The sequence below is a fragment of the Serratia sp. N21D137 genome, from assembly GCF_047530005.1.
GTDB lineage: Bacteria > Pseudomonadota > Gammaproteobacteria > Enterobacterales > Enterobacteriaceae > Chania > Chania fonticola_B.
Map to the genome: position 1 here is coordinate 57,672 of NZ_JBLJAJ010000004.1, position 113,530 is coordinate 171,201.

The 113,530-nt window shown below is 53.6% G+C and carries 112 protein-coding genes, 3 tRNA genes and 1 pseudogene (2 of these 116 only partly in view); 71 read left to right on the forward strand and 45 right to left on the reverse strand.

What is annotated here, in order from left to right:
- The 5 genes in view from ACMV5H_RS04660 to cobT are tightly spaced (at most 9 nt apart) and all read left to right on the forward strand, a layout consistent with a single transcriptional unit that may run on beyond the window.
- On the forward strand, positions 1-50 hold the 3' end of the coding sequence (locus tag ACMV5H_RS04660) for a cobyric acid synthase (protein ID WP_414821571.1). It extends 1,492 nt beyond the left edge of the window; only the last 50 of its 1,542 coding nucleotides appear in the window; its start codon lies off the left edge, out of view; it ends in the stop codon at positions 48-50.
- Positions 47-592, forward strand: a complete 546-nt coding sequence (gene cobU, locus ACMV5H_RS04665) for a bifunctional adenosylcobinamide kinase/adenosylcobinamide-phosphate guanylyltransferase (RefSeq protein ID WP_059200491.1) — start codon at positions 47-49, stop codon at positions 590-592. The genes ACMV5H_RS04660 and cobU overlap by 4 nt, the downstream gene beginning before the upstream one ends.
- Positions 589-1,335 carry an adenosylcobinamide-GDP ribazoletransferase gene (cobS, locus tag ACMV5H_RS04670; RefSeq protein ID WP_414821518.1) on the forward strand — a complete coding sequence of 249 codons (747 nt, stop codon included), beginning with the start codon at positions 589-591 and terminating at the stop codon, positions 1,333-1,335. Before cobU ends, cobS begins: the two co-directional genes overlap by 4 nt.
- Positions 1,336-1,344: 9 nt before the next feature.
- A complete protein-coding gene (locus tag ACMV5H_RS04675; protein WP_037374938.1) occupies positions 1,345-1,962 on the forward strand; it encodes an adenosylcobalamin/alpha-ribazole phosphatase in 618 nt (205 codons plus the stop codon).
- A gap of 3 nt (positions 1,963-1,965) precedes the next feature.
- Positions 1,966-3,024, forward strand: a complete 1,059-nt coding sequence (gene cobT / locus ACMV5H_RS04680; protein WP_414821519.1) for a nicotinate-nucleotide--dimethylbenzimidazole phosphoribosyltransferase — start codon at positions 1,966-1,968, stop codon at positions 3,022-3,024.
- A gap of 101 nt (positions 3,025-3,125) precedes the next feature.
- On the opposite strand, the gene ACMV5H_RS04685 is transcribed toward cobT, so the two are convergent.
- From ACMV5H_RS04685 to ACMV5H_RS04695, 3 genes are read right to left on the reverse strand one after another with little or no spacing between them, the layout of a single operon-like run.
- Positions 3,126-4,415: a cytosine permease gene (locus tag ACMV5H_RS04685; RefSeq protein ID WP_414821520.1), complete on the reverse strand. Its 1,290-nt coding sequence runs from the start codon at positions 4,413-4,415 to the stop codon at positions 3,126-3,128.
- Between the two features lie 19 nt (positions 4,416-4,434).
- A complete protein-coding gene (locus tag ACMV5H_RS04690; RefSeq protein WP_059200494.1) occupies positions 4,435-5,124 on the reverse strand; it encodes a helix-turn-helix transcriptional regulator in 690 nt (229 codons plus the stop codon).
- A gap of 25 nt (positions 5,125-5,149) precedes the next feature.
- Positions 5,150-5,560 (reverse strand): GNAT family N-acetyltransferase, encoded by a 411-nt coding sequence (locus ACMV5H_RS04695; RefSeq protein WP_021178360.1) that lies wholly within the window; start codon positions 5,558-5,560, stop codon positions 5,150-5,152.
- A 502-nt stretch (positions 5,561-6,062) separates the two neighbouring features.
- Here ACMV5H_RS04695 and ACMV5H_RS04700 point away from each other — a divergent pair.
- Positions 6,063-6,296: a hypothetical protein gene (locus ACMV5H_RS04700; protein WP_024486733.1), complete on the forward strand. Its 234-nt coding sequence runs from the start codon at positions 6,063-6,065 to the stop codon at positions 6,294-6,296.
- 114 nt (positions 6,297-6,410) lie between these two features.
- On the opposite strand, the gene ACMV5H_RS04705 is transcribed toward ACMV5H_RS04700, so the two are convergent.
- On the reverse strand, positions 6,411-6,725 hold the full coding sequence (locus tag ACMV5H_RS04705) for a hypothetical protein (RefSeq protein WP_081050627.1): 315 nt from the start codon (positions 6,723-6,725) through the stop codon (positions 6,411-6,413).
- 389 nt (positions 6,726-7,114) lie between these two features.
- Between ACMV5H_RS04705 and ACMV5H_RS04710 the strand changes: the two genes are divergently transcribed.
- Together ACMV5H_RS04710 and ACMV5H_RS04715 are read left to right on the forward strand one after the other, a co-directional pair.
- Positions 7,115-7,288: a hypothetical protein gene (locus ACMV5H_RS04710; protein WP_021804758.1), complete on the forward strand. Its 174-nt coding sequence runs from the start codon at positions 7,115-7,117 to the stop codon at positions 7,286-7,288.
- A gap of 146 nt (positions 7,289-7,434) precedes the next feature.
- Complete coding sequence (locus ACMV5H_RS04715; RefSeq protein ID WP_115158352.1) at positions 7,435-8,349, forward strand: DMT family transporter; 915 nt, start codon at positions 7,435-7,437, stop codon at positions 8,347-8,349.
- 66 nt (positions 8,350-8,415) lie between these two features.
- On the opposite strand, the gene cycA is transcribed toward ACMV5H_RS04715, so the two are convergent.
- Positions 8,416-9,816, reverse strand: coding sequence for a D-serine/D-alanine/glycine transporter (gene cycA, locus ACMV5H_RS04720; RefSeq protein WP_115158353.1), 1,401 nt, complete (start codon positions 9,814-9,816; stop codon positions 8,416-8,418).
- A 630-nt stretch (positions 9,817-10,446) separates the two neighbouring features.
- On the opposite strand from cycA, the gene ACMV5H_RS04725 reads away from it, so the two are divergent.
- Positions 10,447-10,875: a universal stress protein gene (locus ACMV5H_RS04725; RefSeq protein WP_021804757.1), complete on the forward strand. Its 429-nt coding sequence runs from the start codon at positions 10,447-10,449 to the stop codon at positions 10,873-10,875.
- Positions 10,876-11,245: 370 nt separating this feature from the next.
- Here the strand turns inward: ACMV5H_RS04725 and ACMV5H_RS04730 are convergent, their stop codons facing one another.
- On the reverse strand, positions 11,246-11,470 hold the full coding sequence (locus ACMV5H_RS04730; protein ID WP_021178352.1) for a DUF2594 family protein: 225 nt from the start codon (positions 11,468-11,470) through the stop codon (positions 11,246-11,248).
- Between the two features lie 792 nt (positions 11,471-12,262).
- Between ACMV5H_RS04730 and uvrY the strand changes: the two genes are divergently transcribed.
- From uvrY to ACMV5H_RS04760, 6 genes are all read left to right on the forward strand, one after another.
- Positions 12,263-12,919, forward strand: coding sequence for a UvrY/SirA/GacA family response regulator transcription factor (gene uvrY, locus ACMV5H_RS04735; RefSeq protein ID WP_021178351.1), 657 nt, complete (start codon positions 12,263-12,265; stop codon positions 12,917-12,919).
- Entirely contained in the window at positions 12,912-14,744 is a 1,833-nt protein-coding gene (gene uvrC / locus ACMV5H_RS04740) for an excinuclease ABC subunit UvrC (protein ID WP_414821521.1), read from the forward strand. The genes uvrY and uvrC overlap by 8 nt, the downstream gene beginning before the upstream one ends.
- A 56-nt stretch (positions 14,745-14,800) precedes the next feature.
- Positions 14,801-15,349, forward strand: coding sequence for a CDP-diacylglycerol--glycerol-3-phosphate 3-phosphatidyltransferase (pgsA, locus tag ACMV5H_RS04745; protein ID WP_021804755.1), 549 nt, complete (start codon positions 14,801-14,803; stop codon positions 15,347-15,349).
- 144 nt (positions 15,350-15,493) lie between these two features.
- Positions 15,494-15,569, forward strand: a tRNA-Gly gene (locus ACMV5H_RS04750).
- A 55-nt stretch (positions 15,570-15,624) separates the two neighbouring features.
- Positions 15,625-15,698 (forward strand) — tRNA-Cys (locus tag ACMV5H_RS04755).
- 10 nt (positions 15,699-15,708) lie between these two features.
- Positions 15,709-15,794: transfer RNA gene (locus ACMV5H_RS04760), tRNA-Leu, on the forward strand.
- Between the two features lie 92 nt (positions 15,795-15,886).
- On the opposite strand, the gene ACMV5H_RS04765 is transcribed toward ACMV5H_RS04760, so the two are convergent.
- On the reverse strand, positions 15,887-16,099 hold the full coding sequence (locus ACMV5H_RS04765; RefSeq protein WP_414821522.1) for an integrase: 213 nt from the start codon (positions 16,097-16,099) through the stop codon (positions 15,887-15,889).
- 766 nt (positions 16,100-16,865) lie between these two features.
- Entirely contained in the window at positions 16,866-17,318 is a 453-nt protein-coding gene (locus tag ACMV5H_RS04770) for a hypothetical protein (RefSeq protein ID WP_021804754.1), read from the reverse strand.
- A 257-nt stretch (positions 17,319-17,575) separates the two neighbouring features.
- On the opposite strand from ACMV5H_RS04770, the gene ACMV5H_RS04775 reads away from it, so the two are divergent.
- Positions 17,576-17,995: a hypothetical protein gene (locus tag ACMV5H_RS04775; protein ID WP_115158355.1), complete on the forward strand. Its 420-nt coding sequence runs from the start codon at positions 17,576-17,578 to the stop codon at positions 17,993-17,995.
- A gap of 86 nt (positions 17,996-18,081) precedes the next feature.
- On the opposite strand, the gene ACMV5H_RS04780 is transcribed toward ACMV5H_RS04775, so the two are convergent.
- Entirely contained in the window at positions 18,082-18,576 is a 495-nt protein-coding gene (locus ACMV5H_RS04780) for an Lrp/AsnC family transcriptional regulator (RefSeq protein ID WP_024485698.1), read from the reverse strand.
- Between the two features lie 139 nt (positions 18,577-18,715).
- Between ACMV5H_RS04780 and ACMV5H_RS04785 the strand changes: the two genes are divergently transcribed.
- Positions 18,716-19,672 carry a DMT family transporter gene (locus ACMV5H_RS04785; protein ID WP_414821523.1) on the forward strand — a complete coding sequence of 319 codons (957 nt, stop codon included), beginning with the start codon at positions 18,716-18,718 and terminating at the stop codon, positions 19,670-19,672.
- 148 nt (positions 19,673-19,820) lie between these two features.
- Here the strand turns inward: ACMV5H_RS04785 and proP are convergent, their stop codons facing one another.
- Together proP and ACMV5H_RS04795 are read right to left on the reverse strand one after the other, a co-directional pair.
- Entirely contained in the window at positions 19,821-21,323 is a 1,503-nt protein-coding gene (proP, locus tag ACMV5H_RS04790) for a glycine betaine/L-proline transporter ProP (RefSeq protein WP_021178344.1), read from the reverse strand.
- 432 nt (positions 21,324-21,755) lie between these two features.
- A complete protein-coding gene (locus tag ACMV5H_RS04795) occupies positions 21,756-22,169 on the reverse strand; it encodes an Exc2 family lipoprotein (protein WP_414821524.1) in 414 nt (137 codons plus the stop codon).
- Positions 22,170-22,313: 144 nt separating this feature from the next.
- Here ACMV5H_RS04795 and ACMV5H_RS04800 point away from each other — a divergent pair, with 144 nt between their 5' ends.
- From ACMV5H_RS04800 to ACMV5H_RS04810, 3 genes are all read left to right on the forward strand, one after another.
- The gene (locus tag ACMV5H_RS04800; RefSeq protein ID WP_021804748.1) at positions 22,314-22,619 is read left to right on the forward strand and encodes a hypothetical protein; all 306 of its coding nucleotides are present in this window, start codon (positions 22,314-22,316) and stop codon (positions 22,617-22,619) included.
- Between the two features lie 119 nt (positions 22,620-22,738).
- Entirely contained in the window at positions 22,739-23,242 is a 504-nt protein-coding gene (locus ACMV5H_RS04805) for a YlaC family protein (protein WP_179248025.1), read from the forward strand.
- A 68-nt stretch (positions 23,243-23,310) separates the two neighbouring features.
- Complete coding sequence (locus ACMV5H_RS04810; RefSeq protein ID WP_021178340.1) at positions 23,311-23,442, forward strand: hypothetical protein; 132 nt, start codon at positions 23,311-23,313, stop codon at positions 23,440-23,442.
- Positions 23,443-23,859: 417 nt separating this feature from the next.
- Here the strand turns inward: ACMV5H_RS04810 and ACMV5H_RS04815 are convergent, their stop codons facing one another.
- The 3 genes from ACMV5H_RS04815 to mdoC all read right to left on the reverse strand — a co-directional run bounded on the left by ACMV5H_RS04815 (position 23,860) and on the right by mdoC (position 27,522).
- A complete protein-coding gene (locus ACMV5H_RS04815; RefSeq protein WP_021804745.1) occupies positions 23,860-25,581 on the reverse strand; it encodes a potassium/proton antiporter in 1,722 nt (573 codons plus the stop codon).
- Positions 25,582-25,859: 278 nt separating this feature from the next.
- Entirely contained in the window at positions 25,860-26,084 is a 225-nt protein-coding gene (locus ACMV5H_RS04820) for a hypothetical protein (RefSeq protein ID WP_021178338.1), read from the reverse strand.
- A gap of 310 nt (positions 26,085-26,394) precedes the next feature.
- Positions 26,395-27,522 (reverse strand): glucans biosynthesis protein MdoC, encoded by a 1,128-nt coding sequence (gene mdoC / locus ACMV5H_RS04825; RefSeq protein ID WP_115158357.1) that lies wholly within the window; start codon positions 27,520-27,522, stop codon positions 26,395-26,397.
- Positions 27,523-27,774: 252 nt separating this feature from the next.
- Between mdoC and ACMV5H_RS04830 the strand changes: the two genes are divergently transcribed.
- The 3 genes from ACMV5H_RS04830 (at position 27,775) to ACMV5H_RS04840 (ending at position 32,218) form a co-directional block, all read left to right on the forward strand.
- A complete protein-coding gene (locus tag ACMV5H_RS04830) occupies positions 27,775-29,343 on the forward strand; it encodes a glucan biosynthesis protein G (protein ID WP_037374882.1) in 1,569 nt (522 codons plus the stop codon).
- Complete coding sequence (mdoH, locus tag ACMV5H_RS04835; RefSeq protein ID WP_414821525.1) at positions 29,336-31,897, forward strand: glucans biosynthesis glucosyltransferase MdoH; 2,562 nt, start codon at positions 29,336-29,338, stop codon at positions 31,895-31,897. Before ACMV5H_RS04830 ends, mdoH begins: the two co-directional genes overlap by 8 nt.
- An 81-nt stretch (positions 31,898-31,978) precedes the next feature.
- On the forward strand, positions 31,979-32,218 hold the full coding sequence (locus ACMV5H_RS04840; protein WP_414821526.1) for a YceK/YidQ family lipoprotein: 240 nt from the start codon (positions 31,979-31,981) through the stop codon (positions 32,216-32,218).
- Positions 32,219-32,221: 3 nt separating this feature from the next.
- Here the strand turns inward: ACMV5H_RS04840 and ACMV5H_RS04845 are convergent, their stop codons facing one another.
- Both ACMV5H_RS04845 and ACMV5H_RS04850 read right to left on the reverse strand, forming a co-directional pair.
- Positions 32,222-32,770 carry a GNAT family N-acetyltransferase gene (locus tag ACMV5H_RS04845; protein WP_179252936.1) on the reverse strand — a complete coding sequence of 183 codons (549 nt, stop codon included), beginning with the start codon at positions 32,768-32,770 and terminating at the stop codon, positions 32,222-32,224.
- Between the two features lie 98 nt (positions 32,771-32,868).
- Positions 32,869-33,246: a MysB family protein gene (locus tag ACMV5H_RS04850; RefSeq protein WP_021804739.1), complete on the reverse strand. Its 378-nt coding sequence runs from the start codon at positions 33,244-33,246 to the stop codon at positions 32,869-32,871.
- A gap of 175 nt (positions 33,247-33,421) precedes the next feature.
- Here ACMV5H_RS04850 and leuA point away from each other — a divergent pair, with 175 nt between their 5' ends.
- Positions 33,422-35,089 (forward strand): 2-isopropylmalate synthase, encoded by a 1,668-nt coding sequence (gene leuA / locus ACMV5H_RS04855; protein ID WP_414821527.1) that lies wholly within the window; start codon positions 33,422-33,424, stop codon positions 35,087-35,089.
- On the opposite strand, the gene ACMV5H_RS04860 is transcribed toward leuA, so the two are convergent.
- Entirely contained in the window at positions 35,061-35,861 is an 801-nt protein-coding gene (locus tag ACMV5H_RS04860; protein WP_021804737.1) for an AraC family transcriptional regulator, read from the reverse strand. The genes leuA and ACMV5H_RS04860 overlap by 29 nt on opposite strands.
- Positions 35,862-35,993: 132 nt before the next feature.
- Here ACMV5H_RS04860 and ACMV5H_RS04865 point away from each other — a divergent pair, with 132 nt between their 5' ends.
- A complete protein-coding gene (locus ACMV5H_RS04865) occupies positions 35,994-36,392 on the forward strand; it encodes a VOC family protein (protein ID WP_414821528.1) in 399 nt (132 codons plus the stop codon).
- 47 nt (positions 36,393-36,439) lie between these two features.
- Here the strand turns inward: ACMV5H_RS04865 and ACMV5H_RS04870 are convergent, their stop codons facing one another.
- The 4 genes from ACMV5H_RS04870 to ACMV5H_RS04885 all read right to left on the reverse strand — a co-directional run bounded on the left by ACMV5H_RS04870 (position 36,440) and on the right by ACMV5H_RS04885 (position 41,158).
- Complete coding sequence (locus ACMV5H_RS04870) at positions 36,440-37,993, reverse strand: peptide MFS transporter (RefSeq protein ID WP_037374874.1); 1,554 nt, start codon at positions 37,991-37,993, stop codon at positions 36,440-36,442.
- A gap of 486 nt (positions 37,994-38,479) precedes the next feature.
- The gene (gene mdtG, locus ACMV5H_RS04875) at positions 38,480-39,706 is read right to left on the reverse strand and encodes a multidrug efflux MFS transporter MdtG (protein ID WP_414821529.1); all 1,227 of its coding nucleotides are present in this window, start codon (positions 39,704-39,706) and stop codon (positions 38,480-38,482) included.
- Positions 39,707-39,893: 187 nt separating this feature from the next.
- Positions 39,894-40,178, reverse strand: a complete 285-nt coding sequence (locus tag ACMV5H_RS04880) for a YciI family protein (RefSeq protein WP_021804733.1) — start codon at positions 40,176-40,178, stop codon at positions 39,894-39,896.
- Positions 40,179-40,237: 59 nt separating this feature from the next.
- Complete coding sequence (locus ACMV5H_RS04885; protein WP_024486561.1) at positions 40,238-41,158, reverse strand: Kdo(2)-lipid IV(A) acyltransferase; 921 nt, start codon at positions 41,156-41,158, stop codon at positions 40,238-40,240.
- Between the two features lie 327 nt (positions 41,159-41,485).
- Between ACMV5H_RS04885 and ACMV5H_RS04890 the strand changes: the two genes are divergently transcribed.
- Positions 41,486-41,647, forward strand: a complete 162-nt coding sequence (locus tag ACMV5H_RS04890; protein ID WP_059200549.1) for a hypothetical protein — start codon at positions 41,486-41,488, stop codon at positions 41,645-41,647.
- Positions 41,648-41,666: 19 nt separating this feature from the next.
- On the opposite strand, the gene ACMV5H_RS04895 is transcribed toward ACMV5H_RS04890, so the two are convergent.
- On the reverse strand, positions 41,667-42,764 hold the full coding sequence (locus tag ACMV5H_RS04895; protein WP_414821530.1) for an NADH:flavin oxidoreductase/NADH oxidase: 1,098 nt from the start codon (positions 42,762-42,764) through the stop codon (positions 41,667-41,669).
- 208 nt (positions 42,765-42,972) lie between these two features.
- Here ACMV5H_RS04895 and ACMV5H_RS04900 point away from each other — a divergent pair, with 208 nt between their 5' ends.
- Complete coding sequence (locus tag ACMV5H_RS04900) at positions 42,973-44,025, forward strand: rhodanese-related sulfurtransferase (RefSeq protein WP_021804729.1); 1,053 nt, start codon at positions 42,973-42,975, stop codon at positions 44,023-44,025.
- Between the two features lie 71 nt (positions 44,026-44,096).
- Here the strand turns inward: ACMV5H_RS04900 and ACMV5H_RS04905 are convergent, their stop codons facing one another.
- Positions 44,097-44,675: a YceI family protein gene (locus ACMV5H_RS04905; RefSeq protein WP_021804728.1), complete on the reverse strand. Its 579-nt coding sequence runs from the start codon at positions 44,673-44,675 to the stop codon at positions 44,097-44,099.
- 26 nt (positions 44,676-44,701) lie between these two features.
- Positions 44,702-45,256 carry a cytochrome b gene (locus tag ACMV5H_RS04910; protein WP_021804727.1) on the reverse strand — a complete coding sequence of 185 codons (555 nt, stop codon included), beginning with the start codon at positions 45,254-45,256 and terminating at the stop codon, positions 44,702-44,704.
- Positions 45,257-45,683: 427 nt separating this feature from the next.
- On the opposite strand from ACMV5H_RS04910, the gene ACMV5H_RS04915 reads away from it, so the two are divergent.
- A complete protein-coding gene (locus ACMV5H_RS04915) occupies positions 45,684-46,742 on the forward strand; it encodes an AI-2E family transporter (protein ID WP_094982283.1) in 1,059 nt (352 codons plus the stop codon).
- A gap of 3 nt (positions 46,743-46,745) precedes the next feature.
- Here ACMV5H_RS04915 and ACMV5H_RS04920 read toward each other — a convergent pair whose 3' ends face one another.
- The 7 genes from ACMV5H_RS04920 to rne form a co-directional block, all read right to left on the reverse strand.
- Positions 46,746-47,387, reverse strand: coding sequence for a LuxR C-terminal-related transcriptional regulator (locus ACMV5H_RS04920; protein WP_115158362.1), 642 nt, complete (start codon positions 47,385-47,387; stop codon positions 46,746-46,748).
- A 214-nt stretch (positions 47,388-47,601) separates the two neighbouring features.
- On the reverse strand, positions 47,602-48,714 hold the full coding sequence (gene solA / locus ACMV5H_RS04925) for an N-methyl-L-tryptophan oxidase (protein ID WP_166734775.1): 1,113 nt from the start codon (positions 48,712-48,714) through the stop codon (positions 47,602-47,604).
- A 145-nt stretch (positions 48,715-48,859) separates the two neighbouring features.
- The gene (bssS, locus tag ACMV5H_RS04930) at positions 48,860-49,114 is read right to left on the reverse strand and encodes a biofilm formation regulator BssS (RefSeq protein ID WP_024485935.1); all 255 of its coding nucleotides are present in this window, start codon (positions 49,112-49,114) and stop codon (positions 48,860-48,862) included.
- Positions 49,115-49,355: 241 nt separating this feature from the next.
- Positions 49,356-49,634: a hypothetical protein gene (locus ACMV5H_RS04935; protein WP_021178316.1), complete on the reverse strand. Its 279-nt coding sequence runs from the start codon at positions 49,632-49,634 to the stop codon at positions 49,356-49,358.
- Positions 49,635-49,768: 134 nt separating this feature from the next.
- A complete protein-coding gene (gene dinI / locus ACMV5H_RS04940; RefSeq protein ID WP_021178315.1) occupies positions 49,769-50,008 on the reverse strand; it encodes a DNA damage-inducible protein I in 240 nt (79 codons plus the stop codon).
- Positions 50,009-50,082: 74 nt separating this feature from the next.
- Positions 50,083-51,132, reverse strand: a complete 1,050-nt coding sequence (gene pyrC / locus ACMV5H_RS04945; RefSeq protein ID WP_021178314.1) for a dihydroorotase — start codon at positions 51,130-51,132, stop codon at positions 50,083-50,085.
- 251 nt (positions 51,133-51,383) lie between these two features.
- Complete coding sequence (rne, locus tag ACMV5H_RS04950; protein ID WP_414821531.1) at positions 51,384-54,704, reverse strand: ribonuclease E; 3,321 nt, start codon at positions 54,702-54,704, stop codon at positions 51,384-51,386.
- A gap of 553 nt (positions 54,705-55,257) precedes the next feature.
- On the opposite strand from rne, the gene rluC reads away from it, so the two are divergent.
- A complete protein-coding gene (gene rluC, locus ACMV5H_RS04955) occupies positions 55,258-56,226 on the forward strand; it encodes a 23S rRNA pseudouridine(955/2504/2580) synthase RluC (protein ID WP_021178312.1) in 969 nt (322 codons plus the stop codon).
- 2 nt (positions 56,227-56,228) lie between these two features.
- Here the strand turns inward: rluC and ACMV5H_RS04960 are convergent, their stop codons facing one another.
- Positions 56,229-56,810, reverse strand: coding sequence for a Maf family protein (locus ACMV5H_RS04960; protein ID WP_059200556.1), 582 nt, complete (start codon positions 56,808-56,810; stop codon positions 56,229-56,231).
- Positions 56,811-56,951: 141 nt separating this feature from the next.
- On the opposite strand from ACMV5H_RS04960, the gene yceD reads away from it, so the two are divergent.
- The 14 genes from yceD (at position 56,952) to ptsG (ending at position 69,230) form a co-directional block, all read left to right on the forward strand.
- Positions 56,952-57,473, forward strand: a complete 522-nt coding sequence (yceD, locus tag ACMV5H_RS04965) for a 23S rRNA accumulation protein YceD (RefSeq protein ID WP_024485941.1) — start codon at positions 56,952-56,954, stop codon at positions 57,471-57,473.
- 16 nt (positions 57,474-57,489) lie between these two features.
- Entirely contained in the window at positions 57,490-57,657 is a 168-nt protein-coding gene (gene rpmF / locus ACMV5H_RS04970) for a 50S ribosomal protein L32 (protein WP_004943042.1), read from the forward strand.
- 12 nt (positions 57,658-57,669) lie between these two features.
- Entirely contained in the window at positions 57,670-58,704 is a 1,035-nt protein-coding gene (gene plsX / locus ACMV5H_RS04975; RefSeq protein ID WP_071680507.1) for a phosphate acyltransferase PlsX, read from the forward strand.
- A 6-nt stretch (positions 58,705-58,710) separates the two neighbouring features.
- Complete coding sequence (locus ACMV5H_RS04980) at positions 58,711-59,664, forward strand: beta-ketoacyl-ACP synthase III (RefSeq protein ID WP_037374855.1); 954 nt, start codon at positions 58,711-58,713, stop codon at positions 59,662-59,664.
- A gap of 18 nt (positions 59,665-59,682) precedes the next feature.
- On the forward strand, positions 59,683-60,612 hold the full coding sequence (gene fabD, locus ACMV5H_RS04985; protein ID WP_021804717.1) for an ACP S-malonyltransferase: 930 nt from the start codon (positions 59,683-59,685) through the stop codon (positions 60,610-60,612).
- Between the two features lie 12 nt (positions 60,613-60,624).
- Positions 60,625-61,359 (forward strand): 3-oxoacyl-ACP reductase FabG, encoded by a 735-nt coding sequence (fabG, locus tag ACMV5H_RS04990; RefSeq protein ID WP_021178306.1) that lies wholly within the window; start codon positions 60,625-60,627, stop codon positions 61,357-61,359.
- Between the two features lie 154 nt (positions 61,360-61,513).
- Positions 61,514-61,750, forward strand: a complete 237-nt coding sequence (gene acpP, locus ACMV5H_RS04995; protein ID WP_004719003.1) for an acyl carrier protein — start codon at positions 61,514-61,516, stop codon at positions 61,748-61,750.
- An 81-nt stretch (positions 61,751-61,831) separates the two neighbouring features.
- Positions 61,832-63,073, forward strand: a complete 1,242-nt coding sequence (gene fabF / locus ACMV5H_RS05000) for a beta-ketoacyl-ACP synthase II (protein WP_414821532.1) — start codon at positions 61,832-61,834, stop codon at positions 63,071-63,073.
- A 121-nt stretch (positions 63,074-63,194) separates the two neighbouring features.
- On the forward strand, positions 63,195-63,992 hold the full coding sequence (gene pabC / locus ACMV5H_RS05005) for an aminodeoxychorismate lyase (protein WP_115158365.1): 798 nt from the start codon (positions 63,195-63,197) through the stop codon (positions 63,990-63,992).
- A 13-nt stretch (positions 63,993-64,005) separates the two neighbouring features.
- Entirely contained in the window at positions 64,006-65,031 is a 1,026-nt protein-coding gene (gene mltG, locus ACMV5H_RS05010; RefSeq protein ID WP_021804714.1) for an endolytic transglycosylase MltG, read from the forward strand.
- Entirely contained in the window at positions 65,021-65,659 is a 639-nt protein-coding gene (tmk, locus tag ACMV5H_RS05015; protein WP_021804713.1) for a dTMP kinase, read from the forward strand. Before mltG ends, tmk begins: the two co-directional genes overlap by 11 nt.
- On the forward strand, positions 65,659-66,666 hold the full coding sequence (gene holB, locus ACMV5H_RS05020) for a DNA polymerase III subunit delta' (RefSeq protein ID WP_059200558.1): 1,008 nt from the start codon (positions 65,659-65,661) through the stop codon (positions 66,664-66,666). Before tmk ends, holB begins: the two co-directional genes overlap by 1 nt.
- Before the next feature lie 14 nt (positions 66,667-66,680).
- Positions 66,681-67,457, forward strand: coding sequence for a metal-dependent hydrolase (locus ACMV5H_RS05025; protein WP_094982272.1), 777 nt, complete (start codon positions 66,681-66,683; stop codon positions 67,455-67,457).
- A gap of 339 nt (positions 67,458-67,796) precedes the next feature.
- Complete coding sequence (ptsG, locus tag ACMV5H_RS05030) at positions 67,797-69,230, forward strand: PTS glucose transporter subunit IIBC (protein ID WP_021804710.1); 1,434 nt, start codon at positions 67,797-67,799, stop codon at positions 69,228-69,230.
- 133 nt (positions 69,231-69,363) lie between these two features.
- On the opposite strand, the gene ACMV5H_RS05035 is transcribed toward ptsG, so the two are convergent.
- On the reverse strand, positions 69,364-69,516 hold the full coding sequence (locus ACMV5H_RS05035; RefSeq protein ID WP_414821533.1) for a type I toxin-antitoxin system Hok family toxin: 153 nt from the start codon (positions 69,514-69,516) through the stop codon (positions 69,364-69,366).
- 320 nt (positions 69,517-69,836) lie between these two features.
- Here ACMV5H_RS05035 and ACMV5H_RS05040 point away from each other — a divergent pair, with 320 nt between their 5' ends.
- Complete coding sequence (locus ACMV5H_RS05040; RefSeq protein ID WP_414821534.1) at positions 69,837-70,433, forward strand: GNAT family N-acetyltransferase; 597 nt, start codon at positions 69,837-69,839, stop codon at positions 70,431-70,433.
- A 64-nt stretch (positions 70,434-70,497) separates the two neighbouring features.
- Here the strand turns inward: ACMV5H_RS05040 and ACMV5H_RS05045 are convergent, their stop codons facing one another.
- Positions 70,498-71,253, reverse strand: coding sequence for an SDR family oxidoreductase (locus ACMV5H_RS05045; RefSeq protein ID WP_414821535.1), 756 nt, complete (start codon positions 71,251-71,253; stop codon positions 70,498-70,500).
- 167 nt (positions 71,254-71,420) lie between these two features.
- Here ACMV5H_RS05045 and ACMV5H_RS05050 point away from each other — a divergent pair, with 167 nt between their 5' ends.
- From ACMV5H_RS05050 to ACMV5H_RS05095, 10 genes and pseudogenes are all read left to right on the forward strand, one after another.
- Positions 71,421-71,729, forward strand: coding sequence for a winged helix-turn-helix transcriptional regulator (locus ACMV5H_RS05050; protein ID WP_174332915.1), 309 nt, complete (start codon positions 71,421-71,423; stop codon positions 71,727-71,729).
- Between the two features lie 130 nt (positions 71,730-71,859).
- Positions 71,860-72,210 (forward strand): purine nucleoside phosphoramidase, encoded by a 351-nt coding sequence (hinT, locus tag ACMV5H_RS05055; protein WP_021178295.1) that lies wholly within the window; start codon positions 71,860-71,862, stop codon positions 72,208-72,210.
- Between the two features lie 12 nt (positions 72,211-72,222).
- Complete coding sequence (locus ACMV5H_RS05060; protein WP_021178294.1) at positions 72,223-72,612, forward strand: YcfL family protein; 390 nt, start codon at positions 72,223-72,225, stop codon at positions 72,610-72,612.
- Between the two features lie 25 nt (positions 72,613-72,637).
- On the forward strand, positions 72,638-73,219 hold the full coding sequence (gene lpoB / locus ACMV5H_RS05065; protein WP_037374848.1) for a penicillin-binding protein activator LpoB: 582 nt from the start codon (positions 72,638-72,640) through the stop codon (positions 73,217-73,219).
- Entirely contained in the window at positions 73,200-74,063 is an 864-nt protein-coding gene (locus tag ACMV5H_RS05070) for a phosphotransferase (RefSeq protein WP_179250351.1), read from the forward strand. Before lpoB ends, ACMV5H_RS05070 begins: the two co-directional genes overlap by 20 nt.
- 37 nt (positions 74,064-74,100) lie before the next feature.
- Positions 74,101-75,120, forward strand: coding sequence for a beta-N-acetylhexosaminidase (gene nagZ / locus ACMV5H_RS05075; protein WP_037374844.1), 1,020 nt, complete (start codon positions 74,101-74,103; stop codon positions 75,118-75,120).
- A 76-nt stretch (positions 75,121-75,196) separates the two neighbouring features.
- Positions 75,197-75,739 (forward strand): alpha/beta hydrolase YcfP, encoded by a 543-nt coding sequence (ycfP, locus tag ACMV5H_RS05080; protein ID WP_021804703.1) that lies wholly within the window; start codon positions 75,197-75,199, stop codon positions 75,737-75,739.
- Between the two features lie 332 nt (positions 75,740-76,071).
- Complete coding sequence (locus tag ACMV5H_RS05085; protein WP_414821536.1) at positions 76,072-77,376, forward strand: NAD(P)/FAD-dependent oxidoreductase; 1,305 nt, start codon at positions 76,072-76,074, stop codon at positions 77,374-77,376.
- A gap of 295 nt (positions 77,377-77,671) precedes the next feature.
- The gene (locus tag ACMV5H_RS05090; protein WP_414821537.1) at positions 77,672-78,208 is read left to right on the forward strand and encodes a glycine zipper 2TM domain-containing protein; all 537 of its coding nucleotides are present in this window, start codon (positions 77,672-77,674) and stop codon (positions 78,206-78,208) included.
- A gap of 304 nt (positions 78,209-78,512) precedes the next feature.
- Positions 78,513-78,797 (forward strand): annotated as a pseudogene (locus ACMV5H_RS05095) (IS1 family transposase); the annotation flags it as partial.
- A gap of 34 nt (positions 78,798-78,831) precedes the next feature.
- Here the strand turns inward: ACMV5H_RS05095 and ACMV5H_RS05100 are convergent.
- A complete protein-coding gene (locus ACMV5H_RS05100; RefSeq protein ID WP_115158373.1) occupies positions 78,832-79,326 on the reverse strand; it encodes a DUF2938 domain-containing protein in 495 nt (164 codons plus the stop codon).
- 159 nt (positions 79,327-79,485) lie between these two features.
- On the opposite strand from ACMV5H_RS05100, the gene ACMV5H_RS05105 reads away from it, so the two are divergent.
- Positions 79,486-80,157: an ArsR/SmtB family transcription factor gene (locus tag ACMV5H_RS05105; RefSeq protein WP_115158374.1), complete on the forward strand. Its 672-nt coding sequence runs from the start codon at positions 79,486-79,488 to the stop codon at positions 80,155-80,157.
- 99 nt (positions 80,158-80,256) lie between these two features.
- On the opposite strand, the gene ACMV5H_RS05110 is transcribed toward ACMV5H_RS05105, so the two are convergent.
- Positions 80,257-81,681, reverse strand: coding sequence for an MFS transporter (locus ACMV5H_RS05110; RefSeq protein WP_414821538.1), 1,425 nt, complete (start codon positions 81,679-81,681; stop codon positions 80,257-80,259).
- A gap of 727 nt (positions 81,682-82,408) precedes the next feature.
- Between ACMV5H_RS05110 and ACMV5H_RS05115 the strand changes: the two genes are divergently transcribed.
- From ACMV5H_RS05115 to ACMV5H_RS05145, 7 genes are all read left to right on the forward strand, one after another.
- Complete coding sequence (locus ACMV5H_RS05115; protein WP_414821539.1) at positions 82,409-85,612, forward strand: non-ribosomal peptide synthetase; 3,204 nt, start codon at positions 82,409-82,411, stop codon at positions 85,610-85,612.
- Complete coding sequence (locus tag ACMV5H_RS05120) at positions 85,609-87,240, forward strand: GMC family oxidoreductase (RefSeq protein WP_179251433.1); 1,632 nt, start codon at positions 85,609-85,611, stop codon at positions 87,238-87,240. Before ACMV5H_RS05115 ends, ACMV5H_RS05120 begins: the two co-directional genes overlap by 4 nt.
- Complete coding sequence (locus ACMV5H_RS05125) at positions 87,237-87,995, forward strand: thioesterase II family protein (RefSeq protein WP_179251434.1); 759 nt, start codon at positions 87,237-87,239, stop codon at positions 87,993-87,995. Before ACMV5H_RS05120 ends, ACMV5H_RS05125 begins: the two co-directional genes overlap by 4 nt.
- A gap of 7 nt (positions 87,996-88,002) precedes the next feature.
- Entirely contained in the window at positions 88,003-89,133 is a 1,131-nt protein-coding gene (locus tag ACMV5H_RS05130) for an acyl-CoA dehydrogenase family protein (protein WP_414821540.1), read from the forward strand.
- Between the two features lie 30 nt (positions 89,134-89,163).
- Positions 89,164-90,033, forward strand: coding sequence for a GNAT family N-acetyltransferase (locus tag ACMV5H_RS05135; RefSeq protein WP_414821541.1), 870 nt, complete (start codon positions 89,164-89,166; stop codon positions 90,031-90,033).
- Positions 90,034-90,082: 49 nt separating this feature from the next.
- Complete coding sequence (locus ACMV5H_RS05140) at positions 90,083-90,547, forward strand: group II truncated hemoglobin (protein WP_179244646.1); 465 nt, start codon at positions 90,083-90,085, stop codon at positions 90,545-90,547.
- Positions 90,548-90,637: 90 nt separating this feature from the next.
- Positions 90,638-91,189, forward strand: a complete 552-nt coding sequence (locus ACMV5H_RS05145) for a flavoprotein (protein ID WP_179244647.1) — start codon at positions 90,638-90,640, stop codon at positions 91,187-91,189.
- A gap of 192 nt (positions 91,190-91,381) precedes the next feature.
- On the opposite strand, the gene mfd is transcribed toward ACMV5H_RS05145, so the two are convergent.
- Positions 91,382-94,858 carry a transcription-repair coupling factor gene (gene mfd / locus ACMV5H_RS05150; protein WP_179251436.1) on the reverse strand — a complete coding sequence of 1,159 codons (3,477 nt, stop codon included), beginning with the start codon at positions 94,856-94,858 and terminating at the stop codon, positions 91,382-91,384.
- Positions 94,859-95,178: 320 nt separating this feature from the next.
- Positions 95,179-96,159, reverse strand: coding sequence for a threo-3-hydroxy-L-aspartate ammonia-lyase (locus tag ACMV5H_RS05155; RefSeq protein WP_414821542.1), 981 nt, complete (start codon positions 96,157-96,159; stop codon positions 95,179-95,181).
- Positions 96,160-96,403: 244 nt separating this feature from the next.
- On the opposite strand from ACMV5H_RS05155, the gene lolC reads away from it, so the two are divergent.
- Genes lolC through cobB form a run of 5 tightly spaced genes read left to right on the forward strand, consistent with a single transcriptional unit; the run spans position 96,404 to position 101,368 of the window.
- Complete coding sequence (gene lolC, locus ACMV5H_RS05160; protein ID WP_414821543.1) at positions 96,404-97,606, forward strand: lipoprotein-releasing ABC transporter permease subunit LolC; 1,203 nt, start codon at positions 96,404-96,406, stop codon at positions 97,604-97,606.
- Positions 97,599-98,303, forward strand: a complete 705-nt coding sequence (gene lolD, locus ACMV5H_RS05165) for a lipoprotein-releasing ABC transporter ATP-binding protein LolD (protein ID WP_021178283.1) — start codon at positions 97,599-97,601, stop codon at positions 98,301-98,303. The genes lolC and lolD overlap by 8 nt, the downstream gene beginning before the upstream one ends.
- Complete coding sequence (lolE, locus tag ACMV5H_RS05170; RefSeq protein ID WP_021804697.1) at positions 98,303-99,550, forward strand: lipoprotein-releasing ABC transporter permease subunit LolE; 1,248 nt, start codon at positions 98,303-98,305, stop codon at positions 99,548-99,550. The genes lolD and lolE overlap by 1 nt, the downstream gene beginning before the upstream one ends.
- A 51-nt stretch (positions 99,551-99,601) precedes the next feature.
- Positions 99,602-100,519 (forward strand): N-acetylglucosamine kinase, encoded by a 918-nt coding sequence (nagK, locus tag ACMV5H_RS05175; protein ID WP_414821544.1) that lies wholly within the window; start codon positions 99,602-99,604, stop codon positions 100,517-100,519.
- Between the two features lie 9 nt (positions 100,520-100,528).
- Entirely contained in the window at positions 100,529-101,368 is an 840-nt protein-coding gene (gene cobB / locus ACMV5H_RS05180; RefSeq protein WP_059200568.1) for a Sir2 family NAD+-dependent deacetylase, read from the forward strand.
- Between the two features lie 60 nt (positions 101,369-101,428).
- Here cobB and potD read toward each other — a convergent pair whose 3' ends face one another.
- From potD to potA, 4 genes are all read right to left on the reverse strand, one after another.
- The gene (potD, locus tag ACMV5H_RS05185; RefSeq protein WP_059200569.1) at positions 101,429-102,475 is read right to left on the reverse strand and encodes a spermidine/putrescine ABC transporter substrate-binding protein PotD; all 1,047 of its coding nucleotides are present in this window, start codon (positions 102,473-102,475) and stop codon (positions 101,429-101,431) included.
- 118 nt (positions 102,476-102,593) lie between these two features.
- The gene (gene potC / locus ACMV5H_RS05190) at positions 102,594-103,370 is read right to left on the reverse strand and encodes a spermidine/putrescine ABC transporter permease PotC (protein WP_021804693.1); all 777 of its coding nucleotides are present in this window, start codon (positions 103,368-103,370) and stop codon (positions 102,594-102,596) included.
- Positions 103,367-104,227 carry a spermidine/putrescine ABC transporter permease PotB gene (potB, locus tag ACMV5H_RS05195; protein WP_059200570.1) on the reverse strand — a complete coding sequence of 287 codons (861 nt, stop codon included), beginning with the start codon at positions 104,225-104,227 and terminating at the stop codon, positions 103,367-103,369. Before potB ends, potC begins: the two co-directional genes overlap by 4 nt.
- On the reverse strand, positions 104,211-105,317 hold the full coding sequence (potA, locus tag ACMV5H_RS05200) for a spermidine/putrescine ABC transporter ATP-binding protein PotA (RefSeq protein WP_115158380.1): 1,107 nt from the start codon (positions 105,315-105,317) through the stop codon (positions 104,211-104,213). Before potA ends, potB begins: the two co-directional genes overlap by 17 nt.
- Before the next feature lie 333 nt (positions 105,318-105,650).
- Here potA and pepT point away from each other — a divergent pair, with 333 nt between their 5' ends.
- On the forward strand, positions 105,651-106,883 hold the full coding sequence (pepT, locus tag ACMV5H_RS05205; protein WP_024485244.1) for a peptidase T: 1,233 nt from the start codon (positions 105,651-105,653) through the stop codon (positions 106,881-106,883).
- Between the two features lie 54 nt (positions 106,884-106,937).
- Here the strand turns inward: pepT and ACMV5H_RS05210 are convergent, their stop codons facing one another.
- From ACMV5H_RS05210 to phoP, 3 genes are all read right to left on the reverse strand, one after another.
- A complete protein-coding gene (locus tag ACMV5H_RS05210) occupies positions 106,938-108,059 on the reverse strand; it encodes a cupin domain-containing protein (protein WP_021804690.1) in 1,122 nt (373 codons plus the stop codon).
- 80 nt (positions 108,060-108,139) lie between these two features.
- Complete coding sequence (gene phoQ / locus ACMV5H_RS05215; RefSeq protein WP_021804689.1) at positions 108,140-109,597, reverse strand: two-component system sensor histidine kinase PhoQ; 1,458 nt, start codon at positions 109,595-109,597, stop codon at positions 108,140-108,142.
- Between the two features lie 5 nt (positions 109,598-109,602).
- Positions 109,603-110,274, reverse strand: a complete 672-nt coding sequence (gene phoP, locus ACMV5H_RS05220; RefSeq protein ID WP_021804688.1) for a two-component system response regulator PhoP — start codon at positions 110,272-110,274, stop codon at positions 109,603-109,605.
- A gap of 352 nt (positions 110,275-110,626) precedes the next feature.
- On the opposite strand from phoP, the gene ACMV5H_RS05225 reads away from it, so the two are divergent.
- The 3 genes in view from ACMV5H_RS05225 to ACMV5H_RS05235 are tightly spaced (at most 51 nt apart) and all read left to right on the forward strand, a layout consistent with a single transcriptional unit that may run on beyond the window.
- The gene (locus ACMV5H_RS05225; RefSeq protein WP_021178271.1) at positions 110,627-111,877 is read left to right on the forward strand and encodes a nucleoside permease; all 1,251 of its coding nucleotides are present in this window, start codon (positions 110,627-110,629) and stop codon (positions 111,875-111,877) included.
- Positions 111,878-111,928: 51 nt separating this feature from the next.
- Entirely contained in the window at positions 111,929-112,948 is a 1,020-nt protein-coding gene (locus ACMV5H_RS05230) for an ADP-ribosylglycohydrolase family protein (protein WP_059200573.1), read from the forward strand.
- A protein-coding gene (locus tag ACMV5H_RS05235) for a PfkB family carbohydrate kinase (protein ID WP_218519436.1) crosses the window boundary here: on the forward strand, positions 112,945-113,530 show its 5' portion. It continues 389 nt past the right edge of the window; 586 of the gene's 975 nt are visible here — the first part of the coding sequence; the start codon lies at positions 112,945-112,947; the stop codon falls past the right edge of the window. Before ACMV5H_RS05230 ends, ACMV5H_RS05235 begins: the two co-directional genes overlap by 4 nt.

Here is a 113,530-nt window from a genome sequence, read left to right on the forward strand (position 1 = left end):
ATAAAATTTACCGCTTGATGACCGAGCACCAGCAAACGGAGGCACAATGATCCTGATCACCGGCGGAGCACGCAGCGGCAAAAGTTCGCTGGCCGAAAGGTTAGCGAGCGGTGTCAGTGACCGGGTGTTGTATATCGCCACCTCGGTGGTCACCGATGAGGAAATGGCCGAACGGATCAAGCTGCATCGCCAAGCCCGGCCCGCTCATTGGCGTACCTGGGAGGGGAGCCAGCAACTGGCCAGTGTGATCGACCAACAGGCGGGGGCGGGAGATGCGGTGATCCTGGAGTGTATTACCACGCTGATCGCCAACCTGATGTTTGACCTGACCGGGGAGACGCCGGTGGAAAGCATCGACTTTGCCGTGGTTGAAACGGCAATCCAACGGCAGATCGATGATCTGCTGGCCGCCTGCGCCCGCAGTCCGGCGGCGATCTATCTGGTCACCAATGAACTGGGGATGGGCATCGTGCCGGAAAACCGTTTGGCACGACACTTCCGTGATATTGCCGGGCGTGTTAACCAGCGTTTGGCCGCCGCCGCCGAGTCGGTGCTATTGGTGATTTCTGGTATTGAGGTCAAGATCAAATGAGTCTGCGACTATTTTGGGCCACCCTGCAACTGATGACGCGTATCCCGCTGCCCGCCAGTTGGACACAGGGATTGGCGATGGATAATTACCAGCGCGGCATCGTCGGTTTCCCTTTGATTGGCCTGATCGTGGGTGCAATCGGTGGCGCTGTCTTTACCCTATTGGCCCCCTGGTGTGGGGTGCCGCTGGCGGCGTTGGGCTACGTGCTGGTATTGGCTCTGGTTACCGGTGCCTTCCACCTCGACGGATTGGCTGATACCTGTGATGGTGTTTTCTCGGCCCGTACTCGGGAAAAAATGCTGGAGATCATGCGCGACAGTCGCTTAGGTACCAATGGTGGGTTGGCACTGATCTTTATCGTGGTGGCCAAGGTGTTGGTGATCAGCGAACTGGCATTGCGCGGAGTACCGATGTTGGCCACGTTGGCAGCAGCAGGAGTTGCTTGCCGGAGCCTGGTGGTATTGATGATGTATTGCCAGCCCTATGCTCGTGAGGGTAACGGGCTGGGGAACCTTTACATTGGCAAGATCAGCGGGGGGCAAACGCTGTTCACTCTGGCGCTAGGGGCCGCTTTGGTCGCCTTGTTAGGGCATGGGCAGGGGCTGTTTGCGCTTGGCTGTGCGCTGATCGCCGTGCTGTTGCTGCGAGCCTATCTGCGCCGCCGTCTGGGCGGGCAAACGGGTGACACTCTGGGGGCGGCGATAGAAATTGCCGAATTGATCTTCTTACTGGCACTGCTGTGAGTGGGCGTTATGCGGCTATTTTTGGTACGACACGGGCAAACGGCGGCGAATCGACAGGGCGTATTTTGTGGCATGACCGATTTACCGTTGACCGAGCAAGGTGAACATCAGGCCAGGCAGATCGCACAATGGCTGGCCGAAGTGCCTTTTACCCAGGCGATCAGCAGTGAGTTAAGACGCGCCCAACATACCGCCGAGATTGTGCTTGGGCAGCGTGAACTGGCGATCCAACCTGACGGAGGCTTTAACGAAATGAATTTTGGTGACTGGGAAATGTGCCATCACCAGGATTTGCAGCAGCAGGATAGCGCTGCCTGGGCCGACTGGGTGGCGGATTGGCAGCGAGCCTGCCCGCCAGCGGGGGAGTCCTTTCCACTGTTTTCCCAGAGGATTAGCCTGCAGGCCCAACGTCTGCTGGACGAACAGGGCGATGGCGATCGTCTGCTGGTGGCGCACCAAGGCTCCCTGAGCCTGTTGCTGGCAGGGTTACTAAAGCTGCCTGCCTCCGGGATGTGGCACTTCCCGTTTACCCAGGGAGCCTACAGCGTGGTGGAACTCAACCAGGGGTTTGTCACGCTAAAGGTATTTAACAGCCAGGCTCATTGGCAGCCTGCAAGTAGAGAATAAAGTATGCAAACATTGTCATCGTTAATCGACCTGATTAAACCGTTGGACGCGGCCGCCATGCAACAGGCAGCGGCAAAGATTGATGGCCTGCTTAAGCCACCGGGCAGCCTTGGCCGCTTGGAACAGTTGGCAACCCAACTGGCCGGGATGCGCGGTTTTAGCGGGATGGCCGCCAGCCGCAAGCAAATCATCGTCATGATGGCCGATCACGGCGTTTATGCCGAAGGGGTAGCGGTGTCACCGCGTGAAGTAACGGTGATCCAGGCGCTGAATATGGTGAAAGGCAATACCGGCGTCTGCGTATTGGCGGCCAATGCCGGTGCCGAGGTGAAGCTGGTGGATGTTGGCATCGACAGCGAACCCTTGCCGGGCCTGAACGACATGAAAGTTGGGCGCGGCAGCGGCAACATTGCGCGTGGTGCGGCCATGACGCGCCAGCAGGCGGAGGAGTTGCTGTTAGCCACGGCTCAATTGACGCTGGAACAGGCGGCGCTTGGGGTGAAGCTGTTTGGCGTTGGTGAGTTGGGGATGGCCAATACGACGCCAGCCGCGGCGTTAGTCAGCGTCTTTACCGGCCGCGATCCGAAGGAAGTGGTCGGCATTGGGGCCAATTTCCCCAGCGATCGTTTGCACCACAAGGTGGACGTGGTGCGTCGGGCGATTGAGGTAAATCAGCCGGATACCCAAGACGCGTTGGACGTGTTGGCGAAGCTGGGTGGATACGATCTGGTAGGAATGGCTGGCGTGATGCTGGGGGCTGCTGCGGCCGGCTTGCCGGTGATCCTCGATGGTTTTCTCTCTTATGCCTCTGCGCTGGCAGCCTGCGGCATTGCGCCTCAGGCTCGGGATTACCTGCTGCCGTCCCATTTCTCTGCGGAGAAGGGCGCGGCTGCCGCACTCGAGCACCTGCAATTGGCACCTTATCTGCATCTGGATATGCGGCTGGGGGAGGGCAGCGGTGCCGCAATCGCCATGCATATCGTGGATGCGGCCTGCGTGATGTTCAATCAGATGGGGTCGCTGGCGGACAGTAATATCGTTATTCCCGGTAGCGCGACCTGACCGGCTGATACCACCACCAAGGTTTCATCTTGTAGAGGCGCCGTAGGCTGCGCCCGCTTAGCCAGGGTCGAACATATGCTCGACCCTGTTAATTCATAAAATTAAGCAGTTTGCAGGCTGGTTGCCCGGCCAAACAGGCGTTTGAACAACCAGTAAATCACGCTGGCTGCCAGCAGTGAGTTAATGGTTGGCACGCCCCATTCCGTCACCAGGCCGATCACGCTACCGACAATGCTGGCGATAATCGCTGCCCAGCCGATGAGTGGCGTTTCTTGCAGCAGTTGGCCGAGCTGGCGGCTGGCGTCCAGCGCATCGCGGTGGCTGCGCAGCACGAAATAATCCACCAGCATGACGCCGAGGATCGGTGGGAATACCACACCCAGCACGGTCAGGAAATCCACAAACCGATCCAGGATCCCCAGAACCGAAAGCAGCGTGCCCAACAGACCGATAATCACCGTGGTCGCGGTATATTTCAGCTTTTTACCGGTGATCCCTTCAACCGCATTCACCACGCCCAAGGACGACGAATAGAGGTTCAGATCGTTGACGCGCAAGGTCGAGAACACCACCACCAGCAAGCCGATACCGCCCGCACTCTGGGCCATGATCGTGACCACGTCTGCGGTGCCGAGCGTTTTGGCAATAAAAATCGCCAGACCGTTAACCACGAATTCACCGGCAATAATGGTCAGCAACGTAATGCCAAACACGTGGCGTTTGTTTTTGGAGTAACGGGTCAGGTCAGGAGTCATCAGGCTGGCAACAATGGCACCGCCAACGACGATGGTGATGCCCGCGCTGATGGTTAACGCGTCCCCCATCGGTGCCAGCAGAATGGCCTCATGCAGTTTCTGCCCGGAGAGGACGTTATAGGAAATAAAGAACACCAGCAGGATAAACAGCGGCACAGCAATACGAGCTGTGATGCGCAGCGCTTTAAAACCAAAAGCGACTAGCACCGTCAAAAACAGGCCGGAGAGTGAGGCTGACAGCGGGAAGCCCAGGCGATCGCCCAAGGCGAAGTTAAGCGATTTGGCAAAGATGGCGTTCTGAATGCCAAACCAGCCCAACAGGCTGACGGCCACTACCAGGCCGATAAGCACCGAGCCTATGCGGCCAAAGCCACACCAGCGAGCCAGCAGGCTGCCGGAGATACCTTCTCTCATCCCGGCCAAGCCCAGCCCGAACGTCACGACCCCAAAGATCAGGCTGCCAATCGAGATGGCGATAAAGGCATCGGTCAGGGTCATTGAGTTACCCAGCACGGCACCCAGCATAAACTGGTCCAAGGCCGTTAGCATACCCATATGCACGATGGCGACGCTGAGGAAGGAGACCCTCTTATCCTGCGGTACCCGGCTCAGTGGGTAGTCTTCAATTTTAATCACGATAATCTCTCGTTAACGTTTAAATAAATTGGATGCCTTTTTCAATCAGGCGTACTGGAATGTAGCTGTCCAAGTTCACCTGTTTGCAATACTCTTCGAACTGCTGGAGCGTATGCACATCGGCTTTTTGGTAGATGTTGTAGATTCTATTTTCTATGGTTTTATTGCTGACGTCATATAACCTGGCAATCTCTTTGTTGGTGTAGCGCTGCAGCATTAAAAATATGATATCCAGCTCAGACTGGGTAAAAATCTGGATGCTGACTTCGGTGGTTAATATGCTGGGTTTTTGTTGGTTGATATATTTTAGCGGTGAAAAACTGTCCAACGGACGGGCGTTCCACATGGTGCCAACCAGCTCTTCCTTGTCATTATAAATAGGCAGTTTTTCGCTGACAAAGGGGACCAGGCTGTCGCTGCCGTACCAGAAGTGCGTCTCGATAACGGCTACGCGATCGCGCGTTCCTTCGGTTTTCCTGTCGTGTTCTTGCAAGTCGGGGGCAAACTCTGCCCAATCGGCGGGGAACTCGGCATCAAGCTTGCCCGCAATATCAAAATTGAGAGGTGTGTTGGTATAAAGATAGGCCGCCTTATTCATATAAATATGGCGTGAAGATAAATCTTTAATGCCCCAAGGCTCATTTAAATGTTCCATCATGGTGATGAGACCTTTTAAATATAATTCATTGCTCTGCCAAAATGAATCCATTTGAACCCCTCATACTTCAGCGCTATCAGATGTTTTTCGCTAAATAGATGCGAGTATGGCGGTGCGCATAACCCGCTAAGTTGCCATACGGCTGGTACCCCAGTTTTTCGTAAAACGCCTGCGCCTGAAAACTGAAGGTATCGACATAGGCCATATGGCAACCGCGCTTGACGGCTTCCTGTTCTGCCCGCAGCATCAGGTCACGTCCGTAGCCTTTTTTGCGATACTCGTCACCTACCCACAGGTACTGGACTTCTAATCCCCCCCACCAGGTTCTGGCAACCAGCCCGGCCACAATCTGCCCGCGATCGTCGGTGACGGTCAGGAATAACGGATGAATATCTACCGCATCATACTGATGGTTGTGCGCCCAGAGGCTGTCAATCACGAACTCTTCATCCTGCGGATTTGGAGTGTCCGTTACGTTAATCTTCATGGTCAATTTTTCCTTTTCATGCTAATAATTCAAATTTTCATTAAGGTCTCTGTATTGATTAGCTTTTGTTAACATTTATTGTCAATGATTACAAGGGGGTTTTTCACCTGTTTTCCTGGTGGCAAAAAATGGGTATGTTGTTGGTAAGAGAAGGGAATAATTGACCTTTCTCAAGAGTATACCGAATAGAGAATATTGTGCTTCACCAGGGATACGCCCTTTAGGGCAGAGGATAGTGACAAGAGCAAGCTAACTTGCCAACCGCACTATGCCTCACTGAACATGTAGTAAGATTTACCATCACTTCGCAGTAATGCATTGCGCAAAGTAGCGGATTAAACTCCGCTACTTTGCCGCAAAATCCGTGCCTTTATCGTATAATTACCTGTTAAGCACCCCGTTTCGTGGTGCTCCTCGCTTCAAGTGGCCCCACTGAGGTATTATGACTGAGCGACCGATTTCGCGGCCAGCTCGCAACAGGTGAGAAAGTATTGATGGCATTATGAAAACACTTAAGCCGCGCCGCCCTCATGGGCGGTGGATCTATTACATTCTGCACGAAGATATTCTGTGGCCATGCCCAGTCAAATGGGAGTGGGAAGAGAATTTCGAGGCATGGTTGCCTTTTTACTACTCGCCCACCTTGGAGTTTGTGGCAGGCGATCCGGCGAAAGCCGTCAAGGTGACGAAACCCCAAACGCCCGGCTTGCAGCCGAAACGCCTGGAGTACGCTTGATTCGGGTATGCCCGATGATTATTCAACCCATCCCTGAATGCCGATACTCGCCAAGCCTTGCTATCCGGCCTGAAGTAATCCATCCCTGACGCATCGCCGTTTTTCTGGCGGAACTCAATTGAGTAAATCGTGAACGGTGCGGCGCACGTAGTGGGTCATCTGCGCCAGGTCTTCGGGCGCAACCGGGCCACCGCCAGCCAAGACGACCTGTTGCTCGATCTGGGCGATCTCTTGCTCAACCCGGTTGGCGATTTGCACCTTGACGATCTTGTCTACCGATGACAGCAGAACCTTCAGTACCACTTTCAGCGCAATGTTTTCGCAGAATGAATCGTAGGAGTGGGCTGTTGGCGGCGCTTCTACCGCCGGTGGCGGCATGCGTGGGGCCATAGCCTTGAAACTGTCTACATTTTCAATAATAAGATCCATGTCTCTTATTAGTTCATCAAAATCTTTAGACACTGACTTATTTCCCTTTGCAGTACGCAAAAAATAGAACGCCTGGCTTTGGTTGGCTGACAGGCGGACACAGCTTGAATCGACCGGACGTTCAACGGGTGAGCGGTAGGCTGGTCGGCATTTTAACCCTGCTCGGGTTCCGCAAACAAGATAGGGATGATTGATGGTTTGCCTTCTATGTATAACTGCTAGTGATGGTTTTTCGCTGTCTATACAAAGTGTATTGCCGCCTGGAGCTCTGATAACCGGTGCCCTATGATAAAAAATGCGAAGGGTATTCAGATAAACGCTTAGACCGCAACCCGACAAGCGCCGCACAGGCTAAACTTGAGGGGCAGACATTCACACAGGGAGGAGATATGGAACCCGAACGTGGCATTAAGCGAGTGATACTTTCTGATGGCGCTATCAAACATGTGGTGGTGGAAGACGCTATGGGCAACGAGCGCACCCTGGCTGCCGTAGATTACATCTCTGAGGGGATACAGCCGCCGTTGGAAACGCTGCCGGAAGTCCCGGCCCAGGAAGAGTAAAAAGACCCAGGAGGATGGGTTGTCAACCCTCGGCACCGGGCGGCGATTGCTGCTGCCAATCCGGCACGATATTGCCCATTGCTAGCCTTTTCCCCATACTGGCAGAAATTGTGTATTTTATTGCACCCAGCAGGAAGGGCAAGTCAGTGTCAACGGTCAAGAAAAACTCTACTCCCTCGCTGTTTCTGAAAATCAAACCCCAGGAAGCCGTGCTGGTCCTTATCACCATGCTCTGGGGCGGCACCTTTTTGGCCGTGCATCAGGCGATGCTGGTCAGCGGGCCATTCTTTTTTGTCGGGCTACGTTTTGGCACCGCGACGTTGGCGCTGGTGCTGTTTTCTCTGCGTTCGCTGCGGGGGATGACCTGGTACGAAATCAAGGCGGGGGTGTTTATCGGCACCTCGATCATGTTCGGCTATGGCCTGCAAACCATGGGGCTGCAGACCATCACCAGCAGCCAGTCGGCCTTTATTACCGCCATGTACGTGCCGATAGTGCCATTATTGCAGTGGCTGGTCCTTGGCCGTATGCCGGGGATCATGTCCTGGATTGGCATTCTGCTGGCCTTCGTCGGGCTGATGCTGTTGAGTGGGCCAAGCAGTTCCAGCCTGGCATTCAGCGGCGGTGAATTCCTGACGTTGGTCAGTGCGCTGGCGATCGCTATCGAGGTGATTTTAATCGGTGCTTTTGCGGGCAAGGTCAATGTGCGGCGGGTGACAATTGTGCAGTTGGCTACTGCGTCGTTGTTATCGTTTTTGATGATGGCTCCTACCGGGGAGTCGGTTCCGGCGTTTTCCAACTATCTGCTTTACAGCGCGGTAGGGTTGGGGATCGCCAGTGCGGTGATCCAACTGACGATGAACTGGGCACAACGCAGCGTTTCACCTACCCGTGCCACGGTGATTTATGCCGGTGAACCGGTATGGGCTGGGATAGTCGGCCGTATCGCCGGTGAGCGTTTGCCTGGGTTGGCGCTGATTGGCGCAGGGTTGATTGTGCTGGGGGTGATTGTCAGTGAGTTGCGTATTCGGCGTAAACCAAAGCCAGTAGAGTTGACATAGGGGCGGGCGCTGCATACTGCACCTGTAAAAACGCCGCGTGAGAACGCGGCGTTGCAATAACTAGGGTTAGGCCGCCTTCTTACGGCGCACAAACTGATAACCGATCCCCAGAATGATAAACCACAGCGGCGTGACGACCAGCGCCTGGCGTGTGTCCTCGCGCAGCGTCAGCAGCACCAGCACGAATGCGAAGAACGCCATGCATACCCAGCACATCAACTTACCGGCAGGCATCTTGTAGATCGATTTCTGGTGCAGTGCCGGGCGTTGCTTACGGTAGACCAGATACGAGCACAGGATGATGGTCCAGACGAACATGAACAGAATGGCCGACACGGTGGTGACCAGCGTGAATACGGTCATGACGTTCGGGATCAGATAGATCAGCACCACGCCGCCTAGCAGACAGATACAAGAGAAGGTCAGGCCGTTTGCCGGTACCGCACGCTTGGACAGGTTGGCAAAGGATTTAGGCGCATCGCCTTCCTGCGCCAGGCCGAACAGCATACGGCTGGTGGAGAACACGCCACTGTTGGCGGAAGAGGCAGCAGAGGTCAACACCACGAAGTTGATCACGCTGGCTGCGGCTGGCAAACCAATCAGTACAAACAGCTCGACGAACGGGCTCTTATCGGCCACCACCGAGTTCCAAGGCGTTACCGACATGATCACGATCAGCGCGAAAACGTAGAACATGATAATGCGGATCGGGATGGAGTTGATGGCGCGTGGCAGCACTTTTTCCGGATCTTTGGTTTCGGCCGCGGTGGTTCCCACCAGCTCGATACCCACAAAGGCAAATACCGCAATCTGGAAGCCGGCAAAGAAGCCGCTAATGCCTTTCGGGAACATGCCGCCGTCATTCCATAAGTGGGAGAAGGAGGCTACGCTGCCGGTTGGGGATTCGAAGTGCATCGCCACCATCACCAGACCGGCGACGATCAGGCCCACTATCGCGACGATTTTGATCATCGCAAACCAGAACTCCATCTCACCGAACATTTTCACCGTTGCCAGGTTCAGGCTGAGCAGCAGCAACACGCACAGTAAAGAGGCGATCCATTGGGAGAGGTCGGGGAACCAGAACTGCGCGTAGGCGGTAATGGCCACCACGTCGGCAATACCGGTCACCACCCAACAGAACCAGTAAGTCCAACCGGTGAAGAACCCTGCCCAGGGGCCGAGCAGATCGGCGGCAAAGTCGCTGAAAGATTTGTACTGCAGATTGGAGAGCAGCAGCTCGCCCATCGCGCGCATCACGAAGAACAGCATAAAGCCGATGATCATGTACACGAAGATGATGGAAGGCCCGGCCAGGCTGATGGTCTTACCGGAACCCATAAACAAACCTGTACCAATGGCACCGCCGATAGCGATCAGCTGGATATGTCGGTTTGAGAGGTTTCGCCTTAGGTGATCTTCTGATCCGGGCGTGGCGTCCACTGCTATTTTAGAATGATCTACCATCTTATGCTGTCCTGTTTTTACCTGTCATGAGTGGAGTGGCGAGCTCTGAAGTGGCTCTTTTTTATCTGTATTAGCCGGTTTTTCCGACAAAAGTTAAGGTGACTCAATATCACCACCTTTGTGCAACATATTTACAACATAATGGGGCGGGATAAAAGCCGATTATTCTTTACTCAGGGGAGGCAAATCGGACGTCCAGGGGGCGGAAGATTACTCTTTACCGCGGCAAATGAACAGTGCTGACAGTGGTTATCTCATTGATTAAACAGGGGCTTATAAAATTCGCATGAGAAAAACTAATGTTAAAAGACGATTAAACTAATCCGGATCCCTGTCTGTGCTTGAGGGGCGCTAATAGCGGGTTTTGCGCGGGGAGCAGTTGAGTTCTAATCAGTTTATTGCTGCAGCTGGCGCGGCTTGGCAGAGGATCGCCGGGCGTCCAGCGTACATTTGGTTGGTTTTGCGGTTTAAATCACAAAAGTATAAATCATTGGTTGAGTCATGGTGGTCAAAAGGTCGAGAAGCCACCAGCTACACCTGTTGATCACAAAAGCATCATAAATAGGTACAAGCTCCCATTGGCCAGCGGTAAGCTGTGTTCATCACGGTAATACAGAGAGGGGATTGAATATGTACAAGACCATTTTAGTACCGGTAGATCTTGCAGAAGACGTATTGACTGAACATGCGCTCGAACACGTGGAGTATCTGGCCAAGATGTCTGGGGCCAAGGTGCATTTCTTCCATGCCTTGCCGGATGCTTCGGCGTTTGTGACCGCCTATTCGTTTGGCATCAAAGAGTTTGAAAATCAGGCTGAAGTGAAGGCGGTGGAGGGGTTGAAGAAACTCATGGCGAAGATCGACCTGCCGTTGGAGCGTCTTTCTTATACCATCAGCTTCGGTTCGCCACGTGACGAGGTGTTACAACTTGCCGAGGAAATCTCAGCCGATCTGATCGTGATTGGCTCTCGCCGTCCTAGTGTCAAAACCTACCTGCTAGGCTCGAATGCGGCCGCCATTGTCCGCCACGCCAAGATCTCGGTGATGGTAGTCCGATAATCACTAGTTAGCCCTCATCTAACCCGGCCCGCGCCTTGCGGGCCAATTACCCCCAAGAAAACGATGCTTGCCAGCATGCCCGTGCAGATACTGCGCGAAAGGTAAGTTAATTCCTAATCTATAGGACTATTTATTCGCGTCACGAACAATAATGGGGTAATAAAAATCCCACAACATTATTAATGATTAAATGGGACTAATCCTATTGTTGTTTTTTCAACTAATGATTAATGCGCTAGAGTGAATGTAGGTTAAGTTAATGATAGAAAATATTCTGTTACGAAACTTATCATTCGACCGTTCAGGAGGGGCGCTAATTACATCGCCAAGCCGTTATCAGACCCCAAACGGGGGCCTGATAGCGCACGGATTATTGGCGGTAGGCGTGCTTGATCTGCTGAATACTGTTCTTGAAGATTTCAGCCTGATCCGGGTCATCTACCTGAGCGGCAAAACGTTCCAGATTGATGATCACTTTACCGGCATCAGCCTGGCCAATTGCCTTTAATATCAACGTCAAAGTGGCTTTGAGGCAGGCCACTTCGGTGGCCAACGCTTGCGGGTTTGCAGACGTAGTGAAGTCAACGTTGCTCATTTTATCTCCTGAATTTTAAGGCGTAAGCCTGAAGTGAAATATGAAATGTGGTTTGATGCACAACAACCCGCTGCCGACCCACCCAGGCAGACCCCGTGCCTCATTTAGGGCGCGGAGTATATCACAGCATCGGCAGTTCGTATCGCTGAGGCCGCGTGGCGAGGGCACGATGCCCGTTAGGGCTGGTCGGCAGGGCATTTTTTTGCGCTAGAGGTGTAATTCCTCTGTATACTCATTTATAGTTAGCGACGGGATGTGCGCTTTCAGATAACGTGGATTTTATAAAGTAATACTGGCTTAATTCGACGTGATGAATAACTATTTCATCTGCAAGCTATTGACATTTAGGACGGTTATTTTCTCTTGAAATGTCACCTTTTTCCCCATCTACAACGGTTATGTATTCTGAATAAGGGTTTACCTACAGCGGTTTGTACGTGATTAAAAATGGCGTAATTTTGTTATTTTTTTGTAATTCATATAGTTACGGGTGATAATTGGCAGGGTGGTTATTATCTGGTTTTGTGAAAACAGCGATTAATTTTCCCGCCAGAAGGCGTAAAATGGCGTATCATGGTGGTAATGTATTGAGCCTAATAGGCTTGATGGTTTTTTATCCGTTAACCAGTGCTTTAATCGTAACAAAGGTGGTACAGGGGTCGACAAACCTGGCCATAGTTAACCGAGAGTAAGTATTAATCTGTATTCATTCTTTGCTGAAAACCAAGTAATATCTGTTTAGATGACAGAGGCTGATTGATTGCGTTACTCCCTTATTTTGGAGAATTTTCCTTGATTAGCGTTCTTCTTGTTGATGACCACGAACTGGTGCGCGCAGGGATACGACGCATTCTTGAAGATATCAAAGGCATTAAAGTTGTTGGCGAAGCACAATGCGGTGAAGATGCCGTAAAATGGTGCCGCGGCAACACTGTCGATATCGTTTTGATGGATATGAATATGCCGGGTATTGGGGGGCTGGAAGCCACCCGTAAGATTGTGCGTTACACGCCCGATATCAAAGTCATCATGTTGACTATTCATACTGAGAATCCGTTGCCTGCCAAGGTGATGCAGGCGGGCGCAGCTGGCTATCTGAGCAAAGGCGCAGCACCGCAAGAGGTGATTAATGCGATCCGTTCGGTACATGCCGGCCAGCGCTACATCGCTTCGGACATCGCCCAGCAAATGGCATTAAGCCAGTTGGAGCCGCAGGCGGAAAACCCGTTCAGTACCTTGTCTGAGCGTGAATTACAAATTATGTTGATGATCACTAAAGGGAAGAAAGTGAATGAGATTTCAGAACAGCTGAATCTCAGCCCTAAAACAGTGAATAGTTATCGTTATCGTATGTTCACCAAGCTGAATATCAGCGGGGATGTTGAATTGACCCATCTGGCGATCAGACACGGGCTGTTCAACGCGGAGACATTGTTAAGCAGTGAATGATCGTTTTGATGCACCGGCATTTCTTAAAACCGTAACCAGTCAGCCTGGCGTATATCGCATGTATGATCTGGCGGGGACGGTGATCTATGTGGGTAAAGCCAAGGACCTGAAAAAACGTCTCGCGAGCTATTTTCGCACTCAGGTCAGTAGCCGCAAGACGGAAACGCTGGTCAAAAATATCGCGCAAATTGACGTTACCGTTACCCATACGGAAACCGAGGCGCTACTGTTGGAACATAATTATATCAAGCTGTATCAGCCCCGATATAACGTTCTGTTGCGTGACGATAAATCCTATCCGCTGATTTTTTTGAGTGCCGATAGCCACCCACGGCTGACGGTACACCGTGGTGCCAAGCATGCCAAAGGTGAATACTTTGGCCCGTTCCCCAATTCTTACGCTGTGCGTGAAACGCTGGCGCTGCTGCAAAAACTGTTCCCCGTGCGTCAATGCGATAACAGCGTCTACCGCAATCGCTCCCGTCCTTGCCTGCAGTATCAGATTGGCCGTTGTCTGGGGCCATGCGTCGCCGGTTTGGTGAGTGAGGAAGATTACCGTCAGCAAGTAGACTATGTGCGCCTGTTTCTGTCCGGTAAGGATCAGCAGGTCTTGCACCAGTTGATTGCGCGGATGGAAAACGCCAGCAAACTGCTCAATTTTGAAGAAGCTGCGCGCATCCGCGATCAGATCCAGGCGGTACGGCGAGTAACGGAAAAGCAGTTTGTCTCAGGAGACAGCGACGATCTGGACGTGATCGGCGTGGCTTTCGATGCGGGTATGGCCTGCGTACACGTGCTGTTTATTCGCCAGGGTAAAGTGTTAGGCAGCCGCAGCTACTTCCCGAAAGTGCCGGGTGGTACAGAATTGAGTGAAGTGGTGCAGACCTTTGTGGGCCAGTTCTATTTACAAGGCAGCCAGGCGCGCACTTTGCCAGCCGAGATCCTGCTGGACTTTACGTTACCGGAAAAAGATCTGCTGGCTAGCTCGCTAAGCGAACTGGCTGGCCGCAAGATCCAGATCCAGAGCAAGCCGCGTGGCGACCGTGCCCGCTACTTGAAGCTGGCACGTACCAATGCCTCGACGGCGCTGGTCACCAAGCTTTCTCAGCAATCGACTATCCATCAGCGGCTGGCGGAACTGGCGAAAACGCTGAACCTGACCGAAATAAACCGGATGGAGTGTTTCGATATCAGCCACACCATGGGCGAGCAGACCGTGGCTTCCTGCGTGGTGTTCGATAGCAATGGTCCACTGCGCTCGGAGTATCGGCGCTACAATATTACCGGCATCACGCCGGGTGATGACTATGCCGCGATGGCGCAAGTGCTGAAACGGCGCTATGGTAAAGCTCTGGAAGAGAGCAAGATCCCGGACGTCATCTTTATTGATGGCGGGAAAGGGCAACTGGGTATGGCGATTGACGTGTTCAATTCGCTGAACGTGACCTGGGACAAGAACAAACCATTGTTGATCGGTATTGCCAAAGGCAGCGATCGCAAAGCCGGGCTGGAGACGTTGTTCTTCGTCCCTGAGGGGGAGGGGATTTCGCTACCTTCGGACTCGCCGGCACTGCACGTGATCCAGCATATTCGTGATGACTCACACAACCATGCGATCACCGGCCATCGCCAGAAACGGGCGAAAGTCAAAAACACCAGCGCCCTTGAACTGATTGACGGCGTTGGGCCAAAACGGCGTCAGGTGCTGTTGAAGTATATGGGTGGACTTCAACCATTATTGAACGCCAGCGTTGAGGAAATTGCAAAAGTGCCGGGTATTTCACAAGCATTGGCAGAAAAGATCTACAATGCATTGAAACACTGAGGGCAATGTAGCAACATACTCTTAATTTCCACTCCAGCCAGATAGTTACCAGCATTATGCAATTGAATATACCGACTTGGCTTACCCTGTTCCGCGTAGTTTTGATCCCATTCTTCGTCCTGGCGTTTTACCTGCCGTTCGTCTGGGCTCCCATGCTCTGTGCGGTCATTTTCGTGTTTGCTGCTGTAACCGACTGGTTTGACGGCTTTTTAGCCCGTCGCTGGAAGCAGACAACCCGCTTTGGTGCGTTCCTCGATCCGGTTGCCGATAAGGTGATGGTGGCGGTGGCCCTGGTGCTGGTAGCGGAGCATTATCACACCTGGTGGATCACTCTGCCTGCGGCAACCATGATTGCCCGCGAGATCATTATCTCGTCGTTGCGCGAATGGATGGCGGAAATCGGCAAGCGCAGCAGCGTGGCGGTTTCGTGGATTGGCAAGGTGAAAACCATGGCGCAGATGATGTCATTGGTTGGCCTGTTGTGGCGGCCAGAGCCTACGGTGGAGTATCTGTCGTTCGGCTTGCTGTACATCGCAGCCGTGCTGACCTTCTGGTCAATGTTCCAATATTTGAACGCGGCACGCCGCGATTTGCTGGAACCTTGATCGAAGCGATGTAAAAATCGGCAAACGAACCCGGTGAGATAACAATTTTATTGACTCACCACGCCAGATAAGTAGAATGCATCGCATCAGACGGCAGCGGTGAGTTGCCAAAAGATTTAAAAAAATCAGCAAGTTCTGATTAATGCGGGAATAGCTCAGTTGGTAGAGCACGACCTTGCCAAGGTCGGGGTCGCGAGTTCGAGTCTCGTTTCCCGCTCCAAATTTAGTAAAGCTGGTGATTGCGAGCTTTAGCCTGCAAAGGCAAACAGAATTAAGGCGCGTTAACAAAGCGGTTATGTAGCGGATTGCAAATCCGTCTAGTCCGGTTCGACTCCGGAACGCGCCTCCAATTTTCCCGAGCCCGGGTGGTGAAATCGGTAGACACAAGGGATTTAAAATCCCTCGGCTTATGGCTGTGCGGGTTCAAGTCCCGCCCCGGGTACCAGGAAAATACACTAAGAATAATCAAAGCAATATGTAGTAATGTCGTACCGCCGAGAGGCGGTTTTTTTGTGCCTGAAATCATCCTTTGCCATATCATTTCACCCTATTCTGGCCGCCGAACACCGTCACAACCGCAATTTTCCGATCATACCGTGCCGTTTGCCTCACGTTCTTGTGGCCAGATACTGCTTGCTGGTCGTACAGGCTTCCGCTCAGAGCAGCGATGCCTTTTACTTTCAAATCGTGGAACGTGAAATCAAAACTCAGGCTTAGGTGCTTCTCCGATGCTGCCTTGTTAGGCTTCATCCAATGTGCGTTAAAGCTGTCCCGGGTATATCTGGATCCTGACGGTTGGTGAAGAACGAATACGCTTAGCTACACTCTGGCGCTTCAGGCCTCATTACAAATTTGCGCCGGACAGATAGGAACGATGAATATTTGGCGTGCAGAATTACCCCACGAAAGTAGACTTCGCTGATTGCCTATTCGAAATCTGAAGGGCGCCGCGTTTTGCAACCAGGTTGAATTTATAAAAAGTTGCTATAACCATTGAGTCCAAGACTAACTTTGTCTATGCAGCTTACCCAGGGAAAATTTATGGCAGAGGACGCAATGCTGATGCAAAGAGTTCGATTATATTTACATCTGGTGAATTGTTTAACGAGGTTGGGGATATTATCGCGACGGCCACTGCAACGTTCAAGGTGTTTCCTTTTGAGGTTCCGGATTGGACATGGAAGTAAATGTCATGACATGAAGAAGGATATTAACCTAATTATATTCATTTTGGCCGCCTCTGGGCGGTTTTGATTGACCATCACAGAGCAGCTTTGCGAGGCTGCTGCGTAATGCGCAAGCAAAGCTATCCGCAACCGATACATATCGTAAGCTGATGGGTGAACTGAATACGTGGTGAATGTGCAGGGGCCAGAATGTGAATATTGTCATCCTGTCACATGCCGGAGGTCAGCACCGACCACCACAGCCTTATAGAAAAGCTCCTGCTCAGTCGCCGGGGCTTTTTTGCTCCCGAAACACGCGGTCTGGTTAAAAATAGCACAACTGATACCCTCTATTTGGCGTTAATCACTCCTTTGCTGCCTGCATCATTATCCACCCAGACATCTTCCCCCTTGAGGCGACGATCTCCTTGAATGGTATAAGTGATGGTGCCACTTCTGAACACCAGCGCGCCATCAGATTTTTTTGCTTTGACCTGCTTGCCGTTGACCAATACACGATCCTTACCATCGATACGGATTGTCGCTACCTTGGCCCCCGTCTCTGGAAAGGTGGCAACCCACTCACCGGCATATGGGCTGACACTGGTGTCAGCAGTGGGGGCGGCTCCAAAGCCGGCCTTGGCATTCTCGGCCTTGGTTTTGTGAATGTCACAGCCTTGAGCCTCGGTCACTTGGGTACAGCCAGAACGCTCCAACTGCTGGGCAAATTTTGCGTTGATGGCGTGGGCTGGGGTGATGCCAAGTAGGGTAAGTGTCAGCATAAGAGCAGCATTTTTTGACATTGTAGTTCCTCCAAACATGAGCCGATCTATTGCCACGGAAACAGACCGGGTATTTCGGTGGCTGAGGGGTATATCTAAATCTAGCACTCAATAGCCCTTAACGCGATTCAACAAGCAACGAAGCACGGTGGTCGAATATAAACGGAGCGCTATGGCTTCTCTATCGTCGATTTATAAATTGAATGGATTCAGCCCGATTTTGTTGCCAGCGGCAACTGGTATGCTACAAGACTCGGCTATTCACTCAGGAGATGACGATGGAATTTGAAATTGAGATTATTAACCCGGCGAAACATCCAGAGCTAGCGGCCCAGCAGGTGGTTATCGAGTTGATCCGCGCAGGGAAAATTGACAACGCCTTTAATGGTGCCAAAGCGTTAAACACTTACCAAAACCTGGTGGAAAAGTATAAGGCATTAGCTGCAGAGCCCGGTGCTGTTCAGGCTAAGGACAACCCTACAGCGCTCCCCGCCTCGGAGGTTAAGATGGCTACATTGCCAAGTAAACCTGCAGTGGTTGCGGCCAAAGCAAAAAACAATGTCGACAAGGCCCCCGTAGCGGCAAAATCGAGGGCCAAGACATCGGCTCCAGCGGTTAAAGAGTCAACCGTTGCTGCAGAAGTCGTTGCCAAGCCAAAGAAAGCCAAACCAAACCCGACTACAGCCAAGAAAAAATAATCCTTCTATGCGTGGAGGCGCCCGTTTCCGCGCAGTTTATTTCAGGTTGAAGTTTGTCAGCTCAGGCGTGACTCGTGATCAAACGGCTATTTCGTCGAGACTATGCTGATGCCTTCGGCCGGTAGCGGCAGCGCCGTTTTATAGCGTACCTGCTTGAGGGCAAAGCTGGAGCGGATGTTGGCTACGCCCGGTATCTTGGTCAGATGATCCAGAATGAAACGCTCAAGCGCGCGGATATCGGGCACCAATACCCGCAGCAGATAATCGGCATCGCCCGTCATCAGGTAACACTCCATCACTTCTGGGCGCTGATCAATGGCCTGTTCAAAGTTGCTGAGTGCACCTTCAACCTGCTTTTCCAAACTCACCTGAATAAATACGTTCACATGGAGCCCAAGCACAGCCGGTTCCAGCAAGGTCACTTGTCCCCTGATGATGCCCAACTCCTCCATGGCTTTTACACGGTTGAAGCAGGGGGTTGGGGATAGATTGACCGAACGGGCAAGCTCAGCATTGGTGATCCTCGAGTTAGTTTGCATCGAGTTCAGAATGGCAACGTCTGTGCGATCAAGCTTCTTCATATGAGAAAATTTACCCTTAAAATGTGATTTATGAGGTTAAAATGACTCATAAAAACCGATTTGAAAAACATAATAAGAGAAAGTTTCCCCGGTTATCCAGATAAAATTAGCATATTGCATGAATGGATGAGAAACCGCTGTGGATACTGAGGGTAATTACTTAACCGGCTCGCCCAGCGTGCAGAGCTATGCGCCTGATAGCGTGAAAATCAAAGGCGTCCTGCTGCTGGTTGGGGCCATTGTGATTTGGGGGGCGAACTGGCCGGTGATGAAGGCAGGGCTTTCACATATGACGCCGATTTGGCTTTCTACCACCCGATTTGTCAGTGGTGCGCTGTGCCTGTTTGCTCTACAGATATTGACCAAAAAGTTGCGATTCCCGCCCCGCAAGGATTGGCCGTTAGTGGTGAGCGTCGGGCTGCTGCAAATGCTGACATTTACCGTGCTCGGTGCCTTTGCCATGACCGAAGTGCCTGCAGGCAGATCCGCTATCCTGGCTTACACCACGCCGCTCTGGGTCACGCCTATCGCTGTGTTATTTTTCCGGCAGTCGCTTTCGCGTCGGCAACTGATGGGATCGTTGCTGGGTGGTGTAGGGGTCATTGTACTGTTCAACCCGTTCACGTTTAACTGGGGCGATAAGGTTCTGATTGTGGCTAACCTGATGTTGCTGACGGCCTCCTTTGCCTGGGCGATGTGCATTTTGCACTTGCGTTATCATAAAGGAGTGTGCAGCGCGTATGAGCTTGCTCCCTGGCAGATGCTGCTGGCAAGCGTACCGTTGGCGTTGATGGCTCGGGTATGCGAAGGGCCATATACCGGCGATGGTTCTACATCGTTAATCGAAATACTGCTGTTTATGGGCCCGCTGGCGACCGCGTTCTGCTTTGTTGCGGTGAATGCCGCCAGCATGTGGTTGTCGAGCACCAGCATGTCAACGGCGATGCTCGGGGTGCCGGTGATAGGCTTACTGATGTCCGTTGTCTTCCTGGGGGAGCAATTGACTCTCACGCTGGGTATTGGCCTGCTGGTCATTATGGCGGGTATTTTTATCGTGACGGTAAAACCATCGACAAATGGCATTAAGACTTCCTAGCGAATCTGCTACGGGTTCATAACCTGGCTAAGTTGAACGAGGCCGCTGACAACATCTTGACCGGCTTCATGCAGCGCCCATTGAGACTAATAAAAAGGCCAGAGTCGTTACGCTAACGAGCTCTGGCCTGTTTGTTCACCGAGGAGAATTAATCCAGTTTTGGATGCTGGTCGATCAGCGTTTGCTTTTTCTTCTCCAAATCGGCGATTTGCTGGCTGATATCTTCCACTTTCTGCTCGATATTATCGTAAGTTTCCTGCAGCAGCTCTTTGGCTTCTGAGCGGTCAGAGGCGGCAGGAGCAGCACCGCGCAGCGGCTTGTTGGCCGTTTCTTTCATATACAGGCCGGTAACCAGACCAATCGCGGCTACCACCATCAGATAATAGGCTGGCATATACAGGTTACCGGTGGTTTCGACCAGCCAGGCGGCCAGCGTTGGTGTGACACCCGCAACCAGTACCGAGATATTGAATGAAATCGCCAGCGCGCTGTAACGGATGTGGGTAGGGAACATCGCAGGCAGAATGGAGGCCATTACCCCGATAAAGGAGTTGAGCAACACGGCCAGTATCAACAGGCCAACAAAAATCAGGCCAATAACGTTACTGTTGATCAAGATAAAGCTAGGGATGGCCAGCACCAGCAGACCGAGGCTACCGCCAATGATGAAGGGTTTACGGCCAATGCGGTCGCTGGTCATGCCGACCAGTGGCTGGACGAACAACATACCTAGCATGATGGCAATGATAATCAGCACGCCGTGGTCTTCGGAATAGTGCAGGTTATGCGACAGGTAGCTTGGCATGTAGGTCAGCAGCATGTAGTAGGTCACGTTGGTTGAGATCACGATACCTACGCACACCAGCAGGCTTCTCCAGTGCTTGGTAGCGATCTCTTTGAACGAGGTTTTCGGCGGGTTCTCAATGGCCGCACGATCGTTCTGTTCCATTTTGTCCATATGCTGCTGGAACGCTGGCGTTTCTTCCAAGGCGTGGCGCAAATACAGGCCAATTATCCCCAGCGGTGCTGCCAGGAAGAACGGAATACGCCAGCCCCAGTCGAGGAAGTTGGCCTCACCCACGATGCTGGAGATAAGTACCACCACACCTGCCCCTAATACGAAGCCGGCGATGGAGCCAAAGTCGAGCCAACTGCCCATAAATCCGCGTTTACGGTCCGGTGAATACTCGGCCACAAAGATGGCTGCGCCAGAATACTCCCCACCGACGGAGAAGCCCTGTGCCAGTTTGGCCAGCAACAGCAGGATAGGGGCCCAGATGCCAATCGAGGCGTGGGACGGGATCAGGCCGATACAGAAGGTACTGATCGCCATAATAATGATGGTAACGGATAACACTTTCTGGCGGCCGAATTTATCGCCCATGGCACCGAAGAAGACACCGCCCAAAGGACGTACCAGGAAAGGAACCGAGAAGGTGGCCAGAGCGGCAATCATTTGCACGCCAGGCGAGGCGCCAGGGAAGAACACCTGGCCAAGTGCGTAGGCGACAAAGCCGTAAACACCGAAGTCAAACCATTCCATGGCGTTGCCTAACGCGGCGGCGGTAATGGCTTTTTTTAACTTGCTGTCATCAATAATAGTGATGTCATTAATCTGTAGTGGTTTATGCTTTTTTTTTCTTAGCTTCATAAATCATCCCATGCAAAATTGATCGTCGGCGAGTTCGTCGGCCCGCTCATTTTTATTGGTCAAGATATCAGTCAGGCTAATGTTACCTCTGTTTTGCAGATCGTCCTCGTGGTTTTTTCTGAGAGTCTCATCACAATAATTAGGGTTTTAAACAAAAAAAGTCATCCTTAGGATTAGTTTTTCTTGTCATATAGCTTAGCGTTATCTGGAGCTTGAATCAAACCGAGTAAAAAATGTTATGTTTTTCAGTGACTTTTACGGCAGGAAAGTCTGAGGGATGGGTGGATTTTCATCAATAAAGGGGGGTGAAAAGTGTTCAGTATGTCCCCGAACACCTGTCTACGATGTCCCCGAACAGTACAGGAATGATACAGAGTTAAGGCCCCCACACAGACGCAAGAGCAGAGGCGGTGCTGTTAGCTGGTCGTCTGGTTAAGGCTTGCCGTCATAGCCATCCCAGTAAGTGGCGATAGCATTTTCGAGCAGGATCTCGCGCTGTTTTTTCGGCGAGTCAGCCGTATAGGATTGATTATACATTGTCGCCTTTTGCTCTGATTCAGGTAAAAAATCAGGGTTGCGGAACTCATTCACCCTTTGCTGTGCCTGTTCACGGGTCAGTCTATCTTGGCGATCTTTTTTTCCTGTCTGGTAGAACTGCTCGAAGAACGGGATGGCGGTTTTAGCTGACTTCGAGATATTGGTCTGCGTGTTGGGGTCGAAATGCGCATTCGCCAACTGATAAGTGGCATGGCGTGCATGTCTTTCAACGCTGCTTTGTGACGCGGTGCAGGCGCAAAGCAATAGCGCGGCAAGCAACGGGATAGAACGATAACGTTTTGATGGCATGTGATGCTCCTTGTTATAGGTATTGAAGGTCCCAAAGGATGTGCCGCTATTCTATCCCAGTAGCAACATATTGAAACCCATCATGATAGCGCAACCCTTGCTACACTTATTACAGGCAGCGTTGCCTGGTGAGTGGAGGTGGATATGTCTGATACCGAACTGCTTCAAGTGCTTTTGCAGCGTATAGAGGCATTGGAAGCGCGTGAACAGGCACTCACTGCGGCCTCCAATGCCTACCAGGCAATCATCACCACCATTTTGGGTAATATGGATAAAACAGCGTGCGACAAGGTGATTTCGATGATCGATCAGGCACATGAAATCGCCTATGTACGTGCTGCACATCGCTGTGACGAACCGCAGAAACGTAAAATCAAGCAGGCGGATGATGTTGCACAGCGTATGTTTATGGTCGCGCAGGGGCAGGGAAGGGCATCACAGTCACGCTGATCCTATAACAGTTTGCGGCGAATAATGCAGGAATTGATCTACCTCAATAAACTGTCATTGTGATAGCTTGGGCTGAGATTGGTGATAGTCACGATGCGCTGAGGCATTAAGGTATGGCGATGGATACGATTAAGAACATCCTGGTTGCGGAGATAGAACAGATTAACCGGCGGGAAGGGCGTGATGGTAAGCCGCGCTTCAACAGCGAGTTTGCACGTACCCATCGCTGGCTGTGTTTTGCCATGTTCGCTGGCTATTTTGCGGTGATCGCGGTGATGTACCCGGTGCCCTACATGGGGCTGTATTCGTTCCTGGGTTTTACTGCCTTTGTGCTGTTTATGTTTGCCATGCTGCTGATAGAAATCAAGCCGGTTTACCGCTTTGAGGACATCGGCGTACTGGATCTGCGAGTTTGTTACAATGGGGAATGGTACTTTACGCGCGCACTGTCGCCGCAGGCTATTGAGGCACTGTTGAACGAACCTACGGTAAGCTCGGTGTTGAAAACCCGTATGCAGGAAATCATCGCCAACAAGGGCGAGATTGATTTCTATGACGTTTACGATCTGGCTTATGCCAAAAAATTAGCTACCCCTTCAGCGCCACAGGCCGCGCTGAGCTGAATAGGTTGCACCGGTGTCGAGGTTGGCTATAATAGCTGTTGGCATGAGACTATTCTTAGGAAATAGCGATGAGTGATGACATTTTTGATTTTGACATTGATGATGAATTAGCCAAAGCAGAAAAAAATGCGGCGCAGAAGGCTAGGGAAGTTCCTGAAATTCTTGAGGATGAAGAAGACTGCGAAGGCTGCAAAATCTGATTGAATTGCCAAAAAAACCGCTGCGGCGGTTTTTTTATGCCCGCCCGCCAGACATAGCCTCAATCCAGCACGAAACCCCAGATCAACAGCCCGGCCACGGTAACGAGGCACAGGGCAGAAACGGTCAGCAGCACTTTTCCCAGTAAATCTTTCTCTTGTTGTTTTTGCATCAGGTTACATCATCCAAGTAGTATTCGATGGACCAAATCGGCGATACCCAAATCCAGCAAGGCAACGCTTAAAGCGATGACGGTCAAGGCTGAAAAGAACTTCGTTTTGCTGCTCAAGATCTTATCCGACGGTTGATGTGCCGCAAACGGCCCACCTCAACGCTGGGGCGGGCATTAATGACAGTCATTAAGAGTTTTCCGGGCCGGATTAGTTCCCGCAAGGGAATGGTTAATGGCGATTAACGGGTTAATCGGTGACGATCTTGACGCCTATCTTGCTGATTTGATTAGCATCCATCTCCGCGATAGTCCAGGTCAAACCATCCCATTCCACCTGATCCCCCACCACGGCTTCGCCCCCGATTAACCGGCTAACGAACTGGCCGAGCGTTTGCTGATCGTCCACACCGTCTTGCAGATTCAGGCCGTAGACCTGAGAGATATCACTCAGGCGCGCATCAGATTGCAGAATGAAATCACCGAAGAACCGCTCATCCAGCGTAACCGTTGGTGCCTGGCTGAACAGTTTACCCAATGCAGGCAAATCGTGTTCATGGCCAATAACGCACAGAGTATCGCCTTCCAGCAAGCGGGTGCTGCCGCTAGGGTGTAACAGTTCTTTGCCACGGAACAGCGCGGCAATGTGCGTTCCCGGTGGCATCTTGAGTTCGCGTAGCGCCGCGCCAACGCACCAGTTTTCTGCGCTTAGCTGATAGACAAACTGCTCCCATTGGTTTTCCTGATGAACATCCAGCCCCACGCGGGAGATCGGGGCTAATGCCGGTGGCACCACCACCTTGGCCTTTTTGGCGGCAAAGGACAGCGAAGTGCCCTGCAACAGCAGTGAAACCAACACCACAAAGAACGCGACGTTAAAGAACAGATTGGCATTGGGTAGCCCGGCCATCATCGGAAACACCGCCAGGATCACCGGCACCGCGCCGCGTAAACCCACCCAGGAGATAAACATGCGTTCGCGCAGGTTGAAGTTGCGAAACGGCAGCAGGCCGATAAACACCGATATCGGGCGGGCAAACAGGATCATCCACAGCGAGAGCAGCAGGGCAGGGATGGCGATAGGCAACAGGTCGTGCGGGTTAAGCAACAGGCCGAGCACCAGGAACATGCCGATCTGGCTCAGCCAGGCCAGGCCGTCGAAGGTTTGCACAATGCCGTGGTAGTTACGGATTGGGCGGTTACCCAGCAGCAGGCCGCACAGATAGACCGCCAGAATGCCGCTGCCATCCAGGGCCGTGGTTAATGCAAAGATCAAGATGCCGCCGCTTACCGCCAGCAGCGGATACAACCCTTCCGCCAGCTTGATGTGATTGATTAGCGTTATCAGCAACCAGCCTCCGCCCAGGCCGAGTACGATGCCCATGCCGAACTGCTGCAAGAGATGGACGATGAACATCCAGCTTAGCGAGGTTTCACCAGCGGAAATCATGGCAATCAGGGTGATGGTTAAAAACACCGCCATCGGGTCGTTGCTGCCGGACTCAATTTCCAGCGTCGCGCTGACACGCTCGTTCAGGCCTTTGCCACCCAACAGTGAGAACACCGCAGCCGCATCGGTCGATCCAATAATGGCACCGATCAGTAGCCCCTGGATCAAATCGAGGTTAAACAGCCAGGCGGCGGCCAGGCCCGTCAGACCGGCGGTGATCAGTACGCCGATGGTAGCCAGTGACAATGCTGGCCACAGCGCGACACGAAAGGAGCTGACGCGAGTACGCATACCGCCGTCGAGCAGGATCACGGCCAGAGCCAGGTTACTGACCAGATAAGCGACGGGATAGTTATCGAAGGCGATGCCTCCAGGGCCGTCAACACCGGCCAGCATGCCTATCGCCAAGAAGATCACCAGAATGGGAATACCCAGGCGTGAAGAGAAAGAACTGAGCAGAATACTTGCTCCCACCAACACGGCACCGATGATGAACAAGCTATTGATCGTGCTGGCATCCAAAATAATGTTCTCCTGCGAGTTGAGCTGAAAGGGGGGGCGCCAAAGCAAAGACACCGCATCATAATAGCCTGTTTGTCCTGTGCAACGCCAAGGCTGATTGCCAAAAAAACGGTGTCATTATTGCTACTTGCCGCAAATTTTGATGAAAAGAGAGGTGAAAGGTGGGTATTGCGGTTTTTGTGCCTATTTATCAGCTCATTGAGGACGGTAGGAAACAGGTTATTGATGAAAAACCATTAACCCCCCAGCAGGAGGCTTAATGGTTAGCAGGCGGGAGGTTAGTGATCGAGTGATTGCAGAGCACGCTTGATTAATTCGGCTGCCAGTTTCCTTTCGGCCTCAGAGATCCCGTCCAGGTTGAGGCTGGAAAGCTCGGTGACCAATACGCTGCGATCTTTGCCACTGATAGAAGAATCCAGTGCGGACAGCAGTCTACCCAAGATTTTCAGTAGTGTGGCGTTTTCTGCTACGGCTTCGGTTGCCGCGGTCGGTTTATCGGTCATTAAAAATCCTCTCTGTCGTGACGGAAGGGAAATGTTACCGGCGCACGCGATGGTGATGCGCCATCCCTTAGGGTTCGTGAGCCCAATCGCTACCGTAAGGCAGGGATGTGGATTTTTTCTTATGCACGGTAGTTATAACAACTCACCGCAATATGCTCCAGCACAACTTTGCATCAACGGGTCGTGATAGGTTGAGCACTATGTGCCTGACCACCGATCAATTATAGCTAAGCGGGCGCAGCATGCGGTCTCCTTGAGAGGGCCACATTATGTTTGCAGGGCGCTGCAAGCAACGCCCTTACACAGGAGGTTAGGCTTTACCAGAGAACAGGAAGCGTAACAGCGGGATGCGCTTGTGCAATTCATATAACAGGAAGGCGCAAGCAAAGACGAACACCAGACCCAGCAGGAAACCCAGCAGATTATTATCGATCAGCGGAGTCACGAAGGCGCCGTATATCAGCGTCAGCGGATGGTGAACCAGATAGATAAACAGCGAAGCGTTGACCAGATAGGTAATGCGGGGCGAATGGAAATCGAGCAGCGCATGGCCAAATGCGAACACCACGTTGGCCATCAGGACCCCGAGCACGGCTTTGATCATGATCTCCAGTTCAAACCCGAAGCTGCTGTGCGCCAGCAGTTTCTGGTTGAGCATGTAGGCTACCAACAGCAGCAGTGAGCCCAGTAGGGCTGGCCACGAGGGTTTGAGGAACACCGCTTTCAGCCATGAGTACTTAAACGCATAGGCACCCACAATGAAGAACGGCAGGTAGAACAGGGTTTCCATCACCACGAAGTTGAACAGACCGTTAGACAGTAAATGCGGGGCGGTGATTAAAATAATGCGATGAAACACGCCGTATATAAAGGCATACAATAAAAACCACAATGAGATATTGCTGAGAGTGGTCATTTTATTTATTGGCCGCGGTGCCATCGGCGTTTTTATCGCCTTAATTTTTTTAAACAGATAAAAACAGGCGCAGGTCAATAAGCACAAGGTTAATAAAAACCACAGATGGGAGACCAACTCCCAAACCGCCACGTTTATTTTTTGATAAGGGGTGAAATCATCCCAACCGGTTAATTTATCGGTGTAGTTCTTGAGTAAAAAAAACTGTGGCAGGGTAATCAATGGGATAGAGCTCAACAGCGGAATGGCAACCCGCTCCAGGCGTACCTTCAACCAGCGGTGGCTGTCATAGCGTTCGTACAGCATGTAGGAGAAGTAGCCGGAGATAATGAAGAACACCTGCATGCGAAAGGCGTGAATAAAGTCGTTCAGCACCGTCAGCGAAAACGACGGGGCCGCGCTGTTTACCGCCCACGAGTGGCTGGAGTAAATCAGAGAAAGATGAAAAGGAATGCCCAGCAGCATCAAATAGGCCCGGATCGAATCCAGGAAAAACTCGCGCTGGTTAGTGCTGTTAGTCATAGGTTACCGCTGGTGGTTGCATCAGGGGAGTGTAAACCCGCTTAATAAGTCGGCAATGGGGTAATCGCAAACTCAAACCCTACTATAGCGACCGACATTTTTCCATAGCGTCTTGGAGCACGGCTTGCTACGCTGCACAACTGCTTAAACTCTAGGCCGTAAACATCAGCACACGTTTATCATGTTGTCGGCGAGCAGAATAATCCATTAATATGGATTTTGAATATTTTGAGCACACGAATAGGGGGGGATGTGCTAGTAAATCTATTATCAAAAAAACCACACGCCACGAGCGTACGTTGGTTAGGTGCTACCGTTTTATGCACGTTGTTGAGTTCGCAGGCTTGGGCTTTTTCTATCGACGATGTGGCCAAACAGGCACAGGATCTGGCAGGCAAAGGCTTTGAAGCCCCGAAGAGCAACCTTCCTTCTCAGTTTCGCGATATGAAGTTCGCGGACTATCAGCAGATCCAGTTCAATCACGATAAAGCCGTGTGGAGTAAGCTGAAAACCCCTTTCAAGCTTGAGTTCTACCATCAAGGGATGTACTTCGACACGCCGGTTACCATCAATGAGGTCACGGCCACCAGCGTCAAAGAGATCAAATACAGCCCGGACTATTTCAACTTTGGCCCCGTCAAGCACGATCCCGACTCGGTGAAGAAGCTCGGTTTCGCCGGGTTTAAAGTGCTCTATCCGGTCAACAGTGCGGATAAGAACGACGAAATCATGAGTATGCTGGGCGCCAGCTATTTCCGCGTAGTGGGTAAAGGGCAGGTTTATGGGCTTTCTGCCCGTGGGCTGGCGATTGATACCGCCTTGCCATCTGGCGAAGAGTTCCCGCGTTTCCGCGAGTTCTGGATCGAACGTCCTAAGCAGGGCGACAAACACCTGGTGATTTATGCCTTGCTGGATTCTCCTCGTGCTACCGGCGCTTATCGTTTTGTGGTTTACCCCGGCCGCGATACCACGGTAGATGTCCAGTCCAAAGTGTTCCTGCGCGACAAAGTGGGCAAGTTGGGTATGGCACCGTTGACCAGCATGTTCCTGTTCGGGCCGAGCAATCCTTCGCCAACGCTGAATTACCGCCCGGCGCTGCATGACTCCAACGGTCTGTCTATCCATGCCGGTAACGGCGAGTGGATCTGGCGTCCGCTGAACAATCCTAAGCACCTGTCCGTCAGCACTTACAGCATCGAAAACCCGAAAGGTTTTGGTCTGCTGCAGCGTGGCCGTGATTTCCGTGATTACCAGGACCTGGACGATCGTTACGATCTGCGTCCAAGCGCCTGGGTTGAGCCGCGCGGCGATTGGGGCAAAGGCAAGGTTGAGCTGGTAGAGATCCCAACTGCGGATGAAACCAACGATAACATCGTGGCGTTCTGGACGCCGGACGTGTTGCCTGATGCAAAAACGCCGTTGGCCTTGAACTACCGCCTGTACTTCACCCGCGACGAAGAGAAGCTGCATTCACAGGATATCGGCTACGTGGGTAAAACCATGCGTTCAACCGGTGATGTGAAGCAGTCAAACCTGATCCGTGAGCCGGACGGCAGCGTGGCGTTCCTGGTTGACTTCGTCGGCCCGGCACTGAAAGCGCTGGATGCCGATACGCCGGTGGCTTCTCAGATCAGCATTGGTGACAACGGCGAAATGGTGGAAAACAGCGTTCGCTATAATCCGGTCACCAAAGGCTGGCGTTTGACGGTGCGTCTGAAAGTGAAAGACGAGAAACAGCCGGTAGAAATGCGTGCTGCGTTGGTCAACGGTGACAAGACCTTGACGGAAACCTGGAGCTATCAGCTACCTGCCAATGAATAAGTCTACTGAAACTGCCCAGGAATATCTTGCGGCAATGCCCCTGACCGATGAGCGGTCAGGGGTGCTCAAACAACAAGTGATGGCGGGTGATACCCCGGCACTGGAGGCTTTGCATCGGCAGATGGGAGCCGCTGATGTCAATGTGGCGTCGCTACCTGCCGATGACATTGCCCTGGCCTCGGTCAAGGCACGCATCAGCCAGGCTTGGCCGGATGCCGTCGATGACGACGATTTTGATTGTGACCCGGAAGGGCGCACCATCCTGAAAGCCACGCCGCCGATAAAACGGACCACCATGTTCCCTGAAGCCTGGCGCACCAACCCGGTGGGGCGTTTCTGGGATACTCTGCTGGGCCGTAAGACGCATAATCGTCATGCCAGCAAAGAAGAAGCCGAAGCGGAAAACCGCTGGCGTATTGTCGGTTCAATGCGCCGTTACGTGCTGTTGATCCTGATGTTGGTGCAAACCGGTATCGCTACCTGGTACATGAAAACCATCCTGCCTTATCAGGGCTGGGCGCTGATCGATCCTATCGCCATGTTCGATCAGGATCTGATGCAGTCGATGTTGCAAATATTACCTTATCTTTTGCAGACCGGTATTCTGATCCTGTTTGCCATTCTGTTCTGCTGGGTCTCTGCCGGTTTCTGGACGGCGCTGATGGGGTTCCTGCAACTGCTGATTGGCAAAGATAAATACAGCATTTCTTCGACTATCAAAGGTGATGAGCCGATCGACCCAGCGCACCGTACCGCGTTGATCATGCCGATCTGTAACGAAGATGTCGAACGGGTCTTTGCCGGGTTACGGGCAACCTATGAGTCGGTGAAGGCGACGGGTCAGCTCGAGCATTTCGATATCTATGTGCTGAGCGACAGTTACGATCCCGATATCTGCGTCGCCGAACAGAAAGCCTGGATGGAGTTGTGCCGCGATGTTGAGGGCCACGGCCGTATCTTCTACCGCCGTCGCCGCCGTCGTGTGAAACGCAAGAGCGGCAACATCGACGACTTCTGCCGTCGTTGGGGCGGTGAGTACAGCTACATGGTGATCCTGGACGCGGACAGCGTGATGAGCGGCGAGTGCCTCACCGGTCTGGTGCGCTTGATGGAAGCCAACCCGAACGCCGGTATCATCCAGTCTGCGCCAAAAGCCTCAGGCATGGATACGCTGTATGCCCGTGTGCAGCAGTTCGCCACGCGCCTCTATGGCCCGTTGTTCACCGCTGGTCTGCACTTCTGGCAGTTGGGCGAATCCCATTACTGGGGTCATAACGCCATCATCCGGGTAAAACCCTTTATCGAGCACTGCGCGTTGGCACCGTTGCCGGGTGAGGGCTCGTTTGCCGGTTCCATCCTCTCCCATGACTTTGTGGAAGCCGCACTGATGCGTCGTGCTGGCTGGGGCGTGTGGATCGCCTACGATCTGCCGGGCAGTTATGAAGAGTTACCGCCTAACCTGCTGGACGAGCTGAAACGCGACCGCCGCTGGTGTCATGGCAACCTGATGAACTTCCGTCTGTTCCTGGTAAAAGGCATGCACCCGGTACACCGCGCGGTGTTCCTGACAGGCGTGATGTCCTACCTGTCGGCACCGTTGTGGTTTATGTTCCTGGCGCTGTCCACTGCCTTGCAGATAGTGCATACCCTGGTGGAGCCACAATACTTCCTGCAACCCCGGCAGTTGTTCCCGGTGTGGCCACAGTGGAAGCCAGAGTTGGCGATTGCGCTGTTCTCTACCACCATGGTGCTGCTGTTCTTACCGAAGTTGCTGAGTATCGTGCTGGTTTGGGCAAAAGGCTCGAAGCAGTACGGCGGGCCGATCCGTCTGCTGATCTCCATGCTGATGGAAGTGATGTTCTCAGTGCTGTTGGCGCCGGTGCGCATGCTGTTCCATACCGTGTTTGTGGTCAGCGCCTTCCTGGGCTGGGAAGTGGTGTGGAACTCGCCGCAGCGTGATGATGATGACACCCCTTGGGGCGAAGCCTTCAAGCGTCACGGTTCGCAAATGTTGCTTGGGCTGGTTTGGGGCGGCGGCATGGCATTGCTGGATCTGAACTTCCTGTGGTGGCTGTCACCGATCGTCTTCTCGCTGATCCTGTCACCGTTTGTTTCGGCGCTGTCGAGTCGCGCTACGCTCGGTCTCAAGAGCAAGCGAGCCAAGCTGTTCCTGATCCCGGAAGAGTACGATCCGCCGCGTGAGCTGGTTGCCACAGACACCTATCTGCAGCTTAATCGCCAGCGTGCCTTGCGCAACGGTTTTATGCATGCTGCGGTGGACCCGTCCTACAACGCCTTGGCTGCCGCGCTGGCAACGGCTCGTCACCATCTGCGCGCCATTATCGATCGGACGCGGGAAGAGCGGGTGAACGAGGCGCTGGAAGTAGGGCCAGAGAAGTTGGCGAAAGCCAAACGCCTTGAGCTGCTAAGCGATCCGGTGGCGTTGTCACGCCTGCATCAGCGCATTTGGCTGCTGCCGCAGGGCGAGGCTTGGCGCGAACATTATCGGCAATTACCGCATAATGAACTGGCTCACCCCGTCGGCCAACGCTGACGGTTAGTATTAATTAAAGGGGAATGCGCACTGCGTGTTCCCCTTTTTCGTTTCAATCTCAAAAAAGTTTGGATGTTGAAAATGGCTTTACTAGTCCGTCTGGCACTGTTGGCCGCTATGGCGACGACATTATCTGGCTGCGGTAGCATTATCAGCCGTACGGTGCCTGGTGCAGGCCACGGGCACCAATATTATCCAGGGGTGCAATGGGATTTGCGTGATACTCCCTGGCGCAGTGTTATGGTGATTGATGTACCGCTCTCGCTGGTGGTGGATACCTTTATGCTGCCGTTTGATGCTCAGCACGGGCCTTACGAATAGGTTCTAGCCTCTGGTTGCGAAGACCACCAGTTGATAGCTTTGGTTATTGCAATCGAAAGTGGTCAACGCCGTCATTCCCAGGCCAGAGACATGGGCGGCCAGCGAGTGCGGGTTATCCTCATTAACAAACAGCGCGCCAACGTCGAAATCCTGCTGAGTTCGCGCTTTCACCGCTGTAAACAACTGGCGTAGAACGCCTTTTCCCCGCCAATCGGCACTCAGGCATACCGGGCCGTACAGAAATACCCGTTGTTGATCCAATGCCTGGTTTTGAAACCGCTGTGTGGCCAACGTGTGCAGCATGGCATCCACTACTGGCGGTCGGGGTTGGGCGTCGGTTGGCATCAGGCAGACAAAACCAGCCAACTGTTCTTCTTCGGTAGCGATCAAAATACCCAGGCCGCTGTTGATACTTGCCAGCTGTTTTTCGTTCATCTGCGAGACGATAAAGCCCTGTTGCCGCTGCTGGGGGCTAAGTTGTTCTGGAGTATTTTGCGCCTGTAGCGCCAGAATTGCGGGATAATCACTGGGAACCGCTTGCCTGATGAGCATGATACCTGCCTGTGTCAAGGGGGAGAATGTAGTAGCATGCAATGCGTAGCCAGGGGCGTCAAGGCGAGGGTGGGCGACCAGGCGCCCACCCAACTGGCTCAACGTTCATCCCATTCGTCGGCAGCGCTCTGGCCTTCTTCAGTATCCAGCGGAGGATCGAGCTGAAAATCCCCTTCCTCCCACTCATGCAGCGTATTTTCGTTGATCCACTCGGCGCGGATCTCAATTTCGTCGTAGTCACCGTCAAAAATGGCCTGGGCGGCAGCACCGCTGCGCATCGTCATGCATTCGACAGACTCACCTTCCTCTTCGAAAAACTCGGCCTGCCACATCGTATCGCCATCCAGCATGATGTATTTCTGCAGGTTAAACTGTTGGGGTACCGGCGGCTCATCATCATCGCCACCTTCCGCCGTTTCGATAAACTCTTCGCGAGCGGCTTCGATCGCTTCTTCCAGCGTGGCATACAGGCTCATGCTCATCTCCTTTTTCAATCATCTTGGGGAACATCAGCATTAATTGTTGTCGCATCGTCGCAGGATGCAAATTTTTTGTTGTCCGTTTTGCGACGATGATTGTCCATCAGCCGGGAGACGCCTGGCTACGGGCAGGAAATAATGGCTACACCCTTTGGTCTGTAGGAGAATCAGGATGTTAGCCAACCCAGCAAGCAAGTACCGGCCGTTCCCGGCCATCGATTTACCCGATCGTCAGTGGCCGGGGCGTATCCAGCAGCAGGCACCGCGCTGGTGTTCCAGCGATCTGCGTGACGGCAATCAGGCGTTGGCCGAGCCGATGGATAACGCTCGCAAGCTACAGTTCTACCAACTGTTACTGGCCTGCGGGTTTAAGGAAATCGAGGTGGCTTTTCCTTCCGCATCGCAAACCGATTTTGACTTTGTGCGTCACTTGATCGAGCAACGGCTGATCCCGGATGACGTCTCAATCCAGGTGCTGACGCAGTCGCGAGACGATCTGATCGATCGCACGATGGAGTCGTTACAAGGGGCTCCACGTGCCATCGTGCATCTGTATAACGCCACCGCCCCGATGTTTCGCGATATCGTTTTCAAGCAGGACAAGGCCGCTACCGTGGCGCTGGCGGTGAATGGCGCACGCCGTATTCGCCAATGGTGCGATCGACATCCGGAAACCGACTGGTGCTTCGAGTACTCTCCAGAGACTTTCTGCTTTACCGAGCTGGAGTTTGCCCTGCAAATCTGTGAGGCGGTGGCGGACGTGTGGCAACCTGAACGTCTGCGGCCCATGATTATCAACCTGCCGGCCACCGTGGAGGTGAGTACCCCGAACATTTATGCCGACCAGATCGAATGGTTCTGTCGCCACTTCAGCCAGCGGAAGCAGGTGACCATCAGCGTGCATCCGCATAACGATCGCGGTACCGGTGTTGCTTGCGCCGAGTTGGCCATGCTGGCGGGGGCTGACCGAGTGGAAGGCTGCCTGTTTGGCAACGGCGAACGCACGGGCAATGTCGATCTGGTGACGTTAGCGCTCAATTTGTACACCCAGGGCATCGCGCCAGGGTTGGACTTCAGCCGGTTGAAGGAAGTGGTTGAAGTGGTGGAGCAGTGCAACCAGTTACCGGTACATCCGCGCCATCCTTATGCCGGTGAGTTGGTGTTTACCGCGTTCTCGGGTTCGCATCAGGACGCCATCAAGAAAGGCTTTGCCGCCCAACAGCAGCGTGAAGATGGGTTATGGCAAGTGCCTTATCTGCCGCTCGATCCGGCGGACGTGGGGTGCAGCTATGAGGCGGTGATCCGCGTTAACAGCCAGTCTGGCAAAAGCGGTGCCGCGTGGTTGCTGGAGCAGAATCATGGATTGCGCTTGCCACGTGGCTTGCAGATCGATTTCAGCAAAGTGGTGCAACAGGCCACGGATGAAAGCGGCAAGGAGATGACGGTGGCGGAAATCTGGCGGCTGTTCCGCAACAGCTACGGATTGGTGGAACAGCCGCGCTTACAGCTGCTCAGCTATCAAACGCAAAGCCAGGGTGGGGCGGCTTACAGCTTCACGGCGCAGGTGGCTCTGGCGGGGGAACCCATGCAGTTGCAAGGCAGCGGTAATGGGCTGTTGTCCAGCGCGGTAGATGCGTTATGCCAGCGCTTTGGCCTGGTGCTGGCTATCGACGATTACCATGAACACACCCTGGGGCATCAGAGCCATAGCCGGGCAGTAACCTATATCCGTTGTACCCCAGCAAGGGGGGAGGCAATTTACGGCGTAGGGATTGACGCCGACTCGGCCAGTGCCTCGCTCCAGGCTCTGTTCAACGTGGCTGGCCGCTGTTTGCCGTGATCGCTGGCTGAGCCTGGGCAAAATAGGTGCTGGGGGAAACGCCAAGCAGGCGGCGGAACATGGCGCTAAACGCGCTGGGGCTGTCATAGCCCAGATCCAAAGCCACCTCCAGCACCGATCTTCCGGCGGCCAGGGCGTTGAGCGCCGCCAGCAGGCGGGCACGACGCACCCAGTCGCTAAAGCGTAGGCCAGTCTCACGTTGGAAGCGACGGGACAGCGTACGGCCACTGACGTTGATGTGCTGCGCCGCCAGCTCCAACTCCCAAGGCTGCGCCAAAGATTGCTGAATGTGCTGGCACAGGGCCAATAAGACGCCATCGCGTGGCTCGGGAAGGTGTAGGGGCAGGATCGGCAGCATACGCAACTCATCGAGGATCAGTTCCATAATACGTTCTTCTCGTCCGCCGGGCCGGTAGCCGGGCTGAATATCCATCGCGCTGATAATCAGTTCACGCAATAAGGGAGAAATCTGCACAACCTGGCACTGAGCAGGTAAATCGGCACGGGCCAGGGGATCGACGAACAGCGTGCGTATCGCCACGTTACCGCTAAAACGCAGATTATGTTCCACTTTGGCCGGTAACCAAACGCCACGGCCTGGGGGGGCTACCCAACTGCCCACGTGTGTATTCACCTGTACCACACCGCTAAGGCTATGGATCAGTTGAGCGCAGTTGTGGCTGTGATCCGGTTCGCTATCACCATCCTGATAGTCCTTTGAAAATGGCACGATAGACTGATTCTCTGGGAGAAAATCGACGTTAAACAGCATTGTTTCTCCTCTGGATCCTGATGACGTGTCTGTTGCAGCATGCCATGTCTTGCCGCTACCGCAAAGCGCATTTCCTGTACGCCGTTTTGCCATGAAACGGCTTAGGCTAGCTGTTTGCCAACGGGAGGAAATATGGAGCTTGCCAACGCGGTATTACGGATCGCCCGGCCCACCGATCATTTGGCCGCGATTGCCAAAATGTATTGCCAGGGGCTCGGGTTTGAACAACTGGGTGAGTTTGCAGATCACCAGGGGTTCGATGGCATTATGCTTGGCCATCCGTGCCATGCCTATCATCTGGAATTCACTCATCACCGTGGTGTACTGGTTGGACGCGCACCGACACAGGACAACCTGTTGGTATTTTATGTGCCGGAAATAACATGTTGGCAGAGAAGGTGCGATCGGATGCTAGCCAGTGGTTTTGAACGAGTGCAGGCCTACAACCCTTATTGGGATGTGCATGGACAAACGTTTGAAGATTTGGATGGTTATCGCGTGGTGTTGCAAGCACGTGCCTGGCAGGCATAAAAAAGCCAGCGCTTTGCGCTGGCTAAAGGCTGATTACTTAGTGTCTATCAGGCATGCGTGACCGGTTTGTCACCGCTTTTGCCCTGGGTGTTTTCCAGCATGCGGCGGATCGGGACGATCAGCAGGATAAGCACGGCGGCACAGATCACCAGAGCAATAGAGCAGCGGGCGAACAGGGTTGGCAGCATGTCCAACTGATCCGCTTTCACGTGGCCACCGATCAAGCCCGCGGCCAGGTTGCCCAGCGCGCTGGCACAGAACCACAGGCCCATCATCTGGCCACGCATTCTATCCGGTGCCAGAAGCGTCATGGTCGCCAGGCCAATCGGGCTCAGGCAAAGCTCACCCAGCGTCAGCATCAGGATACTGCCCACCAGCCACATCGGTGACACGCCAGCGCCGCCATTGCCCAACACTTGTTGCGCGGCCAGCATCATCAGGCCAAAGCCTGCGGCGGCAAACAGAATACCAATCACGAATTTGGTGATGCTGCTCAGGCGGATTTTGTTACGGGCCAGAGCTGGCCAGGCCCAACTGAAGATTGGCGCCAACAGGATAATGAACAGTGCGTTAATCGATTGGAACCATACCGCCGGGATCTCGAAGTCGCCGATCATGCGGTTGGTGTAATCGTTAGCAAACAGGTTGAACGAGGTCGGTTTCTGTTCGAAGGCCGACCAGAAGAAGGCGGCAGAGATCAGCAGGATAAAACAGACCAGCAGACGCGCACGTTCTTTGCGGCTCAGACCAGCAAAGAAGAAGAGGTAGATAAAGTACAGCGTGACCGAGGCGGCGATGACGTAAACCAGCATACTGGCAACGGCGACCGGGTTAATCACGATGATACCTTGTGAGATCATAATCACGATCGCGGCAACGCCCACGGCCAGCGCAATCAGCCAGGCACCCACGCCATTTTTCTTGGCAACCGGGCTGTTCCAGGTTGAGTCCAGACCCACTTCGCTGTCATAGCGCTTCATGGCCGGTACTGCGAACACACGGAAAATCACCAAGGCCACCAACATCCCGATACCACCGATGCCAAAGCCCCAGTGCCAACCGTGTGAGCGGATCAGCCAGCCGGAAATCAGCGGGGCGATAAAGGAGCCCATGTTGATACCCATGTAGAACAGCGAGAAGCCACCGTCACGGCGTGCATCGCCTTTTTTGTACAGGGTACCGACCATCACCGAGATACAGGTTTTGAACAGGCCGGAACCGAGCACGATAAACATCAGGCCGACGAAGAACAGGTCGTTGCCCATAATAGCGGACAGGGCAATCGACAGGTGTCCCAAAGCGATCAGAATCGAACCGTACCAAACGGCTTTTTGCTGGCCGAGCCAGTTATCGGCTAACCAGCCACCCGGCAGTGCCGCCAGGTACATACTGCCAGCAAAGATACCGACGATCGCCGAGGCGTTTTCGCGCGCCAAACCCATGCCGCCGTCATAAACCGTGGCGGCCATAAACAGGATCAGTAACGGACGAATGCCATAAAACGAGAAGCGCTCCCACATTTCAGTGAAGAACAGCGAGCCGAGAGGATATGGATGGCCGAGGAACGTCCGGCTTTCTTTCTGATTAACAGAGGATTGCATAAAGTCTTCCCAATATAATGTGCTGCGCGCTGGCAGCAGATACTGTGGTATGTCTGTGTCTGTAAGTGAGGTAATCCCGCTGATGCGGATTACCTGACAAAACCTCAGCCGCAGTGCCTATTAAGCTTGAAAACCCTGCAGGCTATTTTATTCACTTGGTCAGAATGTTACTTCTGGCGTGATATTATTTAACCATTTGATAACTGAATGGTGGCTTTGTCTAGTACCTGTATCCCATTTTTTAGACGAAAAGTCGACAAACATCTACTTTATTGGTTTTTATGTTGGTTGTGGCGTTATTTTCATTGACAGGTGGTTTATTGCTCTGTTTGTGATTTTTTTGTCTAAAAACAAGGTGTTAATAATATTATTCTTCGAGATTGGGGGCGGGATGAAGCGGGATGGTAACAATAGTAAAAGTAAGGGAAACGGGGCTTGGGTAATATTTATCAGAACAACTGGCGATAAATAGCGCTATTACTCTTCTTACAACGTGTCTTCACGCGTTCTGGCTGGCCGCCGCTGCAGACACCACCAGGAATAGAACGCGTTAAATAGCACCACCAGCGCTGTCATGCAGAATACCGCGCGGAATCCATAGCTGGCAGAAACGGCAGCGCCGAGCAGTGGGCCGCTAACGTTGCCGATATCTCGGAAAGATTGGTTATAGCTGAATATTCGCCCGGCAACCTGATTGGTACAGTTGTAGATGAGTAAGGTTTGCACAGCAGGCAACAGTGCGCCATCGGCAGCGCCGAGCAGGAAGCGTAATACGCCGAGTTGCCACGGTGTCTGGACAAAGGCCATCGGGATCAGCAACAGCACGGAAATCACCAGCATAAACACCAGGATCCGCTCTGGGCCGATCCTGTCGCCCAGTTTGCCCAGCCGTGGCGCACTCATCAAGGCGGCAACGCCGGGTACCGAAGCGATCAAACCGCTGACAAATGCCAGATTACTGATGTTGCCCGCCAGTTCGCGCACGTAAAGCGTGAGGATTGGGGCAATCGAGCCAGTGGCGATCTGGATAATCATGGTGGTAACAAACAGGCTGAGGATCAGCTTGGGGCTTTTGAGCGAGGCAAACACCTGGCGCGCATGCAGCATGTCTTTTTTCTGTACCGGAGTGAACTGTTCTCGTACGCAGAACAGCGTCAGCAGGAAACAGATAAACAGCACCGTGGCGGTGATGAAGAACACGGGGCGCAGGCCATATTGGTCAGCCAGCAAACCGCCAATCAATGGGCCAATCAGGGCGCCACTGACGCCGCCGGTCGATAGAGTGCCCAGCGCCCAGCCGCTGCGATGGCGCGGCACCTGGGTAGCAATCAGCGCATTGGCGTTGGGAATAAAGCCGCCGAGCAGCCCCAGCACCGCGCGCAGTGCCAGAAACTGCCAGATGTTCTGCGCCATGCCCATCAGCACCATTACAATGCCCATTCCCAGCGCAGAACGCAGCAACATCAGCTTACGCCCACGGCGATCGGCGAGACTGCCCCAGAACGGTGAGGCAATAGCGGAGAACAGGAAAGTGATACTGAATACCAATCCGGACCACATATTCAGCGACTGATGGCCGGTAACACCAAGAGCTTCAACGTAAAGCGGCAGGAACGGCATGATCAGGCTAAAGGCCGCACCGGTCAGAAAGCAGCCCAGCCAGGTGATGAACAGGTTACGTTGCCAATTGATAGGTTCTGCTGCCGGGGCCATAAGTTTCCGTGCGGGGGAAGATATGCCTGGCGATTACGCAAGGCAAAAAAAGTTAGCCTGGTAAGTATGCGCCTAATAACGCAGGTTATCAATTGAGCAACTGTGTGATTTTGCGTGAAAAAGAAATAAAGTTTTAAAACAGGGAATGACAATTATTCCCGCGCAGGACAACGCGGGAACGAGGGTTTCAGACACCGGCCAAGGCTTCGAATCCGGCGTTGGTGGTGGTGAGAGCGACGTTTGTCACCTCATAATTGGCCACGGCGACGAAGGGATCTTCTGCCAGGATGGCATCCAGCTTGGAGCGCTCCATGTCTTTTACCAGGATCACGCCGCCAGTACGTGGGTTCTTACGGCCAGAGGCAATAAAGCTGCCAGCTTGAAAATGGTGCTTCAACCAGGCGATATGCCCTTCAAGATGGCCTTCTACTTCTTCAATCGGGCGGTGGTAGGTCAGGCTGACGATATACATAGAAGCTCCTGTTGCTGGGAAAGCGACAATATCATGCGGGCCATCTCGGCCCGTAGCGATTAATAGAGAGAAGGCTCACCTTCTGGGCGGGTCTTGAAGCGGCGGTGTAGCCACATATATTGATCCGGCGCCATCAGGATCTCTTTTTCTACCACCTTGTTCATAAAGGCTGCAGCCTCGACTTCGTTATCCAGCGGGAAATTTTCCACTGCTGGCTGCATGATGAGTTCGTACCCTTTACCTTCTGGCAGGCGGCGTGGCGTAAAGGGAATGATCGCCGGTTTCCCCATGCGTATCAACACATAGCTGCCGGTGGTGGTCGCTGCTTTTTCCACTGCAAACAGCGGGGCAAACACGCTGCTGCGCGGGCCGTAGTCATGATCCGGTGCGTACCAGATGATCTCACCCTGTTTCAGGGCGCGGATCATCCCTTTGACGTCTTTACGATCCAGCATGGATTTGTTGGAGCGCATACGGCCCCAGGTCTGTAGCCAGTCCATCAGCTTGTTGTCGTGTGGACGGTAGACGCCGATCCCCGGATTGTGGATGCCAAAGATACGAGCACCCAACTCCAGCGTCAGGAAGTGCAGGCCGATCAGCAGCACCCCTTGATGATTGTCCCGTGCCTTTTGAATGTGTTCCAGGCCGCTGACGCTGAACCAGCGCTCGATACGCCAGTTGGGCCAAAACCAGGCCATGCCGGTTTCAAACAGCCCCATCCCCACGGATTCGAAGTTCTTGGCGATCAACGCATCACGTTCGGCTCTCGGCATATCCGGAAAGCACAGCTCCAGATTACGCTCAGTTATCGCTCGCCGGCGTTTGAGGAAACGCATTGAAAAGCGACCTAATCCGGTCCCCAAACGATAAATGATTGGGTAGGGCAGCAGGACCAGCAGGTAGAGTAAGGCGATGCCAAACCAGGTAAGCCAGTAGCGTGGATGCAGTAAAGATCGATTGAAAGAAGGAACTTGCGTCATAGGTTCTCAGCTTAGAAGCAGTCATTTAACAGTAATAACAGATAAAATGCATAGGCGCGTCGAGTTGCCATAAGTCTTGTTGTGGGTCGCCATCAGAATTTTTTGCTGGCCACGGGTTGCTTGAACGACTCGGTCTATGCAATGGTTTTCTGCCGTTTATAGTAGCGTATTGTGACATTTTTCTTATGTAACAGGAAAACTCACCGCATTAAAACACCCTTTTTAGGCCTAAATCAGGTGCGGTTGTTGGTTTTTTGGTCAAATGAAGTAAGAATCGGCCTATAAGTCAGGCAGTGTTTTATCCGTTTATTGATTCAGGAGGTAACTATGTTGACATCATGGTTAAGCGCTGGGCTATTGGTGATCGGTGGGTTACTTGGCTGTCTTGGTGCCTATATGCAGTACAACCCTTTGCTAGCCGTAGCGGGGGGCGGACTGCTGGCTGGGGCGGTTATTTCTGGGGCAACGGAATGGTCAAGCGGGCGCTAGACACCCGCTTGAGGCCGTTTTAATGGTCTTTGAACAATCCTTTCACCCGGTGTGGTTCTGAGCGCCAATACTGCGGCGGAGCCTGCACTTGGGCCCCCAGTTTGGCGGCTGCGTGCCACGGCCAGCGTGGGTTATAGAGAATACCGCGCGCTAGCGCGACCATATCGGCCTGACCGGTGGCGACGATCGCTTCTGCCTGCTCCGGTTCGGTGATCAACCCCACGGCGATGGTTGGTATCCCTACTTTATGTTTGATGGTTTCGGCAAAGGGGACCTGGTAGTTCGGCCCCACCGGGATTTTTTGCTGCGGCGACAGGCCGCCGCTGGAAATATGAATGTAATCGCAGCCCAATTCCTTTAAAGCGCTGGTCAGCTCAACGGACTGCTGTTCGTTCCAGCCGCCTTCAACCCAGTCACTGGCGGAGATCCGCACGCCAAGCGCTTTGTTGGCGGGGAACACCGCCCGCACCTCGCTGAAAATTTCCAGCAACAATCGCATCCGATTTTGCAGACATCCGCCGTATTGATCGGTGCGCTGATTGGCCAGTGGCGAAAGGAACTGGTGCAACAGGTAACCATGTGCCCCGTGCAGTTCGATCAGATCGAAGCCGAGACGGTCGGCACGCCGTGCCGCTGCAACAAATTGCGCCTTCAACTTCTCAATTTGCTCCAAGCTCATGGCCTGTGGAGCCTCATCCAGAGGGTTAAAGGGCTGGGCAGAGGCAGAGAGCGTTTGCCAACCGCCCTCATTCCTGGCCAACTGGGCTCCACCTTGCCAGGGAAGAGCGCAGGAAGCTTTGCGGCCAGCGTGTCCCAGTTGGATCCCCAAAGGCATGGTGGCGTGTTTTTTCACCGCCTGTACCACGTCGGCAAGTGCCTGTTCGGTAGCGTCGTCCCACAGGCCCAGATCCCCCGGAGAAATACGTCCTTCTGGTGATACCGCAGTGGCTTCCACAATCAGCAAACCCGCCCCGGAAAGGGACAGATGGCCAAGGTGCATCGTATGCCATTCGGTGGCTTTACCGTTGTCGGCAGAGTACTGGCACATGGGGGCGATAATGATACGGTTAGGCAACCGCAGTAGCCCCAGGGTGATCGGAGTAAACAGCTGGCTCATAATTTCCTCATGGTCCGTCAAAATTCGTTGCTACAACTTGCACTAGGCTTATCGGTATTTGCCAATAACGTCAAGCTTTGTGCGGAAATCATTGCCGCCGGGTTAATGCTGTGTTGCAGCCTATTTTCGGGTATGATGTGCGCCGCGCGCGGGCTAACGGCCCGTGGGCACTCAATCAGTCACCTCCCGAAAGACAGGAAAGTACACCATGCCAGTGTTACATAACCGAATTTCTAATGAGGAACTGAAGGCGCGTATGCTGGCCGAAACCGAGCCACGCACCACAGTTTCTTTTTATAAATATTTCACCATTGACGACCCCAAAGCATTTCGCGATAGCCTGTATATTCAGTTCGATAAGCTGAAGGTGTTTGGCCGTATCTACGTGGCCAAAGAGGGCATCAATGCGCAGATCAGCGTGCCGCAGAGTCACTTTGACGCGTTCAAAACCGTGTTGTTTGCTTCGCACCCGGCTCTGGACCAGGTGCGCCTGAATATTGCGCTGGAAGACGATGGCAAATCCTTCTGGGTACTGCGTCTGAAAGTGCGTGAACGTATTGTGGCCGATGGGATTGAAGATGAGACCTTCAACCCTGCCAATGTGGGTGAGTATCTGCAGGCCGATCGCGTTAACCAGATGATCGACGATCCGAATACGGTGTTCGTCGATATGCGCAACCACTATGAGTACGAGGTCGGGCACTTTGAGAAGGCGATCGAAGTGCCTTCCGACACGTTCCGCGATCAGCTACCGATGGCGGTGGAGATGCTACAGGAGCAGAAAGACAAAAATATTGTCATGTACTGTACCGGTGGGATCCGTTGTGAGAAAGCCAGCGCCTATATGCTGCATAATGGCTTCAAAAACGTCTATCACGTGGAAGGCGGTATTATCGAGTATGCCCGCCAGGCGAAGGCGAAGGGGTTGCCACTGAAGTTCATCGGCAAGAACTTTGTGTTTGACGAGCGCATGGGGGAACGTATCTCAGAGGACGTGATCGCCAACTGCCATCAGTGCGGTGCGCCATGTGATACTCACACCAACTGCCTGAACGACGGCTGCCATCTGCTGTTTATCCAGTGCCCAAGCTGTGCCGAGAAGTTTGCTGGCTGCTGCAGCGAGACCTGCCGTGAAGAGCTGAAATTACCGCGTGAAGAACAGCGAGCCCGCCGGGCTGGCCGCGAGAATGGCGTAAAAATCTTCAATAAGTCCAAAGGGCTGTTGCAAACCACCATGCATATCCCAGAACCGAAAGAGTAGGGTGTTGCGCGTAGGATAGAAATAGAAACAAGGGCGCTGAAATTCAGCGCCCTTGTTGTATAAAGAATGTATTACTTCTCGCGAACGCCTTCGACCGAGATGATCAGCTCAACTTCCTGGGAAGCCGGGCCGAGGTCGGTGGTGATGCCAAAGTCTTTCAGCTTGATTTTACCGTTGGCTTCGAAACCGGCGCGGTAACCGCCCCAAGGATCTTTACCTTCGCCGACCAGTTTGGCTGCCAGCGTGACCGGCTTGGTCACGCCGTTCAACGTCAGGTTGCCGACTACGGCATAACCTTCACCGTCTTTTTTCACTTCGGTAGAGGTAAAGGTAGCCTGCTTGTTCTTTTCGACGTTCAAGAAATCGGCGCTGCGCAGGTGTTTGTCACGCTCGGCGTGGTTGGTGTCTACGCTGGCTGTGTTGATGGTTACGTTGACTTTATCGTTAGCAGGGTCTTTTTCATCGAAGGTGAAGCCACCGTCAAAATCTTTGAAAGAGCCATAAATCCAGCTGTAGCCCAGGTGCTGGATGCGGAATTCGATAAAGGCGTGCTGGCCTTGTTTGTCGATTTTATAGTTGGCAGCCAGAGCGGAACCGGCGTTTAACAGCAGGGCACCCGCGGCCAAGCCTAATACGGTTTTCTTCAACATAGCAATATCTCCATAAATCCAAAGGGTTAATCGGTGCTGCGTCCCAGCATCCGTTTCAAAGTCACATCACCATCAATAAAGTGATGTTTAAGCGCGGCCAGGGCGTGCAGTACTGAAAGCACGACGACGGCCCAAGCCAGATAAAGGTGGATAGTCCCGGCGGTGTCGGCCTGCTGTGGCAAACCGGTCACGCTGGCCGGTACGTCAAACCAGCCAAATACGCTGATTGCCTGACCATCGGCGGTCGAGATCAGGTAGCCGCTGATCAGGATGGCGAACAGCACGGTATAAAGTGCGATATGGGCGAGCACGGCACTGATATGCGTAAGACGGCTATAACTTGCCAGGGGCTTGGGCGGCGGCGAGATAAAACGCCAAACCACTCGTACCACCATGACGATAAATAGCAGCGTGCCAATACTTTTGTGGATCTCCGGCGCCTGGTGATACCAAACGTCGTAGTAGCCCAGTGTCACCATCCATAATCCGAGGGCGAACATGCCGTAAACGGTCAGCGCCACCAGCCAGTGGATCAGTACAGAAACGTGACCAAAGCGGTCGGCGGTATTTTTCCAGAGCATCAGTTTTCCTTACAAAACTCATTTACCGACAGCAATACTTAAACTTTAAGAAACATAAATCAATAATAAATTTAACTAAGTAACATCATAAAAATATTAATCAGTAGATTTGTTTGAGTTGTGGCAAGTTGGTCAAAGGAATCGTTGGAGAGGGTGTTTTTTTGGCGATGTTGGGGAAATGCTGGCCAATTGAAATCTATCGACTTTATTCTTCATTGTCAGCTTTTGTCATTTTTCGTAAATACCACCAAAAACCTTGGCAAATAATTGAATAACGACTAGCGACGATTATTTGTTCACTCTGTCGACCAAGATTAATTTAATTCCTTCAGCAACTTGAGGATGATATGCCTGCGACAGCAAGGAATAATTTGCTAACATGTATTTATCAATGGCCTGGCGGGCCTGTATCACACAAGGAACTTTCATGGGCATACCCGAGTTTAATGACCGCAAGCTACGTTTGATCATGATGCTGGCCATGCTGGTGGTGATCCTGGCTGGCATAAAGGCGGCGGCAGATATTGTGGTGCCATTCCTGCTGGCGGTGTTCTTGGCCATCGTGTTAAACCCGCTGGTGCTGCTACTGGAACGCTTTCGGGTGCCCAGAGCGCTGGGGGTGACGCTGTTGGTGATTGCCATTGTCCTGCTGTTGCTGACCTTGATCGGTATGCTGGGTGCTTCATTAAATGAGTTTGCTCGCTCCTTGCCGCAATATCGGGGCATGATGCTGGAGAAGTTGAGTGAACTGCAATACCAGGCGCAACGCTTCAATCTGGATATTACCTTCTCGGCAGATGCGGTGGTCAAATATGTCGATCCTGGCGCCACCATGAACCTGGTGACCCGCCTGCTAGGGCAACTTTCCGGCGCGATGACCAGCATCTTCCTGTTATTGATGACGGTGGTCTTTATGCTGTTTGAGGTAAAGGTCTTGCCCTTTAAGCTGCAGCAGGCGCTGGATAATCCCACCGAAGGGATGGCCACTATCCGCAGGGCCTTGCAAGGGGTCACGCACTATCTGGTGATCAAGACTGCCATCAGCCTGGCCACAGGTCTGATCGTCTGGGGCTTTTTGAGCTGGGTTGGCGTTCGTTTTGCCTTTATCTGGGGCATGATGGCGTTCATGTTCAACTATGTGCCCAATATTGGTTCGATCATTGCCGCTATTCCGCCGCTGATCCAGGCTTTGCTGTTTAACGGCTTTGCCGATGCGGCCGTGGTGGCTGCGGGTTATATCCTGATCAACCTGATCATCGGTAATATGCTGGAACCGCGGATCATGGGCCGTGGGCTGGGGCTTTCTACGTTGGTGGTGTTTCTTTCCCTGATCTTCTGGGGCTGGCTGATGGGGCCCGTGGGGATGTTGCTTTCGGTCCCCTTGACCATTATCGCGCGCATCACGTTGGAAACTATGGACGGAGGACGCAAGGTGGCCATGCTCCTCGGCGATGGGCGCCAGATAAACGAAATCACGCCGAAATAAGGCTTAAACGGCGGCCCGCAGCTCTAACGAAGCCGAACCCACCGGCTTAAAGGTGGTGGGTTCTGGCGGATAGAAATAACGCAGTATGTTATACAGTGAATAAAATTCAAGCCGGTTACGCACGTTGATTTTCTCGGTGATATGGCGTTTATGCACGTACACCGTATGGGCGCTGATCTGTAATTTTTTGGCGATGCGATAATTCGGCATTTCGGACATCCAATAGCGCATTACCGTCAATTCTTGCGGGCTGAAAAGCGAATGAGCCTCTTCATCCTTCATTAGCTCACTTGGGTTTTTACTTAGCGTTTTTAGCGCAATGGGTAGCACGGTTTTGTTGAATAAAAAAGTATTGCTGGCAATACGCAGCGGGCTTTCACTGTAGGGATAAGGAGCATCCAGATAAATATATACCGTTGCACGCCAGGCCGCCGTGATAAACGCTGAAAGCAGTTGATTGTCTGTTGTGCAGCGGCAGTAGTTGGACAGATTCACCAAAATATGGCTGGGTTTGAAACTGGCCAGTAGAGGAAGCGCGGTGTCGATGTCTGGGCAGCAGTTTACTGACGCAAACACGTTGTCAGTAAAGTGGTTGGCGATCCCAATACGAGTGAAACAGCATTCGTCCACAACGAGTAGTTTCATAGTGACGTCCTTGTTGAAGATACAAAACGGCTAGAGCCTAATTATGTAAAATAGGCCTTACCCGGTTGTGGGATCAATTCGGAAATCCAGTGGCTATAGGAAGATATTTCCGTCCATAGCTTATTTTTCATTAATATCAGTAGGTTGGTGTATTCATATCGCTGGGGTTTTCCCCTGCCGCTGGCCAGAGCGGGGCCAACAGGGGATTGAACGGTCAGAAACGCCGCAGGCTGAAGGGAGTGATATCCAGGGATGAAGGCTTATCTTGCGCAAACAGCGCGGCTATCTCACCCAGTACGCTGGCAAACTTAAATCCGTGGCCACTCAGGCCGGTGATCACCATCAGGCGTTGGCAGCCAGGCAGGGTGTCGATAATAAAGTCTTCATCCGGGCTCATATCATAGCTACAGGCTTCACCGTGCAGACAGACGCCAAGCCCTGGCAGGAAGTGGCGCAGAAAGCCGAATACTTCGGTACCGTCGCTGGCCAGGGAGCCGAACGGCTTGCGCTGATCCGCTGTCTCCATCGGTTGTCCACCATCATGTTTACCGACCTTTAAGCCGTCATTCTCAGAGGGGAAACCGTAGTAGTGGCAGCCGTCTTGCGCTTCAACGGTGAAAGCCGGAAAGCGGTTGTTTTCGCTGTAACGACCATCTGCCTGATACCACGAAAACACCTTACGCACCGGTGAAACAGGAAGCTGTGGTAACAGATTTTTGACCCAGGTTCCCGCGCAGACCACGGCTTTACGCCCTTGGTAGCGCCCCTCTGAAGTCACGACCTCAACCCCCTGATCGATTGGCTCGATGGCGGTTACCGGACAATTAAACAGTTGGGCGCAGCCCGCTTCTCTGGCCAATCTGACGTAGCTGGCAACAATCAGTTCCGAGCGCAGTATCCCTGCATCTGGTTCGAACAGGCCGACATAACCCGCTGGCGCGGTGAACTCTTGCCAGCGTTGTTGGATCTGTTCGGCGCTCAGTAACTCGGTATTGAGGTTAAAGTTTTTGGCACTGCGCTGTGCCGTGGTGACAAATTCACTGTCTTGTGGCCCCAGGGTGAGCACGCCACAGGGATGAAACAGCTTGTCGCCGCTTTTCTGCTCTAATCCATTCCACAGTGCCTGGGCACGCAGCAGAAAAGGCACATATTTTTCGCCCTCGCCGTAAGCATGGCGGATGATACGGGTATCGCCGTGGTGGCTGCCCTGACGATGCGGGGGGAAAGCGCTGTCGATCATTAAGACCTTAAGGCCTGCGGCTGTCGCATAATAGCCTGCAGCAGCCCCAACCGAGCCACTACCCACGATGATCAAGTCATATTCCACGTGCCATGTCCTTTCTTTGATGTGTCGCTGATGGCAGATATGATAAGAGTTTGGCGGCGGTAATGCACCATGAACCGATGCGGGTCGATACAAAAGAAAAGGCGCCGGTTAATTGCCGACGCCTTAGCGGTTGAGGGTGAATGGGTTAATGTTTTCTGCGATCAAGGTCTAAATAATCCGTAGATTCTATCTTGGCGATGCCAGCCTCTAAAATATTGATTAATTGGCGGGCAACGTCTGTGGTTAGCCAAAGAGTCCGATCCACTTGCGCTTCTTCGGCTGTTTGGTCTAGTGAAGACAGGTAATGAAGGCGAATCATCATGGCATCATAAACATCGACGGTACTGATATCCCAGCCAACAAGCGGATGTGTCTGTATTACTTCATCATTTCTGTCCATAAAGACCCCTTATCAAGTAGTGACTAGCTGGAGTTACTAACGAGGATCAATGTTTCTCACCTTCATGGTGAGCTTTTACAGTATACGCATTCAGTATCTGGCGTGGGGTGTTTTCCTGCGGTTTATTGCAAATAAATATTTTTTGCGTAATTAATCGGCTAGCGGAGTGGATAGCTGGGGGTTTTAGGTAAAGGGTTGGGGCAGCTGCATGCTGCGCCCGTGCTTAAGTCATCTAACAATATTACTCTTCGGCGGCAGGAGGAAGTTTCACGTGCGCATGACTTTCCAATTCGGCTGCCAAATGGGCGAAATGCTTTTGCATTTCAGGATCGCGGTTCTGATTTTGTGCTTCCAGTTTCAGGCTGTGGATCAGCAACTGGTTGGCTTTGTCATTCAAGCCAAAAGACAAATAAGAGAAAGCGACCTCGAGTACGCTCAGCCGCCGTTTTTGATCGGCGATCAGGGCCAGCAACTCGCCAAAGGTCATCGCTTCTTCGGGCTTGTCTTTATCAGGAACCATTGTTTATACCTTTGTTGCACCATAAGTTGTCTAATCATTACAGACCACAAGTGCTGTTTCTTCCAGGCAAAACGACGATACGGCAGAAACAAAAAAGCCGGAGAGCGACCCCCGGCAACAACGACATTGCAGAATTATTCTGCACTGAACCAATCGTCGGCACTTTCCCAGGTTTCCTGGAGTATCTCCTCGATCAGGTCTTTATCTGTTTTGGCACCGCCCATGACGGAAAGGCCATTGGCACCGGCATAACGGATCTGGACGGTAGTGTCAGGAAACTGGCGATTGACCCGTTTACTGAATTCGCCGGTCAGGGCTTCGATAGCCCCCGGCGGCAGTGGTTTGGTTTTATCTATAGTGACTTCAACACGCATAATTGCCCCCGGAACTGTCTACTGGATATTTATACAGTCAACTGGCGCCGGAGGCAAGAGCAGAAATAAAATATTTAGCAGTCTGTCACTGACCAGTTGATGGTCTCACCGGCCAGGAAGGGCACCACGGCTTCATTACCCAAAGTGATCTCCTCTGGCTGGGCCACCGGCAGGCGTTGCAGCGTGATAAAGTCCTGGTTAACCGGCAAGCCGTAGAAGCGGGGGCCATTCAGCGAGCTGAAGGCTTCCAGGTGCTCCAGCGCGCCTAATTGTTCAAATACGGTGGCATAGGCGGGCATTGCGTTCGGGGCGTTAAATACCCCTGCGCAGCCACAGCTGGTCTCTTTACGGTGTTTGGCATGAGGTGCCGAGTCGGTGCCGAGGAAGAAGCGGTCACAACCGCTGGCAACGGCGCTGCGTAACGCTTCCTGATGGATGTTACGCTTGAGGATTGGCAGGCAGAACAGGTGTGGCCGGATCCCGCCTACCAGCATGTGGTTGCGGTTAAACATCAGGTGCTGTGGCGTAATGGTGGCACCAAGGAAACGATTGCCTTCCTGCACGTACTGAGCGGCTTCCCGGGTAGTGATATGCTCGAATACGATTTTTAATTCCGGGAACTGGCGGCGTACCGGCTCCATCACCTGTTCGATAAAGCGAGCCTCGCGATCGAAGATATCCACGCTGGCATCGGTGACTTCACCATGGATCAGCAGCGGCATACCCATCTTCTGCATCTGCTCAAGCAGGGGATAAATCCCGGTCACATCGCTCACGCCGTGGCTGGAATTGGTGGTGGCATTGGCTGGATAGAGCTTGGCAGCGGTGAACACCCCTTGCTCAAACCCGTTGACCAGCTCCGCCGCAGCGAGGGAATCCGTCAAGTAGCAGGTCATCAACGGCGTGAAGTTATGTTCTGCGGGGAGCGCAGCCAGAATACGTTCACGATAGCTACGTGCCGCGGCAACGGTGGTGATCGGTGGGGCCAGGTTCGGCATCACAATCGCCCGGCCAAACACCTGACTGGTATAGGGCAGAACCGTTTTCAGCATGTCGTCGTCACGCAAATGGATATGCCAGTCGTCAGGGCGGCGGATTTTCAGGGCTTGGGGTTGTGCGGTCATGGTGCAGAGCTCCGGCGGTCAAAAAATCTTAATAAAAGCGAATAAACGGGGGTTATTCACGCCGGGGTGAAAGGATAAGCGGAAAACGGTTTGGATGCATCTGTTAGTTAATGACAAGTTGAAATCAGTTGGCTTAGGCGAACAGAGCAACTTGGGCATTGGGCGTTAACAAACTGAAAAGAAGGGCATGAGTGTTCAGTAGTAAGAAAAAACCCGCCATCTAGGCGGGTTTTTTTATGGCAGGGATTAACTTAGTCGTTAACCGGCTGCGGTTTGGTCGCTGGAGCAGTGGCCTGATTCGCCGCTGCATGGCCGCCAGCAGAGCCTTTTCCATCAAAGTTGAAGGAAGGACGCTGCCACTCGCTGGTCTTCGCGGCTTCCGGCTGATAATCCGGCGCAGGCGCTTTGGTCATCGGGGCGGTAGCGATATGCTTGTAGAGTGCCGGTTGTGGTTGTGCAACCACTGGGGCCTCTTGCACTGGAGCTGGAGCAGCCTCTGGCTGTGCTGACACGACTTCCGGCTCTGCGGTTACAGTAGCCTCTGCAGGGGCGGCCACAACGGCTTCCACTACAGTTTCTTCAACTACAGGCTCTTGCACTGCGGGCTCAGCGATAACGGGTTCAGCTCGTACTGCGGCATCTGCAACCGTCTCATCCTCAGTTGTTTCACTGACAACGGTTTCATCTACCACAACAGCGGCTGGCTCGGCAGCGACGACAACGTCGGTTACGGTTTCAACCGGTGCAGTTTCTACCGGGGCTTCAACTACCGGTGCTGCCACCGATTCAGCCACTGCCGGAGCGGTTTCAACGACGCTTGGCGCTTCGTTGACTACAGGCTGAACAGGAGCGGCTTCAACAGCCACCGGTGCAGCAGCAACGGCTACGGTTTCTAACGCCACTGGCGCTTGAGCTTCTTCGTGTTCAACGTAGACGGCGGCTTGTGCCACAGGATAGCTGACCCAAACCTTGCCTGAAGCCATCTCTGGTGAGGCAAACGCCCCGGCCAACGGCATTGGCGACTGGTTCGGATAACGCTCGTCACGATAGCGACGACGACGCTGACCACTGACGCGCAGATGGCGTGGAGAACGACGAGAACGACGTGGCATGCCGTTTTCACCGTTTCCACGGTTGTCAGCTTGCGCGTCATCTTCAGACTGGGCCGCAATGGTCTGTGGCAACAGTTTAACGTTCTCAGCCACTACCGGAGCCTGGCTTTCATCTACCTTGGCAACTGGCGCTTTAGGCGCTAACAGCTCTTCAGCGGCGCGATGCAGTTCTTCTTCCGCCGACAGGACGCGAACTTTCTGCGTGAGTGGACGGCGTTGACGACGCTGCGTTGGCTGCTGATGACGGTCTTCATCTTCGTCATTGCTATGGCTGGCAACAACGACTTCCGCAGTTTCTGGCACTTTGACGTCTTGCGGAGCCTGGCGCTTTTCTTCCTGACGACGGCGTTGACGCTCGGCACGCTGTTCACGGCGCTGTTGCTGATCTTCGCGCTGTACCTTGGCTGCTTCTTCAGTCTGCACTTCGGTATTGGCAGCCGCTGGTGCGGTTTGTTGCTGTGCGTTACGGCGGTTGTTGCGGCGCTGGTCGTCACGGTTTTCACGTGGTTCACGCGGCTCGCGATTTTCGCGTGGCTCACGATCACCACGTTCACGGTTGTCACGCCCTTCGCCACGTTCTTTACGCTCGCCACGTTCACCTTTACGGCCAGAACCCTGGCGGCGTTGGCCACGACGATCCTGACGGCGGTTGTCGCTGTCTTCTGTTTTCTCAGCTACAACCGGCTTAGCTTCAACCACTGGCGTTTCTTCACCGGCGAACAGTGACTTCAAGCCACCAAACAGACGGCTCAACAGGCCAGGTTTGGCTTCAGCAGCAGGGGCTGATGCAACTGCCGGTTTGGCGGCAACGGCAGGCTTGCTAACCACAGGCTCTTCTTCCTGCGGAGGAGCATCCTGTGACAGAGAGAAGGAAGCCAGAGCCGGTTGCTCGCGTTTGCGCTCGACTGGCGCATCATCCTGCGGCTGGGCCATTTCTTCTTCATGCAGCTTCGGCAGCAGGTAGCTCAGGGTTGGTGTTTCTTCACCCTTGCGTACGCGCAGCACGGAGTAATGCGGAGTCTGCATCTGATCGTTTGGCACGATGACCGCTTTCACGCCACCCTGGCGCTTCTCGATCGCGCTGACAGAATCACGTTTTTCGTTCAGCAGGTAGGAAGCAACCTGAACCGGTACGATGGCGTGAACTTCTTTGGTGTTCTCTTTCAGCGCTTCTTCTTCGATCAGGCGCAGAATAGACAGCGCCAGCGATTCGTTATCACGGATGGTGCCGGTACCGGTACAGCGCGGGCACACGTGGTGGCTGGACTCACCCAGTGACGGGCTGAGGCGCTGACGGGACATTTCCAGCAGGCCGAAGCGAGAGATACGGCCAATCTGAATGCGGGCACGATCCTGGCGGACGGCATCGCGCAGACGGTTTTCCACTTCACGCTGGTGACGAACTGGGGTCATATCGATAAAGTCGATAACGATCAGGCCACCCAGGTCGCGCAGGCGCAATTGGCGAGCAATTTCATCTGCGGCTTCCAGGTTGGTATTGAATGCGGTCTCTTCGATGTCGCCACCGCGGGTTGCACGCGCGGAGTTGATATCGATAGCTGTCAAGGCTTCGGTGGTGTCGATCACGATGGAACCACCGGAAGGTAGACGCACTTCACGTTGGAACGCGGACTCGATCTGTGATTCGATTTGGTAATGGCTGAACAGCGGGATTTCGCCACTGTACAATTTAATCTTGCTGCTGAAGTCCGGGCGGCCCAGGGCAGCGATGTGCTCTTTGGCCAGATCGAGTACCTTCGGGTTGTCGATCAGGATTTCGCCGATGTCCGGACGCAGGTAATCGCGGAATGCTCGCACGATAACGTTGCTTTCCTGGTGGATCAGGAACGGAGCAGGGCGGCCTTCGGCGGCTTTTTTAATCGCTTCCCAGTGCTTGAGGCGGAATGACAGGTCCCATTGCAGAGCGTCGGCAGATTTGCCAACGCCAGCGGTGCGGACAATCAGACCCATGCCGTCTGGCAATTGCAGCGAGGAGAGCGCTTCTTTCAGTTCGGTACGGTCGTCACCTTCGATGCGGCGGGAAATACCACCGGCACGCGGATTGTTCGGCATCAGAACCAGATAGCTACCGGCCAGGCTGATGAAGGTGGTCAAGGCGGCGCCTTTATTACCCCGTTCTTCTTTATCAACCTGAACGATGACTTCCTGGCCTTCACGCAGCACATCTTTGATGTTTGGGCGACCATGGGAAGAGTAATTGCTTGGGAAGTATTCGCGAGCGATTTCTTTTAGCGGAAGGAAACCATGTCGTTCAGCGCCGTAATCAACGAACGCGGCTTCGAGACTAGGTTCAATTCGAGTGATTTTGCCTTTGTAAATATTCGCTTTTTTCTGCTCATGGCCAGGGCTTTCAATATCCAGATCGTACAGCCGCTGTCCATCTACAAGGGCAACACGCAACTCTTCCTGCTGAGTTGCGTTAATCAACATTCTTTTCATCTTAACTTACTCGTTTTTTTTACATTATCGACAAAGCTGCGGGCAAAATAACCTCATGGCCAGGTTAAAACCGAAAACCCCGTGTCTTCTCGCAAAGCCGTCAACCTCACGGTTGTCGCCTGCATAGGGGCGCATTATCTCGGTAAGCCTGTATTTCTTTGTGAAACACAGCGCTTTTGACTCAGGGAATAGCCTCTGATGTATGTTGACAGATCTGATTCCATTTGCCGGCCAAGCTGCAACCCGCAGCCCGCTAATTGTTTGATTTCACATTACGTCTTACGCCATTGCTGCGTTTTTGTGCAACCAGACAAACTGTATAATTCCGCAATTCTCCTCGTTTCAAGGGGATCGGCACGGAAAGTTACAGCATTATTCCATTGCAAGTACCTTTATAGCAAGGTGACTTTGCGCTAACTGTGGCGGAAACCGCAAACGATCAACCTGGCTTGCTGCCTTATTGTTCGCTGGCGTTTCTTTCACAGTCTGAGAGACAGTTAAGCACATAAAAAGAGGTGGCGCTATTGACGCGCTCTATTTAGAATCCCGCCCCATGAAAACGAACATTCCCGCAGTACAATTAGTGACGATTTCTGACGATGAAGCCGGTCAGAGAATCGACAATTTTTTGCTTGCCCGCCTGAAAGGCGTGCCGAAGAGCATGATTTATCGCATCGTGCGCAAAGGCGAGGTGCGGGTCAATAAAGGCCGCATCAAGGCTGAATATAAACTGGCGGCGGGCGACGTGGTGCGCATTCCTCCGGTTCGGGTCGCCGAGCGTGAAGATGCGCCGGTTTCCGCCAAGCTGGATAAAGTTGCTGCCCTGGCAGATTGCATCCTTTATGAGGACGATCACCTGTTGCTGCTCAACAAACCTTCGGGAACGGCGGTGCATGGCGGCAGTGGCCTGAGTTTTGGCGTGATCGAAGGATTGCGGGCATTACGTCCGGAAGCACGTTTTCTGGAGCTGGTGCACCGTCTGGATCGTGACACCTCCGGCGTGTTGATGGTGGCCAAGAAGCGTTCGGCGCTGCGTTCGCTGCACGAGCAGTTGCGCCTCAAGGGGATGCAGAAGGATTATCTGGCGTTGGTGCGCGGCGAGTGGCAGTCGCACTGCAAAGCGGTGCAGGCACCGTTGCTGAAAAATATTTTGCAGAGCGGGGAGCGCATTGTCCGCGTCAACAGCGAAGGCAAACCTTCGGAGACCCGCTTCAAGATCGAAGAGCGCTTTGAACATGCCACGCTGGTGAAGGCCAGCCCGATCACCGGGCGTACCCACCAGATTCGTGTGCATACCTTGCATGCTGGGCATCCGATCGCCTTTGATGACCGTTATGGTGACCGGGAGTTCGATCGCCAATTGGCGGGCACCGGCCTGAAACGCCTGTTCCTGCATGCGGCAGCGCTGCGCTTTGAACATCCTGCCACCGGCGAAACGATGCGCATCGAAGCGCCGATGGATGACGAGCTGCGTCATTGCCTGCAGGTATTGCGCCAACGGACCGCTGCAGCCAAAAAATAAGCTTATACCAGCGGGTTGACCCCTTCAGCCCGCAACATTTCCAACAATGCGATCAGCGGTAGACCAATCAACGCATTCGGGTCGCGGCCCTCCAGCTTCTCAAACAGCGCAATCCCCAAACCTTCACTCTTGAAGCTGCCTGCGCAGTTGAGCGGCTGTTCCAGGCGTACATAGGTTTCGATTTCCACTTCGCTCAAAGCCCGAAAATGAACGTGGAAAGGTTCACACATCACCTGTAGGCGTTGGCTACGGCTATTATAGAGCGCCAAACCGGTATAGAAGGTCACCAGTTTGCCGCTGGCCTTACGCAACTGCTGGCGAGCGTTCTCTTCGCTATGGGGCTTACCGGTGATTTCTCCGGCGATCACGCAGACCTGGTCGGAACCGATAATCAGATAATCAGGATAGGCCATAGCCAGCGCCTGAGCCTTGGCCGCCGCCAGGCGCAGCACCAAAGCCTCGGCACTTTCACCGGGCAGCGGTGTTTCATCGGTTTGCGGTGCTGCACAAATAAAGGGCAGGTGCAGTTTCTCCAACAGTTGCTGGCGGTAGACTGACGTTGAGGCGAGTAAGAGTCTTTGCATAATTTTTTCCACAAACCATAGCGTAAATATGTCGCTCATCTTAAACTGTCGGCCGCTCTGGAAGCGAATATTGGTGAAAGGTGCCGTTTTAGGGCCTTTTTCTTTGACTCTATGACGTTACAAAGTTAATATGCGCGCCCTATGCAAAAGGTAAAATTACCCTTGACCATTGATGCGGTACGTACCGCTCAGAAACGCCTGGACTATGTTGGTTCCTACGCGCCTGAGCTGGTTACACGTGTTGCCGACTCCGTGGTCAGTGTGGACAGTGATGTCGAAGTGCAGTTGTCGTTTGATATTGATAACCAGCGCCTCGCGGTGATAACAGGGCATGCGGACGTCGCGGTAACGCTGATGTGCCAACGCTGTGGTGTCCCGTTTGCACACCAGGTCCACACAACATATTGTTTTAGCCCGGTCGTCAATGATGAGCAGGCTGAGGCATTACCGGAAGCGTACGAACCGATCGAAGTTGACGAGTTTGGCGAAGTCGATCTGTTGGCAATGATTGAAGATGAAATTATTCTTTCACTGCCTGTCGTTCCGGTACATGAATCTGAACACTGTGAAGTGTCCGAAGCGGACATGGTGTTTGGCAAACTGCCTCCTGAGGCGGAGAAACCAAATCCATTTGCCGTATTAGCCAGTTTAAAGCGTAAGTAATCGAGGAGTAAGGTCCATGGCCGTACAACAAAATAAACCAACCCGTTCCAAACGTGGCATGCGTCGTTCACACGATGCCCTGACCACCACCACCTTGTCTGTAGATGCGACTTCCGGTGAAACTCATCGTCGTCACCACATCACTGCCGACGGTTTCTACCGCGGTCGCAAGGTTATCGGCTAAGTCAGCGATACTTTGACTCGTCTAACCCTGGCGTTAGATGCAATGGGCGGGGATTTCGGTCCCTGCGTCACAGTGCCTGCTTCATTGCAGGCACTGGCCTCTAATTTACAGCTTCATCTCCTGTTAGTCGGCGATCCCGACGTCATCTCCCCGTTACTTGCCAAAGCCGATCCGTCTGTCCTGGAACGCTTGCAAGTCGTACCTGCCGAATCGGTTATTGCCGGTGACGCGAAGCCTTCACAAGCGATCCGGGCCAGCCGAGGTACCTCTATGCGCATTGCGCTGGAGTTGATTAAAAGCGGTGAGGCGCAGGCTTGTGTCAGTGCAGGGAATACCGGGGCGTTGATGGGGCTGGCCAAGCTGCTGATCAAACCGTTGGACGGCATTGAACGCCCGGCGTTGATGACCGTGATACCTAACCAACAGCGCGGTAAAACCGTGGTGCTGGATCTGGGGGCCAACGTAGAATGCGACAGCACGATGCTGGTGCAGTTCGCGGTCATGGGAGCAGTGATGGCGGAAGAGGTATTGGGTATCGCGCAGCCACGTGTGGCACTGCTCAATATCGGCGAAGAAGAAACCAAAGGACTGGATAATATCCGCGAAGCCTCCGCCGTACTTAAAAAAACGCAGGCAATCAACTATATTGGTTATCTGGAAGGCAACGACCTGCTCACCGGTAAAACCGATGTGATGGTCTGCGACGGCTTTGTCGGCAACGTCACTCTGAAAACCATGGAAGGTGTGATAAGACTGTTCTTGTCGCTACTCAAGTCATCCTCCGATGGGGGAAAACAGGCGTGGTGGTTAAAATTGTTGGGTCGTTGGTTACAAAAAAGGGTGGCAAGGCGTTTTGGTCATCTGAACCCCGACCAGTATAATGGTGCATGTCTGTTAGGATTGCGGGGAACCGTGATCAAGAGCCACGGCGCTGCAAACCAAAACGCGTTTGCGGTGGCAATCGAACAGGCTGTACAGGCGGTGCAGCGGCAAGTTCCGGACAGGATTGCTGCGCGCCTTGAAGCTGTATTACCCAAGAGTGACTGATCGTTCATGTATACAAAGATTCTCGGTACGGGGAGTTACTTACCCGCACAAGTGCGCACCAACGCTGACTTAGAAAAAATGGTGGATACGTCTGACGAGTGGATCGTGACTCGCACCGGTATTCGTGAACGTCGTATCGCTGCCCCGGATGAAACCGTGGCAACCATGAGCTTCCATGCCGCGTCTCACGCGCTGGAAATGGCGGGTGTGGCTAAAGAAGATATCGGCCTGATCGTGGTGGCGACCACCACTTCAAGCCATGCGTTCCCAAGTTCTGCCTGCCAGGTGCAGCAGATGCTGGGTATTCAGGACTGCGCGGCGTTTGACATCGCGGCGGCCTGTGCTGGCTTTACCTACGCCTTGAGCGTGGCCGATCAGTACGTCAAGAACGGCGCGGTAAAACATGCGCTGGTGATCGGCTCAGATGTGCTGTCGCGCACGCTCGATCCTGAAGATCGCGGCACGATCATCCTGTTTGGCGACGGTGCGGGCGCGGTAGTGCTGGGGGCTTCTGAGGACCAGGGCATTATCTCCACCCACCTGCATGCCGATGGTCGCTATGGCAATCTGCTGGCGCTGCCGAATAAAGATCGTCAGAACCCGGATCAGCCTGCTTACGTCACCATGGCGGGTAATGAAGTGTTTAAAGTGGCAGTCACCGAACTGGCACATATCGTTGATGAAACGCTGAAGGCCAACGATCTTGACCGCAGTGAACTGGATTGGCTGGTTCCGCATCAGGCCAACCTGCGCATCATCAGCGCAACGGCAAAAAAACTGGGTATGGGGATGGAGAAAGTGGTAGTGACGCTCGATCGTCACGGGAACACCTCTGCCGCCTCGGTACCTGCGGCGCTCGACGAAGCCGTACGCGACGGGCGCATCCAGCGTGGTCAGCTGGTGTTGCTGGAAGCATTCGGCGGTGGCTTTACCTGGGGCTCGGCGCTGGTTCGCTTTTGATTCAACAGGAATAAAAAAATGACGCAAACTGCTTTTGTTTTTCCAGGCCAGGGTTCTCAAACCGTTGGCATGTTGGCCGATTTGGCCGCACAGTTTCCCATTGTGGAACAAACTTTTAGCGACGCTTCTGCGGCTTTGGGTTACGATCTGTGGCAGTTGGTGCAGACTGGTCCGGCAGAAGAGCTGAATAAAACCTGGCAGACACAGCCAGCGTTGTTGGCGGCCTCCGTTGCCATCTTCCGTGTCTGGCAGCAGCAGGGCGGTAATATGCCGGTGATGATGGCTGGCCACAGCCTGGGTGAATACTCGGCGCTGGTGTGTGCCGGTGTGCTGGATTTTGCTGCGGCTATCCGTTTGGTCGAGTTGCGCGGCAAGCTGATGCAGGAAGCGGTACCAGAAGGTACCGGTGCCATGTACGCCATCATCGGTCTGGATAATGCCTCGATTGCCAAAGCCTGTGAGGAGTCTGCTCAAGGCCAGGTAGTTTCACCGGTGAACTTCAACTCTCCGGGGCAGGTCGTCATCGCGGGCAACAAAGAAGCGGTTGAGCGTGCAGGCGCAGCTTGCAAGGCGGCCGGTGCCAAACGTGCACTGCCGTTGCCGGTGAGCGTGCCTTCGCACTGCGCACTGATGAAACCGGCTGCCGATAAGCTGGCTGTAGCGTTGCAAGACATCACCTTCAACGCGCCGTTAGTCCCGGTAGTCAATAACGTTGATGTACGCGCAGAAACCGCGCCAGAAGCTATCCGCAGTGCGTTGGTTCGCCAACTGTACAGCCCGGTGCGCTGGACGGAAAGCGTAGAATTTATGGCGGCAGAGGGTGTGACTCTGCTGTTGGAAGTGGGCCCAGGCAAAGTGCTGACCGGCCTGACCAAACGCATTGTCGACACTTTGACGGCGGCAGCGGTTAACGATACTGCCAGCCTGTCTGCGGCGTTGGAACAGTAAAAGAGGATAACCATGAGCTTCGAAGGGAAAATTGTCCTGGTCACCGGCGCAAGCCGCGGTATTGGCCGGGCTATTGCAGAGTTGTTTGTTGCACGTGGCGCCAAGGTTATCGGCACCGCTACCAGCGAGAGCGGTGCTGAAGCCATCAGCAGCTATCTGGGTGAGAACGGCAAAGGCTATATGCTGAACGTGGTTGATGCTCAATCTATCGACAACGTTTTGACCTCGATTCGTGCAGAATTTGGCGAAATCGACATTTTAGTGAATAATGCCGGGATTACGCGTGATAACCTGCTGATGCGAATGAAGGATGAGGAGTGGCAGGATATCCTGGACACCAATCTGACTTCCGTATTCCGTCTGTCAAAAGCGGTAATGCGAGCTATGATGAAAAAGCGGTTTGGCCGTATCATCTCTATCGGTTCCGTTGTTGGCACCATGGGGAATGCAGGGCAGGCTAACTACGCGGCGGCTAAAGCCGGTCTGATTGGTTTTAGTAAGTCTTTGGCACGTGAGATCGCTTCACGTGGCATTACGGTCAACGTCGTGGCTCCTGGCTTTATTGAGACGGACATGACACGGGCGTTGACAGAAGATCAACGCGCAGGCATTTTGACTCAGGTTCCGGCTAGCCGGCTTGGGGAAGCTAAAGAAATCGCCAGCGCTGTTGCATTTTTAGCCTCTGACGAGGCCAGCTACATCACCGGTGAAACGTTACATGTCAATGGCGGCATGTATATGATTTAAAAAATGCGAAAACTATTTGCGTTATTTGAGGTAAAAACCGCAAAATAGCGTAAAATCGTGGTTTGACCAGCCGGGATTTAGTTGCATCTTTTTCAACATTTTATACACTACGAAAACCATCGCGAAAGCGAGTTTTGATAGGAAATTTAAGAGTATGAGCACTATCGAAGAACGCGTTAAGAAAATCATTGTTGAGCAACTGGGTGTTAAGCAGGAAGAAGTATTGAACAACGCTTCTTTCGTTGAAGACCTGGGCGCTGATTCTCTTGACACCGTTGAGCTGGTAATGGCTCTGGAAGAAGAATTCGACACCGAAATTCCAGACGAAGAAGCTGAGAAAATCACTACTGTGCAAGCAGCTATTGATTTCATCAACGCTAGCCAGCAGTAAGCGAACATATCTAGGCGGTCACTCGACCGCCTAAGTTTTTTCTATCCCTAGCGTCATATTTTCCCTCCTTGGAGGACAAACGTGTCTAAGCGTCGAGTAGTTGTGACCGGACTGGGCATGTTGTCTCCTGTCGGCAATACTGTAGAGTCCACATGGAATGCTCTTCTTGCCGGTCAGAGTGGCATCAGCCTGATCGACCATTTCGATACTACTGCCTATGCAACGCGCTTTGCTGGCTTGGTAAAGAATTTTAACTGTGAAGATTTCATCTCGCGCAAAGATGCGCGCAAGATGGATGCCTTCATTCAATACGGCATCGTCGCCGGCATGCAAGCCATGCAGGATGCGGGGCTGGATATCAACGAGGCGAACGCCAATCGTATTGGTGCCGCTATCGGCTCTGGTATCGGCGGCCTGGGGTTGATTGAAGAGAACCATAGCTCACTGGTTAACGGTGGCCCACGGAAAATCAGTCCGTTTTTTGTGCCTTCGACCATTGTGAACATGATTGCCGGTCACCTGACCATTATGTACGGCATGCGTGGCCCAAGTATTTCCATCGCTACTGCCTGTACCTCAGGTGTCCATAACATTGGCCATGCCGCACGTATCATTGCTTACAATGATGCCGATGTGATGCTGGCCGGTGGCGCAGAAAAAGCCAGTACCCCTCTGGGTGTCGGCGGCTTTGGGGCGGCTCGTGCGCTCTCAACCCGCAATCACAACCCACAGGCCGCAAGCCGCCCCTGGGATAAAGACCGTGATGGTTTTGTCCTGGGCGATGGTGCGGGGATGATGGTGCTGGAAGAGTACGAACACGCAAAACGTCGTGGTGCGAAAATTTACGCCGAAATTGTCGGGTTTGGTATGAGCAGCGATGCCTACCACATGACATCACCACCGGAAAACGGTGCTGGTGCCGCCTTGGCGATGGAAAACGCACTGCGTGATGCAGGTGTGACAACGTCACAGATTGGTTATATCAACGCGCATGGCACCTCGACGCCGGCCGGTGATAAGGCAGAAACCCAAGCGGTGAAATCCGTATTTGGCAGCGATGCCAACCGGGTGATGGTCAGCTCCACCAAATCGATGACCGGCCACCTGCTGGGTGCCGCTGGGGCGATTGAGTCGATCTTTACCGTATTGGCTCTGCGCGATCAGGCGGTTCCACCTACCATCAATCTGGATAATCCGGATGAGGGTTGCGATCTGGATTTCGTACCACACGAAGCGCGCCAGACCAAAGATATGGAGTTCACGCTGTGTAACTCCTTCGGCTTCGGTGGCACTAATGGTTCGCTGATTTTCCGTCGCGTATAATTATTGCCAACTTAAGTTGATAAAGGCCCGGTGCATTTTGACCGGGCTTTTTTTATGGCTCCAGGCCGTTTATCGTAGTATGCGCCTGTTATGCTGTAGTGATAACACAGTGAGGAAACGCATGTACTGGATCAATGGACAACAACATGACGCCCTGGCAGCCAGCGATCGCGGTTTGCAGTTTGGCGATGGCTGCTTTACCACCGCCAGAGTAGTGGATGGCAACATCGATCTTTTCCCTTGGCATCTTGAGCGCATGCAGCAGGCGGCACAGAGGTTGCTGCTGCCTGCAGTGGACTGGGCGGCATTGGAACTTGAGATGCGCCATGCGGCAGGCTCTCTGTCCCTTGGCGTGGTCAAAGCGATACTGACCAGAGGCAGCGGCGGACGAGGTTACAGCCCGCGCGGCTGCGCTGCTCCTACACGGATCGTTTCACGCAGCACCTATCCCGCTCATTACCTGCCATGGCGTGAGGAAGGGATCAGCCTGAAGCTCAGCCCGGTAGCGCTAGGGCGTAATCCATTGCTGGCTGGCCTGAAACACCTTAACCGCCTGGAGCAGGTGTTGATCCGCGCACATCTTGACCAGGCCGATGCCGATGAGGTGCTGGTGCTTGACACTGCGGGTATGCTGGTGGAATGCTGTGCGGCTAATTTGTTCTGGCGTAAAGGAAAAAGCGTCTTTACGCCAAATCTGGATCAGGCCGGTGTCGCCGGTGTTATGCGCCGCCGCGTGATTGAACTTCTGGCGGGCAGCGAGTATCTACTGCATTACGTCAGTGAACCGCTGGAGACGCTGGCCGATGCGGAGGAAGTGCTGATATGCAACGCGCTGATGCCGTTGCTGCCGGTGAATAGGGCACAATCATGGCGCTACCCTTCGCGCCAACTGTATGATTTTTTGCGACCACACTGTTAATGATGGCTGATCGATGAAGAGAAAAAAGCTCAAGATTGTTGTACTGCTGCTGCTCCTGGCGTTGGCTTCGCTGTATTGGGGGCATCAGCGGATTGAACGCTTTGCCGAGACTCCGCTGGCGATTGGGCAGGAAACCTACTTCAAACTGCCCGCAGGCACTGGCCGTGTGGCGCTGGAAGGGCTGCTGGTACGCGACAAGCTGATCCACAATGGCCGTTGGTTCCCGTGGTTACTGCGCCTGGAGCCGGAACTGGCCGAATTCAAGGCGGGTACCTACCGTTTAACCCCGGGGATGACGGTGCGCCAGATGCTGAAACTGTTGGCGAGCGGCAAAGAAGCCCAGTTCAGCGCGCGCTTTATCGAGGGGTTGCGTCTGAAAGATTGGCTGCAGGTGCTGCAAGAGTCCAAATACGTCAAACATACCCTGGCAGGTAAAAGCGAGGCGGAAATCGCCAAGGCACTGGGGCTGCCGGAAGGTGGCGTGCTGGAAGGCCGTTTGTATCCAGATACCTATCTCTATACGGCGGGAACCACCGATCAGGCATTGTTAAAGCGCTCGCAGTTGCGGATGTACAAGGCATTGCAGGACGTTTGGCATGCGCGAGACACCAGCTTGCCATACAAAACGCCGGAAGAGTTGCTGACGATGGCTTCGATCGTTGAGAAGGAGACGGCTGTAGCGGAGGAACGCACCAAGGTCGCTTCGGTGTTTATCAATCGCCTGCGTTTGGGCATGCGTTTGCAAACCGATCCTACGGTGATCTACGGCATGGGCGACAGTTACACCGGGAACATCACCCGTAAGGATCTGGAGACGGCAACGCCCTATAACACCTATGTGATCAGTGGCCTGCCGCCAACGCCGATCGCCATGCCGAGCCGTGCTTCACTGGAAGCCGCTGCCAATCCGGCTAAAACCGATTATTTGTACTTTGTTGCCGACGGCAAGGGTGGCCATACGTTCACCACCAACCTGGCAAGCCATAATGCTGCGGTGCGTGTCTATCGGCAGGTACAAAAGGAAAAGAATGAAAAGTAACTTTGTAGTGATTGAAGGCTTGGAAGGCGCGGGTAAAACCACCGCGCGCAATACCGTGGTCAACGTGCTTAACGAGCAGGGTATTAATGACATTGTATTTACCCGTGAACCGGGTGGTACGCCACTGGCGGAGAAGCTGCGCGAGCTGTTTAAATGCGGCGCAGACGGCGATTTGCCGACCATCAAGGCGGAACTGCTGATGATATATGCCGCGCGGGTGCAACTGGTGGAAACCGTTATCCAACCGGCGTTGGCGCGGGGAGCCTGGGTAGTGGGCGATCGCCACGACCTTTCCGCGCAAGCCTATCAGGGCGGGGGCCGGGGAATCGATCCACACTTGATGAGTTCGCTGCGTGATACGGTATTGGGTGACTTCCGCCCCGACCTGACCCTTTATCTCGACTTGCCTCCGTCGGTGGGCCTGCAAAGGGCGCGCGCGCGCGGAGAGTTAGACCGTATTGAGCAAGAAGCGCTGCCGTTCTTTGAACGTACCCGCGCGCGCTATCTTGAACTGGCGGCGCAGGATGCGAGCATCGTTACCATAGATGCGGCACAAACGCTGGAACAGGTCACCGCCGATATTCGCCAGGTGGTTGTACAGTGGCTGCAACAGCAGGAAGGGGCGTAATGAACTGGTACCCGTGGCTTAACGCTCCCTATCGTCATTTGGTGGGGCAGTATGCGGCTGGGCGTGGCCATCACGCATTACTGCTGCATGCGGCGGTGGGCAACGGCGATGCTGAGCTACTCTATGCCCTTAGCCGTTGGCTGATCTGCCAAAAGCGCAATGGTGAAAAGAGCTGCGGTGAGTGTCACAGCTGCCGGTTGATGCTGGCAGGCAACCACCCGGACTACCACGTATTGGCCCCGGAAAAGGGCAAGAGTAGCTTGGGTATCGAACCTATCCGCCAGGTGATTGAGGTCCTCTATTCCCATGCCCAGCAGGGGGGAGCCAAGGTGGTGTGGCTATCGCAGGCAGAACTGTTGACCGAGGCCGCCGCCAACGCCTTGCTGAAAACCCTGGAAGAACCTCCGGCCAATACCTACTTCCTGCTAGGTTGCCGTGAGCCCTCACGCCTGCTGGCGACACTGCGTAGCCGCTGTTTCTACTGGCATCTGGCCAGCCCGGATGAACAGTTGAGTCTGCAATGGCTTAACCGCCAGGGCGCGGGCAATTCGGTCGATCGCCTGACCGCATTACGCTTGCATGACGGTGCTCCCCTTGCTGCCGAACAGTTGCTGCAACCGAATCGCTGGCAACAGCGGGCCGCACTGTGCAACGCCTTGAACACCGCTCTGCCGCAGTGCGATATGTTGGCCCTGTTGCCGGCACTGAACCATGACGACGTGGCGGACCGGCTACACTGGCTATGCGCGTTGCTGATGGACGCGATGAAATACCAGCAGGGTGCCGCGAGCTATGCTCTGAACCAGGATCAATTGCCACTGGTCCAGCAATTGGCCAGCCGTTTGAGCAGCGTTTCGCTCCAGCAAATCATGCAGCAGTGGCTTAACTGCCGCCATCAGTTACTCAGCGTGGTCGGCGTTAATCGCGAGCTGTTGCTGACAGAACAGTTACTCGGTTGGGAGCAGATGCTCGGCGCTACCGGCTACTCACCCCCTCATTCGTTGTAAAAGAGTTAATTATCATGTTATTAGTAGATTCTCACTGCCACCTCGACAGCCTGGACTTCGCCACCTTGCACCACAGCGTGGACGATGCCCTGGTCAAAGCCAAAGCGCAGGATGTGGGCTTTGTACTGGCGGTTGCCACCACGCTGCCGGGTTACCAGGCGATGACCCAACTGATCGGTCAACGTAACGATGTCGCCTTCTCCTGCGGCGTTCATCCGTTGAATCTGGAGGGGGGCTACGATTATGCCGAACTGCGCAGTCTGGCTGCGGCAGAGCAGGTGGTTGCCCTGGGGGAAACCGGGCTGGATTACTTCTATCAGCAAGACAATATCCCGTTACAGCAAGAGTCGTTCCGCCAACATATTCGTATTGGCCGGGATCTCAACAAACCAGTGATTGTGCATACGCGTGACGCGCGTGACGATACCTTGGCCATTCTGCGTGAAGAGAACGCACAGGATTGCGGCGGCGTGCTGCATTGCTTCACCGAAGATTTGCCAACGGCGAAAGCCTTGCTCGATCTGGGCTTCTATATCTCGTTTTCCGGCATTGTCACTTTCCGTAACGCCGAGCCGCTGCGCGAGGTGGCCCGCTATGTGCCATTAGATCGTATGCTGGTGGAAACCGACTCGCCATACCTGGCGCCGGTGCCTCATCGCGGCAAAGAAAACCAACCCGCCTATGTGCGTGACGTCGCAGAATACCTGGCCGTATTGAAGGGCGTCAGTCTAGAAAACCTGGCGCAAGCGACCACCACCAACTTTTCACGTTTGTTTCACATCGAACTCTGAACCTTCGTCTAGGCTTAGCAAACCGCTGGCGATAATCTAATTCTTTTTAAGCTCGTAATTAATCCTCGAAACGGGTAATGTTCCCACCCGTTTCAGGGGAACGGTCGGGCAAATTTTCATCTTTCTTCACAAAAAGTAGACGATTTTTGAAAAATGGCCGGTCAGATTCATCGAAACGTGACTGCCATCAAACATTGTTCAGGGTATTTATTTTACTCTGCGTAAAAATTAAAGGGGTGCTCAGACACCCTGAAAATGCAGGGGTTTTCTCTCCCCCCTCTGCAACGCGAAAATTCGCGAGAAGTAGCAAAGCACTATTACTCAGGAGCACACTCAACTATGTTCAAGAACGCATTTGCCAACCTGCAAAAAGTAGGTAAATCGCTGATGCTGCCGGTTTCCGTATTGCCTATCGCAGGTATTCTGCTGGGCGTGGGTTCCGCCAACTTTAGCTGGCTACCGCTGGTAGTCTCTCACGTGATGGCGGAAGCCGGCGGTTCCGTATTCGCCAATATGCCGTTGATCTTCGCTATCGGTGTTGCCCTGGGCTTCACTAACAACGACGGCGTTTCTGCATTGGCCGCGGTAGTGGCTTACGGCATCATGGTGAAAACCATGGCCGTGGTTGCGCCGCTGGTGCTGCATTTGCCAGCCGAAGAGATTGCGGCCAAACACCTGGCGGATACCGGGGTGCTCGGGGGGATTATCTCCGGTGCCATTGCTGCCTACATGTTTAACCGCTTCTTCCGCATTCAGTTGCCAGAATACCTGGGCTTCTTTGCCGGTAAGCGTTTTGTGCCGATCATCTCTGGTCTGGCCGCTATCATTCTGGGTGTGATCCTCTCCTTCATCTGGCCACCAATCGGTACGGCTATTCAGACCTTCTCCGAATGGGCGGCTTATCAGAACCCTGTGGTGGCATTCGGTATCTACGGTTTTGTTGAGCGTGCGCTGGTACCCTTTGGCCTGCACCACATCTGGAACGTTCCGTTCCAAATGCAGATTGGTGAATATACCAATGCGGCCGGTCAAGTGTTCCACGGCGACATTCCACGTTACATGGCGGGTGACCCAACTGCGGGTATGCTGTCTGGTGGCTTCCTGTTCAAAATGTATGGTCTGCCTGCTGCTGCGATTGCCATCTGGCACTCAGCCAAGCCGGAAAACCGTGCCAAAGTCGGCGGTATCATGATCTCCGCTGCGCTGACCTCGTTCCTGACCGGTATTACCGAGCCGATCGAGTTCTCCTTCATGTTCGTTGCGCCGATCCTGTACGTAATCCATGCGATCCTGGCCGGTCTGGCGTTCCCAATCTGTATTCTGTTGGGTATGCGTGACGGTACCAGCTTCTCACACGGCCTGATCGACTTCATCGTACTGAGCGGCAACAGCAGCAAAATCTGGTTGTTCCCAATCGTTGGTGTCATCTACGGTCTGGTGTACTACACCATCTTCCGCGTGCTGATTGCCAAACTGGATCTGAAAACCCCTGGCCGTGAAGACAATGCTTCCGAGCAGGTGGCTCAGGGCGGTTCTGAAATGTCTGCTGCGCTGGTTCAGGCATTCGGCGGTAAAGAAAACATCACCAACCTGGATGCCTGTATTACCCGTCTGCGCGTTAGCGTGGCCGACGTATCCAAGGTCGACCAGGCTGGTCTGAAGAAACTGGGTGCTGCCGGTGTAGTTGTGGCTGGCTCAGGCGTTCAGGCGATCTTTGGTACCAAATCCGACAACCTGAAAACCGATATGGATGAATACATCCGTAACAACTGATTCAGGTAGGGGAGTTAATGGGGAGGCTTAGGCCTCCCTTTTTTTATGGGTTGATTAACAACATGGGGAGGGGCGCTCATGGATCTCAGCTCAAACAACCAACAGGCGGGGCAAGCCCCGCCGTTGGGTTGCCTTACCTTACGGATTCGTAAGCCATCATGGCCGCAACCTCCGTTTCTCCGCTACGAATGCGGATCTCACAGAGTCTTTTCCTGGTCATCCAGGTAAACACCAGTACGGTGATACAGAGAATAACCAGGATCATTACTACTAATTTTTGCGGCATGATAGCCTCCTTGTCCTTGCCTTTCGGCGGGTAAGAGGCTACCTTTATGGTGTTCATGCATAAGAGTGGCCTCGGGTTGATTTACATCGATTCGGGGCTTTTCTCTTTCTATCCCTTGCTCATGCTCAGGACAAAAAGATCCAGAGCACCCGCGCGAATTTTACCCCTAATCCCGCCGGGTAATAAATCAGCGCTTTGGTACATAGAACAAGTAAGCTGAACGGGCTCAGTGTACACCCTGCTTAATTTGTTGGTTTTTTCCCTGTTTATTGCGATGCTGATGGCTATGGCTGTCCATCGATGCTGCAAGAGAGGGAAAAATGCCCAACCCATCCGTGCTCAAACCATCAACGTTGATCGGCAATCAAATCGAACTACGACCCTTGCAGCCAGAGCATCGTGAGGCAATGCTGAGCGCCGCTGCTGATGGCGAACTGTGGAACCTGAAGGTTACCGCAGTGCCGAGTGCCAGTACGATCGACAGTTATATCGCCACCGCCGTGGCAGGCCGTGATGCCGGTTCCATGCTGCCGTTTGTCATTGTTCAGCAGGCTAGCGGGCGCATTATCGGCAGCACCCGTTTCTGGAAAATCGACCGGGCTAATCGCAAAATGGAAATCGGCCACACCTGGCTGAGCCAATCGGTGCAGCGCACCGGCGTGAATACCGAAGCGAAATACCTGCTGCTCAACTATGCCTTTGAGATTTTACAGGCGGTACGGGTGCAGTTCACCACCGACGAACTGAACGACAGGTCACGCGCGGCAATTCTGCGGATTGGTGCCAAGCAGGAGGGGATTGTACGCCATGAGCGCATCATGCCCGACGGGCGCAAACGTAACTCGGTCAGGTTCAGCATCATCGATGATGAATGGTGTGGGGTGAAAGCCAGGTTAGACGTTTTGCTGAAGCGCTAAACGTGTGGAACAAACAGTGGCATGATCTCATTGGGCGCAGATGCAGCGCCCCTACAATAGCCTTTCAACTCCGCGCTAAATTCCCCACGCCACCGTCGATCAGCAGTTCACTGCCCACCATGTAGCTGGATTCGTCAGACGCGAGGAATACGGCGGCTTTGGCCAATTCCAGCGTGGTCCCCATGCGGCCAATCGGCACCAGCGCTTGGATCTCTTCGCGCAACGCCTGTTCAGCCTGTGCCGGTAAACCCAGCTTGCCCAGTGCCGGAGTTGCCGTTGGGCCAGGGCTGAGGCCGTTGACGCGAATTCCGCGCGGATGCAACTCGGCTGAAAGTGAACGCGCCAAAGACAAAATCCCGGCTTTACTGGCGGCATAGACGCAGCTTTGCGCCAGGCCAATATGCGCGCTGACGGAACCACACAGGATCACCGAGGCAGGGTTGCCCAACAACGGCAACAGAGCCTGGATCAAAAACAGTGGGCCTTTGAGATTGGTGTTCATCAGTTGGTCATAGCGCTGTTCATCCCATTCCTGCAACGGCAGGTGGGTGACATCACCGGCGTTGATATACAGGATATCCAACCGGGGCCAGCTTTTGGCCAACTGTGCAGCCAAAATCGGTTGTTGGCCGATATCCCCAGCGTCATTGTGCAACAGCACGACATCCCCTAGCGTTTCGCCAGCTGCTGTTAACCCGCCAGTGCTGCGCCCAGTGATCGCCACGGTGGCGCCTTCGGCAATAAACTGCCGGGCCGTCTCCAGCCCGATGCCGCTGGTTCCCCCGGTAATCAACGCGTATTTACCTGCTAATCGTGACATAACCCTTCCTCTCGTTGGTCAGTTACGCCATTATTGGTCTGTCAGTACCTTTTGCATAGTAGGTACCATTTGGATACTAAAGGACAAGGTGGGATGCAATGGCGTCAACAGTGAAAGGGCAGGTTGAAAAAAATTATGCGTTACCGCCTGCGGGGGAGCCGTGCCCAATGGTGAGCTTCGTCAATTTGGTTTCGGGCAAATGGGCCATCCCAATCCTGTATCGCCTGATGGTGATCGATGGCCCGATACGCTTTAGCGAATTACAGCGCGCGGTGGCGCCAATTGCGCAAAAAGAGCTGACGCGTCAGCTCCGCCAGTTTGAACAATGCGGTCTTGTCACTCGCCAGGTGTTTCCAGAGGTGCCACCACGGGTGGAGTACCAGATAACGCCGCTGGGTAAAACGTTGCGCCCCACGCTAGACTCGTTGGCCGATTGGATGCGTGACCATGCGCCTCAGTTGATCGGTAGCCAATAACCGCCGGTAAAGTCGTAAGGTTGAGTGATTCTCCATCATTCGATACGGAAAGTGCGCAATCGGGTTGATAGCAGTAGAATTTGTCACGATACTGCGTAAACCAATATTTTCGCTGAACAAGGAGTTCCAGATGGCCGAAGAAACGATTTTCAGTAAAATTATTCGCCGTGAAATCCCTGCCGATGTGGTCTACCAGGACGAACTGGTTACCGCATTTCGTGATATTTCCCCACAGGCACCGACCCATATCCTGATCGTGCCGAACGTGCTCATTCCAACGGTGAACGATGTGACCGTGGAACACGAGGCCGCATTAGGCCGTATGATCACCGTGGCGGCCAAAATTGCCGAGCAGGAAGGGATTGCCGAAGACGGTTACCGCTTGCTCATCAATTGCAATCGTCACGGCGGGCAGGAGGTCTATCATATTCATATGCATTTAGTGGGTGGGCGCGCTCTGGGCCCGTTGTTGTCACGTTAACCGAGGAAGACCATGCGCTATATTCACACGACGCGTTACTTGATGGCGCTGGTGCTCCCCGCCGCGATACTGATGGGCTGTAGCAGCCCGAAGGGCATCTCGGTCAATGAACGGCAAACGGTGGTGATGGATTCACCGGTACTGACGGCAGGTATTCTGGCGGATAACCCGTCTATTGCCGACGCGTCTGGCCGTCTGCGGGCCAGTTCGGTGCTCAGCAACACCCAGACGACGCCGGTGACCCTCCACTATCGTTTCTACTGGTATGACAAACAGGGGCTGGACATCCTGCCTTTTGAACAGCCGCGCACGGTCACCGTCGCTGCCAATTCAGACGCCGAGATTTATTCGTTGAATGGCAACCTTGATGCCAAGCGTGTACGTCTGTATTTATACTTATAAGTTTTGGGTTACGTTGGAGAAGGTAATGAAAAAGTTCCTATGGGTGGCGCTGGCCGCGTTGGTGTTAACCGGTTGTCCATCACGCCCGCCAGAGCCTACGGCACCGGTGACGGTAGAGCCACAGCCGCAACCAGAGCCTCAGCCTGAACCGTTGCCACCAACCACCGAGCCGGTGCCACAGCCGCCGAAGATCCAGCAGCTTGACTGGCTGGGCAGCGTGCAGCCGTTGGTCAATCAGATGCTGAAGGCCGATGGCGTCACGCCTGGCAGCGTATTGCTGTTGGACAGCGTGAAAAACAATACCAATGGCTCATTGAGCATCGGCAACGCTACCTCGGCGCTGCACCAGGCTTTGGCATCCAACAAGACCTTTGCCGTCGTGCCGGAAGCGCAGTTGGCGAGCGCCAAACAGACGCTGGGCCTGTCGGCGGAAGATAGCCTCGGGTCGCGCAGCAAGGCGATTGGCTTGGCACGCATCGTCAACGCGCAATACGTGTTGTATAGCGCCGTCAGCGGCGATGTGAAGTCACCGTCGATGGAAATGCAGCTGATGCTGGTGCAAACCGGCGAGATCGTCTGGTCAGGCAATGGCGACGTCAAATACTGAATCCCAGCTGCGGCGACTCTTGAGTAACAGACTGCCGGCGGTAAATACCGCCGGTTGTCATTTTAGTCTGGTACAAGGGTTGAGCGGCGAGAGTTGGCGGATCGACAGTGGTGATGTGCAACTGCTGGCCCGTCCGCAGACGCCGGAAAAACGCATGCTCGGCGTTAACCGTCGGCGTGAGGGGCAAGTGCTGAAGCGCGCTGGATTGGGAATAGGTCCAAAGGTGTGGTTACAGAACTCTGAGTGGTTGATCGTCGAATGGCTCGCCGGTGAGAGCGTTGACGAAACGGCGTTTGCTTCCTTAACGGCCAACGGGGAGTTGGCAGAGCTGACCGCCCGGTTGCATAACCGTGGGTTGAGTGGTTACCGGCTGGATCTGCAACAGCAATTTACCCGCTATTGGCAGCAAATTGATCGCCGGCGGATCACTCCTGGTTGGCTGCGTTGGCAGCGCTATTTCATCAACGGCACCATGCCGCGCCCGTTGCAGTTGGCAACGCTGCACATGGATATTCATGCCGGCAATCTGCTGCGACAGACCGGGCAGCTCAGGCTGATCGACTGGGAGTATGCCGCCGATGGCGATATCGGCCTGGAGCTGGCGGCGATGTTTCGCTTCAATCAATTTTCCCCGGCTGTGCAACAACGCTTTTTGGAGCAATATCAACCCCACGGCTATGCCGATTTGCCGCAGTTGGCCTCACAGGTCCGGCGTTGGTTGCCGTGGGTGGATTATCTGATACTGATGTGGTGTGAAGTGCGCTGGCAGCAGTGTCGGGATGCGGAATTTTTGCGTTGGGGCGCAGCGTTATACCGGCGTTTTTGTTTATCATCGTCAAACTAATCATGAATACTGATGTGAGGTGGCCGTGGGCCCAGTAATGCTAGATGTCGTCGGCTATGAGCTGGACGCAGAAGAACGCGAGATTTTAAAACACCCGCTGGTAGGGGGCCTGATCCTGTTTACCCGCAACTTTGCCGATCCGCAGCAGTTGCGTGAGCTGGTTCGCCAGATCCGCGCGGCCTCGCATTCGCGACTGGTGGTGGCGGTTGATCAGGAAGGCGGGCGTGTGCAGCGCTTTCGCGAAGGTTTTACCCGCTTACCGGCGGCGCAGTCCTTTGCGGCGCTCAACGATGCTCAGGAAGGCGGGCGTCTGGCTCAGGAAGCTGGCTGGCTGATGGCCTCGGAAATGATTGCCCAGGATATCGATATCAGTTTTGCCCCGGTATTGGACATCGGCCACGCCAGTGCGGCAATTGGCGAACGTTCTTTCCATAGCGATCCGCAGCAGGCGTTAGTGATGGCCGAACGCTTTATCCAGGGGATGCACAGCGCCGGGATGAAAACCACCGGCAAGCATTTCCCAGGGCATGGCGCAGTCACGGCGGACTCGCATAAAGAAACTCCGCGCGATCCGCGACCATTGGCCCAAATCCGCGAACATGATATGACTATTTTCCGCGATCTGATCCAACGCGGATTGCTGGATGCCATCATGCCAGCCCATGTTATCTATACTGAAGCAGACCCGCGCCCGGCCAGCGGCTCGCCTTACTGGTTGCAGCAAATCTTGCGTCAGGAGCTAGGCTTTGAGGGCGTGATCTTCTCTGACGATCTGTCGATGGAAGGGGCGGCGATCATGGGCAGCTATGCCGAGCGTGGCCAGGCGGCGCTGGATGCCGGTTGCGATATGATCCTGGTTTGTAATAATCGGGCAGGGGCGGTCAGCGTGTTAGATAACCTGTCCCCGGTCAAAGTAGAGAAATTGCAGCGGTTATATCATCGCGGTCAGTTCACCCGTCAGGAACTGCGCGATTCCGACCGTTGGCAAAAGGCGCATCATGCGCTGAGTCAATTGCATGAACGCTGGGAAGAGCATAAGCAACGCTCAGCGGGGTGAACGGCCAGGGCGCCGCATGAAGGCGGCGTTAATAATGGGGGCTGCCAGCGGCCCCCAGCTTGTTGCGAGGAACCACATGATTATCTATTTGCATGGCTTCGATTCCACCAGTCCCGGCAATCATGAAAAGATTATGCAGTTACAGTTCATCGATCCGGACGTGCGCTTTATCAGCTACAGCACTTTGCATCCGCGCCATGATATGCAGCATTTATTGAAAGAGGTGGACAAGGCGGTTCAGCAGGAAGGGGATGTCCATCCTCTGATCTGCGGCGTGGGTCTTGGGGGCTTTTGGGCCGAACGTATCGGTTTCTTGTGCGGTATCCGTCAGGTGATCTTCAACCCGAACCTGTATCCGGAAGAACATATGCACGGCAAGATCGACCGGCCGGAAGAGTATCGCGATATCGCCACCAAATGCGTGGATGATTTCCGTGAGAAGAACCGCGATCGCTGCCTGGTGGTGCTTTCTCGTCAGGACGAAGTGTTGGACAGCCAGCGTAGTGCCGAGTTGCTGCACAAGTATTATGAAATCGTCTGGGATGAACAGCAGAGTCACAAGTTTAAAAACATCTCGCCACACCTTCAGCGCATCAAGGCATTCAAGACGCTGGCGTAACAGTCCTATAACGCTTAACCAAGCCGTGAACGTTGTTCCTAAAGGGCAGCAATTGCGGCTTTTTTGTTTTTATCGTGCCCGTTTTCGCCGGTGGGCAGCAAAATGCAAAACTGTGATCTCACGCTAACTATTTGAATCACAATCCTCAAAAAAACCCTTCGTCCAGCCTTTAACCAAAAAACTTTGACGTACATCAATTTTGGTATGACCAAATAACCTCTCGTGTTATTCTGGCCCCAGATTGCAGGTTTAACTTAAGCGAACCCTATGTATTCTAAGGATATTATTTATTTACCCTTAGGCAACAATTGGTTCACATTCAGGGGGTCATTTTGACAACGCCAAAGAAGAAAATCGTTATTGTCGGCGGTGGTGCCGGTGGTCTGGAGCTGGCAACCAGCCTGGGCCATAAACTGGGTCGTAAGCATAAAGCGGAGATCACGCTAGTGGATCGCAACCACAGCCATCTGTGGAAGCCGTTGCTGCATGAAGTGGCTACCGGCTCTCTGGATGACGGTGTGGATGCGTTGAACTACCTGGCGCATGCGCGTAACCACTTCTTCAACTTCCAACTGGGTTCACTGGTCAACATTGACCGTGAAAATAAAACGTTGCAGTTGACGCAGATCTGCGATGAGCAGGGCTGCCAGCTGGTTCCCGCCCGCGAGTTGAGCTACGACATCCTGGTGATGGCGCTCGGCAGCACCTCGAACGACTTTGGCACCCCAGGAGTAAGAGACAACTGCATCTTCCTGGATAACCCGAATCAGGCGCACCGCTTCCATAACGAGATGTTGAACCTGTTCCTCAAGTTCTCTGCCAATCCAGAAGAGAAGGAGAGCGTGAATATCGCCATCGTGGGCGGTGGGGCTACCGGCGTTGAGCTGTCTGCAGAACTGCATAACGCGGTCAAACAGCTGCACAGCTACGGCTTTAAAGGGCTGGATAACAGCGCCTTGAAGGTTACCCTGGTTGAAGCCGGTGAGCGTATTCTGCCAGCGCTGCCGCCGCGTATTTCCGCAGCGGCGCACCAGGAACTGAACAAGCTTGGCGTACGGGTATTAACCAATACTATGGTGACCAGCGCCGATGAGCATGGCTTGAACACCAAAGGCGGCGAATTTATCAATGCCGATCTGATGGTGTGGGCAGCGGGCATCAAGGCACCGGACTTTATGAAAGAGATTGCCGGGCTGGAAACCAACCGCATCAATCAACTGGTGGTTGAGCCAACGCTGCAAACTACCCGCGATGCCAACATCTTTGCTATTGGTGACTGCGCGTCCTGCCCACGTGAAGGCGGCGGTTTTGTGCCACCACGGGCACAGTCTGCCCACCAGATGGCATCACGTTGCTATAGCAATATCCTGGCGATGATGCACGATCAGCCGATGAAGCCTTACGTTTATAAGGATCATGGTTCACTGGTCTCGCTTTCCCGCTTCAGCACCGTAGGTAGCCTGATGGGCAACCTGATGCGTGGTTCGATGATGGTCGAAGGACGTATCGCCCGCGTGGTGTATATTTCGCTGTACCGTATGCACCAGGTAGCGCTGCACGGCTATACCAAAACCGGCCTGATGATGTTGGTGGGTGGTATCAACCGCGTGATCCGTCCGCGCTTGAAGATGCACTAATGTTTTAACCCACTAGTTCGGTTGATGAAAACCCACGTAGGCTTGCCGCGTGGGTTTTTTCTTGCCGTGAGAGAGGGGACCGGCAGGGATAGGATTCTTCTCAATTCATTGGTTTTGGCCCGTTTTCAGGGTGTTTTGCTCATTGAGTCTTATTGCGAGGGTGAACTTCCTTGTGCAGACTTTAGGGCGTTTACAGACGGCGCGTCACGCACGCCGTAAACCGGGAAAATCGCCTGTGAGCAATGCGAGTTTGCCCGGTGCATAATGCGTGGTAACACATTCAGGAGGATTTCCTGTGAACAAATCAATGTTAGCCGGTGTTGGGATTGGTATTGCAGCCGCTCTGGGAATTGCTGCCGTAGCTGGTCTGGACGTATTCACTCCCGGCCCACAATATGCGCAGGTTCTCGCCGCAACACCGATCAAAGAAACTATCAAAACCCCTCGGCAGGAGTGCCGGAACGTCACGGTGACCCATCGTGCGCCGGTTCAGGATGAAAACCGCATCGCTGGCTCCGTGCTGGGCGCGGTTGCTGGGGGGGTGATTGGTCACCAGTTTGGCGGTGGCCGGGGCCGTGATGTTGCGACCGTAGTAGGTGCGTTGGGTGGTGGCTATGCCGGTCACCAGGTGCAGGGGGCCTTGCAAGACAACGACACTACCACCAGCACGCAGCAGCGCTGCAAAACGGTGTATGACAAATCGCAAAAAACGCTGGGCTATGACGTGACTTACAAGATTGGCGACCAGCAGGGCAAAATCCGCATGGATCACGATCCAGGCACCCAGATCCCGCTGGATAGACGTGGCCAGTTGGTGCTGACCAAGGTCTGATCTTCGGAGTTTACCCTCGGCCCAACCCTCTCCACAGGGCTGAGGAATAATCCCCACTAATTTTTTGTTAGTGGCTGTAGAGAATTAGAACGAGTGTTTTACGAGCAATTTGTTCCATTTTTTCGCAAATTGGCAGTGAGATAATTACGAATAACCTCTTCTCGTCTGCATAAGGCTGTTTTTTTACCCCGTTCTTGGGTGAAAAAACAGCCTGTTTCTCGTCTCAATTTTTTTTGGGGCTCCCTCAACCTATAGGCAGAGGGAGCCGTTCTGCCGTCGTTAATCGTTGATTAAGCCTTCAACGGTGCTGGTGTCCGGATACGGTCAGAACGCTAAAAGTCGGTATCAACAATTACTAATCCCATTCAAGGTCGGCATGATAGTCAGTGATGAATGGGGCAGTTATAGCCGGAAAGTACTGAAGGATAAGTATCTGACGAGCAGAATATTTACTAAACGTATTGAACGTAATAACCTAACGTTGCGAAACCATATAAAGTGCATGGATCATAAAACAATCTGCTTCTCATGGTCGATTGAGTTGCATGAAAAGGTCATCGGGGCCTTTATCGAAAAGTACATGTTCTACTTATTGGAGTCATTACCCGCGTTAGTGACTTTTCTCAGCTTATCGGCCAGTAGTACTGTAGCAAAACGGCACTCAGATATATCCCAATACCATACGAACCGTGTGCTATCAGACTACGCTGGCGCGCTATATTAGGTTGCGGTGTCCTGGATGCTGCCAAGCCAAAACCAAATCCAGGTTGCATAATAAAGAAAGGGGCTATGACGCTGATAATGCCCATAATGAGTGCTGTCAAAAAGGTGGGGTTCTCAAGCCAGTCTTGTCCCATAATACAAATAAATATCAAGGAAAAGACGACGCCAATTGCGTAGTGTGCCGTCCACCCCATAGCCTTTTCTCCGCTTACCGGTGTTGTCTGCATGATGGTATGGTGAAAAAACTTGCCATTTGGCATGTGTCCTAACCAGCGCCCGACAAACTGATAGTTGAGCGAAGGGATATTAAAAAAGCGTCTTTGCAGTAATGCCCAGAGGTCCATTACCAAGGTTGCCCCGATACCAATCAGTACTGCACGTAATAATATATCCATTTAATGGTCCTTTTTTATACTCCTCGGGAGTGAAAAGCCTAACATGTTCTGTAACACAACCTCGATCGAAAGGTAGCAGCAGTAAACTGGTGGGCTCCTGCAACCTTTGATATACTGTCTTTCAATTATTATATTGAATGATGAGGTAGCAAAAACAATATGTCAACACTCAATGGCGAGAGTCAACGTCAAGTTTTTAACGAATTTGCAGAGGTGACACGTTCCTTGGGGAGCTCACATCGTCTGCTACTGCTTGAGCATATCGCACAGGGAGAAAGATCGGTTGAAAGGCTAGCAGAACTGGCTGGTCTTACGATAGCCAATGCTTCTCAGCATCTTCAACATCTCAAACGCGCGGGGTTTGTGCAATCACGCCGGGAAGGGAAAAACGTTTACTACCGTTTGGGTAATGGTCCAGTCCAGAATATCTTGACGGCGATTCGGCAATATGTGGAATACCGACATAGCGAGATCAGGTCATTCGTGTCTGATATTTTCAGCCAGCGTGAACGGCTGGAATCGATTTCTCGCGAAGAGCTTCTGCATCGCTTGAATGAGGGGGACATTACTCTGCTGGATGTGCGTCCCCCCGAAGAGTTTGCCTCTGGCCATCTGCCAGGAGCGGTCAATATTCCGGCCGAAGAACTAGAGGGGCGCCTATCTGAACTGCTAAAAGGACGGGAGGTGGTGGCGTATTGCCGCGGGCCTTACTGCGTCCTCTCTCTCAACGCTATGAAAATCCTGCAAACAAATGGGTTTCTTGCTCGTTGTCTAGAGGATGGGTTTCCGGAGTGGAAGGCCGCCGGACTGGAAGTGCAAATTAACCGGTAAGCCCTCGTCTTCACGGTTTACTGGTATAACCTATCACGGAAACACCACTGGATCCTGATACTCAACATTATGGTTCCAGTGGTATTTCGATTATTACGGCTAATTGATATTTTTCATTAAAATTAGTGCGCCTATCGCTGCGAGTAAATAGACGCCTCCTGCAGTGCCAAAGGCCCATGCATAGCCATTAACTGCGTTTGCCTGGGTTGCTGCTACCGCCATTAACGCAGCCAGCCCCATAGTTGGACCTAACTCCATCGATGTGTTCATTACGCCGCCCGCAAGGCCCGCTTCGTGTAGGGATACATTTGCCGTTGAAAGTACCGCACTGCCGGAAAAGGTCAAAGAAGCTCCGGCGGGGAGGATAAATAAGCCAGGAAGCAGGCCAAGCACATAGTGGGTTTGCTCATTGAGCTGAGCCAATAAAAACAGCCCCGCAGCACCGAGCAGTAGCCCGACAATTGTGATTTGCAAGGCGCCGAAGCGCATAATGAGCGCCCCGGAGGCACGATTCATAATTAGGAGTCCAACGGTATAAGGTATAAACGCCATAGAGGTTGCAAAAGATGACCAACCGCGAAATTGCTGCAGATACAGGGAAAGTAGAAAGGTAATCAAGCCCATACCCGCAGCGGCCAGTAGAATACCAATCAGGCCAGTCGTGCGCATTGGGCTGAGGATAAAACCAGGGGGTAGCAGAGGACAGCTAACATGTCGCTCGACGAGCAAGAATGTGAAAATGAGCAGCAGGCCAGCGGCAACAGGCAGATAGACTGGCGCTGTCAGCCAAGAATATTCGCCACTCATGATCAGGCCAAAGCTAAACAGCGAAATGCCACTAGTCGCCAATAGAGCACCGCTCAAATCTAGACCAGGAGTGTCGTTATCACGTAGGGGTAGCGGCTTCATCATTCTGCGTACCAAAAGCAGACCAGACAAGCTAACAACAACCGGAACAATAAACATCCACCGCCAAGATAGCCAAGTGGTGACGATGCCTGATGAAAGAAAACCAACGGCTCCTCCCAGAACCGATACTCCGCCCCAAGTTGCCATTGCATGGTTGAACTGAGCAGCCTCGCGGTAGAGTTGGCGCAATAAGGCCATCAGGGCTGGTGCCGTAAGCGCGGCACCGATCCCTTGCAAAAAGCGAATTGCTACTAGAATCCAATAGGAGAAGGCGAACATGCCGCTCAGTGATGCAAGGCCGAAGATAAGCCCCCCCAAAGTAAACATTTTTCTTCCACTGTAACGATCAGTTAGTCGCCCGCCAAACAACAACAGGCCGCTAAAGGGCAACCCATAGGCAGCACTCACCAGCACCAGTTCTGCTTGAACCAACTGGAATTCAGCGCCAATCGCAGGCAATGGGACTCCAATCATGACAATTGTAAAAATTAACGTTGCCTGAATGGTGGCGAGAATAGCAAACACTAAAGCGTTATTTTCCTCTACGGCTAATAGTGGAGCCACATCTTCAGGAAGGGCCGAATCGCGTTTGTCGGTCACAAAATCATTACTCATTTCACCACCCTACTTGTCATCTGTTAGTTAAGTTTGCTTTCTCTGATAATCAATTAGAAATTCTAATGCATTACACAAATCATTCAATTGATTAATTGAATGATGTGCGAATTTAACTGATGTTGTCAAGATAAAAACAAAAAACAGCCTAAATTTATATTAATTTTTCATTACTTTATTGATGGCCATTACTGGTTGCCCATCATGAGTATTTAGCTACATTTAATTTATATAAAATCAGTATGTTATTGGTTGTTGGTTGTGTTTTTTATGATATAGAATTGTTACTTATTATGATGGTTATGCTTGACGTCATAAAACATAGTAATGTAGTATTTTATCAATCAATTGATGGATTGATTGATTGGCGCAATGAAAGCATTCACGCTATTTATGTTATTGGCTTGGGGATCTCATCTATCCGATGTTTGCTGTTACAACGGTATTTTTGGGGGAGATTTTATTCCTAACTTTAAGTGATTGGTATTATTGAATATTTTGATGGATGCGTAACGCTCTCATGCTATTTTTATTGAATAATTTCAGAGGTTTTTTTTATGCGAGTCATGCAGGAATCGGCCAAGAGAATTGGCTTAAAACTTTCAGGCAAAGAAAATGACCTCATCACCCATCAGGTTGAGCATTCCGTTGAAAAAATGTCATTAAAATAAATGAGTTGCTCAATGGTAAACTACCTGTAGATGATTCAACAACCTTTGATAAAACAGTGGAAAGAAAAGAAGATGAGTCATTTTCGCTAACCGATATTCAATACGCTTATTTGATTGGTCGCAATGCAGGTATACCTCTGGGTGGTATTGCAACGCATTACTATTTTGAGGTCGAAATTTTCAACCCTGATCTTCAGCGGCTCAATGCAGCCTTGAACCATACGCTTTCCCTGCATGCCATGCTACGCGCCGAACTGATTGATAGTGGCCGCCAACGAATTTCTGCGGCCCTTGAACATTATGAGATTGCCGTGACTGATTGCCAATACATCGATGATAATCAGTTGCAGGAGTTTATTAATAGCACACGAAGTGACATGAAAACGCATTTACGTTCGTTGGCTATTGCACCTTCTTTCGAGATTAGAGCCACCTTATTGAATAAAAAGAGGGTTCGGTTACACCTCTGCTTTGATTTGATGTTTATTGATTTGCATAGTGTGAAAATAGTGATGAAGGATTGGTGGCACTTCTATCAGAATCCAAATGTAGTAAAATCCGTGCCGGAATTTAATTTTAGAGATTATATTGAAAGAGAAAAGCAACTTCTGCAAAGTAAGCAAGGTTGCCGGGATAAGGACTATTGGTTAAATAAAGTGGATACAATGCCCGCAGCTCCTGAATTACCACTGTATCAGGCACCTGAATTAATTAAAAATCCCATATTCAAAACGCTTTCACACCCGATCTCACTGGAATTAGTCAATAAGCTTCGCCAGAGCGCGACTGAACAGGGAATTACCCTGGAAACGCTCTTTCTTGGTGTTTATGTTGAGACCTTGCGGCTGTGGTCGCGACGCCAGAACTTTACTCTCACTTTAACCCAGCATGCGCGGCGTAACTATTTCCCGGATGTGCAACAAAGCGTAGGGAATTATCTTCAGTCGAGCCTGTTGTGTGTTGAAGACGGTAAGTCGGAGGCATTTGGCCAGCGCTTGGTGATGTTACAGACTGAACAGTTGTTGAACTACTGGCATTCCTCATTCAATGGGATCCAGGTTTTACGCGAAATGACGCGTCTGAGCCAGGGAGAGAGGGCGCTCTCTTTCCCGGTGGTTTTCAGCAATACCTTGAATGCGGAACTACGAGATATTGTCACCGACTATGGCTGGGAAGGCACGGCGATGGTGAAGTATAGCAGCACCCAAACGCCCGGTGTCTGGCTCGAAAATCAGTTGTTGCGTATCAATGGCGATCTGGTTATGAACTGGAACTACGTCGAAGGATTGTTCCCGGTGGGCATGCCGGAAATGATGTTTGAGGCAGCCGTTAAACTGCTGAACGCCTGTGGCGAAAACCCGCAGATTTGGTCACAACAGGGTGCGGTGGTGGCCTTGAACACGGACGACATGCAGGAGAGACTGGCTGCAAATTCGACGGATGATAGGATGCCACTGGCGTTGTTGCAGGATCTGATCTTGCATTCTGCACGTCAGTTCCCGACCAAAACGGCGATTATTCAGGGGCAAAGAGAGATTAGCTACGGGGAGTTGGTCACCAGCGGTAACCTGGTTGCCGAGCAACTGAGTGCTGCTATAGCCATTGAACCGGGTGACATCGTAGCTGTTTCTCTGCCGCAAGGGCCGGAAATGCTGGCCGCCATTCTGGGTGTACTCTTCGCGGGGGCTGCATATGTCTCGATTGATCCACAGCTTCCCGAGCAGCGTAAAGCGCGGTTGATTGAGCGCTGTGCGGCGAAAGCCATCGTGACGCCTGCTGGCCTGGAACCAATAGATGGATTAACCAACATCGGGGTGGTCATTGATAGTGCTGCACCGATGAAGTTTCCTGTGCAGGTGGCAAAACAGACATTGGATGATCTGGCCTACGTTATTTTTACTTCCGGCTCTACTGGTGAGCCAAAAGGGGTAATGATTACGCACCGCAACGCCGCTAATCCGGTTTTGGATATTAATCGTCGTTTCAATGTCAATCAGCATGACCGTGTCTTCTCCGTTGCGCCAGCGGGGTTTGATCTGTCCGTTTATGATTATTTTGGGGTTCTGGGAGCCGGTGGCAGCATTCTGTTTGCTACGGAAAATGAGGCTAACGATCCGAAAATATGGGCTGAAAAGATCACCAAACATCGGGTGACTTTGTGGAATAGCGTGCCGGCACCGATGAAAGCGTTGGTAGAGCGGGCCGGTTCGCAGCTTTCTGGCAGTGCTTTGCGCCTGGTGCTGATGAGTGGAGACTGGATCCCGGTCAACCTGCCGGATCAAATCAAGGCCGCCGTCAACGGTATTGATGTGATCAGCCTGGGTGGGGCGACAGAAGGTTCAATCTGGTCAATTGTTTACCCTATCCGGCATGTAGATAGCGCCTGGAAAAGCATTCCTTACGGTAAGCCATTAGCTAATCAGAAATTTCATGTGTTCAATGAATGGTTTGAACCTTGTCCTAAGTGGGTTATTGGTGAGCTGTTCATTGCAGGCGCTGGTGTGGCACAAGGTTACCTGGGTGATGCTGAAAAAACGCAGGAGAGATTTTTTAGCCATCCGATCACGGGTGAGCGGCTGTATAGAACCGGTGATTTAGGGCGCTATATTGATGAAGGGCTGATTGAGATCTTGGGACGTGAAGATAATCAGGTAAAAATTAATGGCTATCGCATCGAACTGGGTGAAATAGAGGCTTGCCTGTTGGGGAATCCGCAGGCGAACCACGTAGTGATCAACGCGGTCAACCACCCGAAAACCGGCCAAAAGCAGCTAGCTGCCTATATTGTGCCGAAGCAACAGGCCAGCGAGAACGAAAAGAGAGTGTTGGAAGGAGCACTACGCGAACTCGCTCAAGCTCATCTCCCTTCTTATATGATACCAACCTGGTTTGTGTTATTGGACAGTATGCCCTTGACGGGTAATGGGAAAATAGACCGTAACGCTCTGCCCGTGCCATGGGGGGAATGGGTGGCTGTGGCGGATAAGAGTGAACCCGCCGATGAACTTGAGGCCTGTGTATTCGCCTTATGGTCAAAACAGCTGCAACACAGTGACTTTGATGTCAATGATGGTTTTTTCGACATCGGTGGCGATTCATTGCATGCGGTGGGGCTGTTGAGCGCGGTACGCGAAATCTTTAAGGTCGGTCCGTCCAGTGAACAGGATATGATCGAGAGCTTGTTTATGAATGCCTCAGTACGTGATTTTTCGCGCATCCTTTCCAGCGTAGCGGACAAGGCTCAGGAGCAATACGTATGACGCATCTATTTAAAGCGGCTCCAGAGCAGGTTGATTATGATTTTATTGTGGTCGGTGGCGGGACCGCGGGTTGTGTGATGGCTTCTCGTCTTTCCGAAAGTGGCAAACACCGTGTTTTATTGCTAGAGGCGGGGCAGGATTCCGACGTTGCTCAACCTGGTAGTCCGTTGCGGGATGCTTCCCGTCTGGTTCTTGAAGGCTATAACTGGCCATACGAAGCAAACGTGCATGGGACAGAGCGATTTTCTCGTTTCGTCCAGGGAGATGGTAATCAGCCGTTAGGTCGTAACCAGCGTAAAGCCTTTGACTATCGACTGGGGAAAGTCATGGGTGGATCGTCTGCGATTAACGGTGCCGTAGCCTTAAGGGCCTTTCCCAGCGATTTTAACCACTGGGTAAATATGGGGTGTCGTCAATGGGCATGGTGTGACGTTCTGCCGTGGTACAAGAAGTTGGAAAATGACGTTGATCGTCCAGATTCCGCACTGCACGGTCACCAAGGACCTCTCACGTTACGGAGGCCTTCAGGGGACGAAATCTTGCCATTGGAGAAAGCCTTTGCCGATATATGCCAACAGAACGGCATCGCTTTTGTTGACGATCTGAATGAGGGAGAAAGTGCAGCGGTGGGTGTCGTACCCGCCAATGTGGTGCAGGGAGCGGAAAGATACGATCTTTACCGTGCCTATCTTTATGCGGCACGCGAGCGGGAAAACCTTCAGATCCTCTCGCGCATGATGGTCGAGAGAGTACTGTTTAACGCAGGCAAGGCTGTTGGTGTCGAAGCGACGCACGACGGGGGCTATACAACCTATCGTGCCAACCAGATCGTGCTGTGCGCCGGGGCGATAGGATCTGCGGCGATCTTGCAGCGTTCCGGCGTTGGCGATGCGCGTTTATTACAACAACTTGATATTCCCGTAGTGGCCGATATGCCTGCTGTTGGCAACCATCTGTCCGATCACGCTTCGGTAGTACTATGGGCACTCCCAAAATCTAGAAATGGCATCCAGGAAACACCGTGGCGGCAAACTGCTGCGCGCTTGAACAGCGGGTACGATGCGCAGATTGATGTGCAATTAGGATTAATGAACAACGTGGCGAGCAAGAACGTACCCGGTTTTCAGAATCGCACGAATTACCCGCGCTTGGTGGGGGCCTCTGTGATGCTGATGCGTCCCAAGGCCAGAGGACGAGTGTTTATCCAGAGCAGGGATAGTCAGCAATTGCCGATGATCGATTTGCCTTTATCACAGGATCCAGAGGATATCGCGCGCTTGGTCGGGGGGGTACGTCAAATGTGGAGGTTGATCAATCACCCTGAGCTTGCGGCATATCTCGACGGTATCCAGTTGTGGTCTGAGGCGATGATCGACAATGATGAGGTTATGCATAACGCCATCAAAAATCTGCTCAGCCCCGGCTGGCATGCCTCTGGTACGGTACGGATGGGATGTGCGAGCGATCCGCAGACCGCAGCGGATGAACAGGGTAACCTGCACGGTCTGAGCCAAATCGCCGTTGCAGATGCTTCACTCTTCCCTTGTATCCCCTCTATGCCCACGAACCTCACTACCGTGATGGTCGCTGAGCGTATCGCCTCTTTCTTACTGAGGAGCCCTATATGAATTCGTCTGCGCCCAAGCGCATTATTTATGCCTTCCCACACGCAGGCGCTAGCGCGAGCGTCTATCGTGCTTGGCTTGGCCGCTTCAAAGGGGATTCCAATCTGGTGTTCAAGCCTATCGAGATACCTGGCCGTGACGTGCTGAGCCGTGAAAAGGCGATCGACAACCTGCCGTTGTTGGTCGATCGGATCTGCGCCGATATCCATGCGGACTTTGCCCTGCACCAGCAGGCTGGGACGACCGAGTGGGTGACGTTTGGTCATAGTTTTGGTGGCGTGCTGAGTTTTATCGTGAGTGCGGCGTTGGCGGAAAACTATGCTATGCGCCCGCTGTTTTCCGTGATTTCAGGCTCTATCGCACCGAGCGTGCAGGTGGACGATGACCGACATTTGTGGACGGACGATCAAATCATTTCAAAAATGCGTGCGGATAATGGGACGCCAGAGAGCATTCTCAATGAGCCCGCCTTCGCCCGTAGGCTGGTGACCTCGCTCCGTACCGATTATATTTTGCGCCATCAGTTCTTGGAGTTTGTGGATAAAAAAGTGTCGCAACCCTTGGACGTTATCTCAGCGGATCAAGATGAAAATGTCACTGAAGAAATGCAAGCAGCGTGGCGGAACCACACGCTTGCCACCACCCAACTACACCCTATCGAAGGGGGCCATTTCGCTATTTATAACTATTTTGACCTGGTAAAGGCACTATTTTCGCAGGTACCAGAGACTCAGGCATTGGTCGCGGAATCTTTCTGAGGATATTATGGAAAACAAAGAGTTAACACGGTTTCGACTCGGCTGCCGTGATTTCCTGGCGCGTAAGGCTAAACCCTTTCTGTCTGAGTGGGAAACTAACGGCCTGATCGGGCGTGATTTTTGGCGGCACGCGGGTGAAGTGGGGTTATTGGGGCTGGGTGTTGCCCGTGAATTGGGCGGCCAGCAGAAGCCTGATTATCACTATGCTGCTGTCCTGACGGAGGAGTTAATTCGCGCCGAGATGACCGCGCCAGTCATTATCTCTCATAATGATGTGATCGCCAGTTATATAGACAGACACGGTACCGATGAGCAGAAAGCTCGCTGGCTGCCAGGGTTGTGCAGCGGTGAACTTATTGCGGCGATCGCCATTACCGAACCGAATGGTGGTTCGGATTCGGCAGATCTTGAGACGACCGCGGTAAAGCAAGGACAGTACTTTATTGTCAATGGTCATAAAAGCTATATCACCAATGGGATTAATGCCGATCTTATTCTGACTGCGGTAAGAACCTCAGAGGCGTCACGCGGGCAGGGCATCAGTTTGCTGATCGTTGAACGAAACACCCCGGGTTTTGAGCGCGGGCCATTGCTGAAAAAAATAGGTTGGCATGCCAGTGATACTGCCGATCTTCATTTCACCGCTTGTCGGGTTCCCTGCGAAAATCTTATTGGCCGCGAGAATCTTGGCAACCTCTATTTTATGGGAGGGATGCCACGAGAAAGATTGAGCATTGCGACCGTTGCTGTTGCCACAGCGGAATATCTACTAGAAAAAACGCTGGTATGGGTAAAGCACCGTAAGGCTTTCGGGCAGCCTCTCGGATCGTTTCAAGCGAATAGATTTATGCTAGCGGAGCTGGGTACGGAAGTAAAAATAGCCAGGGTGTATTTAAATGATGCCATCGCTCGCTTTAACCAGAAAAGCCTCAGCGTGGTTGATGCGGCAAGAATTAAACTCTGGACTACCGAGCTTCAGATGAAAGTGGCCGATCGCTGTTTGCAGTTGCATGGAGGAGCTGGTTATATGAGTGATTCATATATGGGGAAAGCCTGGGCGAATAGCCGGGTGCAAACTATTTATGGCGGTACGAGTGAAGTGCTTAAAGAGTTTATTGGCAAGTCTATGGGATTGTAACCGAAGTTATTCATGTGGTCAGGAGATAATATGAGTAGAGTAACCGAGCGCCCTGAAATCCAATTTCGGGTAAGCATAGCCACACCCGAAGCATGGCAGGTAGTGGTGGAAATGGCACGTCAGGAGAACTGGGATCTTGGTGAAGGAGACGCAAGTCGTTTCCTTAATGTAGATGCGCCGGGTTTTTATATCGGCTATTGGCAAGATAGGCCGATTGCTTCGATATCTGTTGTGAACCACGCGCAAAATTACGCTCATCTTGGCCATTATATTGTTAATCCCGATTTTCGCGGTCAAGGGTTTGGCTTGGCGGTTTGGAGTATGGCGATTGAACATGCTGAAGGGCGCTGTATTGGCCTGGATGGTATGCCCGCTCAAGAGGCCACTTATCAGAAGTATGGGTTCAAAACACATTATCACACTTTCCGCATGGTGGGGGCGGCTACTAAAAACATTGTCGAACTATACAATATCGAACTCGTCGATCAAAAAAATATTACTTCTGTGATTGATTATGATGCGAGTTTCGTCGGGTATTCTCGTGCCGGTTTACTTACTGAGTGGTTTTTCGGCCAAGGGCGAAAAGGACTTCTATTAGTGGGTAATAAAGGGATTGAGGGCGTAATTGGTTTACGTCCTTGCGATGGTGGGTATCGAGTCGGACCTTTCTACGCCGCTAATGAGAAAAACATGAGAGCACTGATGTTGGCCGCGATGAATGAGATGCCGCAGCAGACGAATGTCACGCTAGATATTCCAGAATACGCCCAGCAGACCATCGCATTTGCCCGCTCTTTAGGGTTCAAAACATTGTTTCATACTTGCCGGATGTATCGTGGGGAACCACCTGCAGATTATCAGCTAGGAATTAATGCTCTGGCTTCACTGGAATTAGGTTGAGTTATCAATATCGTCTGAATTATCACCAATTAACTTTACTGGAGTAATTATGTCAGAAAATACACCAACTTTATTTGAATGGATGGGTGGAAGAGAGGTTCTGCTAAAACTCATGGCGATCTTTTACGCCAAGGTTGAAAAGGATGAGTTATTAGCGCCGATGTTTGCTCATATGGCGGGTGACCACCCGGAACATGTCGCTATCTGGCTGGAAGAGGTTCTGGGTGGAGAAGCTAATTACACGGCTCATCGAGGCGGGTTTAAGGGTATGGTTTCCAAGCATCGCGGCAGGAGTATCCAACCGGATCAGCGTCAGCGTTGGGTGGATTTGATGATGGAATGTGTGGACGAGGTAAACTTGCCTACCGATCCTGAGTTCCGTTCCGCATTTGCCGCTTATATTGAGTGGGGATCGCGTCGAGCCCAAGCGAATTCGCAACCTGAAGCACCATGCCCTAAGCGGGAAACGATTAAGAAGTGGGGCTGGGGGGAAGCACCTCCTGGTACGCCGTAATTCCTTCAGGTACTTGATGCATGAGAGTAGAGGTTGCGGCTTTTACTCTCATAGCTGTGGCTATTAGAAAGCTTTGCGTGGAGCACGAACATGACGGAGAAGAAGCGGATTTTAATTGGTGCTACTGGCTCGGTGGATATCACTTATCTTCCAGAGTACCTGAAGGCGATTAAAAAGAATATTCACTGTTCGTTAACCGTGTTGATGACTCGGCAAGCAGAGCAGTTTATCCCCGCAGAAACGCTCGGGTTGTGGGCTGACCGTGTGATTGCGGGTGAAAAAACTGCTGATTGGCCTAGCGACAAACCTTCAAAGATTGTTTCTGACCATGACATCATGGCGGTATTGCCTGCAACGGCGAATACGCTGGCCTCGGTCGCACAAGGTGCTGCGCCAAATCGCTTAACCACGGTAGTGCTTGCTGCGGATTTTCCGGTGTTGTTCTTCCCTGTAATGGGGGCCGTGATGTGGGAGAAAGCTGCTGTACGCCGCAACGTTAACCAACTGCGCAAGGACGGTTATGAAATGATTCAACCTGTTTGGCATGAAAAATATGATAATGCGTTACAGCGCATGGTGGGCCATCCATCTTTGCCCTCGGTAGATGAGGTGGTGAAGTTATTAACTGCGCGGCTTATATAAAACACTACAATGTCGAAATCCATGAGCGGTGGTATTGTCGTGCCACTCCCCCAGGTGTAGCTCGCTGCAACGAAACGCGGTGAGCATCAATAAACGCATTGCCAATGCCATCAAGGACGTTGAACGAGCTAGATCATGTCTTATCCGCTAAGGCGGGGAGAAGACATGATCTAAGGATTAGGGGCATTGGCCTCAAGCTGCCAAAGTATGCTCTCTGAACGCCGCCAGCAGCTCGCCGATAAACTTCAGTCGTTCGGCCCGGTCAGTGAGATCCAGCATAAACTTCAGCTTGGTTGGCCCATCCAGGCGGTAAACCTGCGGTTTGCTTTGCAGCAAGCCAATCAGATAACCCGGATCGACCCGGTTCTTCTCGCCAAACTCGATAAAGCCCCCGCGCTCGTTGCCTTCGATACGCTTGATCCCCAGTATCTGCGCCTGTTGACGCATCGCCGCGCTTTGCAGCAGGTTACGCGCTGCATCCGGCAGCAGGCCAAAGCGATCGATCAGCTCAACCTTCAGTTCTTCCAGTTCACCCTCATTTTTAGCGCTGGCAATGCGTTTATAGAAGGACAAACGGGTATTCACGTCAGGGATAAAGTCATCGGGCAGCAGCGCAGGCATGCGCAGTTCCACTTCCGTCTGATTACTGGTGAGATCTTCCAGCGAAGGCTCACGCCCGTTCTTCAGGGCGTCGACGGCGCTTTCCAACAGCTCCATATACAGCGAGAAGCCCACGGTGGTCATCTGGCCGCTTTGGTCTTCCCCCAGCAGTTCCCCAGCACCACGGATTTCCAAATCGTGGGTGGCGAGCGCGAACCCGGCCCCCAAATCTTCCAGCGAGGCAATCGCTTCCAACCGCTTGTGTGCGTCGGTGCTCATGACCTTCGGGTTTGGCGTTAACAGATAAGCATAGGCCTGATGGTGCGAACGCCCGACGCGACCACGCAGCTGATGCAGCTGTGCCAGACCAAAGCGGTCGGCCCGTTCGATAATGATGGTATTGGCGCTGGGGATGTCGATGCCGGTTTCAATAATGGTGGTACAGACCAGCACGTTGAAGCGCTGGTGGTGGAAATCGTTCATCACCCGTTCCAGATCGCGTTCCCGCATCTGGCCGTGGCCAATGGCAATCCGTGCTTCCGGCACCAGTTCTGCCAGGCGTTCGGCGGCCTTATCGATATTCTCGACGTCGTTATACAGGTAATACACCTGGCCGCCGCGCAGTACCTCACGCAGGATGGCCTCGCGCACCACCAGGCTGTCGTACTCACGGACAAAGGTTTTCACAGCCAGACGGCGGGCCGGCGGGGTAGCAATGATCGACAGATCGCGCATGCCGCTCATGGCCATATTTAGGGTGCGTGGGATTGGCGTGGCGGTCAACGTCAGAATATCTACGTCTGCGCGCATCGCCTTGATACGCTCTTTGTGGCGTACCCCAAAGCGGTGTTCTTCATCAACCACCAACAGCCCCAGATCTTTCCAGCGCAGATCGCTCTGCAACAGCTTATGGGTGCCAATGAGGATATCGACCTTGCCCTCGGCCGCCTCTTCCAGGATCTGCTGCTGCTCTTTGGCGCTGCGAAAACGCGACATCATTTCGATGCGGATGGGCCAGGTGGCAAAGCGATCGCGGAAGTTGTCGAAGTGCTGCTGCGCCAGCAGGGTTGTCGGCACCAGTACCGCGACCTGCTTACCGTTTTCGACGGCCAGGAAGGCGGCACGCATCGCGACTTCGGTTTTACCAAAGCCAACGTCGCCGCAGACCAGACGATCCATCGCCAGTGGCTGGCACATATCGCTCAGCACCGCGTTGATGGCCTGTTCCTGATCTGGCGTGGTCTCAAACGGGAAGGTCTGGCAGAACAGTTGATACTGCTCACGATTATGTTTGAACGCAAAACCGCTCTTGGCGGCACGTTGGGCATAGATGTCCAACAGCTCGGCGGCCACGTCACGCACGCGTTCGGCGGCTTTCTGCCTGGCTCGCGACCAGACATCCCCGCCAAGCCGGTGCAGCGGGGCGTTCTCGTCGGCTCCTCCGGCATAGCGGCTGATCAGGTGCAGGGAAGAGACCGGCACGTACAGCTTGTCTTCACCGGCGTAGGAGAGGATCAGATATTCCGCCTTGATGCCCCCAGCTTCCAGCGTGGTCAGGCCAACGTAGCGGCCAACGCCGTGTTCCAGATGCACCACCGGCTGCCCTGGGTGCAGCTCTGCCAGGTTGCGGATCAGGGTATCGGTATTGATGGTGCGGCGATTATCCTGCCGACGGCGGCTGACGCGTTCACCGAGCAGATCGCTTTCACAGATCAACGCCCGGTCACGCAGCGTATCCAGGAAGCCACGCTCGGAGGCTCCGACCATCATATAACGGCCCGATGCTTCGACCTCATCCAGATGATGGATCAGGCTGGTACTCAGCTTGATGCGACCAAGCAGATCTTGCAGGGTTTCGCGGCGGCCTTCACTCTCTACCGAGAAGACCACGCCACCGGTGAAGCTTTCAATAAAGCGTCGCAGATTATCCAGTGGGGCCTTCTGCTGGGCCTGGACGGCGAGATCCGGCAGGGTTTGATAGCCCAGGTTGGTGCAACCGGATTTGGCAGGCAGCTCCTCGGTTTTCAACGCCATTCGCGGCCAGGCTTTCAGCTCGGCAAATAGCGCATCGACCCGCAGCCATAGGGTATCCGGGGCCAGCAGCGGCCGCATCGGATCGATCCGCCGGTTCTCATAGCGTTGATTGACATCGAGCCAGAAACGCTCGGCTGCTCCCTCCAGGTTGCCGGTGTTGACGAGTAGCGTATTGGCTGGCAGATAGCTGAACAAGGAAGGCAGCGGCTGGCTGAAGAACAGCGGTTGCCAGTATTCGATACCGGCAGGCCAGGTGCCTTTACTCACTTGCTGATAAATATGTTCGGCGTCGCGACGCACTTCAAACTGTTCACGCCACTGGCTACGGAACAGCTCAATGGCGGCCTTATCGGTCGGGAACTCGTGCGCTGGCAGCAGGTTGATGGCGTCCACTTCGCTCAACGTACGCTGGTTATCCACATCAAAGGTGCGCAGGCTGTCGATCTCGTCGTCGAAAAAGTCGATGCGATAAGGCTCTTCGCTGCCCATGGGATACAGGTCAAGCAGCGCTCCGCGCGTAGCAAATTCGCCATGCTCCATCACTTGGTCGACGCTGCGATAACCGGCCTGTTCCAACTGTGCCCGCAGCAGATCCCGCGAAAGTCGTTGGCCCTTTTTCATCACCAACGCATGGCCATGCAGGAACTCATGCGGGCAGACGCGTTGCATCAGCGTATTCACCGGCAGAATGATGATGCCGCGTGCCATGGTCGGCAGATGATACAGGCTGGAAAGCCGCGCAGAGATGATTTCCTGATGGGGCGAGAAGCTGTCGTATGGCAGCGTTTCCCAGTCGGAAAGGGTGGTCACCATCTGATCGGTAAACTGCTGGATTTCGTCACGCAACCGCAATGCATTCTGCATATCCGGGGCGATGAGCATCACCGGGCCGGGATGGCGTTCGGCGATTTCGGCGCATTCTACGGCACAGGCAGAACCGGTGAGCTGCCCTAGCTGGCGTAAATCGCCCGCGCGGTCAGGAAGAGAGTAACGGTAGGAGGATGCGGAGCTGCGGTTATTATCAGAAATGCTCATTCAGTTATCTTTAATCAATGAATTGAATAACAGTTTTTGTGGTGTTCACCGTGGCACTTGACGCGTGAATACCACAAAATCCTGTTTGCTTGTCACAAAGAATTACTCATTCCTTATACCCTATGGATTTCAAGTTGCAGCTAGGCGCCAAGCTATCTCATCCCCAGGAGCTTACTTTTGTAAGTGACTGGGGTGAGATAGTGCAGGTAACAACGCTGCAGCTTGAAAGACGACGGGTATACCTTGGTTATACTAGCCCAGCGGCGTATAAACTGACACCGGTAAAAGCGCGAGCAAGCTTCCTGTTGGCGGTAATTTAATCAATCCTGCGCCATGGCGAGGTACTGGCCGATTTTATCGACGTCCACGTTACCACCGCTGACGATCACCCCGACTTTTTTGCCCTGCAGATCGATGACCTGATTCATCGCCGCAGCGGCAGCCAGGCAACCGGTCGGTTCGACTACCATCTTCATCCGCTCCATAAAGAAACGCATTTGCTGGCACAGCTGTTGGTCGGTCACCGTCAAAATATCTTCCACATAGTGTTGAATGATCGGGAAGGTGAGATTGCCTACCTGCTGGGTTTGTGCGCCGTCGGCAATGGTTTTTGGTACCGGGATCCATACTTTTTCACCACTGCGGAATGCCTGTTGCACATCGTTGCCCGCCTCGGGTTCGACGCCAAATACCCGGCAGCCGGGCGACCAGTGATGTGCCGCAATGGCGCATCCAGAGAGCAGCCCGCCGCCACCGGTACAAACCAACAAAATATCCAGCGGGCCAACTTCTTCGATCAATTCCTTAGCTGCGGTGCCCTGGCCAGCCATGACCTGCGGATAATCGTAAGGCGGGATCACCGTTAAGCCCTGTTCCGCCGCTAGCCGCTGGGTGATGGCTTCCCTGTCTTCGGTTTGTCGCTGATAGATCACCACGTTAGCTCCATAGCCGCGAGTTGCCGCCAGCTTGGCGGCGGGGGCGTCATGCGGCATCACGATAGTGACGTTCACTCCAAGCTCACGGGCCGCCAACGCCATGGCCTGCGCATGGTTACCGGATGAGAAGGCTATCACTCCTGCCTGGCGCTGAACCGGGGTCAATTGGCTGATGGCGTTAAAGGCACCACGGAATTTAAAAGCCCCAATGCGCTGGAAATTCTCGCACTTGAAAAAGAGCTGGGCACCGGCGATCTCATCCGCCTGGCGGGAAGTCATTACTGGCGTGCGGATCGCATGGTTTTGCAGGATTTCGGCCGCTTTGGCAATATCGGCGGCGGTGATGCAGTGGGACGTAACGGTCATGACTACCTCATGTGGTTGGCATTGATTCGTTCAGTCTATTAATTTGCCCGTTGTAAACGGATTGTCAAACGATTCAGCGGCTGACAGCAGAAACAACCGTGCCATCAGGAAGGTCAAAATCCGGTATTATCTGTAAACCCGTGCAAACATGATGAATAAAACCGGCCGGGTGGTTCCATAAACCCGGTAGAGCCTTTATTATCCTTGATCACTTTGCTTAAGCTACGGCAACAAAACGGATTTCATGTATCAACCTGTCGCGTTATTTATTGGCCTGCGTTATATGCGTGGGCGAGCCTCAGACCGCTTTGGGCGGTTTGTTTCCTGGCTATCCACCATTGGCATTACGCTGGGGGTGATGGCGCTGGTGACGGTGCTTTCAGTGATGAATGGTTTCGAGAAAGATCTCGAAAACAACATCCTGGGGCTCATGCCACAGGCGCTGATCACCAGCAAGCAGGGTTCAATCAATCCTGAACAGCTGCCAGCCTCTGCCGTGCAAAACCTGCATGGTGTCACCCGAGTCACTCCGTTGACTACCGGCGATGTGGTGCTGCAAAGCGCTCGCAGCGTGGCCGTTGGCGTCATGTTGGGGGTTGACCCGCAGCAGCCCGATCCGCTGACGCCTTATCTGGTCAACGTTAAACAGCAACAACTGCAACCGGGTGAGTACAACCTGATTATCGGTGAACAGCTTGCCGGGCAGTTGGGCGTCAAGCGTGGCGATCGGCTGCGTCTGATGGTACCGAGCGCGAGCCAGTTTACCCCGATGGGCCGCATCCCAAGCCAACGTCTGTTCACCGTGATTGGCACCTTCCATGCCAATAGTGAAGTGGACGGCTATCAGCTGCTGGCGAACCAGCAAGATGCTTCACGTCTGATGCGCTACCCGGCGGGCAATATCACCGGCTGGCGTCTGTTCCTGCAACAGCCGTTGACGGTGGACACCCTTAGCCAGCAAACGCTGCCGGAAGGCACCCAGTGGAAAGACTGGCGCGAACGCAAGGGCGAGCTATTCCAGGCGGTGCGCATGGAGAAAAACATGATGGGGCTGCTGCTTAGCCTGATCGTGGCGGTGGCGGCATTCAATATCATTACCTCGCTGGGCCTGTTGGTGATGGAGAAGCAGGGCGAAGTGGCCATTCTGCAAACCCTGGGCCTGACGCGGCGGCAGATCATGTCGGTCTTTATGGTGCAGGGGGCCAGCGCCGGGATTATCGGCTCGTTGCTGGGCACCCTGTTAGGCGTGCTGCTTGCCACCAATCTGAACAACCTGATGCCGATCCTTGGCGCGTTGATCGACGGGGCTTCTCTGCCGGTGGCGGTTGACCCTCTTCAGGTGACGATCATTGCCGTGGTGGCGATGGCGGTCTCACTGTTATCCACGCTTTACCCTTCATGGCGCGCTGCCGCCGTACAACCCGCTGAGGCTTTACGTTATGAGTAACCATCCTTTATTGCAGTGTGAGCGCCTGTGTAAAACCTATCAGGAAGGCAACCTGCATACCGACGTGTTGCGCAATGTCAGTTTTGCCATGCAACCGGGCGAGATGATGGCGATCGTCGGTAGCTCGGGTTCCGGTAAAAGTACCTTGCTACACCTGCTGGGGGGGCTGGATTCGCCCACTTCGGGTGAGGTCATTTACAAAGGGCAGTCGTTGAACAAGCTTTCTTCCACTGCCAAAGCCGAACTGCGCAACCGCCAGCTCGGCTTTATCTATCAGTTCCATCATTTGCTGCCAGATTTCACCGCGCTGGAAAACGCCGCGATGCCGCTGCTGATCGGTGGCACGAAACCGGCGCTGGCGAAGGAAAAGGCGCTGGAGATGCTGGCGGCCGTGGGCCTGGAAAAACGTAGCAAACACCGCCCGTCCGAGCTGTCCGGCGGTGAACGTCAGCGCGTGGCGATTGCCCGTGCGTTGGTGAATAATCCTTCACTGGTGTTGGCAGATGAGCCGACCGGCAACCTGGATAAGCGCACCGCAGACAGCATCTTCGATTTACTGGGCGAATTGAACGTACGCCAGGGTACCGCATTTTTGGTGGTCACCCACGATCTGCAACTCGCTAAACGCCTGAGCCGCCAGTTGGAAATGGCAGATGGCCATCTACAGGCACAATTGACCCTGATGGGGGCCGAGTAATGAGCGCTTCGCCACTTTCATTGCTGATGGCGCTGCGCTTCAGCCGTGGCCGGCGGCGCGGCGGCATGGTTTCGTTGATCTCGGTGATCTCCACCATCGGTATCGCGCTGGGCGTGGCGGTGCTGATCGTCGGGCTAAGCGCGATGAACGGCTTCGAACGTGAACTGCAGAACCGTATTCTGGCGGTGGTGCCGCACGGAGAGATCGAACCGGTCAAGCAACCGTTCACCGGCTGGCCGGAGATCCTGCAACGGGTCGAAAAGGTACCGGGCATTTTGGCTGCGGCACCCTATATCAACTTTACCGGGCTGATGGAGAATGGTGCTCAGCTACGCGCCGTGCAGGTAAAAGGGGTCGATCCTGCGCAGGAAAAACAGCTTAGCGCGCTGCCAAGTTATGTGCAGGGCGATGCCTGGGCCAATTTCAAAAGCGGTGAGCAGCAGGTGATCCTGGGCAAAGGGGTCGCCGACGCTCTGGGCGTGAAGCAGGGCTCTTACGTCACGGTGATGATCCCCAACAGCGATCCTGAGATGAAACTGTTGCAGCCGAAGCGTATTCGCCTGCATGTCACCGGTATTTTACAACTTAGTGGCCAGCTCGATCACAGTCTGGCCATGGTGCCGTTGGCGGATGCCCAGCACTATCTGGATATGGGTGACAGTGTCACCGGGATTGCCATCAAGGTTAACGACGTATTCGCCGCTAACAAGCTGGTGCGTGACGCCGGGGAAGTCGCCGATGCCACCGTCTATATCAAGAGCTGGATTGGCACTTACGGCTTTATGTATCGCGATATTCAAATGATCCGCGCCATCATGTATCTGGCGATGGTGCTGGTGATCGGCGTGGCCTGTTTCAACATCGTTTCCACCCTGGTGATGGCGGTGAAGGACAAGAGTGGCGACATTGCCGTGCTGCGTACGCTGGGGGCCAAAGACGGCTTTATCCGCGCCATCTTTGTCTGGTATGGCCTGTTGGCCGGGCTGGTGGGTAGCCTTAGCGGGGTAGTAGTTGGCGTGATTGCCTCGCTACAGTTGACCAATATCATGAAAGGCATCGAAAAGCTGATGGGCCACTCTTTCCTGTCTGGCGACATCTACTTTATCGATTTCCTGCCGTCCGAGCTGCACTGGCTGGATGTCGCTATCGTACTGGGTACGGCAATCGTGCTTAGCCTGCTGGCCAGTTGGTATCCGGCCAGACGTGCCAGCCGCATCGATCCGGCCCGCGTATTGAGCGGGCAGTAATAAAACCTGGGGCCGGTAGCGGGCCCCATTTTTTTACCCTGAGGGCGAGTTATGTACTACGGTTTCGACATGGGCGGCACCAAGATTGAACTTGGGGTGTTCGACGCCGACCTGCAGCGTATCTGGCAAAAGCGGATGCCGACGCCGCGTGACGACTACCGGCAACTGCTGGCGGTATTACGCGATCTTACCCTTGAGGCCGATGCCGTTTGTGGTACGCAGGGGCAGGTGGGTATAGGTATTCCCGGGTTGCCAAATGAAGATGGCACCTTGTTTACCGCCAACGTCCCGGCCGCGATGGGGCAGCCGCTGCCGCGCGATCTGAGCAAGCTGATTGGCCGCGAGGTCAAGGTCGATAACGACGCAAACTGCTTCACGCTCTCGGAAGCCTGGGACGAAGAGTTCCGCCATTACCCGACGGTGCTAGGCATTATCTTGGGTACCGGTGTTGGCGGTGGTTTGATCGTTAATGGTAAAGTGGTCTCTGGGCGTAACTTTATCACTGGAGAGTTTGGCCACTTCCGTTTGCCGGTGGATGCGCTGGAGGTGCTCGGGCGTGATATTCCTCGCGTTCCCTGTGGCTGCGGCCATGACGGTTGCATCGAGAATTACATCTCGGGCCGCGGATTTGAGTGGATGTATGCGCATTTTTATCAACAACGGTTGCCAGCGCAGCAAATCATTGCGCATTATCAGGCCGGTAAGCCACAGGCCGTGGCGCACGTAGAACGATTTCTGGATGTCCTGGCCATTTGCCTGGGCAACCTGCTGACCATCATCGACCCCCACCTGGTGGTGATTGGCGGCGGCTTATCGAATTTTGCCGCAATTTATCAGGCGTTGCCCCAGCGTTTGCCAGCCCATTTGTTACGGGTAGCCAAACTGCCACGCATCGAGAAGGCACGCTATGGCGATGCTGGCGGTGTTCGTGGGGCAGCGTTCCTCAATTTGGTGGAAAGTCATAAATAAGGAGAGTTCATGCACACTCGCCATCGGTTGTGTCAGTTTCGCAAGAGTAAGCATGTGCGGCATCAGCGTTTTCGCTCGCGGATATTCCAACGCGATACCATGGCGGCGGCAGAGCTGAAAAAGCCGTTTGTCGTGGTGCTGACGGGAGCAGGGATCTCTGCCGAGTCTGGCATCCGTACTTTCCGCGCTGCCGATGGGCTGTGGGAAGAGCATAAGGTGGAAGATGTCGCCACCCTGGACGGTTATCAGCGCGATCCGGCCTTGGTGCAGGAGTTTTATAATGCGCGCCGCCGGCAACTGCAGCAGTCGGATATCGGCCCTAATGCGGCTCATCGTGCGCTGGCCGATTTGGAAGAGTGGCTGGGGGAGGAGAACTTCCTCCTGGTTACGCAGAATATCGACAACCTGCACGAGCGTGCCGGTAGCAAGCATGTGCTGCATATGCATGGCGAGCTGCTGAAAGTACGCTGCACCAGTTCTGGGCAGGTGGTGGAGTGGTTGGGAGACCTGAGCGTGGATGAACGCTGCCACTGCTGCCAGTTCCCTGCGCCTCTGCGGCCTCACGTGGTGTGGTTTGGTGAAATGCCGTTGGGGATGGATGAGATTTACGCCGCGTTGGCCAAGGCCGATTTCTTTATCGCGATTGGCACCTCTGGCAATGTTTACCCGGCGGCAGGCTTTGTTCACGAGGCTCGGTTGGGTGGGGCTTATACCATGGAGCTGAATCTGGAGCCGAGCCTGGTGGAAAGCCAGTTCGAAGAGAAGCATTACGGCCCGGCCAGCGAGGTGGTGCCACGCTTTGTGCACAAGTTCCTGATGGGCAAGGTCGAGCGGGCGGATAAGCCTTAATCGAGCGTCGGGTTAAAAGGTGTGGGGAAATTCAATATGTTCTCCACACCTTAATCTAGGTCAGCGTCCAGCTTTTAGCTGCTGGAAGTAGGTCTCATACAGCGTACTGGTATCGCCCACATCGTTTTGCCACTCACCGTTCTCAATCACCGCATCATCCGGATACAGCGACTTGTCGTTGGCGATCTCCTTCGGCAACAGCTTTCTCGCGGCCAGATTGGGGGTAGGGTAACCGATGGTTTCCGCCACCTGCACCGCGATCTCTGGGCGCAGCAGGAAGTCGATCAGCTTCAATGCACCCTCGACGTTCTTGGCGTTAGCCGGAATGGCCAGGCTATCCATCCAGAAAATGCCGCCTTCTTTCGGCCAGACGATCTCCAATGGAGTACCGGCCTGGCGCGCGACATAGGCCGAACCGTTCCATACCATGCCCAGATCGACTTCGCCTTCCATATACGGATTACCCGGGTTATCGGAGTTAAACGCCAGCACGTTTGGCATCAGCTTCTTGAGCTCGTTATAGGCAGCCTCGATTTGTTTAGGATCGGTGGTATTGCCTGAATATCCCAGTTTGCGTAGCGCGACCTGGAACACTTCACGTGCATCATCGGTGAGCAGCACGCGGCCTTTGTATTCCGGTTTCCACAGATCGGCCCAGGCGGTTACGGTGTTGGCATCAATGGCATCCGTATTGACGCCAATGGCGGTGGCGCCCCAGATATAGGGAATGGAGTAATCGTTGTTGGGATCGAACGGCTTGTGCAACAGGTTGGGGTCGAGATCGTTAAAGTGGCTGAGTTTGCTTTTGTCGATCTTTTGCAGCATCCCTTCCTTGCTCATCTTGGCGATGAAATAGGTGGAGGGCACTACCAGATCGTACGCGCCATCCTGGTAGGTTTTCAGCTTGGCATACATGCTTTCGTTCGATTCATAGGTGGAGTAAATCACCTTGATACCGGTTTCTTTGGTGAACTGTTCCAGCAGACCCGGCGGGACATACTCGGTCCAGTTGTAGAAATAGAGCGTTTTGCCGTCGTCCGCGGCGTTTGCTGAGCCAAGGCTCAGTGCCATCATCCCGGCTGCGAGCAGATGTGACCACTTTTTCATGGTGCGGATCCTTTAGCAGTGCATGTTTTTACAGTATAGCGTGATGCGCCATACCCCAGAGAGCGGCCATTATAAGTGGCGTACCCAACGGGGTAAAGACGCTTATCCCATTGGCAAATCAGTGTTTTTGCCGATCGCGCAGCAGCAGTTGGCTGGTGAGCACCAGCGCTAGCGATAACACCAGCAGAATGGTCGCCAGGGCGTTCACTTCAGGAGATACGCCGACCTTGACCATCGAATAGATCTTCAAGGGCAAAATCTCGTAGCTCGGCCCGGTCACGAACGAAGAGACCACGACATCATCCATCGACAGCGTGAAGCTTAGCAACCAACTGGCGGCGACAGCGGGCATCGCCAGCGGCAGGATGATTTTGCGCAGGATCACCATTTCGCTGGCACCCAGATCGCGTGCGGCTTCCAGCATCTTGACGTCAAAGCCCTTCAGACGCGCATAGACGGTGACCACCACAAAGGGCAGGCAGAAGGTGATATGCGAAAATAACAGCGACCAGAAGCCCAACGAGACGCCTAGCAGCATAAACAGCACCAGCAGCGAGATGGCCATGACGATATCCGGCGACATCATCACCACAAACAGCATGCCACCGACGAAGGGCTTCCCACGAAAACGATAGCGATACAATGCCACCGCCGCCAAAGAGCCGATCATGGTAGCAAAGCTGGCGGACAGCACCGCCATGGTCAGTGAATGCCCAGCGGCCTGCAACAGGCTGTCGTTGTTCATCAACATGCTGTACCAGTGGGTGGTAAAACCCCGCCAGTTGATGCCAAAGCGCGAGGTGTTAAACGAGTTAACGATCAGGATCACGATGGGAATATAGAGATAGGCGTAAATCAGGCTCATAAAGCCACCGCGCAACAGGCGTCCGATCATTCCAGCTCCCCCTTTTTGTTCAGCAGCTTGGCGGCCCGGTAATAGATCCACAGCATCAGCCCCATCACCAGCGTCAGGCAAATGCTGGTGGCGGCCCCAAACGGCCAGTCACGGATATTCAGGAACTGGCTTTTGATGACGTTACCGATCAGCAGGTTTTTGGCTCCGCCCATCAGGTCGGCCACGTAGAACAGCCCCATAGCGGGCAGCAGCACCAACAGGCAACCGGCGATAATGCCTGGCATGGTCAGCGGAATGATGATGCGGATAAAGGTTTGCAGCTTGCTGGCACCGAGATCGCGGGCCGCCTCCAGACAGGATTTATCCAGCTTTTCCAGGCTGGAGTAGAGCGGCATCACCATAAACGGCAGCAAGATGTAGACCAGCCCCAGCACCACGGCGCCAGAGGTATACATGATGCGTAACGGCGTATCGATGATCCCGGCCCACATCAGGAACTCGTTCAGATAGCCGCGGGTGCTGAGAAACAGCTTCAGGCCATAGATACGGATCAGCGAGTTGGTCCAGAAGGGCACAATCAGCAGGAACAGCAGCAGCGGACGCACCCTTTGCGGCAGGCGAGCCAGAATAAAGGCAAAAGGATAACCCAGCAGCAGGCAGCACAAGGTGGCGATCGCCGCCATGTTCAGCGAGTGCAGCATCACCTGGCCGTACAGGGGATCAAACAGCCGGGTATAATTATCCAGAGTGAACACCATCTGCACCAGATTGGCATCGTCACGGGTGAGGAAACTGGTACCGATGATCATCAGGTTCGGTAGAAAAACAAACAGCACCAGCCAGCCGACGGTGCCGATGATCACCAGGTTTTGCAGCAAATTACGCGATTTCTTCATCGGCCAGCACTACCTCCCAGCTTGCAACCCAGGTTATCGCCATCTTCTGGTTTAACGAGTGGTCAAAGTCAGGGTCGTCTTCATTGAAGAACTCGCTGACCATCACCATCTTACCGTTTTCCAGTTCAACCACCGACTCCAGCGTCATGCCTTTATAGTTGCGTTCGCGCACGTAGCCGATCAGGCCATCTATCTGCTCGCTGTCGTTCACCTCTTCGACGCGCAGATCCTCCGGGCGCAGCAGAACCTTCAGGGATTGTCCTGGCTCGACCGGGAGATCGGCGTAAATATCACATTCGCGGCCTTCCACACGAGCGCGCACCCGCAGCGGATCGATACGATGTAGTACTACCGCATCAAAGATATTGATCTCACCGATAAAGCTGGCGACAAACAGGTTCTTGGGCTCTTCGTAGATTTCCCGTGGAGTGCCGTCCTGTTCTATTCGCCCGTCGCGCATCACCACAATCCGATCGGACATGGTCAGCGCCTCTTCCTGATCGTGCGTGACGAACACAAAGGTGATGCCCAATTGGCGCTGTAGCGCCTTCAACTCGTTCTGCATCTGCTTGCGCAGCTTGTAGTCCAGTGCCGAAAGCGACTCGTCGAGCAGTAACAGTTTAGGTTTATTCACCACGGCCCGGGCAATCGCGACCCGTTGCTGTTGCCCACCAGACAGCTGATGCGGGCGGCGCTGAGCGAACTCGTCCAATTGCACCATGCGCAGGGCTTCCTCCACGCGCGGCGTTAGCTCCGCCTCTGGGGTTTTCTGCATGCGCAGGCCAAAGGCGACATTTTCAAACACGGTCATATGGGGGAACAGGGCATAGCTTTGAAACACGGTGTTAACGTGCCGATGCTCGGCCGGGATGGCGGTGATATCTTGCCCGTCGAGCACGATCTGCCCGTGGTCGGCATTTTCCAACCCGGCAATCAACCGCAGCACGGTAGTTTTCCCGCAGCCGGAAGGGCCAAGCAGGGTCAGGAATTCACCATCGTTAATCTTTAGGTTGAGATCGCGGATGATCTCTTTGCCGTCAAAGCTTTTACTCAGGGCGTTCAGTGTAACCAAAGAGGATTGTTCAGTCATTTTAGTGTCTCTATCCCGTACGGTGGTGCAGATAGAACCGCCGCTGGAAAAGACTGCGCGAGCTTACGGGAGTGACCCGTCAGGTACTGAAGCTCAAAGCCAGCGGCGCCGATCAAAAATTTAAGAGGGCGCATGATAGACGCTGAATCCGGTAATTGAAAGCCAAACCGCCTATAAGTCATGCCCGTTGGCCGATTTTTGCGTCGGTAGTTACCCTATTAAACCATCACTTGCTTTAATGATTTGTGTTAAATCTGATTATTAATGACCTGTCTCAATATTTGATCCGGATCGGTTCCGCATAATGAAACGCGAAATTCTGAGGGCGGAACCATGGATAAACTACTAGATCGCTTTTTTAACTACGTCTCATTTGACACACAGGCTAAAGCGAACGTCAAACATGTGCCTAGTACCGAAGGGCAACTGAAGCTGGCGCGTGCGTTGCAACAGGAAATGATTGGGCTGGGGTTTGAACGGGTATCGCTAAGCGAACATGGCTGCGTGATGGGCACGCTTCCTGGCAATGTGAGCTGGCCAGTGCCGGCCATTGGCTTTATTTCTCACCTTGATACCTCACCCGATTTTTCGGGTAAGCATGTGACACCGCAGATAGTGGAAAACTATCGCGGCGGTGACATTGCCTTGGGCATCGGTGATGAAGTGTTATCGCCGGTGATGTTCCCGATCTTGCATCAGATGCTGGGGCAAACGCTGATCACCACCGACGGCAAAACGCTGTTGGGGGCCGACGATAAAGCCGGGATTGCCGAGATCTTGACCGCGATGGTGCGGCTAAAGCAGCAAAAAATTCCTCACGGCGATATCCGCGTGGCGTTCACGCCGGATGAAGAGGTGGGCAAAGGGGCGCATTTCTTTGATGTTGCTGCGTTCGATGCAGAGTGGGCCTACACCGTCGATGGTGGTGGGGTGGGCGAACTGGAGTGTGAAAACTTCAATGCAGCGGCGGTGACGGTCAAAATCGTCGGCAATAACGTCCATCCAGGCAGTGCCAAAGGGGTGATGGTGAACGCGCTGTCGCTGGCAACCCGTTTCCAACAGGAGCTACCGGCCGAGGAAACACCGGAGCATACCGAGGGGTATCAGGGTTTTTACCATCTCAACAGCATCAAGGGGAACGTTGAACGTGCCGAGATGCACTACATCTTGCGGGATTTTGAGCGTGAAGGCTTTGAGGCTCGCAAGCGCAAGATGATTGAAGTCGCGCAAAAGGTTGGTCGTGGGTTACCACGGGATTGCTACATTGAGGTGGCGATCGAAGATAATTACTACAACATGCGTGAGCAGGTGGCCGAGCATCCTCATGTGATCGAGCTGGCACAGCAGGCGATGCGGGACTGCGATATTGAGCCGGTGATGAAGCCGATCCGCGGTGGCACTGATGGTGCGCAGCTATCCTTCAAGGGGCTGCCTTGTCCAAACCTGTTTACCGGTGGCTATAACTTCCATGGCAAGCATGAGTTTATTACGCTGGAAGGGATGGAGCAGGCGGTTGCGGTGATCATGCGCATTGCCACTCTGAGTGCCGAGCGCGCTAAACGGTAGTTTTTTGCGTTAATAGATTGAGTGAGGGGCCAGTTTGCCCCTCACTCATTATGATTAGTCGTTAAAATACCAGTAACCGCTGTTAATCAACGCCGTCAGCAGGGCCAGGAACGATGGGTCGTCCACCGCGTCGCCCAGCAAGGCGGCATCAACGCTGGCGTGCTGGCACAGGGCATCGGCGGCTTGCAGATGTTCGGTGTCGATTAGCTCACCGTTGACAAAGCATTGGTCGCCAACGCGCAGCACGCGCAACCCACCCAAACGTTGTAATGGCTCACCCTGTTGCAGCAGCTCATAGATTTCACCGGCCTGATAAGGCGGCTCTGGCGGCGCGATGTCCAGCTCGTGACGCGACTGCGAAATAAACTCGCCAAACCAGTTCTGGAAGTGCTCCGGCTGCTGCACCAGCTCCAGGATCATCCCACGCAGTGCATCGACCTCATGGGGGAGAACCATCGCCGGATGATCGCGCAGCGCGATATCCGGATCGGTGTAACGTTTGCTGCCTAACTCGCGCGCTAGCACATAGTCGGCATAGCCACTCACCATCTCGCGGCCATTCGGTGCGCGGAAGCCGACGGAATAGTTGAGCGAATTTTCCAGAGAGTAGCCTTCATGCGGGAATCCCGGTGGGATATACAGAATATCGCCAGGCTCCATCTCTTCGTCAATGATGGCGTCAAACGGCTCAACCTGTAACAGGTCAGGGTGCGGGCAGTGCTGCTTCATCGGCACTTTTTCGCCCACGCGCCAACGGCGGCGGCCAGTACCCTGGATGATGAACACGTCGTATTGATCAAGATGCGGGCCAACGCCGCCGCCCGGCACCGAGAACGAAATCATCAGATCGTCCATGCGCCAGTCTGGCAGCTTACGGAACGGTTGCATCAGCGCACTGGAAGGCTGATGCCAGTGATCTACGGCCTGCACCAGCAATGACCAGTTGTTCTCGCCCAGATGGTCGAAACTTTCAAACGGGCCGTGGCCAACCTGCCAGCGACCTTCCTGATGGCTCACCAGGCGGCTGTCCACCTCGTTTTCCATAGCCAACCCGGCCAGCTCATCCGGGGAAATCGGATCGATAAAGTTGTTAAAACCACGCTTGATAATTACCGGACGCTTTTGCCAATAGCGTTGCAAAAAGTCGTTCCAGTCGAGATCTAATTGGTAATCCATGTTCTATTCCAGGATAGAGTGAGCCTGCAGGGATTATAACGGAAGTTAGGCCCCGTGGATCGGGGCCTGAGCGAGAGAATTTAATCGTGATGGTGGGAGTCGTGCTGGCGGGAGAAGGTGACCTCCATCCGTGCTCCACCCAGCGGGCTGTCGCTGATGGTAATTTGGCCGTCATATTGCTCGATGATCTCGGCGGCGACCGACAGGCCAATCCCCTGGCCGGGGCGCAGAGTATCGACGCGTTGGCCGCGTTGGAAGATCAGCTCACGCTTGCTTTCGGGGATGCCGGGGCCGTCGTCATCAATGACGATCGTCAGGTATTTGTCCGAGTGCAGCGAGGTGATCTCCACAAACTCCAGGCAATATTTACAGGCGTTCTCCAGCACGTTGCCCATCACCTCCATAAAGTCGTTTTTCTCGCCCATAAAGGTGACTTCTGGTGAGATATCGAGGGTGATGACTACCCCTTTACGCTGATAGACCTTGTTTAGTGCCACGCTCAGGCTGTCGAGCAGGGCAGAAACCGAATGGATCTCGCGGGTCAACACGGTTTGACCAGAGTTGATGCTGGCCCGATGCAAGTAATAACCAATCTGTTGCGAGATACGGCTAATCTGCTCGAGCATGATCGGCTCGACCTCTTCGATGGTGGTCTGCTTGCTGGAACGCAGCGAGCGCAGGGTGGTCTGCAATACCGCCAGCGGGGTTTTCAGGCTGTGGGTGAGATCGGACAGCGTAGTACGGTATTTGGTGTAGCGCTGGCGCTCGTTGCGCACCAGGATATTCAGGTTCCGTACCAAGCCACGTAGTTCACTGGGGGGATTTTCATCCAGTTGCTCGCGCTCGCCGTTTTCCAATTCACCCACCTGGGTTATCAGCGCCTTGATCGGCCGCAAACTCCAATACGCAGCTAGCCAGAGCAGAGGTACGACCAGTAGCAGATTGGCCAGCAGAACGTAGCTGAACCATTCCCACACCACGTCCGAGCGTTGCAGCTCCTGCGGAATGCTGTCGACCACCACGATGCTCAAGGCGGGCAGGCGTGGGGTGGCGGCATAGGTATTGACGGCCACCGAGTGGGTTAACGCCTCATGGTCGGTATCGTCATAGTCTTTCAGTTGATCCTGGGCCTTGGGATTGTCGCCCAGCACTTCGCTACTGATGCGGGTGTCGGTGTCTATCTCATAGAAACCGGACTCTTCCAGCCACTCTTTCTGGATCCGTTTTTCCAGCTCCGGCACCGAGCGCTGGCTCCACAACAGGTTGCCTTTTTCGTCGTAGATAAACACCAGCGTTGGGGAGTTGAGATCGAGATCGGGCGGGATGGCAATGGTCAACTTCTGGTCTTTCCACTGCGCCAGGCTGAAGAACAGGTTGCTCTCACCGCGCAGCAGGCGGAAGGCGGTTTTATCAAAGCTGACGATATAGCCGACGACCGCAACCAGCCCGTAGGACAGCGACAGCGCCAGGATCACCCCGGCGGTGGCCATCAGAAAGCGGGCGCGCAGTGAGAAAGGCTTTTTATCTCTGTTGAACATTATGCTCACTTGGCATCGAAACGGTAGCCCTGACCACGTACGGTGGTGATCACTTCCTGTGGGTATTCGGCCTGTAGTTTTTTACGCAGGCGGCCCATTAATACGTCGATGGTGTGGCTTTCGCGCAGTTCGGCATCCGGGTAGAGTTGCAACATCAATGAATCTTTACTGACCACTTTACCCGCGTTACGGATCAACGTTTCGATAATGGTGTACTCAAAGGCCGTCAGTTTGATTTGCTGTTCGTTGACGCTCAGCTCACGGCGTGAGAGGTCGATCTGGAACGGTGGCAGTACGATCACCTGTGAAGCCAGGCCGCTATTGCGGCGCATCAAGGCCTGCATGCGGGCAATCACTTCTTCCAGGTGGAAGGGCTTGGTGACGTAATCATCGGCACCGGCTTCCAGCACCGCCACCTTATCCTGCCAGCTTTCACGGGCGGTCAGTACCAGGATCGGCAACTTCATCTGGTTGGCACGCCAACGGCGGATCAGGCTCAGGCCATCTTCACCCGGCAACCCGAGATCGACAATGGCGATATCAGGCGCATGTTCCTGCAGAAAATAGTCGGCTTCTTTGGCATCTTCTGCGGCATCAACCTGATGCCCCATTTCACGCATTTGCACACTAAGATGGTGGCGCAATAGGCCATTGTCTTCAACAACCAGTACTCGCATGGTACAGACTCCTGTTGTTTAGGCGGGTGCAACTCCAGGCACCCACACTGAAAAGGTTACACGCTGTTGGCCACGTTGTGGTAACGCGCATTAGCTGACCATTCCCTGATCGTTTAATTCTGTCATCCATTGATTATCGGCAATGGCTGATAAACGCAGGATAAACAGCGCAGTGCCAAAGGTAAACAAAACTTAAACAAAGCTGACTGCCTGAAGTGTGAGCAGGATCGCTGCAAAGGATTAAAGGTATCATTAAGGTATTATATAGGTATCGTGATGATACTAATACCAGGAACCCTACACCGCTTTCCCGAGCCGATGCCGGGAAGGTAGCCAGCAAGGATACATAATAATGAAACGTCCTCATCTGAAGCTGTCTGTCATGATGTTTATCGAGTGGTTTATCTGGGGAGCGTGGTTTGTTCCCCTATGGCAATACCTCAACAAGCTGGGTTTTACGCCGGGTGAAATTGCCTGGTCGTACAGCAGTACGGCGATTGCGGCAATCCTCTCGCCGGTGCTGGTTGGTGTTATTGCCGATCGCTACTTCGCCGCGCAAAAAGTCTTGGGTTGGTTGCATCTGGCTGGCGGGGTGCTGATGTTTATCATCGCCTGGCAAACCACCTTTGCCACCTTCTTCCCGCTGCTGGTGATTTATGCCATCACCTATATGCCGACCGTGGCGCTGACCAACAGCATCGCCTTTGCCAACATTACCGATACCGAAAAAGAGTTCCCGCGCATCCGAGTACTGGGCACCTTGGGTTGGATTGCCTCCGGTCTGGTGGTGGGCTTTATGCTGCCGCCGCTGCTGGGGTTAGGCAATATTTCCGATAGCAACCTGCCGTTAATCATTACCGGTGTGGCCTCGATCGTGCTCGGTTTGTACAGCTTTGTGCTGCCCAATACGCCAGCCAAAGGCTCTGGCCCGGTGGATATCAAGGCGTTGCTGGGCCTGAATGCGCTTGGCCTGCTGAAGGACCGATCATTTGCTACCTTCGCCCTGTGCTCGTTTCTGTTCTGTATGCCGTTGGCGTTTTACTACCAGTTTGCCAATGGCTATCTGACGCAGGTTGGGCTGCCAAATGCCACCGGCTGGATGACGCTGGGGCAGGTTTCGGAAATCTTCGCCATGCTGGCGCTACCGTTGCTGCTCAAGCGTTACGGCATCAAAAAGGTGCTGCTGCTGGGATTTGTGACCGCAGCAATCCGCTATGTATTCTTTATCTACGGCGGCACCGCCGACGTCTGGGCCTACAGCATGCTGTTCCTGGGCATTTTGCTGCACGGCGTCAGCTACGATTTCTATTTCGTGACCGGCTATATCTACGTCGACAAAAAAGCGCCGCCGCATATGCGTACCGCCGCTCAAGGCCTGATCACCCTGATTTGCCAAGGGTTGGGCAGCTTTATCGGTAACTGGCTCGGGGGCCGTGCAATGACCACTTTCGCCCTCGAACAGCCGCGAGACGGTATGACGTTTGACTGGTTCGCCGTGTGGGGCGTTGGTGCGGTGATGGTGGTGGGCGTCATGCTGCTGTTCCTGCTGTTCTTCCGTGAACGCAGCGACAACATCACCCCGATTGACGTAGCACGGTCTTAATTCGTTGCGCCGGGCGTGTTGCCCGGCAAGGTAAAAATTCAGGAGAAAAAGATGAAGCAGTTAACCCAGGAACAACGCGTGGTGGGCGCACTTTATGGCCAAATGCTGGGCGACGCGCTCGGCATGCCTTCCGAGCTGTGGCCGCGTGAGCGGGTTAAGCGCCACTTTGGCTGGATCGACCGCTTCCTCGACGGCCCGGCAGAGAACAGCGCCGCCTGCTATTTCACGGCAGCGCAGTATACCGATGATACCTCGATGGCTCTGGCGCTTGCCGACGCGTTGATCGAGGCCGATGGTGAAGTGGTTCCGGAGTTGATTGCCCGCAACGTGATCCGCTGGGTCGATAGTTTTGACGCCTTCAACAAAAACATCCTTGGTCCGAGTTCCAAACTGGCACTGGGGGAGCAGAAGAAGGGCACGCCGATTAGCGATTTGGAAAACAACGGTGTGACCAACGGCGCGGCGATGCGGGTTTCCCCGTTGGGTTGTGTGCTGCCTTCTGCGCCGTTGGAGCAGTTTTGCCAGCAGGTTTGGCTGGCCTCCAGCCCGACGCATAAATCCGATATCGCGGTTGCCGGTGCGGTGGTGATTGCCTGGGCAGTTGCCAAGGCGGTCGAAGGGGCCAGTTGGGCAGAGATCCGTCTGGCATTGCCGGGAGTGGCAGATTACGCTCAGCGCCGCCAGAGCACCACCTTCAGCGCTTCTTTAGCGGCGCGTATCGAACTGGCCTTCCAGGTAGTCGAACAGGCTGGCGGTACCGAGCAGGCCTCAGAACGGGTTTACCAACTGGTTGGCGCAGGGGTCAGCACCATAGAATCCGTGCCGGCCGCGTTGGCGATGGTCGAACTGGCGCAAACCGATCCTACCCGCTGTGCGATCCTGTGCGCCAACCTGGGCGGTGATACCGACACCATTGGCGCGATGGCAACGGCGATCTGCGGTGCCCTGAACGGTATCGACGCGTTTGACGCGACTATGTTGGCAGAATTAAAGCGGGTGAATCCGCTGGATATCAACCACTACGCGCAGGCCTTTCTCCGTTTCCGCCAGCGCTGGCAGGAGGCTGAATGAGTAACGAAAGACGCGAGTTATTGCAGACGCTGACCCAGGGCGGCTGGCATCAGCAGTGCCCGGTGACGGTGATTGGCGCAGCGGTGATGGATATGGTGGTGAGCGCTGATGCTTTGCCAGTGCGCGGTGGCGACGTGTCGGCCCAGATGCAGGGGCTGCATTTAGGGGGCTGCGCGCTGAATATCGCCGTGGCTCTGCGCCAGTTGGGCATTACCAGCCGCAATCTGCTGCCGGTGGGAGAAGGCGTGTGGGCAGAGCGTTTGCGTAGCGAGATGGCGCAGCGCGGCGTGAGTTCCGATCTGCAAGTGGGTGGTGAGGATAACGGCTGGTGTTTGGCGCTGGTCGAGCCGGACGGAGAGCGTACCTTTATCTCTATCGATGGCATTGAGAACCAGTGGCAGCCTGAGTGGTTGGCAGACGCGACGCCACAAAGCGGGCTGGTTTACCTTTCCGGTTATCAACTGGGTGCCCGGCAGGGCCACGTGCTGGTGGATTGGCTGTTACGCCTGCCCGAACAGGTGCGGGTGGTGCTGGATATTGGCCCGCGCATTGACGTGATGGCGCAGAGCCTGTTGCAACGCC

Excerpts from the sequence above, each read along its gene's own strand:
- cobU (WP_059200491.1), top strand. The coding sequence starts at position 47 with ATGATCCTGATCACCGGCGGAGCACGCAGCGGCAAAAGTTCGCTGGCC.
- cobS (WP_414821518.1), top strand. The coding sequence starts at position 589 with ATGAGTCTGCGACTATTTTGGGCCACCCTGCAACTGATGACGCGTATC.
- ACMV5H_RS04675 (WP_037374938.1), top strand. The coding sequence starts at position 1,345 with ATGCGGCTATTTTTGGTACGACACGGGCAAACGGCGGCGAATCGACAG.
- cobT (WP_414821519.1), top strand. The coding sequence starts at position 1,966 with ATGCAAACATTGTCATCGTTAATCGACCTGATTAAACCGTTGGACGCG.
- ACMV5H_RS04690 (WP_059200494.1), bottom strand. The coding sequence starts at position 5,124 with ATGGATTCATTTTGGCAGAGCAATGAATTATATTTAAAAGGTCTCATC.
- ACMV5H_RS04695 (WP_021178360.1), bottom strand. The coding sequence starts at position 5,560 with ATGAAGATTAACGTAACGGACACTCCAAATCCGCAGGATGAAGAGTTC.
- ACMV5H_RS04700 (WP_024486733.1), top strand. The coding sequence starts at position 6,063 with ATGAAAACACTTAAGCCGCGCCGCCCTCATGGGCGGTGGATCTATTAC.
- ACMV5H_RS04705 (WP_081050627.1), bottom strand. The coding sequence starts at position 6,725 with ATGGATCTTATTATTGAAAATGTAGACAGTTTCAAGGCTATGGCCCCA.
- ACMV5H_RS04710 (WP_021804758.1), top strand. The coding sequence starts at position 7,115 with ATGGAACCCGAACGTGGCATTAAGCGAGTGATACTTTCTGATGGCGCT.
- cycA (WP_115158353.1), bottom strand. The coding sequence starts at position 9,816 with ATGGTAGATCATTCTAAAATAGCAGTGGACGCCACGCCCGGATCAGAA.
- ACMV5H_RS04725 (WP_021804757.1), top strand. The coding sequence starts at position 10,447 with ATGTACAAGACCATTTTAGTACCGGTAGATCTTGCAGAAGACGTATTG.
- ACMV5H_RS04730 (WP_021178352.1), bottom strand. The coding sequence starts at position 11,470 with ATGAGCAACGTTGACTTCACTACGTCTGCAAACCCGCAAGCGTTGGCC.
- pgsA (WP_021804755.1), top strand. The coding sequence starts at position 14,801 with ATGCAATTGAATATACCGACTTGGCTTACCCTGTTCCGCGTAGTTTTG.
- ACMV5H_RS04765 (WP_414821522.1), bottom strand. The coding sequence starts at position 16,099 with ATGAAGCCTAACAAGGCAGCATCGGAGAAGCACCTAAGCCTGAGTTTT.
- ACMV5H_RS04770 (WP_021804754.1), bottom strand. The coding sequence starts at position 17,318 with ATGTCAAAAAATGCTGCTCTTATGCTGACACTTACCCTACTTGGCATC.
- ACMV5H_RS04775 (WP_115158355.1), top strand. The coding sequence starts at position 17,576 with ATGGAATTTGAAATTGAGATTATTAACCCGGCGAAACATCCAGAGCTA.
- ACMV5H_RS04780 (WP_024485698.1), bottom strand. The coding sequence starts at position 18,576 with ATGAAGAAGCTTGATCGCACAGACGTTGCCATTCTGAACTCGATGCAA.
- proP (WP_021178344.1), bottom strand. The coding sequence starts at position 21,323 with ATGAAGCTAAGAAAAAAAAAGCATAAACCACTACAGATTAATGACATC.
- ACMV5H_RS04795 (WP_414821524.1), bottom strand. The coding sequence starts at position 22,169 with ATGCCATCAAAACGTTATCGTTCTATCCCGTTGCTTGCCGCGCTATTG.
- ACMV5H_RS04800 (WP_021804748.1), top strand. The coding sequence starts at position 22,314 with ATGTCTGATACCGAACTGCTTCAAGTGCTTTTGCAGCGTATAGAGGCA.
- ACMV5H_RS04805 (WP_179248025.1), top strand. The coding sequence starts at position 22,739 with ATGGATACGATTAAGAACATCCTGGTTGCGGAGATAGAACAGATTAAC.
- ACMV5H_RS04810 (WP_021178340.1), top strand. The coding sequence starts at position 23,311 with ATGAGTGATGACATTTTTGATTTTGACATTGATGATGAATTAGCCAAA.
- ACMV5H_RS04820 (WP_021178338.1), bottom strand. The coding sequence starts at position 26,084 with ATGACCGATAAACCGACCGCGGCAACCGAAGCCGTAGCAGAAAACGCC.
- mdoC (WP_115158357.1), bottom strand. The coding sequence starts at position 27,522 with ATGACTAACAGCACTAACCAGCGCGAGTTTTTCCTGGATTCGATCCGG.
- mdoH (WP_414821525.1), top strand. The coding sequence starts at position 29,336 with ATGAATAAGTCTACTGAAACTGCCCAGGAATATCTTGCGGCAATGCCC.
- ACMV5H_RS04840 (WP_414821526.1), top strand. The coding sequence starts at position 31,979 with ATGGCTTTACTAGTCCGTCTGGCACTGTTGGCCGCTATGGCGACGACA.
- ACMV5H_RS04845 (WP_179252936.1), bottom strand. The coding sequence starts at position 32,770 with ATGCTCATCAGGCAAGCGGTTCCCAGTGATTATCCCGCAATTCTGGCG.
- ACMV5H_RS04850 (WP_021804739.1), bottom strand. The coding sequence starts at position 33,246 with ATGAGCCTGTATGCCACGCTGGAAGAAGCGATCGAAGCCGCTCGCGAA.
- leuA (WP_414821527.1), top strand. The coding sequence starts at position 33,422 with ATGTTAGCCAACCCAGCAAGCAAGTACCGGCCGTTCCCGGCCATCGAT.
- ACMV5H_RS04860 (WP_021804737.1), bottom strand. The coding sequence starts at position 35,861 with ATGCTGTTTAACGTCGATTTTCTCCCAGAGAATCAGTCTATCGTGCCA.
- ACMV5H_RS04865 (WP_414821528.1), top strand. The coding sequence starts at position 35,994 with ATGGAGCTTGCCAACGCGGTATTACGGATCGCCCGGCCCACCGATCAT.
- ACMV5H_RS04870 (WP_037374874.1), bottom strand. The coding sequence starts at position 37,993 with ATGCAATCCTCTGTTAATCAGAAAGAAAGCCGGACGTTCCTCGGCCAT.
- mdtG (WP_414821529.1), bottom strand. The coding sequence starts at position 39,706 with ATGGCCCCGGCAGCAGAACCTATCAATTGGCAACGTAACCTGTTCATC.
- ACMV5H_RS04880 (WP_021804733.1), bottom strand. The coding sequence starts at position 40,178 with ATGTATATCGTCAGCCTGACCTACCACCGCCCGATTGAAGAAGTAGAA.
- ACMV5H_RS04885 (WP_024486561.1), bottom strand. The coding sequence starts at position 41,158 with ATGACGCAAGTTCCTTCTTTCAATCGATCTTTACTGCATCCACGCTAC.
- ACMV5H_RS04890 (WP_059200549.1), top strand. The coding sequence starts at position 41,486 with ATGTTGACATCATGGTTAAGCGCTGGGCTATTGGTGATCGGTGGGTTA.
- ACMV5H_RS04895 (WP_414821530.1), bottom strand. The coding sequence starts at position 42,764 with ATGAGCCAGCTGTTTACTCCGATCACCCTGGGGCTACTGCGGTTGCCT.
- ACMV5H_RS04900 (WP_021804729.1), top strand. The coding sequence starts at position 42,973 with ATGCCAGTGTTACATAACCGAATTTCTAATGAGGAACTGAAGGCGCGT.
- ACMV5H_RS04905 (WP_021804728.1), bottom strand. The coding sequence starts at position 44,675 with ATGTTGAAGAAAACCGTATTAGGCTTGGCCGCGGGTGCCCTGCTGTTA.
- ACMV5H_RS04910 (WP_021804727.1), bottom strand. The coding sequence starts at position 45,256 with ATGCTCTGGAAAAATACCGCCGACCGCTTTGGTCACGTTTCTGTACTG.
- ACMV5H_RS04915 (WP_094982283.1), top strand. The coding sequence starts at position 45,684 with ATGGGCATACCCGAGTTTAATGACCGCAAGCTACGTTTGATCATGATG.
- ACMV5H_RS04920 (WP_115158362.1), bottom strand. The coding sequence starts at position 47,387 with ATGAAACTACTCGTTGTGGACGAATGCTGTTTCACTCGTATTGGGATC.
- bssS (WP_024485935.1), bottom strand. The coding sequence starts at position 49,114 with ATGGACAGAAATGATGAAGTAATACAGACACATCCGCTTGTTGGCTGG.
- ACMV5H_RS04935 (WP_021178316.1), bottom strand. The coding sequence starts at position 49,634 with ATGGTTCCTGATAAAGACAAGCCCGAAGAAGCGATGACCTTTGGCGAG.
- dinI (WP_021178315.1), bottom strand. The coding sequence starts at position 50,008 with ATGCGTGTTGAAGTCACTATAGATAAAACCAAACCACTGCCGCCGGGG.
- pyrC (WP_021178314.1), bottom strand. The coding sequence starts at position 51,132 with ATGACCGCACAACCCCAAGCCCTGAAAATCCGCCGCCCTGACGACTGG.
- rne (WP_414821531.1), bottom strand. The coding sequence starts at position 54,704 with ATGAAAAGAATGTTGATTAACGCAACTCAGCAGGAAGAGTTGCGTGTT.
- rluC (WP_021178312.1), top strand. The coding sequence starts at position 55,258 with ATGAAAACGAACATTCCCGCAGTACAATTAGTGACGATTTCTGACGAT.
- ACMV5H_RS04960 (WP_059200556.1), bottom strand. The coding sequence starts at position 56,810 with ATGCAAAGACTCTTACTCGCCTCAACGTCAGTCTACCGCCAGCAACTG.
- yceD (WP_024485941.1), top strand. The coding sequence starts at position 56,952 with ATGCAAAAGGTAAAATTACCCTTGACCATTGATGCGGTACGTACCGCT.
- rpmF (WP_004943042.1), top strand. The coding sequence starts at position 57,490 with ATGGCCGTACAACAAAATAAACCAACCCGTTCCAAACGTGGCATGCGT.
- ACMV5H_RS04980 (WP_037374855.1), top strand. The coding sequence starts at position 58,711 with ATGTATACAAAGATTCTCGGTACGGGGAGTTACTTACCCGCACAAGTG.
- fabD (WP_021804717.1), top strand. The coding sequence starts at position 59,683 with ATGACGCAAACTGCTTTTGTTTTTCCAGGCCAGGGTTCTCAAACCGTT.
- fabG (WP_021178306.1), top strand. The coding sequence starts at position 60,625 with ATGAGCTTCGAAGGGAAAATTGTCCTGGTCACCGGCGCAAGCCGCGGT.
- acpP (WP_004719003.1), top strand. The coding sequence starts at position 61,514 with ATGAGCACTATCGAAGAACGCGTTAAGAAAATCATTGTTGAGCAACTG.
- pabC (WP_115158365.1), top strand. The coding sequence starts at position 63,195 with ATGTACTGGATCAATGGACAACAACATGACGCCCTGGCAGCCAGCGAT.
- mltG (WP_021804714.1), top strand. The coding sequence starts at position 64,006 with ATGAAGAGAAAAAAGCTCAAGATTGTTGTACTGCTGCTGCTCCTGGCG.
- tmk (WP_021804713.1), top strand. The coding sequence starts at position 65,021 with ATGAAAAGTAACTTTGTAGTGATTGAAGGCTTGGAAGGCGCGGGTAAA.
- holB (WP_059200558.1), top strand. The coding sequence starts at position 65,659 with ATGAACTGGTACCCGTGGCTTAACGCTCCCTATCGTCATTTGGTGGGG.
- ACMV5H_RS05025 (WP_094982272.1), top strand. The coding sequence starts at position 66,681 with ATGTTATTAGTAGATTCTCACTGCCACCTCGACAGCCTGGACTTCGCC.
- ptsG (WP_021804710.1), top strand. The coding sequence starts at position 67,797 with ATGTTCAAGAACGCATTTGCCAACCTGCAAAAAGTAGGTAAATCGCTG.
- ACMV5H_RS05035 (WP_414821533.1), bottom strand. The coding sequence starts at position 69,516 with ATGCCGCAAAAATTAGTAGTAATGATCCTGGTTATTCTCTGTATCACC.
- ACMV5H_RS05040 (WP_414821534.1), top strand. The coding sequence starts at position 69,837 with ATGCCCAACCCATCCGTGCTCAAACCATCAACGTTGATCGGCAATCAA.
- ACMV5H_RS05045 (WP_414821535.1), bottom strand. The coding sequence starts at position 71,253 with ATGTCACGATTAGCAGGTAAATACGCGTTGATTACCGGGGGAACCAGC.
- ACMV5H_RS05050 (WP_174332915.1), top strand. The coding sequence starts at position 71,421 with ATGGTGAGCTTCGTCAATTTGGTTTCGGGCAAATGGGCCATCCCAATC.
- hinT (WP_021178295.1), top strand. The coding sequence starts at position 71,860 with ATGGCCGAAGAAACGATTTTCAGTAAAATTATTCGCCGTGAAATCCCT.
- ACMV5H_RS05060 (WP_021178294.1), top strand. The coding sequence starts at position 72,223 with ATGCGCTATATTCACACGACGCGTTACTTGATGGCGCTGGTGCTCCCC.
- lpoB (WP_037374848.1), top strand. The coding sequence starts at position 72,638 with ATGAAAAAGTTCCTATGGGTGGCGCTGGCCGCGTTGGTGTTAACCGGT.
- ACMV5H_RS05070 (WP_179250351.1), top strand. The coding sequence starts at position 73,200 with ATGGCGACGTCAAATACTGAATCCCAGCTGCGGCGACTCTTGAGTAAC.
- nagZ (WP_037374844.1), top strand. The coding sequence starts at position 74,101 with ATGCTAGATGTCGTCGGCTATGAGCTGGACGCAGAAGAACGCGAGATT.
- ycfP (WP_021804703.1), top strand. The coding sequence starts at position 75,197 with ATGATTATCTATTTGCATGGCTTCGATTCCACCAGTCCCGGCAATCAT.
- ACMV5H_RS05100 (WP_115158373.1), bottom strand. The coding sequence starts at position 79,326 with ATGGATATATTATTACGTGCAGTACTGATTGGTATCGGGGCAACCTTG.
- ACMV5H_RS05105 (WP_115158374.1), top strand. The coding sequence starts at position 79,486 with ATGTCAACACTCAATGGCGAGAGTCAACGTCAAGTTTTTAACGAATTT.
- ACMV5H_RS05110 (WP_414821538.1), bottom strand. The coding sequence starts at position 81,681 with ATGAGTAATGATTTTGTGACCGACAAACGCGATTCGGCCCTTCCTGAA.
- ACMV5H_RS05120 (WP_179251433.1), top strand. The coding sequence starts at position 85,609 with ATGACGCATCTATTTAAAGCGGCTCCAGAGCAGGTTGATTATGATTTT.
- ACMV5H_RS05125 (WP_179251434.1), top strand. The coding sequence starts at position 87,237 with ATGAATTCGTCTGCGCCCAAGCGCATTATTTATGCCTTCCCACACGCA.
- ACMV5H_RS05130 (WP_414821540.1), top strand. The coding sequence starts at position 88,003 with ATGGAAAACAAAGAGTTAACACGGTTTCGACTCGGCTGCCGTGATTTC.
- ACMV5H_RS05135 (WP_414821541.1), top strand. The coding sequence starts at position 89,164 with ATGAGTAGAGTAACCGAGCGCCCTGAAATCCAATTTCGGGTAAGCATA.
- ACMV5H_RS05140 (WP_179244646.1), top strand. The coding sequence starts at position 90,083 with ATGTCAGAAAATACACCAACTTTATTTGAATGGATGGGTGGAAGAGAG.
- ACMV5H_RS05145 (WP_179244647.1), top strand. The coding sequence starts at position 90,638 with ATGACGGAGAAGAAGCGGATTTTAATTGGTGCTACTGGCTCGGTGGAT.
- mfd (WP_179251436.1), bottom strand. The coding sequence starts at position 94,858 with ATGAGCATTTCTGATAATAACCGCAGCTCCGCATCCTCCTACCGTTAC.
- ACMV5H_RS05155 (WP_414821542.1), bottom strand. The coding sequence starts at position 96,159 with ATGACCGTTACGTCCCACTGCATCACCGCCGCCGATATTGCCAAAGCG.
- lolC (WP_414821543.1), top strand. The coding sequence starts at position 96,404 with ATGTATCAACCTGTCGCGTTATTTATTGGCCTGCGTTATATGCGTGGG.
- lolD (WP_021178283.1), top strand. The coding sequence starts at position 97,599 with ATGAGTAACCATCCTTTATTGCAGTGTGAGCGCCTGTGTAAAACCTAT.
- lolE (WP_021804697.1), top strand. The coding sequence starts at position 98,303 with ATGAGCGCTTCGCCACTTTCATTGCTGATGGCGCTGCGCTTCAGCCGT.
- nagK (WP_414821544.1), top strand. The coding sequence starts at position 99,602 with ATGTACTACGGTTTCGACATGGGCGGCACCAAGATTGAACTTGGGGTG.
- cobB (WP_059200568.1), top strand. The coding sequence starts at position 100,529 with ATGCACACTCGCCATCGGTTGTGTCAGTTTCGCAAGAGTAAGCATGTG.
- potD (WP_059200569.1), bottom strand. The coding sequence starts at position 102,475 with ATGAAAAAGTGGTCACATCTGCTCGCAGCCGGGATGATGGCACTGAGC.
- potC (WP_021804693.1), bottom strand. The coding sequence starts at position 103,370 with ATGATCGGACGCCTGTTGCGCGGTGGCTTTATGAGCCTGATTTACGCC.
- potB (WP_059200570.1), bottom strand. The coding sequence starts at position 104,227 with ATGAAGAAATCGCGTAATTTGCTGCAAAACCTGGTGATCATCGGCACC.
- potA (WP_115158380.1), bottom strand. The coding sequence starts at position 105,317 with ATGACTGAACAATCCTCTTTGGTTACACTGAACGCCCTGAGTAAAAGC.
- pepT (WP_024485244.1), top strand. The coding sequence starts at position 105,651 with ATGGATAAACTACTAGATCGCTTTTTTAACTACGTCTCATTTGACACA.
- ACMV5H_RS05210 (WP_021804690.1), bottom strand. The coding sequence starts at position 108,059 with ATGGATTACCAATTAGATCTCGACTGGAACGACTTTTTGCAACGCTAT.
- phoQ (WP_021804689.1), bottom strand. The coding sequence starts at position 109,597 with ATGTTCAACAGAGATAAAAAGCCTTTCTCACTGCGCGCCCGCTTTCTG.
- phoP (WP_021804688.1), bottom strand. The coding sequence starts at position 110,274 with ATGCGAGTACTGGTTGTTGAAGACAATGGCCTATTGCGCCACCATCTT.
- ACMV5H_RS05225 (WP_021178271.1), top strand. The coding sequence starts at position 110,627 with ATGAAACGTCCTCATCTGAAGCTGTCTGTCATGATGTTTATCGAGTGG.
- ACMV5H_RS05230 (WP_059200573.1), top strand. The coding sequence starts at position 111,929 with ATGAAGCAGTTAACCCAGGAACAACGCGTGGTGGGCGCACTTTATGGC.